Here is a 115,343-nt window from a genome sequence, read left to right as displayed (position 1 = left end):
GCCTTTGAAACGCCGGCCTTTTTCGCCACCTCGAGTATCGTTGCCATCTGTGCGCCGCCAAAATCCATGGGTTCAGCGCAGTCTACCCAAGACGCCCGGCGTTTGGAACGCTTTCGCGCCCCTGCGCGCCGGTGCGCACTTACCTCTGACGATCCAGATCACGAAAACGAAACGCCAAAAACCATAGTTCTTGCCAACTACAAAACACAAATACATGATTTTGTGAAACCGGTTTCTTATGGGCGTTTCATACGGATGGAACGACGGATCGCCCAGGCAGTAAATATTCGCCTTTGGGCTATCCGAATTGCTATCTGAGAGACGACACGCCATGCCGAAGAACTACGCAGAGATCTCGCACGCCATCGTGGCCGCCCTGGGCGGCACGGGCAATATCGAGGCCGTGACCCACTGCATGACCCGCCTGAGATTCGTGGTGAAAGACAAAGCGCGGATCGACACGCCGGCGCTGAAGGCCATCGACGGCGTGCTGGGCGTGGTGCACAGCGGCGAGCAGTGCCAGGTGATCATCGGCAACGAGGTGGCCAAAGCCTATCAGGCGGTGCTGGCGCTCGGCATGCCGGGCGCGGCGGCCCCCGCCGCCCCGGTGAAGCGCAAGCTCACCCTGAAGGGCATCGGCGCCGGCATTCTCGACGCGCTGGTGGGCACCATGTCGCCCCTGATCCCCGCCATCATCGGCGGCTCGATGGTGAAGCTGCTGGCGATGATCCTGGATATGGCCGGGGTATTCGAGAAAGGCTCCTCGACCCTCGTCATCCTCAACGTGATCGGCGACGGCGCGTTCTTCTTCCTGCCGGTGATGGTCGCCGCCTCGGCGGCGCTGAAGTTCAAGACCAACATGTCGCTGGCGATCGCCATCGCCGGGGTGCTGGTGCATCCCAACTTTATCGATCTGATGGCCAAGGCGGCGCAGGGCCAGACGGTGGAATTCGCCTTCATCCCGGTGACGGCGGTGAAATACACCTACACGGTGATCCCGGCGTTGGTGATGACCTGGATCCTGTCGCACATCGAACGCGGGGTGGATCGCATCACCCCGGCGGTGACCAAGAACTTCCTCAAGCCGATGCTGATCGTGCTGATCGCCGCGCCGATCGCCATTCTGCTTATCGGCCCGCTCGGCATCTGGATCGGCAGCGGCATTTCGGCGCTGGTCTACACCGTGCACGGCTACCTGGGCTGGCTTTCCGTGGCCATCATGGGAGCGATTTGGCCGCTGCTGGTGATCACCGGCATGCACCGGGTGTTCACCCCGACCATCATCCAGACCATCGCCGAGACCGGCAAAGAGGGCATGGTGATGCCTTCGGAGATCGGCGCCAACCTGTCGCTGGGCGGCGCTTCGCTGGCGGTGGCGCTGAAAACCAAGAACCGCGAGCTGCGCCAGACCGCGCTGGCCGCCGCCGCTTCCGCCATCGTGGCGGGGATTTCCGAACCGGCGCTGTACGGCGTGGCGGTGCGCCTGAAACGGCCGCTGATCGCCAGCCTGATCAGCGGCTTCGTCTGCGGCGCGGTCGCCGGCATCGGCGGGTTGGCCAGCCATTCGATGGCCTCGCCCGGGCTGTTCACCAGCGTGCAGTTCTTCGATCCGGCCAACCCGATGAGCATCGTGTGGGTGGTGGCGGTGATGGCGCTCTCGGTGGTGCTGTCGTTCGCGCTCACGCTGATGCTGGGCTTCGAGGATCTGCCGGAAAACGTCGCCGCGCCCGGCCAAACCGCACCGGCGGCGAACGCCGCCGGCGCAACGCATTGAGACACCAGAGGATTGCATGTCCGATTCAACATTCCCTAAAGGATTTTTATGGGGCGGCGCTTTAGCCGCCAACCAGGCGGAAGGCGGCTATCGCGAGGGCGGCAAAGGGCTGACCACCGTCGATATGATCCCGCACGGCACCAACCGCATGACGGTCAAACTCGGGCTGGAGAAGCGCTTTAGCCTGCGCGACGACGAGTTTTACCCCAGCCACGACGCCATCGATTTCTACCACCGCTACCGCGACGACATCGCGCTGATGGCGGAGATGGGCTTTACCGTGTTCCGCACCTCCATCGCCTGGAGCCGGATTTACCCCAACGGCGACGAACTGACGCCCAACCACGAAGGCATCGCCTTCTACCGCAGCCTGTTCGAAGAGTGCCGCCAATACGGCATCGAGCCGCTGGTGACCCTGTGCCACTTCGACGTGCCGATGCACCTGGTGACCGAATACGGCTCCTGGCGCAGCCGCAGGATGGTGGAGTTCTTCACCCGCTACGCCCGCACCTGCTTCGAAGCCTTCGACGGGCTGGTGAAATACTGGCTGACCTTCAACGAGATCAACATCCTGCTGCACAGCCCGTTCTCCGGCGCGGGGCTGGTGTTTGAAGCGGACGAAAACCCTGAACAGGTGAAATACCAGGCCGCGCACCACGAACTGGTGGCCAGCGCGCTGGCGACGCGCATCGCCCATGAAGTGAACCCCGCCAACCAGGTGGGCTGCATGCTGGCCGGCGGCAACTTCTACCCGTGGTCCAGCAAGCCGGAAGACGTGTGGGCCGCGCTGGAGAAAGACCGCGAGAACCTGTTCTTTATCGACGTGCAAGCGCGCGGCGCTTATCCCTCCTACGCTGCCCGCGTCTTCCGCGAGAAAGGCGTGAGCATCGTCATGGAACCGGAAGACGCCGACATCCTGAAGCACACCGTCGACTTCGTCTCCTTTAGCTACTACGCCTCGCGCTGCGCCTCCGCCGACATGAACGACAACAACAGCAGCGCCGCCAACGTGGTGAAATCGCTGGCGAACCCGCACCTGCCGCGCAGCGACTGGGGCTGGGGCATCGATCCGCTGGGGCTGCGCATCACCATGAACATGATGTACGACCGCTACCAAAAGCCGCTGTTCCTGGTGGAAAACGGCCTGGGCGCACACGACGAGTTCAATGCAGCAGGCGAGATTGAGGACGACTACCGCATCAGCTACCTGCGCGAACACATCCGCGCCATGGCCGACGCCATCGCCGACGGCGTGCCGGTGCTGGGTTACACCACCTGGGGCTGCATCGACCTGGTGGCCGCCTCGACCGGCGAAATGAGCAAGCGCTACGGCTTTGTCTACGTCGACCGCGACGACCAGGGCAACGGCACCCTCGCCCGCACCCGCAAGAAATCGTTCTGGTGGTATAAGAAAGTGATCGCCAGCAATGGGGGGGATTTGGGGTAGGTTTGGGCGGTGGGGTTGGGGGGCTTAAATTCGTTTAAGCTGCCCCAGCTTTTGCTCTGCTTTTCGTTGCAACATGGCAAAGAACGCTACCGCGGTAGTACCCCAGCTCTCCGGCATAAACTCATCTGAAAAATGCTCCGCCATGCCCTCGTTTATACGCCCCGCATAGGTGGCCTGAAATTCTTTGGCTTCCTCTAGGATATCGCGGATGACCTGACTACCGTTTTGCTTAAGGAAGCCGTCAATCACACCTTCGGCCATTTCGGCATCAGTAAACAGATCATAATCCTGACCGAAGTAAATACTGAATAAGCTACTGAGCTCGCTAAAGTGATTGCGAATCACGATGGTGCTCAAAGCGCTTTCACTGCAGCACTTCTGGCCTGTTGCAGGAATTCGGGAACGGTGGTTCCCCATAGCTCAGGGCTGAAGGTAAAACCGAAACGTTGGTTGAATAATGACTCCACATTATCCTGCGCCAATAACGCATCTATCTCCTCGATCAACGCCTCGCGCTGCTGATAAGTCGCCAGACGAATGTACTCTGCGATCAGCGCAGTAATATCGCCCTCTGCATTTATCAGGTCATAATCTTGACCAAAATAAACGACGATCAGGTTATCAAGTTCGCTGTTTTTCATCGGCTTATCTCGCAGGGAAAGCGCTAAGGATAAAGTAAGGTTTGCCATTATAGCGGGTAAATTCAATCACAACGCCAACCCGGTGACATTGATAGACGTCAGTACTGCCGCGTAATACCCCATAACCCACTGATTCTGTGAAATTGTGATACACGCTCAAACGGCTGCCGGGAGACGCGTACTTTACCCAATTCATAATATCTGCGCGGTTTGCCTTTACCGTGACAGATACATACTTTTCGGCCTCCTTTACCGATCTGAAGGTACTTGCCGCGATCAGTTTCGGGCGCCTGGCTAGCCTGGCAATAAGCGCTTCCGGAGCTATGTTTATATGCCGAGCCAATGTGTGCCCGCCCGGATATTTACCGCTAATGGACTCGTGCTCAATCAGCTTAACCCGCCCCATGCGCACGGATGCGACTCTGGCTGCGCCAACCGCTCCGGCAAAGACAAAAGGCACGGCAATATCGACCGTTAAACCGACGTTATAGGCCGTTTCCCGATCGGCACCCAGTGTTTGCGCCAATAAAACGGCAGACTGATAAGTGTCAGTCGTCGTTGGCTGCCCGGTAATCATCTGATTGGAAGCGGCCTTGATGCTGTCCAGGCTATGCGTTCCCACCACCACACACCCAACTTTGGTGATAAACGTCGGATCCGGCGCATAGCACAACACCCCCGCCCCCATTAGCTCAACGACACCACCGGCAAGCCCCAAACCGCCAAGCAGACGGTTACTGAGCGTTTCACCTTCAGTGACGCTTTCATCAGACAGCACCGCCGCAAGCTGCACCGGCGACAGGGCAATGCGCAACTCATCTTCATTCGCCATGTTCGTTCATCCGTGAATTAGCAAAGCCGTATGATTAGCATAAGCTCTAGGAAGGATAAATACTGGAACGGTTAACACTTCGTAGCGCGAATAGAGGATTACTGAGCATAACATTCATTTAGAGAATGGAATGCCATGAATTATATTCACTACATATAGACAACATTACAAATATAAAAGAGCACCATAAATAACTGCGATCTGTATTCCAATGCTGAAAGAAAATAAACTGTAATTCCATACAGCTTATTTTTTCCTTTTACTGATAACGCTATAGTTTTTCCGCTGCGGCAAAATCCGCAACCGGAATTAGCGTTCCGAACACTTACACAAGGCAGCATTATGTATATAATGTTGGGGCTTTAAACATCCAGAATTATGGTGGCCCAAGTGGGGGCTTCGCAAGAAGCGCCGGTTTCCTTTGTGTCCGGTAACGCTAACTCCGCTTGGGCTACCACCATGGGTTTAGCGTCTCATGTGGTAGTACGCATACTACACACTAAGGATAAAGACACATGGAAAATGTCGCCATCACCGAAAATACCACAAGCACCCTCACCCTTTATCGCCAACTGTTTAACCACCTCGAGCTTAGCGCTTTCAATCCTTCAGAACTTTTAGACCTGGCCGCACTTTCTGCCGAACAGGCGGAAGGTTTGTGCCACGGCCTGATGCTATTCGGCCATTTACTGCAAGAGACCCCGCAGTTGGATACCGAAGGCTGGGAACAGCTGAACCGCTATCTCAACGCTACAGCGCATCTGGTTCCTGCGCTTTGTAATCTTTATGGGCGGGCGTTGCGGGAGATGGAAGCCTGCGGCTAACGTAAGCGACAATCAGGGCGATGCTCATCGCCCTTCCCAATCATGCTTTTCCAATAGATCTGACTGACATATCACAACAAAAGCATTCATCAAGGTAGGCATTTCCTCCCCTACCTGGCATAGTTAACGCATTCGGTAAATCGATGAGTTAACTGCTGGGTATTGATGCATACTGCTCTCGTCAGCAAGCACATTGCTCAGAGCCAACTCGGCAATGTGAGGGAGTGGTTTTGGCAACTGCAATAGAGGCGTTATCTTCAAAAGAATCCGTTTTAAAAGCCATCGAAGAATATAAAAAACTTGGCCGAGATGAATTCTTAAAACAACATAAAATTAAGCGATTTAAAAAATTCACCCTTCATTATAATGGCGAAAAGTACGACATCCGAGGCATTGCCGCTAGAGCATACCGTGAGCAGCATGGTTATCCGTTTAAGGGAATCAACACCGATAGCGGAACAGAAAAAGCCATCCAATTTCTCAAAGACCTCGGTTTTGAGATCGCCGAAACACCGCATCCTTTTGACTATTTAACCGAAGGCAAACTGTACACACGCAAAGCGCTTATCGAGCTTTACGGCGGGCAGCTACAAGGCGGTATCTGGACCCCGCGGGAATTCCCGGTGATCTTTATCTTCACCGGTGAAAGCGGCGAAACCTACGGCTACAAAGATGGATGGACAGCCGAAGGCAGCTTCTCTTATACGGGGGAAGGCCAAAAAGGTCCTATGGAATTTATTCGTGGCAATAAATCCATCCGCGACCATAAAAAAGACGGCAAAGACATCTTCCTATTCGAAGACAACAAGAAAGAAAAAGGCGTCCGCTATCTTGGCATGTTTGAGTGCGACTCTTGGGATCACATTCAGTGCTTAGATTTCGAAAATAACATGCGCCAAGGCATCACCTTTAACCTGTTCAAAGTCTCATCACTGCACGCCGTTGAAGAAGAAGCAGAAACCGATGAAGCTGATACGCAGACAGAGACGCTCGAACAGTTGCGCAAGAAGGCACTGCAGTCCTCACAGCAATCTGGTCAGCGCCAACAGAGCGACAGCAAAAAATCCTGGTTCAAACGCAGCGAAGACGTAAAAAAATACGTGCTCAAGCGCGCCAATGGCACCTGCGAAGCCTGCGAGCAGCCGGCACCGTTCAAGAAAAAGAACGGCGAGCCCTACCTCGAACCTCACCACACCAAACGCCTAGCCGACGAAGGCCCCGATCACCCGCAGTGGGTGGGCGCCATCTGCCCGACTTGCCATCGACGGATTCATAGCGGGGTGGATGGGAAAGAGGTGAACAAGCAGCTGATGGTGAAGTTGGAGTTGAAAGAGGCTAGCGTTATATAGCGCGAGCTTATTAAATAATTGCCTATCTTATTTACTTTAAGGTGGGTGAGCTTACTTAAAGAAACTCGCCCAATCTTAATGTCTGTTAGTCCTCTGCCTGTTGTTGCTTTATCCTGAAACACCTTAATACTGAAGGGCTTAGTGCAATGTTGTTTTATCCTTCAAGGTCAATTAGATAGCCTATGGGAAAGCATAAAGAAGATCCGATTCCTACGGGAATAGGGAATAATAAAAAAATGGGCTGGTAGTGACGGTGGGCAAGTTTCAGGCACAGTAAAAGACCACCTCCTGAGGAGGTGGTTTTACACGACGCCCCCTAAATGGGGGCCAATCCTGCAACAACTCGACCTGCTGTTCGATCTCTTGGCCCTCTTATCCTAATGCATCACGTATCGCTTGATAATTTCTTCGTTTGCTCCTACTCAATAAAGCATTTCCTTATCAAAAAATGTTTGCCCCACAGCTTCTTTCATATAGAGCAGGATCGTCTACCGAGGCGGGGCCAGTCCACACCACCTCCTTAGGCGGTGGTTTAGGTCATATAATTAAACTAGAGAAATGCCCCTAGCTTTGCCATTGTCTTCGCGTTTATGAGCAGCAAATCAGTCCACTTGCTTTACCATAGCTGAATATCGTGCCATAAAAGTAGACTGCTGCCAGTTCTCATAGACTGACTTATTAGATGACCAAACTCTTCACCTATCTAAAAATAAGAGGTAGTCTTATAACCATGTTTAACATCAGTTAGGAACATAAAATTGAGCGCACAAGCACAAAAACACCGACAACTAGTTCTTTCTATTTTGCAAAGTAACGCATTACATCAGCACCAAGTAACCGCAGCCACTAAAGTTTTTGATGCTTTGGTAGGAAAGGTTCGAGTAGTAGTAACAGCAGCTGAAATGCAAGCAGGTAAATCAGGGATTGCACTTGCGCTATGTTGCCTGCAAAGACTCAGTCTTTCTGATACTGATCTTTGCGATCGCAAGCAGCTAAAAGATACACTCTACCTGATTACAATGCCTGATACTGCTCTCAAAGAACAGGCAGAAGATGATCTTAAGCTTGCCAAGAATGTTGTTGTCAGTAATTTTGTTAACTTCGAAAAGGCATTAGAAAACGAACTTAAAGGGAATCCTCCTAAATTAATTGTTATCGATGAATGTCACTACGGCTCCAATATCTCAGCGGTCCGTTACAGCAAGATATTTGATTATTTGGAAAAAGAAAATGATACCTGTAAAGTTGTATTCATTTCTGCAACCCCTTTCGGTGCTCTCTATGGAGCAGAAACTGAATACCAAGAAGCTTTGGATCTTCAACAAGAAGCCAAAAATGATAATAACTCAGAATTGCTAACCGAAGCCAAAGAGGTAGCAGAAAAAGCTCTAAAAGATTCTATCTTGCGCCGAAATTTTAATACTCGCCTTGTCTTCCATAAAACCAGCAAGGAATATTATGGTGTACGTGAGATGTTGAAAAACAATAAAGTTATGAGTCTTGAAGATGACAGCCGAAATTTTCTTTATCCTTCAGAACAACGTGATAGTTTTGTTCAACAATTTCTACATCACGAAGGAACAGGATGGTCTCTAGTAAGGGTTCCTGCTGGGCTAGCAATGGAAGCAAAACAATTTCTAGTTTCGCGAGGCATTGATGAAAGTGTCATTTATATCTTAGGGAATTCATTGTCGGGAGTGCCTGAAGACGAGCATTGCAGCATTGAACGGTTCAAAAAAGAATTTGATGATGCCCAGCTATTTGAAGAAAAACTAATTGCTATCACCGTTGCTGGAGCAAGAGCAGGCATTAACTTCGGTCCAATGATGAAAAACAATTTAATATCAACTTGGGATAGTACCGTAGCTAGTGTCGCGGCAGTGGTTCAAGCCAATATTGGGCGCGCATGTGGCTATCATGGAAATAAAACTTCAGTTCACTATACAAATTTAAATGCAGCTGAGGCATATGCACGCATATTAGATCATCTTGAAAGCACTTGCTCTGATCAGGCAGCTTCCGACTTCGAAGGTTTAAAGGAATTATTTGAAGACATTTGCCAAGAGTACAACGTTAATGGCTTGGATGTTGGGCTAACTATAAAATATAAACGCAGACGCCCAATTGGTGATGTCGAGACATATAAAACAGATAGCTATATAGTCGTACCAGCTCAGCTTCTAAAAGAGAACTATGACTCTAAAAAATATACCAGTGATAGATATTTTATTCAGGCTATTGATATTCTCCGCAAAGAATTTACAGCAAAAGGTGCCCCTAGTGTCAAAGGTAATAGGGCTATGCGAGGTAAGGGAAAAAACTGGATAAAAGCGCACTGGGTTAATGGTGATAGTTATAACAACCCAGAAAAAGCTCCAGCTGATGGCACTCAACAAGAAAAGACGAAAATGTATACTCAAATGCTCGAAAATGATGAATATTTAGAGTTCAACAGAGTTGTAACTCCTGGGTCAGGTGAGCGATCTGGAGATAAATTTGTAACGGCAACTATCTTCAGCATCTACAATATTTCTCGTCGTAATGTCGCGAAAAAGATCATGACTCAAACGGATGTTTGGGAAATGTGTGACTACTTTGGTGTTGAGCGTGATGATACCCTTTTTGTTATATACAAACGCGGAGAATACGATATTGAACGCACTATAGAAAAGAAGAAACTTAATGAACTTCCTGAAAAGTCAGGGAATCTTAGTGATGAGTCTCACTTTTCTAATGAGATAGAATCTTTAAATTAACCTCCCGTGGTTTATAAATAAAACATGAACAGCTCAAATAAACACCGAAATCATGTACTGTGTTCAATAGTGAAAAATACTTTTGAGCACCAACGCAATGTTGCTGAGAAAGCATTTTCTAAGTTGAACTCTGGCTCAAAAGTCGTGGTCATTGCAGCGGAAATGCAGTCAGGAAAATCAGGTATAGCTCTTGTCCTTGCCTGCCTGCAGAGACTATCTTTACCCGATGAATTATTGGCTGACCGGAAATACTTAAAAGATACTTTATATCTTCTGACAATGGCAGATCTTGCACTTCAAGATCAAGCAAAGCGAGACCTTTCACCCTGCAAAAATGTTGTTGTAAGTAACTTTACAAATATTGATAACGCGCTTAAAGCGGATTTTAAACGCCAACCACCTAAGCTCATCATCATCGATGAGTGTCATTATGGTTCTGGCATTGATAGTGTTCGCTATGAAAAGGTATTTAATTACCTGGAACAAGATAATGTAGACTGTAAAGTTATATTTATTTCCGCAACTCCATTTAGCTCACTCTACTCAGCTAGCGAAGATTCCATTCTACGTCACAGCTTCAATACGTCTTTGGTATTTCACAAAGCTAGCGATAAATATCATGGCATTCGACAAATGCATCGCAGTAACCAGCTGGTCAAACTTGATGATGATCAACGCGATTTTTGTGAAGATTCACTGCTACAAAAGCGCTTTATACGCCAGTTTAAAGAACATCAGGGCGTAGGCTGGTCACTGATTAGGGTTCCATCAAGTCAAGCAAACATAGCCAAACAAGTACTGATTAATCAAGGTATAGATGAGGAGCAAATCTTAATCATAGGTCAAAAGCTTGTTGGCGTTGACGATCACGAACTCTCATCTATCGATGACTTCAAACGAGCGTACGAAACAGCAGCAATGTTTGATGAAAAGATAATCGCTATAACTGTGGCTGGATTTCGCGCTGGTATTAACTTTGGCCAAGAAATGAAAAACACGCTAATAAACACTTGGGACAGCTCTATTGCCAATATAGCCGCAGTGGTACAAGCCAACGTTGGCAGAGCATGTGGATACCACCAGAATACTCAGGCGAAACATTTTACAAACCTGGAAGCTGTTCGAGCGTATTCTGAACTACTTGATCATCTCGAGGCCAGTGATGAATTGAATGATTTCGATGGGTTACGGCATTCATTTGAAGATATTTGTGCGAAATATCAAGTCAGAGGGTTTGACCGAGGAATGTTTATCACCCCTTCTACTGAAACTGTAATCACCAAAAAACGTGATGATTCGGAAACATTCCTAACTCAAAGCTACCTAGTCATTCCTGGAAAATTGTCTGAGCCCGAAGCTAATTTCAGCGCCTATACCAACGATCCACAGCTGCTTGAGGCAATCAAATTAATTCGTGACGAATTCCTGAATGAAGGGGCGCCCTATCCTAAAGCTGGTCGTGCAATGCGAGGTGATGATAGAAACTGGATAAAAGCTCAGTGGGTAAATGGAGTCACCTATAATGACTTCTCGACGAGCTGTGCGAAGAGCAGAGTGCTGGATTTTAATTCACGCCTGGAGCTGGGTGAAGATGTAGAATTCAACTTAATTGTTAACCCTGGTGGCGGAGAGACCACTGCTGACAAACTCATAGTCGCGTGTGTATTCAGTATTTATAATCTTTCTAAACAAAGAGATGCTTACAAACGTGCCATGGACCGAGAGGATATGCGGGAAATTAGTGAAGCCTTAGGTTGTGAATATGACGATACGATTATGGTGCTCTATCAGCGCGGAAACTACTCTAGTGGAGTGACAGAACAAAAAAAAATAACCAAAAAACAGCTATCTCGCATCCGCAATTCCAGCGTGTTCAAATAGCTAAAAGCCGCTGTTATAAGCGGCTTTTAGAAAATATTCGATGAAACTTATTTTAAGTAATAAAACTCTAGTCCTTAGTAACTTTAATTACAGGAGTCAGGCATTCTTGCAAACTTAGGCCACCATGATTGTAGTAATCTCCCGCAGTAAATGCACTGATGCCAGGAGCCATGGCAAGTGACACTGAGGAATTCCAATACCACTCTACCTGAGGCAAATTCGTACTGGCATTATCCTTGAGAATAGCACATCTTGATAAGTACTTACGAACCAAGGGTTTTTCAAGATATGCTTTAGGTAATTGATCTGGAAGCCATAACCAACCATGATCCGTGACAATACGGATTTGCTTCCATCCTGCTTCAAACAAATAGCTAACCCTATCAGCTATTTCTTCAAGAACATCATCAATACCAAGAGGTAATTTTCTTTGCTGCTGATGTCCCAGGTTATCCAGGTCACCTGTTTGCAGCCACGCTAAGCCATTAGGCTCACCAGTATCCAATCCTTCCAGGTATTGCCACCCCTGTTGTGCCAATGCTTTTTTTAATTGATAACTACTAAACTCACTACCCGTTGCCACTATTGAAGGCTTAAAATCCTGAGTGTCATAAGCACCGTTCAAAAGTGCAGCAACAGGAGTAACCGCAGCTTTCGCGGTATCAGTTAAAGATGGCAGAGCACTCCATTGTGTTTTGGTATCGACAATCAAATGACGCGCAGTAAGCTTACGCTCTAATACTTTAGCGCAATCAAAACGCAAACCATCTACAAAAAACACTACCATCCCTTTAACCTGGTAAGTAGCTGTCGCTTCCTTAATTTCAGTATTCCCGGGATATCCTTTTCTTTTAACCAACTGTTGGAAATTAAGCGATACCTCGTTCAACCAAGGGGAATATATTAGTTTTAATACATTTGCGACTAATTCCTGTTGGCCCGGTTCTTTTGCCAATGCCATGGCCTGCAACGCTGCAGCATCGACTTGCCAGAAGCACTCCTGATATAGCTCTGCCATCTCTTCCGGTGACTGATGATTGAACACTTGCTGGGTCAATTCAGCGACTTTTGCCAGATGGGCCAAAATCTCGAGGTATTTAGATTCCCCTAATCTATACCAAAGCCAGCTTTCGCGCTCTTTATTCTGTTGATATAGTGAACAGATAGTTCCTCTAACTTTGTTTACATCAAGTTGAGGAAGGCCAGCAAGCGCATCGGCAAGGCTTTTTTCATCGCGAGTATTTTCAATAGGATAATGACTTAAATCAGCAGCTAAATCAGGGGTTACATCACGAAGGACAAGGATTAATCCTGATAGGTTATGTGCGGTATCTTCAAAGCGCTGCCACACTTCTTGCCACGCCCCTTGGGCAGATAAAAGGGATGCGAGCATTTGAGAATAATTAGCATCTGTTGGTTCATAACCAAACTGACTTGAGCAAGTATTACTGAAAAGCGACCATTTATTGTCGTCCCACTGCTTACGCTTATCTTCGGGATTATTCAGCCACCCAAGTAGATCTTTAATAGGATCATTAAATACTAATGATTGAAAATCTTTAGCCTCTAACCGCTTTCCTTGTAGGTCTTCAATACGGGATTCTAAAAGATCCTTCAAGATTTGGGGGATAATTTCTAATGTGTTTTTATCTTTTGCTACGTCTAATTCAAGCCCAACGCGTGGGTTTGTCAGAAAAGAACTTATACTCCAGTCACGACCTGCTGTATTATAGGCCCACCAACATCCGCGATATTGCAATTCAGCTAAAGGTCGTAAATAGTCTGGACAATCTTCGATAGCGCGTAACGCTTTTCGCCCAATTTTGGGAAGATAGATAATTGGTGTTCGACCTTCAGGTAACATAACCTCTTCCAACACCCCAGCAATGGCACACTTTAACCAAATAGCCGGACCAATCCGCTGCTCTGGTTGATATTCACCAAGCTCGAGCAGCTCGGGAATGAATTGTTTAATCAAAGGCATAGCACTTTGCCATTGGCAAGCTTCATCTGTCCATAGAACCGCTGCTGGGGCCTCTTGCACCGCAGGATTAAAATTTGCACTACCTCGTAGCTGCTCTATCAATTTATCAATTACTTGCATTCGTTATCTCCCGACGACACCCGGTAAACTAAACAGAGTAATAGCCTTATCTACCATCGCGGCTGTTCTTTGTTCAATTTGCGCTATTGACCAATTATCAGCAACAGCCAGCTCCTGATTTAGATACAAACCATTGTTGTAGCCTACAGGGCGTTTATCCCGGGTTGTACGATCGCGTTTTTCCAAAAAACTCTTATTCCCTAAAGAACTGTTGTATCCCGAAATAGTCAAGTTACCAAGTTTATGCACATGGCTTTGACGATATTGCTCCGCCAACGTTTTATCGCCATCCGCTATCATATCTACCCAAGAATTAGGGATGTTTAATCCTTGTGGGAAAACATGCTCAATGGTCCACACATATTGCTTGCCTTCCACTGCCCATAGGTCTACTTGGTTCTCCTTGGTCATCATGCTTTCTTCAAGAGCACACAGGATAAAGCGGCAGACCCAGCTATTTTCTTCGTATAGACCGTCACTAAGCGCTTGGCGGAAATGCTCATCAGAGGGACTGACAGACCCTAGGGTATTAGCAATAGCACTGACAACCTGCTCACCGTGGCAGCTTTGCAGAATTTCCGTTAACTCCATAAATATGCGGTTTAAATCCCGAGTAGCAGGCACATCAGTAGTGTTCCTACGGACAAAGAAGTTGATCAGCAAAGTAACCACTTTTTCAATATGCTCAATGCTCAATGCTAAGTTCTGTCGTCTGGCAAACAACATTAGCAATAAGAGATAAGAAGGAGCGCCTTGAATTCTATCCAGACTTTTAAGCAGTTTTGTTAGTTTAGGTTCATCCGGAACTTCGCAATTCCCTACAATCTGCGCATACCAGTCAGAATGACTGCGCATAGCTTGTAGGAATTGATGCGGATCATGAGCAATCAATTTTTCGAAAATTTGAATAAGATTAGATTTCGTCGCTACTGGTACATTGACGATATCTCTTAACTCAGGCTTGAACGCATTGTAGTACTGACGGAAAAAACGCTCTTGTACCCCATAATCATCCCCCAGGGCTTCCATCACTTTGGTCCAGCTGATAAAAGACTTATCAATACTGCCCGGCTCAATCTGTTCGATCTTCGCCAGTAGCTTGTTTTTCATTAAATCAATCGCGGTAAGAGGCACACCGCGATTGTTAAGTGACTCAAACAGGGTGTAAGCATCTGAATGACTTGCCACCTCTATTTTTACTAGAGTAGATGCATTGACTTTATCAAGTAGCGCATTCAGTGCCTGCAATGGGGTTTCGCTCTCACTGACATACTGTTCAATACGCATTAAAAAATGTCGATAGGCGCGAAATACCCGACGATTACCTGCATTGGAAACCCACTCAGCTTCTTTAAGAATGCCAGCCTCTTTCAACACCGCCAGGTAATCCTGCTGGTTGGCATTTTGCACCTGAGGTACTAATCGGGGCTGGTCCGCATTCTTTTTCAGCACCAATTTATGCTTCAGGTTATACAGCTCTATCTGCTGCTCCATCTGAAGTTCAATGCCCAACTGGTTGTAGCTTGCATAAATAGCAGCTAACAATAATGACAATGTGGTCATTCGCTGTTGGCCATCCACCAACTCTAACTGCTGCAGAGCCAGCGTATCTGTACTTTGGTTGATACAGATAATCGACCCCAAGTAGTAATTAAGGTCGTTTTCTAACAGATCTTCAAACAAGGCATCCCATTGCCATTTACCCCAGGTATACTCCCGTTGGTAGCGTGGGATGGCATACACCACCCCGGCTTCAATATCCAACAAGGTTGACACCGGATAGTTGAATACTGATTTAATCATCCGTGATTTTCCTTATTTTCATGTTCGTCTCTGGCAGCTTGTTTATCTGCAAGACTGATATGGTGGTCATTGATACGGGCCCCTTCTTTTTCACCATATTGCAGGCCCAGGTAATACCAGGGGGCCGATTCAACATCGTTGCCGCGATCCTTACCCCACTTAATATTGGGTTTTGCTCGCAATATTCCCGCGCCTTTCTTATCTACATCTGGTGCCTGCATAAATGGCCGAATATTAAGACGCACACCATCATTTAAATCCGGGTTCCAACCCATAGGTTGTTCGTGTAACGGTTTCCAACGAACAAAAATATCTAACCCACTTTTCCCTGTAATAGCATCCCCTTTGAGAATAGCTTCCAGTGTATCCTTGAGGTTTTTAGCCGCCATCAAACGACTTTCCGCACCATCAATACCTTCTTTAAAACCGTGCTCCTGAGTACGGATCCAGTCCCCGAGATAGGTGTAAATCAGACGCTCTAAGCCCTGATAATTGAGCTTATGGTAGTTCACCAGCACTGAGAAACCATCTTTAAGACCATCCCAGATTTGCCAGATAAACGGGCGGTGATGGAAGAGTTTGCAATGTTGTTCAAAGAATTTATCACGCAGCCAGGATTCAAGGCTCTTACTACCAACACTGGCAAGCAGATCGCTGAGAACACTAGATGACCAGTCCTCTTCGTAGGCTGCCTGCAGCATGCCTTCCAGGCGAGAAGCGGCGGTTTTTTCTCCGCGAAGAGCAGGCAGACAAACTATGCCATCATCATCCACGAGTTTAAGCAATCCATCAGATTTACCAAGCCAGTGAAGCATCTCATCAGCCAACTCCATTTTGTCATCCAGCTCTGATGGCCATCGGTATCCCAACAGGCGAGCTACAGCTACTTGTAGAACGGTTTCATCTGTACGTTTATACGCGATGGCAGTGCATTTTTTATGCTCATCCCACACGACTGAACCACAAGGGTGACCATGGAAAATCCATTGAACTGGATCATTAGTATAAGGTTTAGGTAAACCACTAGGATATTTATCCTCAGCAATTTTCTTCCATTTAGCCAGATCAAAAGGTACTTTAACTAAAGTTGCATTAGTTACGTTCAGTTTCTGATCAATCTTACGCACAGCTGTATAGTATTCTTGGGAAGTACAAAAACACCAAAGAGCGCAAAGGTCATTGTTATCTTTAGGAATAATAGTTGCAACATTCTGATGAAATCTCTCTTTGCTATATCTATAACTGAACAATTGTCCCATTCGGTGAACCGCAATACCGCTTTTACCAACAGCCTTTAACCCTTTGGAGGGATACGCTGTGGCTGAAGCATGCAAGTGGCCTTTACCTTGCTCCCATCGGACTAACCAAGATTGTCCATCGAATTGCGAATAATTATCAGGAGTTGCTTGTAGATATTCCCATACATCCTTATTGATACTTTGAGATTCCCAAAAACCAATGATATACATTGGGTCATCACTACTTTGCATTCCAACTAGCCCATCGGCATATTTACTCAACTGCGTAAGAGATGACTCATTTTCAAAATAAACTCTCGCATCAGGATTAGCTAATAAATTAGCTTGCTTTACGCTCTCAAAAGACTCCACTAACATTCTTTCAGCTTTCTCAGAAGCGCTTTTGGGAACAGAAACATCCAAACCTTGTAACAAGGTATCTCCTGAAAGAAGACCTTTACTCAATATGATCAACTGAACATTGAAGTCCCACATTGGAGTCTGAAAACCTTTTGCCCCCAATCGTACGACTGAATGCCAAGTATTTTGTCTCAGCAACTTTTCACGAAATTTTCTATAGCTCGTTAAAAACAACCAATTTTGAGGTAATACTATTGTTGAAGTTCCACCGATTGGGCTGAAATCCATACAGCGTTCTAAGAACACAGTCGCCAAATCGGCTTTTGCTTCCGGGAAATAGTTTTCACAGAAATCTTTTAACGTTTCGCGCTGCTTGCCACGAGCCAGATAAGGCACATTAGTCGCTACCAGGTTATAGTTTTGAGATAAAAGCTTCGCTGCCATTGCCAGGCCCTGAGCGGTCACCTGTGCCGTTTTTGCTTCGTCATCGGTTGCTGTTCGTGCTTCAAGAAGAACTTGCCAGGGCGCAGGCTTGCCTTCAGCTTTTCCTTCGTAATATGCCGTGTTGACGTCAATCAGGCTGCCCAGCACGGGGGCGTCTTTGAAGGTTCGAGTAAACCATTTGAGCGCCTCACTAATATCTGGATTGTGTTTAGCCAGGGCCTGCCATTCCCGAGTGGCAGCACTGACATCCAGCCCGGAGCAAGCAATATTCAGGGCAGGCAGGCTTCGGTAACCGCCAGACCCCGGATAACGCCAAGCTTCCAACGCCAGCGCAAAGGCCGCAATCTCCACGCAACGACTATCAAGCTCAAGGCCATGAAGGTTATCAGCAAGCACCTTATCAATAGCGGTTTTGGCATCGAGCCCTTCAAGCTGCATGCGCATTGGTACCAGCATTAAAAAAAGTGCCACCAGAAAATGACCTGAACCACAACACGGATCCAGAGTCTTCAAGGAGCTGATTTCATGAGGCCAACAGTCAAACCAACCGCCAGCAGCTTGCCATAGCTCCCCTTGCTCATCGCTGGTTTTAACAAAACGCAGATATTCCAGCGGCACGCCCTTTATAGCAGCAACCCGACGCAAGGTTTTTTCATCACTTGCCGAGCGTAAATCCGCATCCGTAAGCTGTTTTTTCGCCCACCAGGCGCCCAGGCTGTTATCTAGCAGGAAGTTCACCATATAAGGTTCGGTAAACAGCTGCGTGACGGGACTTAACTCATCAGCACCAATCGGAATCCCCGCCGCATTCACCTCCTCTTTACGTTTGCTTTGCCAGAACTGATAACACCATCCCAGGCTATCTTGGGCCTGAAAAACCGCACCAGGAAGTGTCAGAATCAAATCCTCTAATTCACGAATGCGATCGACGGGAATTTGCAGCTCAAATACGGGGGAATCGACCCGAAATACCTGAGGCAGCATTCTCTGCGCCAGCTTGCCGGCCAGTTCCCAGCCATCTTTACAGCCTTCTTCTTCAGCATATTCCTGACAGTCGGTCAGCGTGACAGCAAGATATTTATCCAGCATTAGCAGATTGTTTTGCTCCAAAAAGCGGGCAAATAACATACGATGCCAGTGCTCATAGCTGACCTCCGCCTGCAGGCGTTCAGTTCCCTGCACACCATTAGACTGCAGCTTGTCTCCCAACTGACGGGCATGGGCACGCAGGCGATTACGCAGCTTACGCTCATTATCGTTCAGGTATCCAGGGGCTTCCGCCGTCTCCACTCCTAAACGTATTAATGCTTCTGATGCAGCTTTTTCTATCAGTTCTCGGGCCCTGACAACAACTTTTTCCAGCTGATTTCTAAGCGTTTTATCCAGTGACTGTCGCATGTAGTACTCTTAAATTGATGTTACTTCTAATTTTGCATATAGACTCGCACCTAAAGCCCAGACAAGGTTGTCTGAACTTCAGGAGTGATGAGAGGTTATTTCAACGATGCAGGACGATTTTCAGCTAAAGCGGACATAACTTCTTGTCTAACTTTTGCCAACCAAGAATCGAGCTCAGCCTCTGTTTCAATGACTGATTTTGGTAAAAGTACGATTTTTGCTTTAGGCACCAACATATCAACCGCATCCTGCCGCATACGGCTAAAACGGCCTGCCAAAGCAGAGGTTTTATCACTCCACTGTTCTAACGAGGTATTTTCAATACAATCGAGCACTCTGTCGTTATCAGATAACGGTGACATTTCCAGGTTATCCAGATGATGCTTTGTCAGCAATCGCTCCTGCTGCTCTGCAGAAAGCTGGCTCCAGATTGCATCTTCATGCAATTCCTTTAGACACTCGTTATATTCAGTTTGAAAATCTTCGTACTTTTTCAAAATCGCAACGCGAATTTTTTCAATTACCTGCTTCAACAACGGCTGTACTGGATCAGGATCGGCTAACAGACTTCGGTTTTGCTCAATCGCATGCACCTCGTTCATGAGCTCGTCAAAACCAACTAAATTTTGGCAATACTTAAGCGCCGATTTTAGTTCGCCCCAGCGAGCTTGTCTGGCGAACACTTTTTCAGCAAGCCCTTTCCAACTCTCCACTTCATCGATAATATCGCGATGTCGTTCGAAAGCAGCCATTAGCTGTTCATTACCAGAAAGCCTTTCAACTTCAACAAGTAATTCTGCTTTTGGTGGTAATGGTAATGGGGCGTCGCCTCCCGCTTTACGAGCCAATTGCTTGGCGGTTTCTATCGCATCTCTTAATTTGGATTGCTCTTCACCATTGGTGCAGTTCAAACCAATCGCATGGATCAAACTTCGAATGCCTGCCAACTGCCGCGGCGTCAAGCTAACGGTTTCAGGCCGAAAGTTGGTTTGAGAGACTTTGCTGCGCTCCAAACTTTTCGCATCGACTGATTTTTCCTGAGAGTCGCTTGCTTTCAATACACCAGCAGCCAACATGGTAAAAAGAGCGCCGTCAACGGTATCTTTCGGCCAGCCGAAAGGAGCAGACATAAAGTTTTCTCGTATCTCTCCCCCAGTTTTTGCAACACCGATATAGCGTTTAATGGCGACACAGACAGGGTGCTTTTCCACTTCATCATTATGGCCTACAGCTTCCAGAGCATTGGCATCAGCGAATTTACTTGCACGCTCAAATACCTTATCCCAACCTCTTTGATCTGCTTGCTTAAACTCTGTATAGAGCCGTTCACATGCTTTCTTACCTGCATTCTGGAACTGCTCAACTAGCGTGTCACCAAGTACTTCGCTCCCACCAGCCATTTGTACCTGGATACCATCAATAATTTCTTTAAGGATCACTTTCTTGGTGCGCTCAGCTTCATACTTCCGGTGCTCCATTGCAGCGCGAGCGTCTTTACCCGCATCCGTAGAGGGTATCCCACTCACTTCCAGAGTTGTTTCCGCCGCTTTAAAATCGACAATTGCGCTCAGTAGCTCATTACGGCGAATGGATGGAACATGAATGAAAATAGTGGCGTCATCAGGGTTCGCACTACGCACTGCATCCTCGAAAGCTTTTTCTTTACATTCAAGTACATGAGCATAGAGATTTTTTTTAGCATCGGCAGGAAGATCCTGATCGAAACACACGGTGATCTTACGGGGTTCGTTACTGACCCCTTGATTCACGCTACCAAACCCTAGGGCAGTGTTAACACGGTTTTTTATTTCGAGGCTGCGGAACGTTTCTAAACGCTGTGGGTTACCGCGTAGATCATTTTGTTGTTGTTTGAAAGTATCATGCCACTGCTGGCTTTCAAGCGTTTGCAACCTGTATTCAACACCTGCACTAGTATTCATTGGCAGTAAGTCGCCGTCATCAACCAGTTGTTGAATTAAATGTGGCAATTTTGCTCTCAGTTCATGCTTACCATCACTTAAATGTTCCAGAAGCAAATCAGCGAGGAAAGCTTCCGTTGAGGCAATACCGTGATTGATATCTGTTGGTAGTTTACTAATGAGTAGTATCAACGAAAGCACTCTACCCTGGAGAACTTCATCTTCGTCCCCAGCCTTGAAGCGAGCTATCTTTTCGTAGATCTCTTTGCCAATAACACCCGTTTGTAGCAGGTTGATTGCAATTTGTTCATAGATAAAATCGGCAGGGACAACTGAACCCAACGGTTTAAGCGCCGTAGATTTTGTGGCCTCATGCACTACACGTAACTGATTTCGTAGTTGGGATCCGGTTCCGGTTTTATCCAGCGCAGGAAGGACTCGCTCCCAGAAACGACGACGCACTGGCAGTAACGGATAGTCTGCAACCATCCATTTTTCATCGTCTTTATGAGCTTCAATAACAGAACCACTCATATGACGATTAATCTCACCGAGGTTATGATGTACCACGGATTCGATCTCAGCTCTGGCAGTTTCTTTCTTCTGGAGAATAACTTTCCGGATTACCGCATCGACATCAGTATCCTCAAGCTGAACAGAAATCTGGAAACGCCCCATAAGGCGTTGCAGGTTTTGCAACCCGGATAAGGCGCTTTGCCCTGTGGCGACGAAAAGCAATTTCGACTTAAGTGCGCCAGCTTTACAGCATGTTTCAACGGTCTCTTGCACAAGATGAGCACGATCGGGATCATCAGCGATATACTGCTGAACCTCGTCAAGAACAACCAAAGTTAAGGGCATTTCGCCTTCATTTGACAATGCATCAACAATCGACTGAACCATTTCCGTATTTGATACATCATCAACAATTTTATATTGCGCACGCAGCATATCTCGTACTTCTTTAGCATCACTTCCAAGAGATGGTAAAGCATGTAACAGCGCATTCGCCATGACTGGTGAAACATGGAGATTGCGCAGTTCTTTCTTCCAAAGGTCTTCGCCTTCTTTACCTTTGGCATGCTGTTGGATGTAAGCTTTTACTTGCTCAAGTACCCCTTCAGATCTTAACCAAAGTTCAAATTGGGCAAGATGATATTGCTCAGACAACCCAGCTGATTTGAAAATGATCGCCAACAAGGCTAATCGAACTTTGTCTTCTGCTCCCGCCCCCAAAGTTCCTGACGCGGCATGAAGTCCTCCCAGTCGACTTCCCAATGTTGAAAGTTCGTCAAAATATTGTCGTACATCATCGGGTAACTCAACCAATGAGCGAGCTTCTGCTCCGCTCTCCATTTTCTGATTCACCCAAAGGGTTCTGAGCATTTTAGCTAGATGCGATTTCCCAGAACCGAAAAAGCCTGAAATCCAAACTGCAGGTTGTTCACCAGAACTTTTAACGTTTCGTAAGTAGTTGCTAAGAATATCAGCCATGCCTTTGGCATAAGCCCCGCTACAGACAAACGTCCGCAGCTCATAATCTAATGTTTCAAGAGCCCCTTTGGAGAGATCATCTTTTACCTCAGCCACACCGTTGTTGGCCAATTTGCTTTCCAGAGGGTCAAGTTTATAAATTTCGCGGTTTAGCATTTTTCTTTACCTAGTTAAGCTATGGTGATCGCAGTGGCTTGATATCCCCAGCCATCTTTGGCATCGAGCAGTTTGTAGTTATTCTCATGATATTCTCCGGGGAAAAATACCACCAAGCGTCCCTGTACTTGAGTCGTTAAAGATTTAACTAAAGCGGAGACTGATACAAAGCCGAACATGGTCCCACATCCCATAAGAGCCACTACAGATTCAGGTGTTTGGTGCGCATTAATCTGCTCATGGAGTTTCGACACAAGCTCTTCAGCAAAATAGTCATAGCTTCCTTCCAGATACTCTGGATCTTCGAAATAAGCCTCTTTGTAGTCCTGTCTGGCCATCCAGTAGGGGAACTCATTGGTCAAGTCCAACAACAGCCATGGGTGCTCGCTTTCGATGCATGCATGCTCGAATTCAGTCATGCGAGCACGAAGCTTAAGCTCATCCTCTTTGTCATATACGACAAAGATAGCTTTCTCTTCAGCTGAGATATTGTTACCCCATGGCACACTGATGTGACTGGAAAAACTTTTCAGTAATTTTGACAATCTGTCAGACATCACGTTATTCCTTAACTAGGAGATTCAGAGGTGCAAAAGACACTTCAACGACCTCACTGGCTTGTTTGAAATTAATCAGGCCGCGCAAAGTTGCTCTATATGCAAGCTCGTACAAAGTTGTTTCATCAACTGGTAATAGTTTCATCCAAAAGCTATCAAACAAACGTTTACCTGAAAGCCCCTGGAAGTGCCCAAGAAGTAGAGCAAAAACCACGTTCACATACGTTACTTTTGGTTCAGTACGTTGTTTTTTAACCTTACCCGAAAGATAACCTGATTGAGTCCATGTGCCACTAATGTTTCGAGCAAATGACTGAAGTGATGCCTGACTAAATCGATCTGGATCGTCTTTTGCTAAGTGTTCTTCCATAACGCTTCTGGGTAAGATTTGCCCAGGCTTAAGTGCCGTAATGACCCCAACAGATTCTCGAAGTAGTGGATCTCTTGCAATAGCCAATTGCAGTGCGAGTAGAGGCTGAGCTTCTTCAGATAGCTCCCAAAGTTGACGAAAAAATTTGAACAAAGGTATGTGCGGAGACATCCCATAAAGACCAACCATGTGCCGATAAGTTAGTTTCCTGGCACTAGAACTGGGTTTATGAAGAATATTGTCATCCACAATGCTTACCCTATATTCTTCTTGTAAGGTGTTCTCAGGCCGTGCCTGGAGCAATATCTTCAATTCTTCGATCATCATGCAACGCGCTGCATGAGGTCCATTTTTTCCAAACTTGAATCCATACTGAACTAACTGCTCATGGTTCATCAGGATACCTCCTCAAATCCGAGTACTAAAAGCCATTTTTGATAAAAAAACTGCTTTCGTTCTGCTTTAGCACTCAAGTATATTGTTCGTAAACATGTAAAGCCATTATCTGCAACTATCTTGATTTAACTGAATAAATGGTTACCAAAGTCGAATGGGCTAACCCTACTTTCACGATTTCTATCCAGATAATCCGCCCACCACTGTAACATCAACCTACGCTCCCCAAGATGTTCCGCCTTATGGATGTAAGCCGCACGCACAGAGTTACGTTCCTGATGGCTCATCTGCCGTTCTACTGCATCCCTCGACCACAACCCCGATTCTATCAGTGAACTACAAGCCATGGTCCTGAAACCATGCCCACAAACTTCCGTTTTTGTGTCATAGCCCATCACTCTCAGAGCCTTGTTCACCGTGTTCTCACTCATGGGTTTACGCGGATCGTGATCACCAATGAAGATCAGCTCACGATTTCCACTCATACTTTTGATCTTTTCCAAAATGGCTAACGCCTGCCGCGACAAAGGAACAAGGTGAGGTGTCCGCATCTTCGAACCTCGCTGAGAATGTTTAACACCTTCCAGCGGCTCACGCTCTCCCGGAATCGTCCACATGGCCGTTTTAAAATCCACTTCTGACCAGCGGGCAAAGCGCAGCTCGCTTGAGCGGATAAAGACTAACAAGGTAAGTTCGACAGCAAGTCGGGTTAATGGTCTTCCGGAATAGTGATCAATGCGATGAAGTAATTCAGGAATACGATTAAGCTCCAAAGCCGCACGATGCTGTCTTTTCGCCGTAGCAACCGCACCGGCAATCTCTTGCGCAGGATTGTAGTCGATTAAACCACTCTGAACGGCAAAGCGCATAATCGCAGTAGTCCGCTGCTGTAAACGAGCGGCGACTTCAAGACGCCCGGATGACTCCACCGCTTTGATAGGGACAAGCAGATCTCGTGTCTTCAGTTCCGTAATGTTCCGCTTACCGATGGCAGCAAAGAGATTATCTTCGAGGCTTTTCAATACACGAGCGCTATGCGATGCTGACCACTTCTGATTGCTGGCGTGCCACTCTCTGGCGACCACTTCAAACGTTATTGCCTCTTGCTCCTGCTCTACCTTAACGGCTTTCTTGTTCTCACTGGGATCGACACTGTTTGCTAACAGCTTACGGGCTTCATCCCGGCGTGCCCTGGCATCTGCCAGCGAAACTTCAGGATATTTTCCCAATGCCAACATTTTCTCTTTGCCGCCGAAGCGATAACGAAGCCGCCAATATTTGGAGCCGTTAGGGTGAACCAGCAAAACCATGCCTTCACCGTCAGTTAGTTTATAGGCTTTTGCTTCAGGCTTAGCCGAACGAACCTTCACATCACTCAGAGCCATGATGAGTATCCTTTCAAGGGTTCTGTGTGGGTACAAACATTATCGAACCGGGATATACCCGCAGTTGTACCCGCATCAGTAAGTTGATGTAGATTGAATCAGGTTGACTTAGGCTGAGTGATAAAGCGAGGAAAGCCTTGCGGATACTGGATTTCAGGCACAAAAAAAGACGTCCGTTGACGTCTATTGATGTTCCGATGGTGCCGAAGGCCGGACTCGAACCGGCACGTATCTCTACGGTTGATTTTGAATCAACTGCGTCTACCGATTTCGCCACTTCGGCACTGAAGTAGTATGCGGAAAACGGGTGAATTATACCTTCCCGCGACCAGCACGCAACACTTATCCGTTGTTCAATGAGTTAAGTGTCGAAAAAACCGCCGCCACGCGCGTTTGCCCGCCCCATCCTCTCGCTGTGCACCCCTCCCAACCACATTGATGATGAGCATACTGCATTGCAACGAGCATCCAGGATAAGGCGCCACACTCACGCAATACCATCCGATCCTAGGTTTCAGCATCGTTGCACAGAGCAATGATGGCTCCTGTGCCGTACGTCATTCACTCCCACGAGCCAGAACCGCTCGCCCAACTGGCGAAACAGGTTCAGGAGCCCGGCACGCCGCAGGCCGTAACCCGCCTCCCCCATCGCCACTGTCTCACCCTGCGCCTGGCAAAAACAAAATAATCCCCAGCCGTAATGGCAATGCTGCAAATAATTGCACGTCAATGTGTCAGCGAATAAAGAATGAGGTTGCGCAACATTCCGAGAACAGTATTTTTTCATTAATGAATGTCAGATGGGGAAATAAAGAAGCGGAATGCTGCTTTCAGGGGAGAGACGCTATTTCGGTTAGATGGGGGGTTATCTAAAATCACCAGAAAATAGCGTACATACGTAACAAAATAGCAACTCAAGGCGTAAAAACCAGCAGAGAACACTTGCCTCTGCAGAGTTAATAGCTTTAAGATGATGTAAGAAAATTTTCCCTGGTGTTGGCCAATATTGGCAGCCTGACCTACGCGGTCAGGTTTTTTTTTATATTTTTTATCAAAACATTACCGGGAAAGTGTATCGCCTTAAGGGGTGAGAAACTAGTTAGACTAAAGTACAGTCCCTTACTAGACCTTTATCAGTTCATGCAGGTTATTATTTCACATCGTAGAAATCAGGGCCGGTGCTGTATTGCTTCCCTCTCGTGAGCCGCCACGCTGCCCACTCAATACCGATTAACGCCCATCATTTCCCGGTTCGAAAGCTACCGTGAGCGAGCAGCCTATTCATCCACCGGTTTAATCAGCCGCAGCTCCATCCCCAGGCGCACGGCATGTCGGGCATTCGTTACCCCCAACTTTTTGACGACGTTGGACATATGGTACTTGATGGTGCCGGTCTTTATGCCCAGGATCATCGCCGTTTCCTGGTAGGTTTTACCCACGCTGGCCCAATAGAGGATTTCGTTTTCCCTGTCGGTAAAGCGGGCATTGCCTTCCAGCGCCGCGGCGTTTTTATCTGACGGCGGGGCCAGCGCCAGATACGACTCATGGATTGAGGCCAGCAATACCGAGATTTCACCTTTACGTTCGATGAGCGCCGGGATGATTTCCGCTTTCTGTTCTGCGCTGAAGGCAAAGGAAAGCGTGACGAGATTGTTGTTGTAATCGTGCAATACGAAGGTATAGCCGTGCGTCACGCCAAACTCGCGAGCCTGCTCGAACAGTTCGGGAAAATGCAGCCCTGAGTCGGCCATGATTTGCTCGTCCCAGGCGAAGGGGGTCAGGCGGTTGCGGGCGGTAATCACCACCGGATCAATGTACTGCAAACCCTGCTCTTGATACTTGTTGACCCATTCAGTCGGGTAGTTGGTGACGCCAAAAATACAGGAAATGTCTTTTTTGGATAACACCACATACGCCCACAGGAGCTCGCCCAACTCCCCCAACGCCGCTTCCAGGCGCTTGCCGATGATATTGCTGAGATTGTATTCGTCTTCCATTGACTGCCCGCTCCCTCTATCCGCATGCCGCAGGGTTGACTATAGCACGACGAAAAGCGACAGGTCGGGGGAGTGGTTCACCGGGGGCATGCCGCACCCACAAAAAAGGCGCGGCCCCGCGGCCACGCCTTTTCCCATACCGCTCGCTCCGCTACTTGCGTTTGAGCAGCATATACACGCTGATCAGCAGGAACAGCATGCTCGGCAGCAGTGCCCCCAGCACCGGCGGCATGCTGTAAACCATGCTCAGCGGGCCGAAGATCTGATCCAGTACATAGAACAGGAAGCCGAAGCTGATGCCGGTCACCACGCGGATGCCCATCGGCACGCTGCGCAGCGGGCCGAAGATGAACGACAGCGCCATCAGCATCATCACCGCCACCGACAGCGGCGAGAAGATTTTTCGCCACATGTTGAGCTGGTATTTGTTGGATTCCTGGCCGCTCTGCTTCAGGTACTTCACGTAGTTGTGCAGCCCGCTGATGGAGAGCGAATCCGAATCCAGCGCCACCACGCCCAGCTTGTCCGGGGTCAGGTTGGTTTTCCATTCGCCGGTCAGCGTCTGGGTACCGGTCACCTGTTTCGGGTTGGTCAGATCCGAGGTATCCACCTGCGAAAGCTGCCACAGGCCGTTCTCGAAGCTGGCGGTGGCGGCATAGCGCACCGTCTCCAGGCGACGCTGATCGTTGAAGTGGTAGATGTTGACGCCGGAGAGTTCTTTATCGCCGGAGACGCGCTCGATGTAGATGAAGTCGTTGCCGTCCTTCGCCCACAGCCCGCTCTTGGTGGAGAGCAGCGAGCCGCCGTACATCTGCTGGGCGCGGTAGTTGCGCGCCATCTGCTCGCCCTGCGGCGCCACCCACTCGCCGATCGCCATGGTCAGCAGCACCAGCGGAATGGCGGTTTTCATCACCGAGCCGGCGATCTGCAGGCGGGTGAAGCCGGAAGCCTGCATCACCACCAGTTCGCTGCGCGTCGCCAGCTGGCCCAGGCCGAGCAGCGCACCGAGCAGCGCCGCCATCGGGAAGAAAGTCTCGATGTCTTTCGGCACGCTCAGCAGGGTGTACATGCCGGCGCTCAGCGCAGTGTATTCGCCCTGGCCGACCTTGCGCAGCTGATCGACGAACTTGATGATGCCGGACAGCGACACCAGCATGAACAGCGTCATGATGATGGTGTTGAAAATCGTTTTACCGATATAACGGTCTAATACGCCAAACATCAGGCCGCTCCTCTCAGGCGTGCGCGCAGCTTGCGCATCGGCACGGTATCCCACAGGTTCAGCGCCAGCGCCAGCGCGAAGTAAACGCCGTTAACCAGCCACAGCCACAGCATCGGATCCAGCTTGCCCTTGCCGGCGTTGGAGCGCAGCGAGGTCTGCAGCAGGAAGAAGATCAGGTACAGCAAGATGGCCGGCAGCATGCTCAGCACGCGGCCCTGGCGCGGATTCACCACGCTGAGCGGCACCACCAGCAGCGCCATCAGCGCCACCGACACCACCAGCGTCAGGCGCCAGTGGAATTCGGCGCGCGCGTCCGGATCGTCGGATTCCCACAGCGTCTGCATCGACATCTGTTCGGATTCGGTGTTGTCCGCCGCCACGGTGCGGTGGCCAATCACCGCCTTGTAGTCGGTGAAGTCGGTAATGCGGAAGTCGCGCAGCAGCGCGGTGCCTTCAAAGCGGGTGCCCTTGTCGAGCGTCACCACCTGCGAGCCGTCTTTCTGCTGCACGATGTTGCCGTGCTCGGCCACCACCACCGACGGGCGTTGGTTGCCGTTCGGCCGCAGCTGCGCCAGGAACACGTCGTTGAAGGTGCTGCCCTTCACGTTGCCGATAAACAGCACCGCGTTGCCGTCCTGCGAGGGTTTGAACTGCCCTTCCGCCAGCCCGGCGATGCTCGGGTTGGCCTTGGCTTCGTTCACCACCACGTCCTGATAGCGCGAGGCCCAGGGGCCGGCCCAAAATACGTTCACCGCCGCGATCGCAGAGGTGAGCAGCGCCAGGATCATGGCAGCGATAATGAGGGTACGTTTGCCCAGCCCGCAGGCGTGCATGACGGTGATTTCGCTCTCGGTATACAACCGCCCAAGCGTCATCAGCAAGCCGAGAAACAGGCTCAAAGGCAGGATGAGCTGCGCCATTTTCGGCACGCCCAACGCGAGCAGAGAGAGTACTAAGTTTGTCGGGATATTGCCGTCCACCGCGTCGCCCAACACCCTGACCAAATTCTGACAAAAGAAGATCAGAAGCAGGATGAACAGGATGGCGATTTGGCTCTTGAGCGTTTCCCGTACCAGATATCTTATGATGATCACGCTTATTACGCCTGTGAAAACTTGTCTTTTTGCAGGAAAATCGATAATTTCATCGTTAATCCGCCATTTATTCTCATCATATGGCAACCTTCACAGCTAAAATAGTATTACAACATCAAGCCGTTTGGGTGTCCTATAGGAACTTGCTTATAGTCGCCAAAACAGAGCAATTTATGCCGTTCAGGTTAACATAATCCGTTAACTCAAATGGCAGGAGATCGTTACGGAGTCGGTTATTCTAGCCGTAGCGTCCGCCTTTGTCTTTAAGATTCAGGAGAGTGCATGGAGTTCAGTGTAAAAAGCGGTAGCCCGGAAAAACAGCGCAGTGCCTGTATTGTAGTCGGCGTTTTCGAACCGCGCCGCCTGTCCCCTATCGCAGAACAACTCGACAAAATCAGTGATGGTTATATCAGCGCATTGCTGCGCCGTGGCGAACTGGAAGGCAAGGTCGGGCAGACGCTGCTACTGCACCATGTGCCCAACATTCTCTCCGAGCGCATCCTGCTGATCGGCTGCGGCAAAGAGCGCGAGCTCGATGAGCGCCAATACAAGCAGGTGATCCAGAAAACCATCAATACCCTCAACGACACCGGCTCGATGGAAGCGGTCTGCTTCCTGACCGAGCTGCACGTGAAAGGCCGCAACACGTACTGGAAAGTGCGTCAGGCGGTGGAAACCGCCAAAGAGACGCTCTACACCTTCGATCAGCTGAAAAGCAACAAGGTGGAGCCGCGTCGTCCGCTGCGCAAAATGGTGTTCAACGTGCCGACCCGCCGTGAGCTCACCAGCGGCGAGCGCGCCATCCAGCATGGCCTGGCGGTGGCTTCCGGCATCAAGGCGGCCAAAGATCTCGGCAACATGCCGCCGAACATCTGTAACGCCGGCTACCTGGCCTCACAGGCCCGTCAGCTGGCGGACGCCTTCAGCACTAACATCACCACCCGCGTCATCGGCGAACAGCAGATGAAAGAGCTGGGCATGAACGCCTATCTGGCGGTTGGCGCCGGTTCGCAGAACGAATCATTGATGTCGGTGATGGAATATAAGGGCAACCCAAATCCGGACGCTAAGCCGATCGTGCTGGTAGGCAAAGGGCTGACCTTCGACTCCGGCGGCATCTCGATCAAACCGGCCGACGGCATGGACGAGATGAAATACGACATGTGCGGCGCGGCGACCGTGTACGGCGTGATGCGCGTGGTGGCGGAGCTGAACCTGCCGCTGAACGTGATCGGCGTGCTGGCCGGCTGTGAAAACATGCCGGGCGGCCGGGCGTATCGTCCGGGCGACGTGCTGACCACCATGTCCGGCCAGACCGTCGAGGTGCTCAACACCGACGCCGAAGGCCGTCTGGTGCTGTGCGATACCCTGACCTACGTCGAGCGCTTCGAGCCGGAGCTGGTGATCGACATCGCCACCCTGACCGGCGCCTGCGTGATCGCCCTGGGCCACCACATCACCGGCCTGATGTCGAACCACAACCCGCTGGCGCACGAGCTGCTGGGCGCTTCCGAGCAGGCCGGCGACCGCGCCTGGCGTTTGCCGATGGCCGACGAGTACTACGAGCAGCTGGACTCCAACTTCGCCGACATGGCGAACATCGGTGGCCGCCCTGGCGGCGCCATCACCGCCGCCTGCTTCCTGTCGCGCTTCACCCGCAAGTACACCTGGGCGCACCTGGATATCGCCGGCACCGCCTGGCGCTCCGGTAAAGCCAAGGGCGCGACCGGCCGCCCGGTGGCGCTGCTGTCGCAGTTCCTATTGAATCGCGCAGGCCTGAACGGCGACGATTAAATCTGAGCGGTAATTCAGGTATAATCCCAAGGGGCACAGCATGCTGTGCCCCTACATTTTTTTATCGGCAGCGGTGGATCCTTAATGAAACAGGCGACGTTTTATTTGCTCGACAACGCGGAACCGTCAGGCGCGCTCAGCGCCCATGAGGCCGTGGCCTGCGCCGTTGCCGCCAGCGGCTTCCGTTCCGGCAAGCGGGTGCTGATCGCCTGCGAGAGCCAGGAGCAGGCCCAGCGGCTGGACGAAGCGCTGTGGCAGCGCGAGCCGCATGAATTCGTGCCGCACAACCTGGCCGGCGAAGGGCCGCACTACGGCGCGCCGGTGGAACTGTGCTGGCCCGGCAAGCGCGGCAACGCCCCGCGCGATCTGCTGATCGCCCTGCTGCCGCAGTTTGCCGATTTTGCTACCGCTTTCCATGAAGTGGTAGACTTCGTTCCTTACGAAGACACTCTGAAACAGTTGGCGCGCGACCGTTACAAGGCCTATCGCAGCGTCGGCTTCCATTTGACCACGGCTACGCCGCCAACTCACTGAATACGATAAAGAATGGAAAAGACAAACAGTCAGCTCGACACCGCATACGACCCAAAACAGATCGAACAGAAGCTGTACGATCACTGGGAGAGTCAGGGTTACTTCAAGCCGAACGGCGACACCAGCCAGGAAAGCTTCTGCATCATGATCCCGCCGCCGAACGTCACCGGCAGCCTGCACATGGGCCACGCGTTCCAGCAGACCATCATGGACACCATGATTCGCTATCAGCGCATGCAGGGTAAAAACACCCTGTGGCAGGCGGGCACCGACCACGCCGGCATCGCCACCCAGATGGTGGTGGAGCGCAAGATCGCCGCGGAAGAAGGCAAAACCCGCCACGACTACGGCCGTGACGCGTTCATCGACAAAATCTGGCAGTGGAAGGCGGAATCCGGCGGCACCATCACCCGCCAGATGCGCCGTCTGGGCAACTCCGTGGACTGGGAGCGCGAGCGCTTCACCATGGACGAAGGCCTGTCGAACGCGGTGCGCGAAGTGTTTGTCCGTCTGCACAAAGAAGACCTGATCTACCGCGGCAAGCGCCTGGTGAACTGGGATCCGAAGCTGCGCACCGCTATCTCCGATCTGGAAGTGGAAAACCGCGAATCCAAAGGTTCCATGTGGCACCTGCGTTACCCGCTGGCCGACGGCGCGAAAACCGCCGAGGGCAAAGACTACCTGGTGGTCGCCACCACCCGTCCGGAAACCGTGCTGGGCGATACCGGCGTGGCGGTCAACCCGGAAGATCCGCGCTATAAAGACCTGATCGGCAAAGAGATCATTCTGCCGCTGGTCGGCCGCCGCATCCGCATCGTCGGCGACGAACACGCCGATATGGAAAAAGGCACCGGCTGCGTGAAGATCACCCCGGCGCACGATTTCAACGACTACGAAGTCGGCAAACGCCACGGCCTGCCGATGATCAACATTCTGACCTTCGACGGCGACATCCGTCAGGAAGCGGAAGTATTCAACACCCTGGGCGAAGTCTGCACCGACTACTGCAGCGAGATCCCGGCAGAGTTCCGCGGCCTGGAGCGCTTCGCGGCGCGGAAAGCGGTGGTTGCTGCCTTCGATCAGTTGGGCCTGCTGGACGAGATCAAACCGCACGACCTGACGGTGCCTTACGGCGACCGCGGCGGCGTGGTGATCGAGCCGATGCTGACCGATCAATGGTACGTGCGCACCGCGCCGCTGGCCAAAGTGGCGGTGGAAGCGGTCGAACAGGGCGACATCCAGTTCGTGCCGAAGCAGTACGAAAACATGTACTTCAGCTGGATGCGCGACATTCAGGACTGGTGCATCTCGCGCCAGCTGTGGTGGGGCCACCGCATCCCGGCCTGGTACGACGTGAACGGCAAAGTCTACGTGGGCCGCAGCGAAGAAGAAGTGCGCAGCGAGAACAACCTGGGCGCCGACGTGGTGCTGACCCAGGACGAAGACGTGCTGGACACCTGGTTCTCGTCCGGCCTGTGGACCTTCTCCACCCTGGGCTGGCCGGAGCAGACCGAGGCGCTGAAAACCTTCCACCCGACCAGCGTGATGGTCAGCGGCTTCGACATCATCTTCTTCTGGATCGCGCGCATGATCATGCTGACCATGCACTTCATCAAGGATGAAAACGGCAAGCCGCAGGTGCCGTTCAAGACCGTCTACATGACCGGTCTTATCCGCGACGACGAAGGCCAGAAGATGTCCAAGTCCAAAGGCAACGTGATCGATCCGCTGGACATGGTCGACGGCATCTCGCTGGAAGATCTGCTGGAAAAACGCACCGGCAACATGATGCAGCCGCAGCTGGCGGAGAAAATCCGCAAGCGCACCGAGAAGCAATTCCCGAACGGCATCGAGCCGCACGGCACCGACGCCCTGCGCTTCACCCTGGCGGCGCTGGCATCGACCGGCCGCGACATCAACTGGGACATGAAGCGCCTGGAAGGCTACCGCAACTTCTGTAACAAGCTGTGGAACGCCAGCCGCTTCGTGCTGATGAACACCGAAGCGCACGACTGCGGCTTCAACGGCGGCGAGAAAGTGCTGTCGCTGGCGGATCGCTGGATCCTGGCCGAATTCAACCGCACGGTGAAAGCCTACCGCGAAGCGCTGGACACCTACCGCTTCGATCTGGCGGCCAACATCCTGTACGAATTCACCTGGAACCAGTTCTGCGACTGGTATCTGGAGCTGACCAAGCCGGTGGTGAGCAACGGCAGCGAAGCGGAACAGCGCGGCACCCGCCACACGCTGATCACCGTGCTGGAAGCGCTGCTGCGCCTGGCGCACCCGATCATTCCATTCATCACCGAAACCATCTGGCAGCGCGTGAAGCCGCTGACCGGCACGACCGCAGACACCATCATGCTGCAGCCGTTCCCGGCCTACGACGCCGCGCTGGAAGACGAGCAGGTGCTGAACGATCTGGAGTGGATCAAACAAACCATCATCGCCGTGCGCAACATCCGCGCCGAGATGAACATCGCGCCAAGCAAAGCGCTCGACGTGCTGCTGCGCAACTGCAGCGCCGACGCCCAGCGCCGCGTGCAGGAGAACCAAAGCTTTATCGCCCGTCTGGCGCGCCTGGAATCCATCGCGCTGCTGCCGGCCGGTGAGAAAGGCCCGGTCTCCGTCACCAAGCTGGTGGACGGCGCTGAGCTGCTGATCCCGATGGCCGGTTTCATCGACAAGGACGCCGAGATCGCGCGTCTGGCCAAAGAGATGGGCAAACTGGATGCGGAAATCGCTTCGATCGAAGGCAAGCTGGCGAACGAAGGCTTCGTGGCGCGCGCGCCGGAAGCGGTGGTCGCCAAAGAACGCGATCGTCTGGCGGCCTGCAAAGAAGGCAAAGTGAAGCTGCAGGAACAGCAGGCGACCATCGCCGCGCTGTAATCCGCCGGCTCACGCCAACGCCTGAAAAACAGCGGGGTCTTCCCCGCTGTTTTTTTATCGCCGTTGCATCCGGGCCGGGTTAGATGTTATTACAAGATATTACTGCTGCAGGGACGCCGCCGGGAAATAATCCCCGGCGCGTTTCGTGCTGCGATAAAAACGAAAAACGAACGTGGTCTCTTTCAATGGCGAGTGTAAACATGACAACAGCAACCCCGGCGCGCCTGCTGGTGCGCCCCATCACGGCGGAAGACAATGCCGCCATTGCTCACGTCATTCGCGAAGTCTCCGCCGAGCACGGCCTGACGGCGGATAAAGGCTATACCGTCTCCGATCCCAATCTGGACGCCCTGTATCAGCTCTACAGCCTGCCGCGCAGCGCTTACTGGGTGATCGAGGTGGACGGCAAGGTCGCCGGCGGCGGCGGCATCGCGCCGCTGCAGGGCGGCGCAGACGATATTTGCGAATTGCAGAAGATGTATTTCCTGCCGGTATTGCGCGGCAAGGGATTGGCGAAACGCCTGGCGCTGCAGGCGCTGGATTTCGCCCGCCGGCACGGCTTCCGCTGTTGTTACCTCGAGACCACCGCCAGCCTGACGCAGGCCGTTGCGCTGTACGAACACCTGGGTTTCGAACACATCGACCACGCGATGGGCGCCACCGGCCACGTCGATTGCGAAGTCACCATGCTGAAAACGCTGTAACCGTCCCGTCTCTCCATCAGGGTGCAGCGTGCTGCGCCTTTTTATTAATATCGCAATCAATCAGTAAAACTCGCTATAACGCCGTTTTTCAAGCAGATAAACTGACGTTAAAAACCGCGATGTAAATTTAATGTGAAGTTCGTTAATAAATTAACGATCGTAAATTGACCGCTTGCGCCCCCGCGCTACTCTGCCAGTATCCCAATCGCGCACGGAGAGCTGTCATGTCGGAACATACCTTTGATTACATCATCGTCGGCGCCGGTTCCGCCGGCTGCGTGCTGGCGGCGCAGCTGATCCGCCGCACCCAGGCGCGGGTGCTGCTGCTGGAAGCCGGCGGCGACGACAATAACCTGTTTATCAAGATGCCGGCCGGCGTGGCCAAGATCATCGCCAAAAAGAGCTGGCCCTACGAAACGGAACCGGAACCGCACGCCAACAACCGCCGCATGCAGATCGCGCAGGGCAAGGTGCTGGGCGGCAGCAGTTCGGTCAACGGCATGATCTACCTGCGCGGCCAGCCGCAGGACTACGACGACTGGGCCGAACGCTACGGCTGCGCCGGCTGGAGCTACCGGGAGGTGCTGCCCTACTTCAAACGCGCCGAGGCCAATGAAAGCCTGTCCGACGACTACCACGGCGCCGACGGGCTGCTGCCGGTCAGCGAAAACCGCTATCGCCACCCGCTGAGCATGGCGTTTATCCGCGCCGGCCAGGAGCTGAACCTGCCCTATCGCAACGACTTCAACGGCGACAGCCAGCACGGCGTCGGTTTCTACCAAACCACCACCCACAACGGCGAACGCGCCAGCACCGCCCGCACCTACCTGAAGGCGGTGCGCGACGAACGGCGGCTGGTGGTGAAGCTGAACGCCCTGGCGCATCGGCTGACCTTCGAGGGCAACGTCGCCACCGGCGTGGTCTACAGCCAGAACGGCGGCGCCGAAGTGACCGCGCGCGCCACCAAAGAGGTGATCGTCAGCGCCGGCGCGGTCGGTTCGCCGAAGCTGCTGATGCTGTCCGGCATCGGCCCGCGCGACCACCTGCAGCAGCTGGGCATCGAGGTGCGGGCGGATCTGCCGGTGGGCAAAAACTTCCACGACCATCTGCACATGTCGATCAACGTCAGCACCCGCGAGCCGATCAGCCTGTTCGGCGCCGATCGCGGCCTGCAGGCGCTGAGCCACGGCGCGCAGTGGCTGGCGTTTCGCAGCGGCGTGCTCTCATCCAACGTGCTAGAAGGCGCCGCCTTCACCGACAGCCAGGGCGACGGCCGGCCGGACGTGCAGATCCACTTTCTGCCGCTGCTGGACAGCTGGGACGACGTGCCCGGCGAGCCGCTGCCGAACATTCACGGCTTCACGCTCAAGGTCGGCTACCTGCAGCCGAAGGCGCGCGGCGAAGTGCAGCTGCGCAGCAGCAACCCGCGCGATCCGGTCAAGCTGCACGCCAACTACCTCGGCCACCCGGACGATCTGGCCGGCAGCGTGCGCGCGGTGAAGTTCGGCCTGGATTTCCTGCAAACCGCGGCGCTGAAACCGCTGATCAAGGATCTGCTGATGCCGCAGCCGGAGTGGACGCGCGACGAAGCGCAGCTGGAGGAGTTCGTGCGCAACTTCTGCAAGACGGTGTATCACCCGGTGGGCAGTTGCCGCATGGGGCCGTCGCCCCAGGACGCGGTGACCGATCCGCAGCTGCGGGTGCACGGTTTTGAACGGCTGCGGGTGATCGACTGCTCGGTGATGCCGCAGCTCACCAGCGGCAACACCAATGCGCCGACCATCATGCTGGCGGAAAAGGCGGTGGATCTGCTGCTGGGCGCGCCGCAGTAAGGGCGCGCCTCAACCTCAGGCGGCGACGGGCACGCCGCTGTGGAAACGCAGCTCGCTGTCCGGCGACATGATCAGTTCAGCTTCGAGGCGGCCGAAATGCGCCACCCGTTCGCTGATGTCGCCGCTGGCGATCTGTTCCGCCAGCGTCAGGTAGTCCTGATAGTGGCGCGCTTCGGATCGCAGCAGCGAGACGTAAAAGCGGTTCAGCTCATCGTCCAGGTGCGGCGCCAGTTTGGCGAAGCGTTCGCAGGATCGCGCTTCGATGTAGGCGCCGCAGATCAGTTTGTCGATCAGCGTCGCCGGATCGTGGGTGCGGATCTCGCGGATCATGCCCTTGGCGTAGCGGCTGGCGGTGATCTTGCGATACGGGATCCCGCGCGCCTGCATGATCTCCAGCACCTGCGAGAAGTGATGCAGCTCTTCCTTGATCAACAGCACCATGCGATCCGCCAGATCCTGGCCGTAGGCCGAGCCGTTTTTCGGCAGGATCTTGCGGGTGAACTGGCCCTGGCGGAACAGCGTGTCCGGCGCACCCTGCGCCTCGTGCAGAAACGCCTCGTAAGGGCGCAGTAGCGCCAACAGCGCGTCGCCGCTCTCTTTGTCCGCCACGTAACGGCGGATCAGCCACATGCCGGTCTGCGCGGCCTTCAGCTCACACACCAGGTGGTCGGTCAGCAACAGCTGCAGGTTTTCCGGACGGCGCGCGGCGTCGATCCAGGCGTCGGGAGTTTCACAGTGCAGGAAGCTTAAAATCGGGGCTAACAGGGATTGGTATGTCATCGGCTTCATTGCCCTATGTATTTCAAGTTGCAGCTAGGCGGCCAGCTCACTCATCCCCAGGAGCTTACTCAGGTAAGTGACTGGGGTGAGAGAGTGCAGCCAACAACGCTGCAGCTTGAAAGACGACGGGGATATCAGGGGCCGACGAGAGCCGGCCCATGTGAATAAGCGGGGTTAATTAGTGGCGTTTGCCGTCGTCGTCTTCGTCGATGTAGTCGCCGTCTTCGTCATCCTCACCATCTTCACCGTTCGGATCTTCAAAGTAGGTGCCCCAGCCGTCGTAGTTGACGCCGCAGCGCTCCGCCAGCGCCACCAGCTGTTCTACCTGAGCGTCGATCAGCTCGGCGTTCAGGCCGACTTCGCTGATCACGTCGCAGCACATCACCATCGAACCGTCTTCCACTTCCAGCTCTTCGGCGTCGGTCACTTCGTAGCCCAGCTTGAAGGCTTCAACGGCGGCCTGCTCCAGAACCTCAAATTTCTCGGCGGACAGATGGTGCTCGATGGTGTAGAGCGCGTCCGGATCGCTGCCGTCTTCCAGCAGCTCTTCGATGATCAGGCGGGTCTCTTCACGTTGTTCTTCCAGCAATTCGCGGTTTGCCATGCCTATATCCTCAAGTCAAATGGCCTTCATTCCTTCTATTTTCACACACCGCCGACATTGCTTCCACGATAAACGTGAAAGATTTCCTCGTCGGGGTTGAAATTGAATATTCATACATATAAAGTGAATTTTAATTCAATTGAGCAATCAGGGAATCGGACTATGAGCACCGGCAATACGTTCTACCAACGTCACTTTCTGAGGTTAATGGATTTCACCCCCGCCGAGCTGCAGGCGCTGCTGCAGCTTTCGGCCGATCTGAAGCAGGCCAAGAAGCAGGGGCAGGAACAGCGCCGGCTGCAGGGCAAAAACATTGCGCTCATCTTCGAAAAAGACTCAACCCGCACGCGATGCTCTTTCGAAGTTGCCGCATTCGATCAGGGCGCGCAGGTCACGTACCTCGGCCCGAGCGGCAGCCAGATCGGCCATAAAGAGTCGATGAAAGACACCGCCCGGGTGCTGGGCCGCCTGTACGACGGTATTCAGTACCGCGGCTACGGCCAGGCGCTGGTGGAAACCCTGGCGGAACACGCCGGCGTGCCGGTGTGGAACGGCCTGACCGACGAGTTCCACCCTACCCAATTGCTGGCGGATCTGCTCACCGTGCAGGAACACCTGCCGGGCAAGGCGCTGAACGAAGTGAAGCTGGCGTACGTCGGCGACGCGCGCAACAACATGGGCAATACGCTGCTGGAAGCCACCGCGCTAGCGGGCATGGATCTGCGGCTGGTGGCGCCGAAGGCCTGTTGGCCGCAGCCGGAACTGGTGGCCGAATGCCAGGCGCTGGCGCAGCAAACCGGCGCGAAACTCACCCTGACCGAAGACATCGCCGAAGGGGTACAAGACGCCGATTTCCTCTACACCGACGTGTGGGTCTCGATGGGCGAACCGAAAGAGACCTGGCAGGAGCGTATCGCGCTGCTGCGGCCGTATCAGGTCAACATGGCGATGCTGAAACTGACCGGCAACCCGAACGTGAAGTTTCTGCACTGCCTGCCGGCGTTCCACGACGATCAAACCACGCTCGGCAAGCAGATGGCGCAGCAGTACGATCTGCACGGCGGTATGGAAGTGACCGACGAAGTGTTCGAGTCGGCGCACAGCGTGGTGTTCGATCAGGCGGAAAACCGGCTGCATACCATCAAGGCGGTGCTGGTCGCCACGCTGAGCGCAACGCTCTGACACGCCTCTCCCTCCGCCCTGGCGCCCCCGGCCAGGGCGGCTAATATATTCCTGGAATATCAAATAGCGCATTGGCCTTTGCCCGCCGCCGGCAAAGGTTCTACCGTGACAGGCCGACGGCGCCCGCGCCGTAAAAACCAACGATAACAAACCGTTCTCAGCGCCGCCCTGCGGCGCCTTCAGGGGATACACACCGATGAAAGCCAAACTCTTGCCGCTGTTCCTTCTCGCCGCCTTGCCCGCCGCCGCGTTAGCCGCCACGCCGCCGAATACGCTGGTGGTGGTGCAATCGCTGGATGACATCGTCAGCCTCGATCCGGCGGAAGCCAACGAACTCTCCAGCATCCAGACGGTGCCCAGCCTGTACCAGCGCTTGGTGCAGGCGGATCGCGACGATCCGGCCAAGGTGGCGCCGGTGCTGGCAGAAAGCTGGCAGAGCGATGCGGCGGCCAAAACGCTGACGGTAAAACTGCGGCCGCAGGCGGCGTTCGCCTCCGGCAACCCGCTGACCGCCGACGACGTGATCTTCTCCTACCGCCGCGCGGTGAAAATGAACAAGTCGCCGGCGTTCATCCTCAACGTGCTCGGCTGGCAGCCGGACAACATCGACGCGCAGTTGAAGAAGATCGACGACCATGCCGTGCAGCTGCGCTGGACGGCGGACGTCAGCCCGGCGGTGGCGCTGAATATCCTCTCGACGCCGATCGCCTCGATCGTCGACAGCAAGGCGGCGCTGGCCAACGTCAAAGACGGCGACTTCGGCAACGCCTGGCTGAAAATGCACTCCGCCGGCAGCGGCCCGTTCAAGATGCGCGTCTATCAGCCGCATCAGGCGATCGTGCTGGACGCCAACCCCACGACGCCGGGCGACAAGCCGCAGCTGAAAAACATCATCATCAAGAACGTGCCGGATCCGGCCACCCGCCGCCTGCTGGTCCAGCAGGGCGACGCCGATATCGCCCGCGAACTGGGCGCCGACCAGACCGACACGCTGAAGAACCAGCCGGGGGTTAAGGTGCTGGAGATCCCGTCCGCCGAACAAAACTACCTGGTGTTCAACACCGGCAACGGCGCCAATCCGCTGCTGAACAACCCGGCCTTCTGGGAAGCGGCGCGCTACCTGGTGGATTATCAGGGCATCACCCAGGATCTGCTGAAGGGCCAATACTTCGTGCATCAGAGCTTCCTGCCGGTCGGGCTGCCGGGCGCGCTGGAGACCAACCCGTTCCGCTACGATCCGGCCAAGGCGAAAGCCATTCTGGCCAAGGCGGGCATCACCCACGCCGCCTTTACGCTGGACGTAGAGAACAAACCGCCGTTCATCACCATCGCGCAGGCGCTGCAGGGCAGCTTCGCCGCTGCCGGCGTGAAGGTCGAGCTGCTGCCGGCCGCGGGCAGCCAGGTTTACTCCCGCGTGCGCGCCAGGCAGCATCAGGCGGCGATCCGCCTGTGGATCCCGGATTACTTCGACGCCCACTCCAACGCCAGCGCCTTTGCCTACAACGACGGCAAGAGCAGCACGGTGGCCGGGCTGAACGGCTGGCAGATCCCGCAGTTGAATAAGCAGACGCTGGCGGCACTGGCCGAAGCCGATCCGGCCAAGCGCCGCGAGCTGTACACCGCCATGCAGCAGGAGCTGCAGCGCAGTTCGCCGTACGTGTTTATCGATCAGGCCAAAACCGAAGTGGTGCTGCGCGACAACGTCAAAGGCTACCAGCAGGGGCTGAACGCCGACATGGTCTACTACGATCGCGTCAGCAAATAGCCCGCAGGCGGCCATCGCCGGCCAATCGATTGCGGGGCGGCAAAAAACGGCGTTTTAACGCTTGCAGTGGCGAAAAGCGCGAGTATAATGCGCCACAATTTGCCAGGAGAAAGCATGAAAAACGACGTTTGTTTTGTTAGCCGCAATCGACAAAACCGACTGCCTATCGGCGGCCAGCTGCCGTTGTTTCTCCTGTTGCTAAACCGATCGTTTCAAGCCCCTCATTGAGGGGCTTTTTTTTGCCTTAAAAAGTCCCGCGCCACGGGCACGCGTCGAGGAGGAGTGAAAAATGGCCAACCCGCTGTATCACAAACACATCATCTCTATTAACGATCTCAGCCGCGAGGATCTGGAGCTGGTGCTGCGCACCGCCGCCGGTCTGAAAGCCAACCCGCAGCCGGAACTGTTGAAACACAAGGTGATCGCCAGCTGCTTCTTTGAAGCCTCGACCCGTACCCGCCTGTCGTTCGAAACCTCGATGCACCGCCTCGGCGCCTCGGTGGTCGGTTTCGCCGACGGCAGCAACACCTCGCTCGGCAAAAAAGGCGAAACCCTGGCCGACACCATCTCGGTGATCAGCACCTACGTGGACGCCATCGTGATGCGCCATCCGCAGGAAGGCGCGGCGCGCATGGCCTCGGAGTTCTCCGGCAACGTGCCGGTGCTCAACGCCGGCGACGGCGCCAACCAGCACCCGACCCAGACCCTGCTGGATCTGTTCACCATCCAGGAAACCCAGGGCCGCCTGAACAACCTCAGCATCGCCATGGTCGGCGACCTGAAGTACGGCCGCACCGTGCACTCGCTCACCCAGGCGCTGGCCAAATTCGAAGGCAACCGCTTCTACTTCATCGCCCCGGACGCGCTGGCGATGCCGGCCTACATCCTGAAAATGCTGGAAGAGAAAGGCATCGAGTACAGCCTGCACGGCAGCATTGAAGAAGTGGTGCCGGAGCTGGATATTCTCTACATGACCCGGGTGCAGAAAGAGCGCCTCGATCCGTCCGAGTACGCCAACGTGAAGGCGCAGTTCGTGCTGCGCGCCGCGGATCTGGCCGGCGCGCGCGCCAACCTCAAGGTGCTGCACCCGCTGCCGCGCATCGACGAGATCGCCACCGACGTGGATAAAACGCCGCACGCTTACTACTTCCAGCAGGCGGGCAACGGCATCTTCGCCCGTCAGGCGCTGCTGGCGCTGGTGCTCAACGCAGATTTGGCTCTTTAAGGGGGAACCGCCATGACTCACGACAATAAACTGCAGGTTGAAGCGATCAAATGCGGCACGGTGATCGACCACATTCCGGCGCAGATTGGTTTCAAACTGCTGACGCTGTTCAAGCTGACCGCCACCGACCAGCGCATCACCATCGGCCTGAACCTGCCCTCCAACGAGCTGGGCCGCAAGGATCTGATCAAGATCGAGAACACCTTCCTGACCGAGCAGCAGGCCAACCAGTTGGCGATGTACGCGCCGAAGGCCACGGTAAACCGCATCGACAACTATGAAGTGGTGCGCAAGCTGACCCTCAGCCTGCCGGACCACATCGACGGCGTGCTGACCTGCCCGAACGGCAACTGCATCAGCCGCAGCGAGCCGGTGGCGTCGAGCTTCAGCGTCAAATCGCGCGACGGTGAAGTACACCTGAAGTGCCGCTACTGCGAAAAAGAGTTCGAGCATCAGGTGGTGCTGCAGGCGGACTAATCCCGGCATGGGCGCCGGGAGATGGCGCTGTTATTCTCCCGGTGACGCCCTATAATGGGTCCTCTGAAAATCACTCTACCCACGTTGCTACCCACCGAATTTTACGCTGCGGCCGACCGCGCGGCGGCGTGAAAGACAACGGGTTTATCAGGAGAAAACATGTCACGTAACATCAGCACTGAACTCGCCCCGGCAGCCATTGGTCCTTACGTGCAGGGCGTTGATCTGGGCAGCATGATCATCACTTCCGGCCAGATCCCGGTTGATCCGAAAACCGGCGCCGTCGCCGACGACGTCGCCGCTCAGGCGCGCCAGTCACTGGAAAACGTCAAAGCGATCGTCGAAGCCGCCGGCCTGATCGTTGCCGACATCGTGAAAACCACCGTGTTCGTGAAAGACCTGAACGACTTCGCCACCGTCAACGCCGCGTACGAAGCCTTCTTCACCGAGCACAGCGCGCCGTTCCCGGCCCGTTCCTGCGTGGAAGTGGCGCGTCTGCCGAAAGACGTGAAGATCGAAATCGAAGCCATCGCCGTGCGTCGTTAATCGACGGTCACGCGCATCACGGCCAGTGCAGACTGGCCGTTTTTACATTACTTGAATGCTGGGCGCCGACGGACACAACCCAGAGTTTCCGCTGCTGGAGAGGATGAAGCGTTAACCTGTTTTACCGCCTGTTTTAAAACGGCGATAACCTCTTCTCGCGAAGCCGTAATCGGTTTGCCGCGAGGCGTTATGCGGTCAATCTGTTCAGATGTATAGGTGTTCACTGCATCTACACCTTCCATGCCGAATTTATACACCTTCAGCTCATAAGAGGCAGGTTGTGTTACCTGACGTTTTGTTGACTTTATCACCATGCGAACCTCCTGTGACCCCACCGGCATTTCGTCATTATTGCGCAAATTTCATCCACCTTCAATTATGAGGCCGGCGGCAAAAAACCTTCCTGGAACCACAGGAAAAGCGCCTCAGCATCTCGATAAAGTATCTGTTTGAGCCCCCCGGTGAGGTCAACAAATTGATGATAATTTATATAATAATCAGCCAACTCCGTATTAATCGGCGATATTAAACGCAAACCTGCGCATGCCGTATCCACCATAAAGAGCACGGCGACATAGAGCGCAAAACGCAGCGTATTGCCATCAAGGCTCGAGTCTCTAATCCGAAAGTTTTGCAGCATCTCAATATTTAACATCGCCAGTTGCTCGCCAGCCGCCGGACAAAATCGGCAGATACAGGCGCCTGCCGGCCGGTCATCGATACCCTGTATCTTAAAACTAAACGTAAAACCGTCAGGATCGTCCAACGCGGCGCCATTCAACGCCCAGGGAATACGGCGCTCTTCAGGTTGTTGGCGAGCCAACGCAACGCACCACTCAAAATCTTCAGCCTTCATCATTTGCACCCGGACGCCATACCCGGCCTCAGCAAAGAGGTCATTGGTTGCAGCCAGTGCGCGTTCTCCAATCAATCGGACATTAAAAACCTGCGGCATTATCAATCCTTTGAATGCGTAAACCGTATTGAATGAACAAATCGGGCTGGATTTTACAACCAGCCCGTCGTTTCTGCTCTTTCAACCACATCGCAATGTCGAGATATGGAATACGCCCCGCAGTTTATTCGCCACCTCTCCTTACGGAGCCGTTTGTAACCCCCGCAGCAACGCCTCCAGCGGGTACACCGCCGCAATCACCACTTCGTCGCGCGTCTGCGCCGCCGCATCCAGCCGGCGCTGCGCTTGTTCTGCCTCTGCTCGGCTCAGCGGTTTGTCCTGCTGATACCGCTCCAGAAGCGTTAACCCCAATGCGGCCAGGGCATCGACGTCCTGCGCCACCGGCGCCAGCTCCCGCAGCGTGCGGTTGCCCGCGATCGCCGTCTGCAACGCCGCGCCGTTCGCCTGCCAGCGCTGCAGCCGTTCGCGCAGCGCCTGCGCCGTCGCCTTATCGCGCTTATCCTTCAGCAGAGCCGCGACCTGCGCATGCATGGCGCGCACCGCCTCGCTCTCCGGCGGCAGCGCATCGGCAAAGCGGTTCAGCGGTTCGAACTGATGATAGTTGCCGGCCTGGAACTTCAGGTGCTGGCGGGTGTAATACTGCGCCGGCTCCACCGCCTCGGCCAGGATCTGCAGCGGCATGATCTGCACGCTGTTGCTCAGCCGGGTGAATTCGCGCGCCGTTTCCGCGTGCGGCTGCAGGCCGACCGACACCACCGACCAGGCGTCGATCGCCGCCAGCCGCCGGTACATGTTGCTTTCGTCGATGACGTCCTGCGCCGACCACAGCCGCTCCGCCACCGCAAAGGCGCGCGGCCACAGCTTGAGATCGATCAGCGGCGCGCGCACGTTTTCCGCCCACAGCGCCGCTTCCCCGCCTAGGATCTTGGCCTGCCCCTTCTCATCCGGCACCACCGGCATCTTGCCCGCCGGCGCCGCCGCCAGTTTCTCGCCCTGGGTGGGGTAACGCACGTTGCCGACCAACGTATAGCCGCTGAGCTTGTCCTGTTGCAGCGTAAACACCGGCCGCGTGTCGCCCATCCAGGTATCGACGCGGAACGTCACCTGCTGCGGCGTGCGCCAGACGATATCGTGCACCGCGCGGCGCGATTTGCCGTTGAAATCGATAAAGCCGCGCCAGCCCTGCTTGCCCTCGATCAGCGTGAAACTGCCCTCCACCGCGCTGCCCTTCAGGCGCGGCATGCTGAAACGCCAGCTTTGCGCCTGCTCGCCGGGTTGCACCGCCGTTTCGACCCCCAGCGGCTGCGGCAGAATTTCATTGCGGTAGTGATAGGCGATGCTTTGCGGCTGATCGAGATAGAAACCGGTGGAGAGAATGCCCTGATAGCCATCCTGCGCGCTGGCGCCCAGCGAGTCTTGCCCCTGCCAGGACTGAATGACGATCGAACGCGGCAGCGACGGATGATAGATCTCGTCCCAGCCGACCATCTGCCGCTGGTGCTTCTCGAGAACCTTTTCCAGCTTCTGGTTGAAGTAGGCCTGCAGCGCATGGGTATCCGCCAGCCCGTTCTGCTGCATAAACGCCTGAATCGACGGCGACGCCCGCCACTGGCTGGCGTCCACTTCGTCGCCGCCGATGTGCAGATAAGGATCGGGGAAGATCGCCGCCAGCTCGCCAACGATCGTATCGACAAACTGATAAACCTCGTCGCGGGTCGGATCGAGCGTCGGCTTATGCACGCCCCACTCGCGCTCCATGCGATACGGCCCCGGCGCGCTCATCAGGTCGGGATAGGCCACCGCGATGCTGGAGGCGTGCCCCGGCATGTCGATCTCCGGCACCACGCGAATGCCGCGCGCCGTGGCGTAAGCCACCACCTGCTGCATTTGCTCACGGGTGTAGAACAGGCCGTCGCTGGCCTGCTGCTGCAATTTGGGGTAATGCTCGGAGGCGAAGCGCCAGCCCTGATCGTCGGTCAGGTGCCAGTGGAACACGTTAAGCTTGGCCGCCGCCATCCCGTCGAGCTGGCGGAGAATGTCCGGCAGCGGCAGGAAATGGCGCGCCGAATCCAGCAGCACGCCGCGCCACGGAAAACGCGGCACGTCGCGAATATCCACCAATGGCAGGAAAGTGTTTTGCCCATCGGTCTGCAGCAGTTGCAGCAGGGTCTCCATGCCGCGCAGCGCGCCAAAGCGGGTGTTGGCGGTCAGCGTGGCGCCCTGCGGCGTGACCGCCAGCCGGTAACTCTCATCGCTGCCCGGCAGCGGCTGCGCCGCCACCCGATCCTTGATCACCACCTTGATCGCCGCGCCGTTTGCTTCTTCCCTCGGCGCCAGCGTCCAGCCGGTCTGCAGTTCGATGCGCTGGCGCCAGCGCGGCAGCGCGTCGCCCAAATCATCGCCCTGGAGGCTTAACGACAGCCGGTGATCCAAAATCAGTTTGCCCGCCGGTTGCGTCACTTCCACCTGCTGCGGCCAGGGCATCAGCGGCAGATCGCCAGCAGGCTGCGCCAGCGCGCCGCAAGAAAACCATAACGATGAAGCCAGTAGCGTATAACGGAAAGGTCTGTGCATCGGAAATTCCTCAGAGGAAAAAAACAAAATATCCCCAATGAATTTCAAACCACCGCTAGGCGGCAAGCGCCCGCATCCCCAGGCGCTTAGGTCTGCTAAGTAACTGGGGGGCGGGCGTACAGCCAACAACGCGGTGGCTTGAAAGGCGCAGGGGAAAACAGCCAACGCTGTAGATAAAGACTCAGCACAGAACAGATGTCCAACCGTTGCGGTGAAAAAGCGGACGGGATCACAGTTGCCCCCTCCCGGCCGGAGGGGGCGAACGGGTTATTGCCAGCCGTAGCGGCGCACGAACCAGCCTTTCACGCACTGGGTCAGCACCATGTAACCGGCGAGGATCAGCACCAACCACGGGAAGTAACCGAGCGGCAGCGCCTGCAGCTGCAGGAAGCCGGCCAGCGGCGAGAACACCAGGCCGATGCCGGTGGCGATCACCGCCAGCGTCATGATGCACAGCGGCCAGGACGGGCGGCTCTGGATAAACGGAATTTTGCGCGTGCGGATCATGTGCACGATCAGCGTTTGCGACAGCAGCCCTTCCACGAACCAGCCGGACTGGAACAGCGTCTGCATTTCCGGCGTGTTGGCCTTGAATACCCACCACATCAGGCTGAAGGTCAGCACGTCGAAGATCGAACTGATCGGCCCAAAGAACACCATAAACCGCCCCAAATCGGCGGAGTTCCAGCGCTGCGGCTGGGTGATCTGATCGTCGTCGACGTTATCGAACGGGATGGCGATCTGCGAGATGTCGTACATCAGGTTCTGAATCAACAGGTGCAGCGGCAGCATCGGCAGAAACGGCAGGAAGGCGCTGGCGATCAGCACGCTGAACACGTTGCCGAAGTTGGAGCTGGCGGTCATCTTGATGTATTTCAGCATGTTGGCGAAGGTGCGGCGCCCTTCGATCACCCCCTGCTCCAGCACCATCAGGCTTTTTTCCAGCAGGATGATGTCCGCCGCTTCCTTGGCGATGTCCACCGCCGAATCGACGGAGATGCCGATATCGGCCGCGCGCAGCGCCGGCGCGTCATTGATGCCGTCGCCCATAAAGCCCACCACGTGCCCCTGGCGGCGCAGCAGTTTGACGATCCGCTCCTTGTGCAGCGGCGTCAGCTTGGCGAACACCGTGGTGCGCGCCGCCGCCTGCGCCAGCTGCTCGTCGTCCATTTGCTCGATCTCGCTGCCGCGCAGCAGATGATCGGCCTCCAGCCCGACGTCACGGCACACTTTGGCGGCCACCAGCTCGTTGTCGCCGGTGAGGATCTTCACCGTGACGCCGTTCTGTTTCAGCGCCGCCAGCGCCGGTGCGGTGCTTTCCTTCGGCGGATCGAGGAAGGCGACGTAGCCTTCGAGGATCAGATCAGACTCGTCCGCCACGCCGTATTCATGGGTTTGCGCCGGCAGGATCTTGTTGGCCACCGCCACCACCCGCAGCCCCTGCTGGTTGAGATCGTCGGTGATGCGACGGATCCTCGCCAGCAGCGCCTCGCTCAGCGGGATCACCTCGTCTTCGTGGCGCACGTGGCTGCAAATCGCCAGCATCTCTTCCAGCGCGCCCTTGCACACCAGCTCGTGATACTCGTTGTCTTTGGCCACCACCACCGACATGCGGCGGCGCACGAAGTCGAACGGGATCTCATCCACCTTGCGGTAGTTTTGCAGCGCCTGCGGCTGCTGATTTTGCTCCGCGCAGCTCAGCACCGCCACGTCGAGCAGGTTTTTCAGCCCGGTCTGGTAGAAGCTGTTCAGCCAGGCGTAGCGCAGCACCCGCTCGCTGCTGGCGCCGAACACGTCGGTATGGCGCTCCAGCACGATCTTGTCCTGGGTCAGAGTGCCGGTCTTGTCGGTGCACAGAATGTCCATCGCGCCGAAGTTCTGGATGGCGTCCAGCCGTTTGACGATCACCTTCTGGCGCGACAGCTTCACCGCCCCTTTGGCCAGCGTCGAGGTGACGATCATCGGCAGCATCTCCGGCGTCAGCCCGACCGCCACCGACAGCGCGAACAGCGCCGCCTCCCACCAGTCGCCCTTGGTGTAGCCGTTGATCAGCAGCACGATCGGCGTCATCACCAGCATAAAACGGATCAGCAGCCAGCTGACCTTGCTGATGCCGCTCTGGAAGGCGTTCGGCTGCTCATCCTGGCTGGTGACGCGCTGCGCCAGCTGGCCGAAATAGGTGCCGCCGCCGGTGCCGATCACCATCGCCAGCGCGGTGCCGCTGACCACGTTGGTGCCCATGAAGCACAGGTTTTGGCAGTCGAGCGGATCGGCCGCCAACGCCTGCGGCGCCGCGGATTTTTCCACCGGCAGCGATTCGCCGGTCAGCGCCGCCTGGCTGATGAACAGATCCTTGGCCGACAGCACGCGCAGATCCGCCGGGATCATGTCGCCGGCCGCCAGTTTGATGATATCGCCCGGCACCAGCTGCGCGATCGGCAGCTCCACGTGCTCGCTCCTGCCGGTGAGCACATCGCTGCGGATCACCGTGGCGGTGTTGCTCACCATGGCCTTCAGCGCGTCGGCCGCCCGGTTGGATCGCGCCTCCTGGATGAAGTTCAGCAGCGTGGAGATCAGCACCATCAGCGCGATCACCAAGGCGCCGGTCAGATCCTCGGTGGCGTAAGAGATCATGCCGAGCGCGGTCAGCAGCAGGTTGAACGGGTTGCGGTAGCAGTGCCAGAGGTGTTGCCACCAGGCCTCTTTCTGCTGATCGTCGATGACGTTCTCACCGCAGCGCTGGCGCACCTGTTCCGCCTCATGGGCGGTGATGCCTTCCGGGTGGCTGTGAAAACGCTCAAACAGCTGCATCGTTTCTGCGGCGGCGCATTCCAGCCGCTGCTGCGCCAGGCCGGCCGGCATGTCGCGCGCAGCGCCGCCGACGCTGTCCAGCAGGCTGTCGCGGCGCACCAAACGGCGCGGGAGGCCGCGGGCGAACAGGCCCAGCAGCTGACGGGGGAGTTTTTTCAGTTTCATGGTTCGCACCTCGTCGCCCGGTGCCTCACGGCAGCGGGTAAACGGGGATCGTCATCGGCCGGGCGAATGGCGGGTGCGCCAAAAAGCCTCTGCCAACGCAGATCCTTATTCTTTTTTTCAGCAGCAGGAGCGAACGACGAAGCGCGCGCTACCGGTTACCGTGATGTACTTCACCGGTAAAACAGCAGCGCCAGGCGGAGAGGTTTTACCGGAGAACCGAGTGAGTGTCTAAAGCAGTCGGGTCGGGGTCCATATGGGGAATAACCTCCGGTAAAGGGAAAAACAGAGCGGCAGGAGCGGCCGTTCATCGCAATGTCACAATCCCGTTTTGCATCAAGATCCGCGTCGGAAAATGAGCTATGCTGACGGGCATTGTTTTACAGGCCTTTATGTTACGCCTGTCCACCTCAACGAAAAGTAAACCATGCAAAACCGGCTGACCATCAAGGACATCGCGCGCCTGAGCGGCGTAGGCAAATCCACCGTCTCACGCGTGCTGAATAATGAAGGCAGCGTGAGCCCGCAAACCCGTGAACGGGTGGAAGCGGTGATCCGTCAGCAAGGGTTTACGCCCTCCAAGTCGGCGCGCGCCATGCGCGGCCAAAGCGACAAAGTGGTGGGCATCATCGTTTCCCGTCTCGACTCGCCGTCGGAAAACCAGGCGGTGCGCACCATGCTGCCGCTGCTGTATCAGCAAGGCTTCGATCCGATCGTGATGGAGAGCCAGTTCGAAACCCGCCTGGTGCAGGAGCATCTGCACGTACTGCATCAGCGCAACGTCGACGGCGTGATCCTGTTCGGCTTCACCGGCCTGACCGCGGCGATGCTCAAGCCGTGGCAGGAAAAAATGGTGGTGATGGTGCGCGAATACGACGGCTTCTCGTCCGTCTGCTACGACGACGCCGGCGCGGTGAACCTGTTGATGGATCGCCTGTATCAGCAAGGGCATCGGCATATCGGCTATCTGGGGGTGCAGCTCAGCGACGCCACCACCGGCCAGCGCCGCTATCAGGCCTATCTCGACGCCAGTGAACGCCTCACGCTCACGCCGCGCGCCACGCTGGGCGAACTGAGCTACCAGAGCGGTTTCCAGCACGCCGCCGAAGTGATTGACGCGCACACCAGCGCGCTGATTTGCGCCTCCGACAGCATCGCCCTGGGGGCGATCAAATACCTGCAACAACAGCCGACGCGCGCCATCCAGGTATGCGCCATCGGCAACACCCCGCTGCTCAGCTTCCTGTTCCCCGACACCCTGTCGGTGGAGTTCGGCTACGGCAGCGCCGGCCTGCTGGCCGCGCAGCAGCTGCTGGCGCAGCTCAGCGGCGAACAGGGGATCCGCCGCCTGGTGGTGCCCAGCAAACTTTCCTGATCGGAAGTTGACCATTTTTCGTCATTTTGTGATCCTCGCCCCAAACCGGGAACGTTCCCATTTCATTCAAAATGCTGAGTGGCTAAGCTTTGATCATTACTCAGTCAACACCTCTGCAGGTATCCCATAATGAGCAAAGTAAAACAGCAGGATATTGATCGCCTGATTGTTTTGGTCGGCGGCCGCGAGAACATCGCCACCGTCAGCCATTGCATTACCCGGCTGCGTTTCGTCCTCAACGATCCCAATAAGGCGAAACCGAAAGAGATCGAAGAGCTGCCGATGGTCAAGGGTTGCTTCACCAACGCCGGGCAGTTCCAGGTGGTGATCGGCACCGACGTCGGCGACTACTATCAGGCGCTGATCGCCAGCACCGGCGTCAACGAGGCCGACAAGGAGCAGGCCAAGGTGGCCGCGCGCCAGAACATGACCTGGACCGAGCGCACCATCTCCCACTTCGCCGAGATCTTCTTCCCGCTGCTGCCGGCGCTGATCAGCGGCGGTCTGATCCTCGGCTTCCGCAACGTGATCGGCGACATCCCGATGTCCGGCGGCCAAACGCTGGCGCAGATGCACCCGGCGTGGAAAACCGTTTACGATTTCCTGTGGCTGCTCGGTGAAGCGATCTTCATGTTCCTGCCGGTGGCCATCTGCTGGTCGACGGTGAAAAAGATGGGCGGTACCCCGGTGCTCGGCATCGTGCTGGGCGTCACCCTGGTGTCGCCGCAGCTGATGAACTCCTACCTGCTCGGCCAACAAACGCCGGAAGTGTGGAACTTCGGCTGGTTCGTGATCCAGAAAGTGGGCTATCAGGCGCAGGTGATCCCGTCGATCCTGGCGGGCATGGCGCTGGGCTGGATCGAAACCCGGCTGAAAAAGATCGTTCCCGACTATCTCTATCTGGTGGTGGTGCCGGTGGTCTCGCTGCTGCTGGCGGTGTTCCTGGCGCACGCGCTGATAGGGCCGTTCGGCCGCATGATCGGCGACGGCGTCGCCTGGGCGGTGAAATCGGTGATGACCGGCAGCTTCGCGCCGGTGGGCGCCGCGCTGTTCGGCTTCCTGTACGCGCCGCTGGTGATCACCGGCGTGCACCAGACCACGCTGGCTATCGACATGCAGATGATCCAGAGCATGGGCGGCACCCCGGTGTGGCCGCTGATTGCGCTGTCCAACATCGCGCAGGCCTCGGCGGTGCTCGGCATCATCATCATCAGCCGCAAGGCCAACGAGCGTGAAATCTCGGTGCCGGCGGCGATCTCCGCCTACCTCGGCGTGACCGAACCGGCGATGTACGGCATCAACCTCAAATACCGCTTCCCAATGCTGTGCGCGATGATCGGCTCCGCCTTCGCCGGCCTTATCTGCGGGCTGGACGGCGTGATGGCCAACGGCATCGGCGTCGGTGGCCTGCCGGGCATCCTGTCTATCAAGCCGCAGTTCTGGCTGATTTACTCGCTGGCGATTCTGGTGGCGATCGTCATCCCGCTGGTGCTGACCATCATGGTCTACAAACGCAAGGCCGCCCGCGGCGAGCTGCCGGTTTGATTGACGCAAAATACGCAACATGAATGTAGGGGCCGGAAATACCCTATAGCTTTCGAGCTGTAGCTAGGCGGCAAGGGTGCAACAAATCGGTCGGGAACCGATTTGAACAGCGCCTGCGCTGGCCCAAAGGGCGAGCCTCCGGACGAGGCTCGTAATCCCCAGGAGCTTACTCAAGTAAGTGACTGGGGTGCAGCGCCAGCAGCCAACAACGCTGCAGTTTGAAAGATGAAGGGTACGGGCCTGTTGTCACGATTCAAAGGTATCCAGTTATGAGCAACCCAACCCCCTGGTGGCAGAACGGCGTCATCTACCAAATTTATCCGAAGAGTTTTCAGGACAGCACCGGCAACGGCTACGGCGATTTGGCCGGGGTGACCCGGCGGCTGGACTATCTGCAGGAACTGGGCGTGGACGCGATCTGGCTGACGCCGGTCTACGTGTCGCCGCAGGTGGATAACGGCTATGACGTGGCGGACTACTGCGCCATCGATCCGGCTTACGGCACGATGGCAGACTTCGAGCAGTTGGTCGCCGCCGCCCACCAGCGCGGCATCCGCATCGTGATGGACATGGTGTTCAACCACACCTCGACCGAGCACCCGTGGTTCAAGGCCGCGCAGGATCGCCACAGCCCGTATCGTCAGTTCTACGTCTGGCGCGACGGCGAGGGTGAAACGCCGCCGAACAACTGGCGCTCCAAGTTCGGCGGCAACGCCTGGCAGTGGCACGCCGACAGCGGCCAGTACTACCTGCACCTGTTCGCCGCCGAGCAGGCGGATCTCAACTGGGAGCACCCGCCGGTGCGCGAAGAGCTGAAGAAAGTGTGTCAGTTCTGGGCGGACAAAGGCGTCGACGGGCTGCGTCTCGACGTGATCAACCTGGTGTCCAAACAGCAGGACTTCCCGTCCGACAGCCAGGGCGACGGCCGCCGCTTCTACACCGACGGCCCGCGCATCCACGAGTTCCTGCAGGAGATGAGCCGCGACGTGTTTCAGCCGCGCGGCCTGATGACGGTGGGCGAGATGTCCTCCACCACGCTTGAGCATTGCCAGCGCTACGCGGCGCAGAGCGGCGAAGAGCTGTCGATGACCTTCAACTTCCATCACCTGAAGGTGGACTACGCCGGCGGTGAAAAATGGACGCGGGCGGAGCCGGATTACGTGGAACTGAAGCAGATCTTCCGCCACTGGCAGCAAGGGATGCATAACCGCGCCTGGAACGCGCTGTTCTGGTGCAACCACGATCAGCCGCGCATCGTGTCGCGCTTCGGCGATGAAGGCGCACTGCGGGTGCCGGCCGCCAAAATGCTGGCGATGGTGCTGCACGGCATGCAGGGCACGCCTTATATCTATCAGGGCGAAGAACTCGGCATGACCAACCCCGGCTTCTGCGCCATCGAGCAGTATCGCGACGTGGAAAGCCTGAACATGTACGCCGAACTGCGCGCCCAGGGCCGCAGCGACGCCGAGCTGCTGGCGATCCTGGCCGACAAATCGCGCGACAACGGCCGCACGCCGATGCAGTGGAGCGCCGCGCCCCACGCCGGTTTCACCACCGGCACGCCGTGGATCGGCTGCGCCGAGAACTACCCGCAGATCAACGCCGACGCGGCGCTGGCCGATCTCGACTCGGTGTTTTACGCCTATCGCCAGCTGATCACCCTGCGCAAGCAGTATCCGCTGCTGACCCACGGCGACTATCAGGATCTGGCGCCGGAACACCCGGCGCTGTGGTGCTATCAGCGCAGCTGGAACGGCCAGCGCCTGCTGGTGGCGGCCAACCTGAGCCGCGAACCGCTGGCCTGGGCGGCGGAAGGCGTGGAAGCTTCCGCGCAATGGCGCCCGCTGATGAGCAACTACGCCGATTCGGCGGACCAGCCGCAGGCGCTAACGCTGCGGCCGTTCGAAGCGGTGTGGTGGCTGCTCGAAGACTGACCCCGCAGGGCGCGGCGAACGCTGCGCCCTACCATTTCCCCAGCAGCGCCGCCACGCCGGCGGCCTCTTGCGCCAACTGCTCATCGCTCATGTCGCTCACGCCCTGCACCAGATGCGGCGGCAGATAATCCATGCCGGTCAGGTTGGCCATGGCGTGGAACGGCAGCAGCAGATCCTGCACCGGATAACGGTTATACCCTTGCGCCGTATAAGCCTGCGCGTCGCCGCCGGTGCTCACCACCAGCTGCAGCGGCTTGCCGTGCAGTTGGGTGCCTTCGCTGCCGTAGGCAAAACCGTAGGTTAATACCGCATCCTGCCATTCGCTGAGGATCGCCGGCGAGCTGTACCAGTAAAACGGGAACAGCATCACTACCGCATCATGGCTCTGCAGCAGCGCCTGTTCGCGCGCCACGTCGATGCGGTAATCCGGATACGCGCGGATCAGTTCGTGAACGGTCACGTTGGGCAGCGGGCGTACGGCCTCGATCAGCGCCTTATTAATGCGCGACTCGTCGGGGGTGCGGTGGGCGGTTAACACTAAAATGCGCGACATACATGGTTCCTCGGTCATAAGAAGATGAGGGCATTTTTCCATTTCCGCCGCTGCGGGTGTAGGCTGTTAAAGGTCACTTCAATTTCAACCAAAAGTATCAACCACTATGTCGCTGCCCTTTGACGTGCACCGCCTGCTGCCGGCCTTCCTCGCCGCCGCGCAGGCGCAAAATTTCTCCGCCGCCGCTCGCCAGTTGGGCGTGACGCCGGCGGCGGTCAGCAAAAACATCCGCGCGCTGGAAGAGAAGCTGGCGCTGCGGCTATTTCAGCGCAACACCCACAACGTGCTGCTGACCGACGAGGGCAAAGCGCTGCTGGCGCAGGTAGCGCCGCTGTGGCAGGCATTGGCGGCGACGCTGGAAAGCGCCGGCGGCGAACGGCAGGCGCCTGCCGGGGTGGTGCGCGTCACGATGATCCCCGGCTTCGGCCGCCAGATGCTGATGCCGTTGATCCCGCAATTTTTGGCGCGCTATCCGCAGATCGATCTCGATCTGTCGCTGGACGCCCGGGTGGTGAATCTGGTGGGCGAAGGTTTCGACGTCGGCATCGGCAGCCGGGTCGATCCCGACAGCCGGCTGGTGGCCCGCCCGCTCTACCCGATGCACATGGTGCTGGCGGCGTCGCCCGACTATCTGGCGCGGCGCGGTGAACCGCAAACGCCGCACGATCTGCTGCGGCACGACTGCCTGCTGCACCGCAACCCGGCCAACGGCCGCCACGTCAAATGGCAGCTGCGCCATCAGGGCGAAACGCTGGCGCTGGATCTGAACGGCCGGCTGGTAGCCAGCCGCCCGGAAATGCTGCTGGATGCGGCGCTGGCCGGGCTGGGCATCGTCAACCTGGCGCGCTGGTACGTCGAGAAACACTTCGAGCAGGGCACGCTGCGGCCGGTGCTGGCGGAATGCTGGCCGCGCCCGGTGCAGCTGTGGCTCTATTACGCTTCGGCGGATCTGCCGCCGCGGGTGCGCGTCTGGGTCGATTTTCTGCTGGAACATTTTCGCGATCGGCCGGCGGGCGATTGACGACTGTTCAGCTTGCGCACGCTCTTTCGTTTTCCTTGTTCTACATCAAAAGAATCGCGCCGATATCTATATATAGTGCATTAAGAATTGCGAACACCTATATATAGTAGTTATCCACAAAATCATCCACACGCCGCCACAGCCCTTGCGCGCTGCGGCTTTGCCCTGTGGATAAGCGAAATTTGACGGTTGCTCGCCACGCCAGGCGGGTATGAACGCTCCCTCGGGGAACAAGGAGTACAATGTGAAACCAGTAGTGATTAAGCGGGACGGTTGCCAGGTACCTTTTGACGAAGCGCGCATTGCGCAGGCCATCGAGCGCGCCGCGCTGGCGGTGGGCGTGGTCGATGCCGACTACTGCGCCACCGTCGCCCGCGTGGTCGCTCAGCGCATGGAGCAGCAGCCGCGCGTCGATATCCACGAGATCCAGCAGGCGGTGGAAAACCAGCTGATGGCCGGCGAATACAAACAGCTGGCGCGCGCCTATATCGAATACCGCCACGATCGCGACGTGGCGCGCGAGCTGCGCGGCCGCCTGAATCAGGAAATTCGCGGCCTTGTCGAGCAGAGCAACCGCGCGCTGCTGAACGAAAACGCCAACAAGGACAGCAAGGTGATCCCCACCCAGCGCGACCTGCTGGCGGGCATCGTCGCCAAACACTACGCCAAGCAGCACATCCTGCCGCGCGACGTGGTGCTGGCCCATGAACGCGGCGAAATTCACTACCACGATCTCGACTACTCGCCGTTCTTCCCGATGTTCAACTGCATGCTGATCGATCTGAAAGGCATGCTGACCAACGGCTTCAAGATGGGCAACGCCGAGATTGAGCCGCCGAAGTCGATCTCCACCGCCACCGCCGTGACCGCGCAGATCATCGCCCAGGTCGCCAGCCATATTTATGGCGGCACCACCATCAACCGCATCGATGAAATTCTGGCGCCGTTCGTCGACGAGAGCTTCCGCAAACACCTGCAGGTGGCGGAAGCGTGGCAGATCCCGGATGCCAAAGGCTATGCCATGGCGCGCACCGAGAAAGAGTGTTACGACGCCTTCCAGTCGCTGGAGTACGAGGTCAACACCCTGCACACCGCCAACGGCCAGACGCCGTTCGTCACCTTCGGCTTCGGCCTCGGCACCAGCTGGGAGTCGCGCCTGATCCAGCGCTCGATATTGAAAAACCGCATCGCCGGGCTGGGCAAAAACCGCAAGACCGCCGTATTCCCCAAACTGGTGTTCGCCATCCGCGACGGCCTCAACCACCAGTACGGCGATCCGAACTACGACATCAAGCAGCTGGCGCTGGAGTGCGCCAGCAAGCGCATGTACCCGGACATCCTCAACTACGATCAGGTGGTGAAGGTCACCGGCTCGTTCAAAACGCCGATGGGCTGCCGCAGCTTCCTCGGCACCTACGTGCAGGACGGCGAGCTGGTGCACGACGGCCGTAACAACATCGGCGTCATCAGCCTCAACCTGCCGCGCATCGCGCTGGAGGCGATGGGCGACGAGTCACGCTTCTGGGCGCTGCTGGATCAGCGCCTGCAGCTGGCGAAAAAGGCCCTGATGACGCGCATCGCCCGGCTGGAAGGCATCAAGGCGCGGGTGGCGCCAATCTTGTACATGGAAGGCGCCTGCGGCGTGCGGCTCAAGGCCGACGACAACATCGCGGATATCTTCAAGAATGGCCGCGCCTCGATTTCGCTGGGCTATATCGGCCTGCACGAGACCATCAACGCGCTGTTCGGCGGCAAAAACCACGTGTATGACGACGAAGCGCTGCGCGCCAAAGCGGTGGCGATCGTCGCGCGGCTGCGCGCCGCCGTCGACGCCTGGAAAGACGAGACCGGCTACGGCTTCAGCCTCTACAGCACGCCGAGCGAAAACCTGTGCGATCGCTTCTGCCGGCTGGACACCGCCGATTTCGGCGTGGTGCCGGGCGTCACCGACAAGGGCTATTACACCAACAGCTTCCACCTCGACGTGGAGAAGAAGGTCAATCCGTACGACAAGCTGGACTTCGAAGCGCCCTACCCGCCGTTGGCCAGCGGCGGCTTCATCTGCTACGGCGAGTACCCGAACCTGCAGCACAACCTGAAGGCGCTGGAAGACGTGTGGGACTACAGCTACAGCCGGGTGCCTTACTACGGCACCAACACGCCGATCGACGAGTGCTACGAGTGCGGCTTCACCGGTGAATTCTCCTGCACCAGCAAAGGCTTCACCTGCCCGAAATGCGGCAACCACGACTCGGCCAAGGTCTCGGTCACCCGCCGGGTGTGCGGCTATCTCGGCAGCCCCGATGCCCGGCCGTTCAACGCCGGCAAGCAGGAAGAGGTGAAACGCCGGGTGAAACACCTCGGTAATGGGCAGCTCGGCTGAAAAGCGCCGTGCAACCTAGGCAGAAGCCTGTTCATCAGGCGTGATTGTCGCAGCCAGTTTGCCTTCGGCCAGCGCGCACCAACCGCAGCGTACACGCAGTACGTGAGGATTGGGAGCACTGCCCGGAGGCAAAATGGCCAGTAAAATAGCCTGATGGGCAGGCCTCACATGAATTATCACCAGTATTACCCGATCGACGTCGTCAACGGCCCCGGCACCCGCTGCACGCTGTTTGTCGCCGGCTGCGTGCACCAGTGCCCCGGTTGCTACAACAAAAGCACCTGGCGGCTCAACTCCGGCCAGCCGTTTACCCCAGCGCTGGAAGACCGCATCATCACCGATCTGAACGATACGCGCGTGCCGCGCCAGGGGCTGTCACTCTCCGGCGGCGATCCGCTGCACCCGGCCAACGTGCCGAGCATCTTGCAACTGGTGAAACGGGTGCGCGCCGAGTGCCCCGGCAAGGATATCTGGCTGTGGACCGGCTACCGGCTGGCGGAGCTGGACGCACAGCAAATGCAGGTAGTAGACAGGATCAACGTGCTGATCGACGGCAAGTTCGTGCAGGATTTGAAAGACCCGGCGCTGATCTGGCGCGGCAGCAGCAACCAGGTGGTGCATAGGTTGCGATGAGCTAGTGGTACAGACTCGATCTGGCAGCGCTACGGTATGGAGTTAATCTGATGGGCGGGTTTGTGCCAAATGTGGATGCAGTTAAGCCCTGTAAAGCATCATAGATTTTTTAGCAGGGTTAAGGGTTAAGGGTTAAGGGTTAAGGGTTAAGGGTTAAGGGTTAAGGGTTAAGGGTTAAGGGTTAAGGGTTAAGGGTTAAGGGTTAAAATGGTGAGCCATATTCTTTAATTTCATCGAAAACCCACCATGCCAGTCTGAGAGGATAGCTCTTAGCAGGAAATTGTTATCAACACCCTGCTATTTTTTCATTATTTAGGTACTGAACCATTTCAAAGAATGGAAGGTTTTGTTACTTCCCTCTTTGCAAATTCAGAAGCCATAAGATAAAGAAATTGCTGAGGTTGACCAGTTATAAAATCCTGAACTCTTGGTCCGAAAACAGTATCTGTAATCGTCGGAAGATGGTGAGGTCGATATCGAGTAATTGACCCCAGATAATAAGAAAGAGCATAAATTGAAAGTAACTGCGGAAGTACCTGATTAGAATCAGTACTAGGTCTGGTATAAACATAATGCCTGCGGTAAGGCGGTATTGTCGAAACAGTGACCCAGAGATAAGGTCGTATCGAGTCAAAGAGGCCCTGAAGATAATTTGCATATTTTCTTGTATTGCAAATGAATGGGGTTGTTTGTTGAAAACATATTAATTTCCTATTCAAATTATCTAATTCAGCACAACTAACTTGAGTATAGCTTCCAGCCAAATCAGTCTCGAGAAGAAAATTTGTCGTTGTTATACCAATACGTGAAAGATCATCAGAGACAAAGTAAATATTTAACCAAATTTCGCCGCTTTCTTTATTGACATAAGGGCGTATTTCATGAACAGCAACAAAACGTTCTTTTTTGTTCGCTGCAGAAGACCAAAGTCTGTGGCCAGGCAAAATTTGGGGTAAAAGAATAGGGATTTTATATTGCTGAGGTGCAGTCAGTCCTGCTCCAGTTAAAGCCTGCATAAACTCTGAAAAATTTTGTAATTTACCCCTTGCGTTTGGGCTAGGGAATCCCTCCAAATAAGCATCATGAAGCTCTTTCCCCCCAGTCCCCAGTTGCTCTGTTAATCCATGTTGCGCTTTATCAAAGGTTACTTGCGTTCCTCTTGTCAAACAAAACGCTTTAACTAGATTCATAAAACAATAGTAAAGAGATAACGGCCTAGCAGAAACACGCTGTGTATCAATAGCCGACTCATAAAAATCTCTAGCCTGGTGAACACATGCCAATGCCTCACTTTTAGATAAATTAGGACAGTTATTCTTTATAGCTTGATCAATAATGGCCCAAGGATCAAGTGAAAACAAAAGTGGTAAAATGCTAGAGTTTCCTTTTGAGCCAGTATTTACTGGCCAAAAACTATATGGAATTAGTTTTTTATTAACTTTCAGTCTCTCTCCTGTCCGTGCTTGTGCAAGCTTCATACTTTCTCCTTTGAGCTGAGTTAAAATGAGTCGTCCGTCTCGTTCTGACTGCACGATAGATAATTAATAATATACTTTATGAAAAAACACAAAATCTTCTTATATGAATAATCAACTATGTGACTGGTCTATTAACCGCTGATTAATACATCGTGTTTAAGCTGCCAACTCTTCAACTGTGGGAACAACCCCGAGCATCCGCTCTTCGCTCAAAATCGACCACAAGATAACACGTTGTTATACCTGGAGAAACAGCCCGCCAGCCCTGAACCAATCCCCCCTCCCCCCTCGCCGATAGCGCCCCCGGATTTTCGCTTTAAATAAAGCCATTCGTTTTTCTGCCTCCGAATGGCTGAGATAAACCGCGGTGCCGTTTCTTAAGCGTTCAAGGGCGGCATCCACCCTTTCACGCAGCGCTTGCTACAGCAACATCGCCTCTACGTCCATTTCAGGTTTATTCCGCTGTTCCATTGCCATCTCCTCCTTGAGACAGCATCGGGCCACTCATCAGTTACATCAACCCCATACCCACCACGCCGGTCAGTGCGCCGCACAGCGCCACCAGCGCCGCTGTCAGGCACAGCGCACGGGCGGAGAAGGCTTTGTTGAGCATCAGCAGCGAAGGCAGGCTGACCGCCGGCAGGGTCATCAGCAGCGCCAGCGCCGGGCCTGCGCCCATGCCCGCCAGCATCATGGTCTGCACGATCGGGATTTCCGCCGCGGTGGGGATAACAAACAGGCAGCCGACGATCGCCAGGCCGATGATCCACAGCAGGCTATTGTCGACGGCGCCGTCAGCGTGCGGGAACAGCCAGACCCGCGCCGCGCCCAGCGCCAGCACCGCCAGCACGTAGATCGGGATGGTCGACCAAAACAGCGCCCACAGCGCTTTGCCCCAGCGGGCGAGGAACGGCTGCTCGTCGTTCTGCGCCATCATCATCACCGGCGGCTGCGGCGCGGCGGGTTGCGGATCGTTGGCGGTCACGCGTTGCACCAGCCAGGCGATGCCCAGCACCATCACCACACCTGCCACCAGGCGGATGGCGGCGAACGGCCAACCGAGCACAAACCCCATGAACACCAGCGTCGCCGGATTCAATACCGGGTTGGCGAGCCAAAAGGCCAGCGCGGCGCCGCTGGACACCGACTGGCGGCGCATGCCGGCGGCAACCGGCGCGGCGCAGCAGGTGCACATCATGCCCGGCAGCGCGATCAGCGCCCCCAGCACGGTGCCGGAAAAACGCCGGTGGCCGAGCGTGCGCGCCAGCCAGTCGCGCGGGATCAGCACCTGCACCAGCGAACCTAACAGCACCCCGAGCAGCGCCGCCTTCCATACTGCGGTGAAGTAGACCAGCGCGTACTGCCAGGCCGCCAGCCAGGGGCTCGCGGCGCCGTCGGCCAGGATCGACTTGCCGATCGAGTGACTGTCCGCCGCCACAAACGCCTTGCCGTAGTAAGGCTGCCATTTGACGTAGTAGAGGCCGACGGCCACCACCAGCAGAAACAGGATCGGTTTCCACAGCGGCCAGGCGCGTGGGGCGTGTTCAGGGGCATTCAGAGATTGCGGCATGGTAGCGGCCAGAGTCAGTCAACAAAGGCGCCAGCATAGCGCGCCGCCGCCGCCCGTGCACGCCTGGGCTGTCCTAAATAGTTCATCTGTTCGCCACCGACGCGTAACGCGATTGTCATCTGCGCCCGGCACCATGATGCCAACGTGAAGACCACAGGTTAGACGCCCGATGAAACGCACCGCTTCCACCTTCATCGCACCGCCATCGGCATGACGAGGTTTTTATTATGATGGAGTTATCTAGACATCCGACCACTTACCCCACCCGCTATCAGCAGATCGCCGCGCAGCTGGAGCAGGAGCTGCGCACGCAGTACCGCTGCGGCGACTACCTACCTTCAGAACAGCAGCTGGCCGAGCGCTATCAGGTCAATCGCCACACCCTGCGCCGCGCGGTGGATCAGTTGGTAGAGCGCGGCTGGCTGCAGCGCCGCCACGGCGTCGGCATTCTGGTGCTGATGCGACCTTACGACTACCCGCTGCACGCCAATACCCGCTTCAGCCAGAACCTGTTCGAGCAGGGCAGCCACCCCACCAGTGAGCGCTTACTCGCTGTCTTGCGCCCGTGCAATGGGCATGTCGCCAGCGCGCTTTCGCGTGAAGAAGGCGAAATGGTGATCCACCTGCGCACCCTGCGCCGGGTCAACGGCGTGCCGATGAGCGTGATCGACCACTATCTGCCCGATCTGGAGTGGTGGCCGGCGCTGCAGCAGTTCCACAGCGGTTCGCTGCACCAGTTTATCGAACAGCACCTCCAGCAGCCGCTGACCCGCCGCCAGACGCGCATCAGCGCGCGCCGCGCGCAGGCCAAAGAGAGCCGGCTGCTGGAGATCGCCACCCACGCGCCGCTGCTGTGCGTGCGCACCCTTAACGTCCGCAGCGGCGGCGAAGACGTGGCGGAATACTCCGTCAGCCTGGCCCGCGCCGACATGATTGAACTGACGATGGAGCACTGAATGCACGCCTTAGAGTCGAGACAACGCTGGATGTCGGTGCTGGCGCACAGCCGGCCCGAGCAGCTGCGCAGCCACTGGCAGGCGCTGAACCTCAGCCCGAGTTACCGCAGCATCCGCGCGCCGGAGATCGGCCTGGCCCAGCTGCAGGGGCGCATGGGCGCCACCGGCCGCCGCTTCGTGTTGGGAGACATGACGGTCACCCGCGCGGTGGTGCAGCTGGACAACGGCGGCTACGGCTACAGCTATATCGCCGGGCGCGACAAGGCGCACGCCGAGCTGTGCGCGCTGGCCGATGCGCTGCTGCAACAGCCGGAACACGGCGAACGCCTGCAACAACAGCTGATCGCGCCGCTGGCCGCGCTGCAGCACGAACAGCGCCAGCTGCGCGCCCGGGCGATCGCCGCCAGCCGGGTGGACTTCTTTACGCTGGTGCGAGGGGATTAAGCCATGAGTTTATTGACCGGTTTTGAGCAACCGATAGACCAATCGCAGCACGCTTTCCGTTTGATTCTTAAAGCCTTGAGCGAACCGGGCCACCGGGTGACGCTGCCGGCCGGCCCGGCCTGGGCGCCGCTGAACGCCGCCAGCACCGCCGCGCTGCTGACGCTGGCCGATCAGGAAACGCCGCTGCAGCTGTGCGCTGCGCTTAAAAGTGAGCGAGTGCTAACAAACATTCGTTTTCACAGCGGCGCGCCGCTGGCCACCGCGGCGCAGGAGGTCTGTTTTGCCCTGTTCGATGAGCAGCTGCAGGCCGCCGATCTGCAGGCCTTACCGCACGGCACGGAAATCTCGCCGGAATGCGGCGCCACGGTCATCGTGCAGCTCGCCGAGCTGGAGAACGGCGCCGCGCTGCGCCTGACCGGCCCCGGCATCGAGAGCCAACGCCTGATAGCGCCGCGCCTGCCGCCGGCACTGCTGGATTACCTGGTCAACCGCCCGCAGCGCTTCCCGCTGGGGCTGGATATCTTGCTGACCTGCGGCGATCGCCTGCTGGCGATCCCGCGGACCACCCGCGTGGAGGTGTGCTGATGTACGTAGCGGTAAAAGGGGGCGAAAAAGCCATTGAGGCCGCCCATCAGCTGCAGGAACAGCTGCGGCGCGGCGACGAGGCGCTGCCGGCGATCGGCGCGGAACAAATCGAACAGCAGCTGGGGCTGGCGGTGGATCGGGTGATGACCGAAGGCGGCATCTACGATCGCGAGCTGGCGGCGCTGGCCATCAAACAGGCCAGCGGCGATCTGGTGGAGGCGATCTTCCTGCTGCGCGCCTATCGCACCACCCTGCCGCGCCTGGCGGTCAGTGAGCCGCTGGCCAGCGAAAACATGCGGCTGGAGCGGCGCATCTCGGCGGTTTACAAGGACTTGCCCGGCGGGCAGGTGCTGGGGCCGACCTATGACTACACCCACCGGCTGCTGGATTTCGCGCTGTTGGCGGAAGGCGAGGCGCCGCGCGCGCCGCAGGCCGACGAACCGCTGCCGGACAACTGCAGCCACGTGTTCGATCTGTTGTGTCGCCAGCAGCTGGCGCGGGAGGAACAGGACGACGGCAGCGCGCCGGACGACATCACCCGCAACCCGCCGGTTTACCCCTGCTCGCGCTCGGCGCGCCTGCAGCAGCTGGTGCGCGGCGACGAAGGTTTTCTGCTGGCGCTCGGCTACGCCACCCAGCGCGGCTACGGCCGCAACCACCCGTTCGCCGGCGAGATCCGCACCGGCCACGTTTCGGTGGAGATCGTGCCGGAAGAGCTGGGTTTCGCCATCGATATCGGCGAAATCCTGCTGACCGAGTGCGAAATGGTCAACGGCTTCGTCGATCCCAAGGACCATCCGCCGCACTTCACCCGCGGTTACGGGCTGGTGTTCGGCCGCGCCGAACGCAAGGCGATGGCGATGGCGTTGGTGGATCGCGCATTGCAAAGCCCGGACTACGGCGAAGGCGTCGCCGGCCCGGCGCAGGACGAAGAGTTCGTGCTGGCCCACGCCGACAACGTCGAGGCCGCCGGCTTCGTCTCCCATCTCAAGCTGCCGCACTACGTCGACTTCCAGGCCGAACTGGAGCTGCTCAAGCGGCTGCGGCAGGAATACAGCGAGCGTCAGGAGGCCCGCGATGAGTGAAGTATTGACCGGCTATAACCTCGGTTATCTGGACGAGCAGACCAAGCGCATGATCCGCCGCGCCATCCTGAAGGCGGTGGCGATCCCCGGCTACCAGGTGCCGTTCGGCGGCCGCGAGATGCCGATGCCCTACGGCTGGGGCACCGGCGGCATTCAGCTCACCGCCAGCGTCATCGGCCGCGCCGACGTGCTGAAGGTGATAGACCAGGGCGCCGACGACACCACCAACGCGGTGTCGATCCGCCGCTTCTTCCAGCGCGTCGCCGGGGTGGCCACCACCGAACGCACGCCGGAGGCCACGCTGATCCAGACCCGTCACCGCATTCCGGAAACCGCGCTGCGCGAAGATCAGATCCTGATCTATCAGGTACCGATCCCGGAGCCGCTGCGCTTTATCGAACCGCGCGAAACCGAGACCCGCAAGATGCACGCGCTGGAGGAGTATGGCGTGATGCAGGTGAAGCTGTATGAAGACATCGCGCGCTACGGCCATATCGCCACCACCTACGCCTACCCGGTGAAGGTCAACGATCGCTACGTGATGGATCCGTCGCCGATCCCGAAATTCGACAACCCGAAAATGCACATGATGCCGGCGCTGCAGCTGTTCGGCGCCGGGCGCGAGAAACGCATCTACGCCCTGCCGCCGTTCACCAAAGTGGAGAGCCTGGACTTCGACGACCATCCGTTCAGCGTGCAGCAGTGGGACGAACCCTGCGCGCTGTGCGGTTCGCGCCACAGCTATCTCGACGAGGTGGTGCTCGACGATCAAGGCAACCGCATGTTCGTCTGTTCGGACACCGACTACTGCCGGCAGCAGCTGGCGCAATCTTCGCAAGAGGCGCAGCACTGATGACTTCCACCCCTTTGAGCACCACCCCGCTGCTGTCGGTGAACCGGCTCACCCACCTGTACGCCCCCGGCAAGGGCTTCAGCGACGTGTCGTTCGATATCTACCCCGGTGAAGTGCTGGGCATCGTCGGCGAATCCGGCTCCGGCAAAACCACGCTGCTGAAGTCGATCTCGGCGCGGCTGGCGCCGCAGCGCGGGCAGATCCTTTACCGCCCGCAGGCGGACCAGGAACACGATCTGTACGCCATGGCGGAGAGCGATCGCCGCCGCCTGCTGCGCACCGACTGGGGCGTGGTGCACCAGCACCCGCTCGACGGACTGCGGCCGCAGGTCTCCGCCGGCGGCAACATCGGCGAGCGGCTGATGGCCATCGGCCAGCGCCACTATGGCGACATTCGCCGCCAGGCCGGCCAGTGGCTGGAAGACGTCGAAATCCCGCTGTCGCGCCTCGACGATCTGCCGACCACCTTCTCCGGCGGCATGCAGCAGCGGCTGCAGATCGCCCGCAATCTGGTGACCCACCCCAAGCTGGTGTTTATGGATGAGCCGACCGGCGGGCTGGACGTGTCGGTGCAGGCGCGCCTGCTCGATCTGCTGCGTAACCTGGTGGTGGAGATGCAGCTGGCGGCGGTGATCGTCACTCACGATCTCGGCGTGGCGCGGCTGCTGGCCCACCGCCTGCTGGTGATGAAACAGGGCGAAGTGGTGGAGAGCGGCCTGACCGATCGGGTGCTCGACGATCCGCACCATCCTTACACCCAACTGCTGGTTTCTTCGGTGCTGTCGTAACCCAAGGCGATAACAGATGACTATGCAAATCCGAGTTGAACATCTCAGTAAAACCTTTGTGCTGCATCAGCAGTACGGCACCCGCCTGCCGGTGCTGCACGACGCCAACCTGACGGTCCACGGCGGTGAATGCGTGGTGCTGCACGGCCACTCCGGCAGCGGCAAATCCACCCTGCTGCGCTCGCTGTACGCCAACTACCTGCCGGACAGCGGCCATATCTGGATCAACCACCAGGGCGACTGGCTGGACATGGTCAGCGCCGACGCGCGCCAGATTCTGGCGGTGCGCCGCCATACGCTGGGCTGGGTCAGCCAGTTCCTGCGGGTGATCCCGCGCATCAGCGCGCTGGAGGTGGTGATGCAGCCGCTGCTGGAACAGGGCGTCGAGCGCGCCGAATGCCGCGACCGCGCCGAAGCGCTGCTCGCCGCGCTCAACGTGCCGCAGCGCCTGTGGCCGCTGGCGCCGTCCACCTTCTCCGGCGGCGAGCAGCAGCGGGTAAACATCGCGCGCGGCTTTATCGTCAATTATCCCATCCTGTTGCTGGATGAACCGACCGCCTCGCTCGACAGCCGCAACAGCGCGGCGGTGGTGCAGCTTATCGAACGCGCCAAGGCGCGCGGCGCGGCGATCGTCGGCATTTTCCACGATGAAGGCGTCCGCCGACAGGTCGCCGACCGGCTTTATGACATGCAGGCGCCGCAGGCGCTGGAGGCCCTCTGATGATCGTCAATAACGTTAAGCTGGTGCTGGATGACCAGGTGGTGCAAGGCTCGCTGGAGATGCAGGACGGCGTGATCCGCAGCTTCGCCGACGGCCCGAGCCGTCTGCCGCAGGCGCTGGACGGCGACGGCGGCTGGCTGCTGCCGGGGCTGATCGAGCTGCATACCGACAACCTGGACAAGTTCTTCACCCCGCGCCCGAACGTCGACTGGCCGGCCCATTCGGCGATGAGCAGCCACGATGCGCTGATGGTGGCCAACGGCATCACCACGGTGCTGGACGCGGTGGCGATCGGCGACGTGCGCGACGGCGGCCACCGGCTGGAAAACCTGCAGAAGATGATCGACGCGGTGATCCACAGCCAGCGCGCCGGGGTGAACCGCGCCGAGCACCGGCTGCACCTGCGCTGCGAGCTGCCGCACGAGAGCACCCTGCCGCTGTTCGAACAGCTGATGGACAAGCCGGGCGTGTCGCTGGTGTCGCTGATGGACCATTCGCCGGGCCAGCGCCAGTTCGCCTCGCGCGAAAAGTACCGCGAATATTATCAGGGCAAATACCACCTCAACGATCAGCAGATGAGCGAGTACGAGGAAGAGCAGGTCGCCCTGTCCGCCCGCTGGGCCGCGCCGAACCGCGAGGCGATCGCCGCCCACTGCCGCGCGCGCCGCATCTCGCTGGCCAGCCATGACGACGCCACAGCCGCGCACGTGGCCGAATCCTGCGCGCTCGGCAGCGCCATTGCCGAGTTCCCCACCACCGAGGCGGCCGCCCGCGCTTCGCACCAGCAGGGCCTGCAGGTGCTGATGGGCGCGCCGAACATCGTGCGCGGCGGCTCCCACTCCGGTAACGTGGCGGCGCACCACCTGGCGGCGCTGGGGGTGCTGGATATTCTCTCTTCCGATTATTACCCGGCCAGCCTGCTGGACGCGGCGTTTCGCCTCGCGGCGGACGAACGCAACGCCTACGATCTGCCCCAGGCGGTGCGCATGATCACCCGCAACCCGGCGCGGGCGCTGGATCTGCAGGATCGCGGCGCCATCGCCGAAGGATTGCGGGCGGATCTGGTGCTGGCGCGGCCGCACGGCGAGCACGTTTACGTGCAGAACGTGTGGCGCCAGGGCAGGCAGGTGTTCTGATGGCGCGGCTCATCTATCTGATGGGGCCTTCCGGCGCAGGCAAGGACAGCCTGCTGGCTGCGCTGCGGGCCGACGCCGACCGCGCGCCGCTGGTGGCGCACCGTTACATCACCCGGCCGGCGGACGCCGGCTGCGAGAATCACATCGCGCTGAGCGAACCCGAATTTCTGCGCCGCCGCGCCAAGGGGCTGTTCGCGCTCGACTGGCAGGCCCACCAGCAGCACTACGCGTTCGGGATCGAAGTGGATCTTTGGCTACTGCAGGGGATCGACGTGGCGGTCAACGGTTCGCGCGCCCACCTGCCGCAGGCGCAGCAGCGCTACGGTGCGCAGCTGCTGCCGGTATGCCTGCAGGTCAACGCCGCGATCCTGCGCCGGCGCCTGCAGGATCGCGGACGGGAAAGCGCTGAACAGATCGAGCAGCGGCTGGCGCGGGCGGCGGAATATCAGCAGAGTCTGCCCGCCGGCTGCCGGGTGCTGCACAACGACGGCCCACTCGACGATACCCTGGCGGCGCTGCTGGCGCTGCTGCCTACCGCCACCCGACAAGCTCAGGATGCGATGCCATGAACGACTTTGCCCAGCCGAAAATCGGCGACAACGTGACCCTTAACCGCACCCGGCTCGGCCAGTATGTGCATCTGGCCGACGATGCGATCCTGGAAGAGGTGGAGATGGGGGACTACTCCTACACCGCCGGGCACAACCAGATCTTTTACGCCACTATCGGCAAGTTCGTTTCCATCGCCTCCTATGCGCGCATCAATCCCGGCAACCACCCGACCTACCAGCGCATCGCGCAGCACCACTTCACCTATCGCGCTTCCGAATACGGGCTGGGGGAAGACGACGCGGCGTTCTTCGACTGGCGGCGCGAGCACCACGTCACCGTCGGCCACGACGTGTGGATCGGCCATAACGCCATCCTGATGCCGGGCGTCAGCGTCGGCAACGGCGCGGTGATCGGCAGCGCAGCGGTGGTCACCAAGGACGTGGAGCCTTACAGCATCGTCGCCGGCGTGGCGGCCAAGAAGATCGGCATGCGCTTCGACGATGCGCTGATAGAGCGTATCGAACGCAGCCAGTGGTGGCACTGGGATCACGCCACGCTGCAGGCGCGGCTGGCGGATTTTCGCGACATCAACCGCTTTGCGCAGAAGTACCTTTAACGGAGGGGGAGCGATGCAACTGACCTTTCTCGGCACCGGCGGCGCGCAGCAGGTGCCGGTGTTCGGCTGCGACTGCCTGATCTGCCAACGGGCGCGGCGCGAGCCGGCATTTCGGCGGCGCGCGTGCAGCGCCATGCTTAACTATCAGGGGGAAACGACCTTATTGGATGCGGGATTGCCGGCTTTGGAGCGGCGATTTTCGGCGGGGCAAATTCAACGTTTTTTACTGACACATTACCACATGGATCACGTTCAGGGGTTATTTCCTTTGCGTTGGGGGTGCGGAAATTCCATTCCGGTGTATGGCCCACCGGATGAACAGGGCTGCGACGATCTGTTCAAACACCCGGGCATTCTGGCGTTTCAGCCGCCGCTGGCGCCCTTCGCCACCGTCGAACTGGGCGGCATGCGCATCACCCCGCTGCCGCTGCAACACTCCAAACTGACCCACGGCTATCTGATCCAGGCGGCGGGCGCTGCGCTGGCCTACCTGACCGACACCGTCGGCCTGCCGCCGGCCACCGCCGACTATTTGCAGAACGTGGCGCTGGATCTGCTGGTGCTCGATTGCAGCCTGCCGCCTCAGCCGCAGGCGCCGCGCAACCACAACGATCTGACCCGCGCGCAGGAGACGCAGCGGTTGCTGCAGCCCAAACGCACGCTGCTGACGCACATCAGCCATCATCTCGATCTGTGGCTGCTGGACAATGAACTGCCCGCCGGGCTGGAGCTGGCGTTCGACCACCTCAGCGTCAGCCTCGGTAGCAGTGCAGCCGATCCGACTCCAGCACCCTGACCCCTTCGCCCGGCGTGAACGCCTGCTGCAGCAGCGTTTGCGCCACGTCTTTGGCGGAGACGGCGCGCCATTTGCCGGGCAGCAGCCTGAACAACGGCAGCGAGAGGCGCTCCATCAGGCGCGGCGCAGGGCGATCCCCCACCAGCATGGAAGGCCGCACCAGCGTCAGGCGCGGCCAGCGCTGTTCGCGCAGCGCCTGCTCCATCTCGCCTTTGGTGCGGTTATACAGGAAGGTGGAATGCGCGTTGGCGCCCAACGCGCTCACCACCAGACAGTGCTGCGCCCCCAACCGGCGGCCGGTCAGCGCGCTCTCCACCACCAGTTGGTAATCGACGTAGCGGAAGGCATCGGCGCTGCCCGCCGCCTGGCGGGTGGTGCCCAGGCAGCAGAACACCAGATCGACCGGCTGCTGCAGGCCGCTCAGCAGTTCGAACAGCGCATCGCCGACCGGGTTGGTCAGCTTGCCGTGCGGCGGCAGCGGCGTGCGCGTCGGCGCCACGATGGCCGTTACCTGCGGATCGCTTTGCAACAGCTGCAGCAACTCGCGCCCCACCAGCCCGGTTGCGCCGACTAACAGTGCTCGCGCCATGCAATCTCCCGTTGTAATCAATACGTCGACTTAAAGTATAGACCGCGCCCAGTGCAGCTTCTTGCCGAAGCCGAGGGTGTTGTCGGTCATCTTCACCTCGTGCAGATCCAGCCGCCATACCGAGGCCTTCATCGCCCTGGCGATCGGGAAGCGCTTGCAGTAACGCGCGCGCGCCGCCTCGGCCTCTTCGCCGCTCAGCAGCACCGCCTCGGCGCGGTACTGCACGCCGCGGATCAGCGCGATGCTTTTCGGTTTCGGCGCGATGGTGCCGACCACCCGGCCGTTGTTCAGCATCAGCCCACCGTGGCGGGTGTGCGGTTCGGTCATCAGCCACAGCGCCATCGTCGCGGCGTCGAACACGTAAAAACAGTTGGCGCACCACATGTCGAGGCCGTCGCCGGCGCACAGCGTTAAGACATGTTGCTTGCCGATGAAATCCGCAATCTGTTGCCGTTGTTCTGGGGTATTCAAGGTTACTCGCCTCCCGGTTCACTCACTTCATCTTACCCTGCGTTGTTGAAGCGAGTCACAAATAACGATAATCACCAAAAATCCCATGCGAATATAAAATCACAATATCTGTATTTTTACTCATTTCAGCATCAGGCGGGTTTATAACATAAAAAAAACAAACCGGATTTATTTGATCGTTAGGCAACCGATTAATTGCGCCATTCTTTTATTCCCATCCTGACGGCACGCAAATTTAGCGCGTCTGCCCGGCGCCGATTAGCAATTTATTTACATGCTCATTTGTCTGCCTGGCCGCGGTTTATGCAACTCACTGCATAATCAATGAATAGTTATTTATAAACACCGGCATTTATGTGATGGAAATCACGATTTTCTGCCAATCTTGCGTTAAAATAGCGCCATCTTTTCACTCAGCAAGGTGGATTAGAAAATGGAAAACAATAACCGAAAAATGGCGCATATCAGGCGCACAACCCATATTATGATGATGGCTCATCGCAGCTGCTTTAGCTTCGCATTCTTCAACTACAGATAACCCTCCCCCCTCGCTCTTACGCCGTTGATAAGAGTGTCATTGCGTTTTTACTTATTCTCCGCACGCCGGTGATAATATCTCTTTCTCGCTAACCGGGAAGGACACGCAATTCATTCTTAATTTCGGCCAAGCGCATCCAAGCTAAATAAAACAGCGAACACAGTTAATGCCTTAAGGCATCACTGGGTTCTCGTACACCTTTATTTTCGTGAAGGCGTTAGCGGCAAATGGAATTATTTGCCGGCGTAATGCCTTTGCCTGAAGAATGAGAAAAATGAAAAAATTAAAAATTGCCGCCAACACCCACACCCTCGGCTGCTTTGAAACCGAACGCGACATCGTCGATGTGCATCACAGCGATTTCAATGACGTCGCCGCCATCGTGCTGTCGGTAGAAGACGTTGCGCAAGGCATGGTGGCGCGCATCGAAGAGCACGGCCTGAACATTCCGCTGTTCGTCGCCGTCTGCTGCGAAGAAGAGCTGGATAACGCCGTATTGCCGGCGCTGCATGGTGTGTTTGAGCTGTGCGGCAAGAATACCCAGTTCTACGGCAAACAGCTGGAGGCCGCCGCCGCAAAATATGAGAGCGAGCTGCTGCCGCCGTTCTTCAATACGCTGACGCAATACGTAGAAATGGGCAACGCCACCTTCGCCTGCCCCGGCCACCAGGGCGGCGAGTTCTTCCGCAAACATCCGGCGGGCCGCCAGTTCTTCGACTTCTACGGCGAAACGCTTTTCCGTTCGGACATGTGCAACGCCGACGTCAAACTGGGCGATCTGTTGATCCACGAAGGCGCGCCTTGCGCGGCGCAGCAGCACGCCGCCAAGGTGTTCAACGCCGACAAGACCTACTTCGTGCTCAACGGCACCTCGGCCTCGAACAAGGTGGCGACCAACGCTCTGCTGACGCGCGGCGATCTGGTGCTGTTTGACCGCAACAACCATAAATCCAACCACCACGGCGCATTGATCCAGGCCGGCGCCACGCCGGTTTATCTGGAAACCGCGCGCAACCCGTTCGGCTTTATCGGCGGCATCGACGCGCACTGCTTCGACGAGCGCTACCTGCGCCAACAGATCCGCGAAGTGGCGCCGGAACGCGCCAACGAAGCCCGCCCGTTCCGCCTCGCGATCATCCAGCTCGGCACCTACGACGGCACTATCTACAACGCCCGTCAGGTGGTCGACAAGATTGGCCACCTGTGCGATTACATCCTGTTCGACTCCGCCTGGGTGGGCTATGAGCAGTTCATTCCGATGATGAAAGACTGCTCGCCGCTGCTGCTGGAGCTGAACGAGAACGATCCCGGCATCATCGTCACCCAGTCGGTGCACAAGCAGCAGGCCGGCTTCTCGCAGACCTCGCAGATCCACAAAAAAGACAAGCATATCAAGGGGCAGAGCCGCTACTGCAACCACAAGCGCTTCAACAACGCCTTTATGCTGCACGCCTCCACCAGCCCGTTCTATCCGCTGTTCGCCGCGCTGGACGTCAACGCCAAGATGCACGAGGGCAAGAGCGGCCAGCGCCTGTGGCAAGAATGTGTGCGCGTGGGCATCGAAGCGCGCAAAATGCTGCTGGATACCTGCACGATGATCAAACCGTTCGTGCCGGATCAGATCGACGGCAAGCCGTGGCAAGCCTATGACACCGCGGCGATGGCCAACGATCTGCGCTTCTTCAACTTCGTGCCCGGCGAAAAATGGCACGCTTTTGAGGGCTATGCCGAATCGCAGTACTTCGTCGATCCGTGCAAACTGCTGCTCACCACGCCGGGCATCGATACCGCGAACGGCAGCTACAGCGAGTTCGGCATCCCGGCGACCATTCTGGCCAACTACCTGCGCGAAAACGGCATCGTGCCGGAAAAATGCGATCTCAACTCGATCCTGTTCCTGCTGACGCCGGCGGAAGACATCGCCAAGATGCAACACCTGGTGGCCCTGATCGCCCGCTTCGAGAAGCACATCGAGCAAAACTCCCTGCTCAGCGAGGTGCTGCCTGCGGTCTATAAAAACCACCAGCAGCGCTACAAAAACTACACCATCCGCCAGCTGTGCCAGGAAATGCACGACCTTTACGTCAGCTACGACGTTAAAGAACTGCAAAAAGAGATGTTCCGCAAAAGTTATTTCCCGCGCGTGGTGATGAATCCGCAGGACGCCAATACCGAGTTTGTACGCGGCAACGTGGAATTGGTCTCGCTGGCCAAGGCCGAGGGGCGCATCGCCGCCGAAGGCGCCCTGCCTTACCCGCCTGGCGTGCTGTGCGTGGTTCCCGGTGAAATTTGGGGCGGCGCCGCGCAGCGTTATTTCCTGGCATTGGAAGAAGGCATCAACTTATTGCCGGGATTCGCGCCGGAACTGCAGGGCGTTTATATCCAACAGGATGAGGACGGCTGGAACCGCGCTTACGGCTACGTCATGAAAAATTAATCACCTTACGGGGCGGCGATTATTCTCGCCGCCCGGATCGCATCCTAAAAGAGAAAATGATCATGAGTAAGTCCAACAATAAAATGGGGGTCGTGCAATTAACGATCCTGACCGCCGTGAATATGATGGGTTCCGGCATAATTATGCTGCCGACCAAGCTGGCCGAAGTGGGCACGATTTCGATAGTTTCCTGGCTGGTGACCGCCGTCGGCTCGATGGCGCTGGCCTACGCGTTCGCCAAATGCGGCATGTTCAGCCGTAAATCCGGCGGCATGGGCGGCTACGCCGAATACGCCTTCGGTAAATCAGGCAACTTCATGGCGAACTACACCTACGGCGTTTCGCTGCTGATCGCCAATATCGCCATCGCCATTTCCGCCGTCGGCTACGGCACCGAGCTGTTCGACACCACGCTCAGCCCGCTCGGGATCTGTATCGCCACCATCGGCGTGCTGTGGCTGGCGACCGTCGCCAACTTCGGCGGCGCGCGCATCACCGGCAAAATCAGCGGCATCACCGTCTGGGGCGTGATCATTCCGGTGGTGGGCATCTCGGTCATCGGCTGGTACTGGTTCAGCGGCAGCGCCTACGTCGCCGCCTGGAACCCGCATCAGGTGCCGACCTTCGAAGCCATTGGCGCCTCGATCTCAATGACCCTGTGGGCGTTCCTGGGGCTGGAATCCGCCTGCGCCAACACCGACGTGGTGGAAAATCCGGAGCGCAACGTGCCGATCGCCGTACTGGGCGGCACACTCAGCGCGGCGGTGATCTATATCGTTTCGACCAACGTGATCGCCGGCATCGTGCCAAACATGGATCTGGCCAACTCCACCGCCCCGTTCGGGCTGGCGTTCTCCCACATGTTCAATCCGACGGTCGGCAAGATCATCATGGCGTTGATGGTGATGTCCTGCGTCGGCTCGCTGCTCGGTTGGCAGTTCACCATCGCCCAGGTGTTCAAATCCTCCGCCGACAGCGGCTTCTTCCCGAAAATCTTCTCCAAGCTGAGCAAGGCCGACGCGCCGGTCAAAGGCATGCTGACCATCGTCGTCATCCAGAGCGGTTTGTCTCTGATGACCATCAGCCCGTCGCTGAACAAGCAGTTCAACGTGCTGGTGAACCTGGCGGTGGTGACCAACATCATCCCTTACATCCTGTCGATGGCGGCGCTGGTCATTATTCAGAAAGTGGCGAAGGTGCCAGACAACAAGGCGCGCATCGCCAATATCATCGCCGGCATCGGCGCGCTGTACAGCTTCTATGCGCTTTACAGCTCCGGTGAGGAAGCGATGATGTGGGGCGCCATCGCCACCTTCCTCGGCTGGACGCTGTACGGCATCGTCTCGCCGCGCTTCGAGCTGGCGGGAAAAAAGGGGTAAAGCGGTAAGGCTCTGGCGGCCGGGGATGGGATTGTGACGGCGAACATGCCATCATACGCCGACCCTGGCCACCGAAACGGCGTACGATGACCGACACTACCCCCACTCCCTGGCACCTCTACATGCTGCGTTTACCGAGCGGCATGCTGTATACCGGCATCACCACCGACGTGGCGCGCCGCCTGGCGCAACATCAAGCCGGCAAAGGCGCCAAGGCGCTGCGCGGTAAAGGGGAGCTGACGCTGGCGTTTCACTGCCAGGTGGGGGATCGCTCAACGGCGCTGAAGCTGGAATACCGCGTCAAACAGCTGAGCAAAATACAAAAAGAGCGGCTGGTGAATCACCCGCCGCTGTCGTTGGAGTCTCTATTGCCGGTCGTTAAAAGCGATTAAACGGCGCCGAAAACGCCACTTCGCCGCTGACGCCATTCAGAGCGTCTTGCGCCAGCGGATACACCTGGAATGCGCTTTCCGTGTCCGGCCAGCGACAATTCAGGCCATAGGCGGCGGCCGGTTTGAAACCGAAGCGGCCGTAATAGGCCGGATCGCCCAGCACCACCACCGCGGCGTAGCTGAATTCGTTCAGCGAATCCAACCCCTCGTACACCAGCTTTTCAGCCAGCCCCTGGCGGCGCAGGCTTTCGTCTACCGCCAGGGGCGCCAGCGCCACCCATTGGCGGTCTTCGCCGGCCACGTCTACCGGGCTGAACGCGGCGTACCCCACCACCCCGCCTTCGTCGTCAGTGGCGACCACGCCCAGCGTCAGCAGGCCGTCTTCGCGCAGCTGCTGCACCAGGTCGGCTTCGTCGTCGCGGCCAAAGGCGCGGCGCAGCAAGGCATCGATGCCCGCCGCGTCTACCGGGATCTCTACGCGGATCAGCATGATGCCGCCACACGGGAAGCCGACGCCGTGCCCTCCTGCAGCCCTGCTTCGACAAAATCAGCCAACTGCAACAGCCCCATGCGCAGCGGCGCAGGCATGCTTTCCAGCTCAATGGCGTCCATCAAATTTTTCACATACAGGCCCAATTCGGTATCCCCTTCAATCTGCAGCCGACGCTGAAAGAACAGCGTATCCGGATCTTGCTTACGCGCCGCGATCAGGATCAGATCGTTGGCGTCGCCGCTGAAGCTGACGTCCGCTTCGGCGTGCTGGCTGACCACCAGTTTGTCGTTTTCTACCGTCATAAACCATTGTAGCGCCAGATCGCGAACTTCGATCTTTAACCAGCGCGATTCGAGAAATTCCAGATCGCCATCCGCCAACGCCTGGCGGAACTGCCAGCTCAGCACCTGTTGCAGCAGTTGGCGCTGCAGAGCGAACGGCGTGAATTTCAGCGGGATGCGCAGCAGCGACGGCCCCTGGCGCACAAGACGTGCTCGTAGTTGTTCCAACACGGTCATCCACTCCTTTCAATACGGACTACCGCTATTTTGCCACACTGACGCGCGGCTTCAGCGGTCTATATCAACAAATAGTGCATTTCACCGCCATGTTTATCAATACGCCATAAGCTGCCTCAAATCAAAACCCGTGCGCGCCCCTTTGCCTAAAATGGCCTCCCCGATTCGCGTTTGCCGGCGGAACACCGTCGTCGGCAACCTTTAAAGACAGCGTGCGCCCGGCCGGGCGTACGGCTAAGCCAGGATAAATCTATGGAGCTGCTTTGTCCCGCCGGCAACCTGCCGGCCCTGAAGGCCGCGGTGGATAACGGCGCCGATGCCGTTTACATCGGTCTGAAAGACGATACCAACGCGCGCCACTTCGCCGGCCTCAACTTCACCGAGAAAAAGCTGCAGGAAGCGGTCGATTACGTGCATCGCCACGGCCGCAAACTGCATATCGCCATCAACACCTTCGCCCATCCCGACGGCTACGCCCGCTGGCAGCGCGCGGTGGATATGGCCGCCCAACTGGGCGCCGACGCGTTGATTCTGGCGGATCTGGCGATGCTGGAATACGCCGCCCAACGCTACCCGCAGCTGGAGCGCCACGTTTCGGTACAGGCTTCCGCCACCAATGAGGAGGCGATCCGTTTCTACCAGCGCAACTTCGAGGTCGGCCGGGTGGTGCTGCCGCGGGTGCTGTCGATGCACCAGGTGAAACAGCTGGCGCGCACCAGCCCGGTGCCGCTGGAAGTGTTCGCCTTCGGCAGCCTGTGCATCATGGCCGAGGGGCGCTGCTACCTCTCCTCCTACCTGACCGGCGAGTCGCCGAACACCGTCGGCGCCTGTTCGCCGGCGCGTTTCGTGCGCTGGCAGCAAACCGCACAGGGCATGGAGTCGCGCCTGAACGACGTGCTGATCGACCGCTATCAGGACCACGAAAACGCCGGTTACCCGACGCTGTGCAAGGGCCGCTATCTGGTGGACGACGTGCGCTACCACGCGCTGGAAGAGCCCACCAGCCTCAATACCCTGGAGCTGCTGCCGGAGCTGCTGGCCGCCAACATCGCTTCGGTGAAGATCGAAGGCCGCCAGCGCAGCCCGGCTTACGTCAGCCAGGTGGCGCGCGTCTGGCGCCAGGCGATCGACCGTTGCCAGGCCGATCCGGCCGCCTACCGCGCCGACGCCGCCTGGATGGAGACGCTGGGCGCGATGTCCGAAGGCACCCAGACCACGCTGGGCGCTTATCACCGCAAATGGCAGTAGCCGGAGGAAACATGAAATACGCACTCGGGCCGGTACTCTACTACTGGCCGAAAAACGACATCGCAACGTTCTATCAACAGGCGGCGGACAGCAGCGCCGACATCATTTATCTCGGCGAGAGCGTCTGCGCCAAGCGCCGCGAGATGAAGGTCGGCGACTGGCTGGCGCTGGCGCGCGAAATCGCCCGCAGCGGTAAACAGGTGGTGATCTCCACGCTGGCGCTGCTGCAGGCGCCGTCCGAACTGAATGAGCTGAAACGCTATGTGGAAAACGGCGAGTTCCTGTTTGAAGCCAACGATCTGGGCGCGGTGAACATGGCGGCGGAGCGCGGCCTGCCGTTCGTCGCCGGCCATGCGCTGAACTGCTACAACGCCTATACCCTGCGCCTGCTGCGCCGCCAGGGCATGATCCGCTGGTGCATGCCGGTCGAGCTGTCGCGCGACTGGCTGGCCAATCTGCTGACGCAGTGCGACGAGCTGGGCTTCCGCCACGACTTCGAGGTGGAGGTGCTGAGCTACGGCCATCTGCCGCTGGCCTATTCCGCGCGCTGCTTCACCGCCCGCTCGGAGAATCGCGGCAAGGACGAGTGCGAAACCTGCTGCATCAAGTATCCGCAGGGCCGCATGATGCGTTCGCAGGAACAACAGCAGGTGTTCGTACTCAACGGCATCCAGACGATGAGCGGTTACTGCTATAACCTCGGCAACGAGCTGCCGAACATGCAGGGGCTGGTGGACATCGTGCGGCTGTCGCCGCAGGGCGCCGAGACGCTGGCGCAGATCGATGCCTTCCGCGCCAACGAACGCGGCGAGCAGCCGCTGGCCTTGACCGACCACGCCGACTGCAACGGCTACTGGCGCCGCGTGGCCGGGTTGGCGTTGGTGGGGTGATGGAGGCCGGCGCCGGGCTTTCCCTCGCCTGAGGAGCCTTTCAACGCCATTATTCGGCTGGCCGCCCGCGAGGAGAATGCGCCCGAAACCACACATCGGGCGCATTCAGCCAGAACAACGGCAGGCGATTACCCTTTCAACGCAATTCGCTTTAATGACTGCCACAGGCGTTCTTTATCGCCAACTTTCAGGTGGGTTTGTTCCAGGGATTTCATAAAAACAAACCTGTCATTAAAGCGCTCGCCTTTCTTCAATTTATTGCTGACGCTGGTCAAAATCTGGGTATTCAGCCGGCTGATTTTCGCTCTCACACTGTCCAGCGATTCAGGCTGCCAGCCGTTTTCCGGCGCCGACAGCCAGTCTGCCCGGTAGCGATACTGAATCGCTTTGGCCGCATCCATTTGCGCCTGTATAAAAGGAGCCACCGACTTGCCATCCAATCCCAATGCTTCCGCCTCGCGGACTGAGTTGGCCAATACGTTGGCTTCCTGAGGCAAATCCTCAATGGCCAGATGGTTGTTTGCCTTATACCCGGCAACGTCTTTCATGTAAGACAATCGCTGGTTAATCAATGAGGCGGTCTCGTCGGTTTGAATAGGCTTTGCCACCGCCGTGATAGAGAAAAATAATCCAGCCAAAAGCAGCAACCCTCTCGTCACTTTAAAATCCATTTAACCTCTCCTGTCACAGCCCTGTTGGCAGTGGTTTTTGGCTCGCAACGAAATTCGCTATGCGTGCATAATCTTTTGCCACCGCCGGATGTTTGCGCCCGGGAAGAAACTCGAAGCTGCAGCGCTCGCCGTCTTTCACCAACTGCGATGCCAGATTCCTGACATTCAACCTTGGGTTATCCCCTATGCGCTGGAAGATCTCTTTCTCAAGATCGGTACTGTCCGGCTCCGCCCGCTCCTCGCGGCTGCCTAAGAGCAGCGATAACCAATCAATGCTTGCGGCAAGCTTAGCGTCGCCTTCGGGCAGCACTGCGCCATTCGCCCACCAGAGCGCGGGACTGGCGGCAACATAGCGCTGAAAAGCCGTTTGATGATGAAACGCCACGTATAAGGTGAAATGCCCGCCAAACGAATGCCCCGCCAGCGTTTGCATTTGCTTATTGACCTTAAAACGACATTCGACCCACGGTTTGACGACATCCTGAATAAATCGATAAAATTGCTCCGCTCCGCCCCCGTCTTTAAAGCGCTCGCTGCCATCGCTCACCGTATAGTCGAATGTGCGAGCCGCCTTAATATCGACACCCTCCTGATAACCGATTCCAATATAAAGCACAGGGGATACATCATCACCGTGATAACCCGCCTTAATTAGGGTCTCAAAATGTCTGTTGGCATCTAAAAAATACAACGGATTTAATTCGTTGCACCCAACATGCCGTTTATCGCATGCCAGGAAGACCTTATATTTTTGTCCATGATATTCAAACAGAACCGTTTGAACGCTTAATTTACCCGTCATACATCATGCTCCTTCATATTTGTTACATAACGGCACCTATCTGAAACATCCCGTTTACAGACCAATCTCATGACTATGAGCGAGCAATCCATTTAATTATCCTACAATTAATGATTTCCGCACGCTAAGATCGTAAATCCCGAGGAGTTCATCACACACATAAACAATTAAGAAAACTTAATCATTTTAGGCGAAATAGAAATATAACAATTAAAATTGGATAAGCAATGTTCTATCCCGGCAAATATCACTTTTGGCTAAATAGTCGAAGGGTTATTTTTTAGGGATGATAAGTTTGAAAGAATTAGGAATAGCCTTATCAAAAAGAGAACATAACACTGCAACACAAACAGGCGTGATTGAAGGTGTGCGTGATTGTCGGCGGGCCAGACCGAATTTCAAGAAGGGGTTGCTGCGTGCCGCTAGCGAGTAAAGCTTATGCGCGGCCGAAACCCGATTGCCGGGTTGTGGTCGCTTTGCGTTATCCCCGCCGGCTGCGGGGATAACGCAATAACCCATTGGATTAATTATCTTTTAACGTCACCGGGAAAGGCATCAATGCCTCCCCTTACGCCCGCCGCTTCCTGAACATCCCGCGCAGCGCCACGCTGTTGCGCAAGAAGGCCACGCCGAAGCCCAGCAGGGTGTAGACCACGCCGAGTATCAGCATCATCACCACGTCGCCCCACACTTCATTCAGCGACAGCCCCATCTGGTTGACGCCGGCGATCGCCTTGGTGCCCCAGGTGGAGGGAATGCTGTACGAGATGGCGCGCACCCAGGCCGGCATCGACTGCAGCGGCCAGATGGTGCCGGACAGGTAGAAGACCGGCGTAGTGATGAACGCCAGCGTCAGGTAGATCATCTCGACGCTGCGCAGGCACTCGGTCACCAGCTTGCCCAGTCCCAATACCGCCAGCAGGAACGGGAAGGTCAGCAGCAGCAGTTCGGCGATGTTCGCCGTCTGCCTATAGCCCAATACCCACGGCCACAGCACGAACAACACGATCGACAGGAACAGCCAGATCGGCAGCAGCGCCGTCAGCCCGCCGAGGTGCGCCGCCAGCGGCGCTTTGCCGCCGGGCATGCTTTTCATGGCGATATTGACGCGGATACAGGCGATCAGCAACGAGTGCTGCAACAGCATCACCAACAGCCCGGGGAAGATGATCGCCGCAAAGCTGATGCCGGGGTTGAACACGTCCAGCGTTTGTCCCAGTATCGGCGTCAGCAGTATCTGCGCCTGCCGTTCGCTGAAGCCGCTGCGCAGCAGCAGCCCGTTGTTGTACTCCGTCAGCAGCTGCTGATAGGCCGCCACCACGTCTTGTTGGATCTGGCCGTTGGCCAGGCGGTTGGTGGCGTCGCCGTAGACCGGCACCACGATGTTTTGCCCGCTGAGAATTTTCTTCTCCAGATCCACCGGCATGATGATCACCGCAAACAGCTTGCGCCAGCTGAGATCGCGCTGCGCCTGTTCCAGGCTGTCGTAGGTTTCAATCGCGATCTTGGAGGTGGCGTCCAGTTGGCGGATCAGCTGGCGGCTGGCGGTGCTGTGATCCTGATCGACCACCCCCACCGGCAGATCCCACACCGTGCGGTTGGCGTACACCAGGCTCATGATGCACAGCGACAGGATCAGCATCAGCCACACCGGCCGCTCCAGCATGCCGAGCAGCACCTTAACGAAGGTTTGCCAATAGAGCTTCATCCGGCGTTCCCCTCTTTTGCCAACCGCGCCGGCAGGCGATTGCGCACCAGCAGCGCGGCCACCAGCGGATAGACCGCCAGCAGCGCGCACACGCTGAAGATGGCGCTGGCGTGCACCTGCCGCAGGAACACGTCGAACATCGCGTACAGCGCGTGGGTCAGCGGTTCGATGTTGGAAATGATGCGCGCCGGCAGCGGCATCGACAGCTCAGGCACCGCCATGCCGGAGAAGGTCATCGCGATACTGACCAAAATACCGATCAGGCTGTAGGCGGTGATGGTGCTGCCGGTAAAGGTGTACAGCAGCAGGCCGATACTCTGCGCCGCCATCACGTAGAACAGGCCAATCATCAGCATAAACAGCGGGTTGCCGCTGACGCGGGCGTCAAAGATGCCCACCAGCGCCGCGATCTCGACCATCAGCAGGGTGGTGAAACACAGCGTGTACGGCGCCAGCTTGCCGAGTAGCGCCAGGCTGAACGGCTTGGCCTGCAGCAGCGACTTGCTGCGCGCCAGCACGTAGATCATGCAGGTCACCGCGAACAGCTGCAGCAGATGGATGGTGGCGGCGAACTGCTGGTAATAGATATAGCTGCCGCTGGCGTTGAACAGGCTGCCGTAGGAGAGCGTCACGTCCGCCAACGGCGGCAGCGTCTTGCCCATCTCGGTGGCGATGATGCTGCGGGTGCTGGCGTTGATTTCGTTCATCAGGCCGCCAAAGTCCTGGGTGGAGTACAGCCCGGCGCCGTAGAACAACGCATTGTAGTACATCACCACGCTCGGCTGTTTGCCCGACAGCGCGTTGGCCTCAAGGTCCGGCGGGATATACAGCAACGCGTAATCCTGCGCGCTGCGCAGGCGGCTCAGCGACTCCGGCAACCCACCGCCGTAAGCCTCGACGTGGGCGTGCGAACCGGCGTCCAGCCGCCGCGTCAGCGATTTGGACAGCGGGCTGTGATCGCTGTCCACCACCGAGACCGGCAGATCGAGCAGCGTGCCTTCGGAGAAGTTGCTGCTGATCAGCGCAAACAGGATCAGCGGAAAGATCCAGCTCAGCCAGTGCACCACCGGGCTGCGAAAGGCGACGCGACACTCTTTGTCGAACGCGTGACTGAAGCAGCGCCAGCCGGCCCTTACTCTTTCCATTGCCATAAGGTGCTCATCCCCGGACGCAGGCCGTCCACCGGCTGTGACGGATACAGGCGCACTTCGAAGGTTTTCAGGTCGAAGTCGCCGGTGGCGCGGGTGGCGCGTTTGGTGGCGTAATCCCCCAGCGGCGCGATGTAGCGCACCTCGGTGTCGATCATTTTGTCCTTCAGCGCCGGCACCCGCAGCTTGACCTTGTCGCCTTTGCGCACGTGGGCCAGGATGTCTTCACGCAGGTTAAACACGAAGTAGGCGTCCGGCACCCGGATCAACGTCACCAGCGGGCTGCCGGCGTTCAGCAATTCGCCCACTTCGGCCGGGATCGGCCCCACTTCGCCGTCTACCGGCGCTTTCACCTGCAGATCGTCGCTCTGCGCCTGGATCTGCAGCAGGTTCTCTTCCGCCGCCCGCAGCGCCGCCGCATATTGCTGCCGCTGCTCGACGCGGTCGCCGTTGATGCCTTCATCCAGATTGGCCTTGGCGGCCTGCACCTGTTGGAAGGCGGTGTCGCGCGACCGGCGCGAAGCGTCCAGCTCGGACTTCGAGATATAGCCCTTGCCGGCCACGCTCAGGTTCCGGTTGTAGTCGTTTTGCGCATTGCGGTACTGCGCCTCGGCCTGCGCCAGGTTGGCGCGCAGGTTGCGGATGCTCTCTTCACGGGTACCGTGCAATGACAGCTCAAGCTGCGCCTTGGCCTCGTCGCGCGTCGCCTGTGCGGAACGCAGTTGCGCCATCAGTTCGGGGCTATCGAGTTGAATGATCAGCTGGCCGCTTTTCACGTCGTCGCCGCGTTCGATCAGGCGTTCAACGACCCGGCCTTTCGCTTTGGATGCGACGATCACTTCGGGGGCATCCACTTCACCCTGCAGCAACAGATCCTGATTGTGCGCGCGGAACAGGATCGCCAATGCGATCGCCGCCAACATCAGCAACAGGGTAAACAGCGTCTTTTTTTTCATTATGTCAGCTCCCGGAACGGTAAGCGGCGGGCGGGGATAATCATTTCCATGTCTCAAATTGCTCCAAAAAACACCATTGCACTCATGAGGATATCACAAGCACATATCTCCTCTTTTATAACTATAAATTGGATTATGCTTTTAACACTAAAAAGCATCTTTTTTTCGGCCTTTTAGTATGCAGACTCCTGCAATCGCCCTTTAAGCGATCCACTCTCTGATGGACGATGTCATGACTGAACACACTGCCGTACCGCTTTCGGTACTGGATTTATCGCCAATCCCGCAAGGGGCCAAGGCGCGCGACGCTTTCCACTGTTCGCTGGATTTGGCGCAGCACGCCGAACGCTGGGGCTACCAGCGCTACTGGCTGGCCGAGCACCACAACATGACCGGCATCGGCAGCGCCGCCACCTCGGTGCTGCTGGGCTATCTGGCCGCCGGCACCCAGAGCATTCGCCTCGGCTCCGGCGGCGTGATGCTGCCGAACCATGCGCCGCTGGTGATCGCCGAACAATTCGGCACGCTGGAGTCGCTCTACCCGGGGCGCATCGATTTGGGGTTGGGCCGCGCGCCCGGCACCGATCAGCGCACCATGATGGCGCTGCGCCGCCACCTGTCCGGCGACGTGGATACTTTCCCGCGCGACGTGCAGGAACTGCAAAACTACTTCTGCGACGCGCAGCCCGGGCAACCGGTGCAGGCGGTGCCGGGCCAGGGGCTGCATGTGCCGCTCTGGCTGCTCGGTTCCAGCCTCTACAGCGCACAGCTGGCGGCGCAGCTCGGCCTGCCGTTCGCCTTCGCTTCACACTTCGCCCCGGATATGCTGTTCCAGGCGCTGCAGCTGTACCGCGAGAACTTCAAACCGTCCAAACAGCTGGCGCAGCCACACGCCATGGTCTGCGTCAACGTGATCGCCGCCGACAGCGACCGCGACGCGCGCTTCCTGTTCAGCTCGATGCAGCAGCAGTTCATCAATCTGCGCCGCGGTGCGCCCGGCCCGCTGCCGCCGCCGGTGGATAACATTCACGCGCTGTGGACCGCCGGCGAGCAGTACGGCGTCGAGCAGGCGCTGCGGATGTCGATCGTCGGCGATGAAAAAACGGTGCGCCACGGGCTGCAAACGCTGCTGCGTGAAACCGATGCCGACGAGATCATGGTCAACGGCCAGATTTTCGATCATCAGGCGCGGCTGCGTTCGTTCGAGATCGTCGCCGGCGTGAAGGGCGACATCGTGAAGGGCTAAAAAGCGAAAAGGCGGTGGGAACCCCACCGCCTTGGCGTTAACGCTGGATCAGGTAGCGAATGGTCGGCCCGTCCTGCTGGATATCCAGCACCTTGTAGCCGTGGTTGCGCGCATCGAGCGGGATGTTGTTGATCGACTGCGGGCAATCGCTGATCACCTCCAGGATCTCCCCCGGCTTCAGCTGCGGCATCGCCTCCAGCGTCGCCACCGCCGGGTACGGGCAAGGCTCGCCCAGCATGTCCAGCCGGTAGTCCGGCACTATCGTTGTTGCTTTCATGGCATGCTCCTCAAATTCACCACCTGCGCCTCAGGCCGGGCGCGGAAAAAGCGTTTCTCCCACCACAGCATGGCGGCGAAGGCCAGCGCCAGCAGCAGGTAAGTCACCAGCAGGCCGCCGATCGGGCCGAAGGTATCGAGCAGGTTGATCTTGTCGTAGTCGGTCGCCAGCGCCGGCGCCAGGTCGTCCCAGTAATAGGCCAGCAGCGTAGCGCCGATGATGTTGCCCAGCCCCACCCACCAGTAGTGCACCTGCCCTTCCACGGCGCGGTACATCCAACCGGTCTCGCAGCCGCCGGCCAGCACGATGCCGAAGCCGAACAGCAAACCGCCCAGCACCGCATTCGGGCCGGCCCACATGATCTTCGGCGCCACGCCGAGCTGCACGTAGCTGAAGATGCCGATGGCGCTCACCGCCATGCCGATGATGATGGCTTTCGCCATGTGGGTGCGACCGGTGATCCACAGATCGCGGAACGCCGAAGTGAAGCAGATCTGCGCGCGCTCGATCAGCAGGCCAAAGCCGATGCCGAACAGCATGGCGATGCCGAGCTTCGGCGCATCGAACAGTGTCCACAGCGACCAGGCCACCGCCAGGCCGAAGACGGCCATGCCCAGCCGGAAGCGGCGGCGCGCCTGCTCAGGCTTCTGCGTCAGCGGCGCAGCGGCCTTCACCTTTTGCAATTTGACCGGGATGCGGAACATCGGCAGCAGCGTGAATTTGGCGCCGAAGTAAGAGCCGGCGGCGGTCGCCAGCGCGAAAAACCAGGCGTGCAACGAGAACTGAGGAATGCCGGTGAAGAAGGCCGCCAGGTTGCACCCCATCGCCAGGCGCGCGCCGAAACCGGCGATGATGCCGCCCAGCAGCGCCTGGACGATGCGAATGCGATGCTGCGGTTGACGCAGCTTGATGTTGTTGGCCCACAACGCGGCGGCGATGCAGCCGGCGAACATGCCGATGATCATGCGCCCGTCGATGCGCTCCAGCGGCGTGCCCTGCAAACCGATCACCTTGAAATAGCCCCACTGTTCAGGGTGCAGACCGAACCACTGCAGCACATGGCCGCCCCAGCGCGTGAATTCGCCGGTCACTGCCCAGAAGGTGCCGGTCATGCCGAAGTAGTAGGTAGAGAGGATCCCGGCGGCGATCACCGCCGGCAGCGGTGCCCAAAAGCGCACCAGGTATTGAGATTTAAACTGCTGCCAACTCATGGCATCTCCCGTGCATATCATCCGTAAGAAAAAACCTTATGAATGATACGCCATTCAGGGGCGTTTGACGGCAATTTTCAGGCATAAAAAAACCAGCCCGCAGGCTGGTTTTTCAGAGCACTCACCGCGAACGGAGAATCGGCGATTACGCGTCGCCGAAACGACGACGTGGTGCCGCCGGTGCGCCGTCATCACGGCGTGGCGCCGGCTTGCCGTCACGGTTGTAGTTACCGCCACGACGCTCACCGCCGTTACCGCCTTCACGACGTTCGCCGAAGGAACGACGTGGGCCGCCTTCGCGACGTTCGCCGTTGAACGGACGACCGTTGCCGCGACGCTCGCCGCCGTTGCCGCCGTCACGACGCTCGCGACGTTCGAACGGCTGTGCATCGCCCAGCAGCTGCATGTTCATCGGCTTGTTCAGGATGCGAGTACGAGTGAAGTGATTCAGGATCTCGCCCGGCATGCCTTTTGGCAGCTCGATGGTGGAGTGGGAAGCGAACAGCTTGATGTTGCCGATGTAACGGCTGCTGATGTCGCCTTCGTTAGCGATAGCGCCAACGATATGACGGACTTCTACGCCATCGTCACGGCCCACTTCGATGCGGTACAGCTGCATTTCGCCAACGTCACGACGTTCGCGACGCGGACGATCGCCGTCACGGCTGTCGCGGCTGTCACGACGGTCGCCGCGGCGATCGTCACGGTCGTTGAACTCACGACGCTGACGCGGCTTGAAGACCGGATCCGGTGGCAGGATCAGCGGACGTTCGCCCTGAGCCATTTTCAGCAGCGCTGCGGCCAGGGTTTCCATATCCAGCTCTTCTTCCGGCTGCAGTTTGGTCAGCAGCGCGCGGTACAGATCCAGATCGCTGCTTTCCAGCTGCTGCTGAACTTTCGCGGCGAACTTGGCCAGACGACGCTCGCCCAGCAGTTCTGCGTTCGGCAGCTCCACTTCCGGGATGGTCAGCTTCATGGTGCGTTCGATGTTGCGCAGCAGGCGGCGTTCGCGGTTTTCCACGAACAGCAGCGCGCGGCCGGCGCGGCCCGCACGACCGGTACGGCCGATACGGTGAACGTAAGACTCGGAGTCCATCGGGATGTCGTAGTTGACAACCAGGCTGATGCGCTCAACGTCCAGGCCACGGGCCGCAACGTCGGTCGCGATCAGGATATCCAGACGACCGTCTTTCAGACGCTCCAGAGTCTGCTCACGCAGCGCCTGATTCATGTCGCCGTTAAGCGCGGCGCTGCTGTAACCGCTGCGCTCCAGCGCTTCGGCCACTTCCAGGGTCGCGTTCTTGGTACGGACGAAGATGATCGCCGCGTCAAAGTCTTCGGCTTCCAGGAAACGCACCAGCGCTTCGTTTTTACGCATGCCGTAGACCGACCAGTAGCTCTGGCTAATGTCCGGACGGGTGGTCACGCTGGATTGGATGCGCACTTCCTGCGGCTCTTTCATGAAGCGGCGGGTAATGCGACGGATCGCTTCCGGCATGGTGGCGGAGAACAGCGCGGTCTGATGTTCAGCCGGGATCTCAGCCATGATGGTTTCTACGTCTTCGATAAAGCCCATGCGCAGCATTTCGTCGGCTTCATCCAGCACCAGACCGCTCAGGTTGGAGAGGTTCAGGGTGCCGCGCTTCAGGTGGTCCAGCAGGCGGCCTGGGGTACCCACAACGATTTGCGGGCCCTGGCGCAGAGCGCGCAGCTGCACGTCGTAACGCTGGCCGCCGTACAGGGCTACCACGTTAACGCCGTTCATGTGTTTGGAGAAATCGGTCATCGCTTCGGCAACCTGAACCGCCAGTTCGCGGGTCGGTGCCAGCACCAGGATCTGAGGTGCTTTCAGGTCTGCCTGCAGGTTGTGCAGCAGCGGCAGCGAGAACGCTGCAGTTTTACCACTACCGGTCTGTGCCATGCCCAGCACGTCGCGGCCGTTCAACAGGTGAGGAATACACTCAGCCTGGATCGGAGATGGTTTTTCATAGCCCAGATCGTTCAGGGCGGAAATGATTGGAGCAGACAGCCCCAGATCAGCAAAAGAGGTTTCAAACTCAGTCGTCATGTACACGTGCCTCATTAATAATGGCAGCCAGTCTACATAACTCGTCGAGAAAATTTTCAGTCATTTTCATTGAAAAGTGTGAACCGGCTCAAATTAGATTATAAAACGAACAAAAAAGCCCTCGCCCGTTAAGGCGATAACTTTGGTTAAAAACCAATGTTCATCAGGCTGATAGGTGTTCGTCAGCTATTGCTGGTCCGATTCCGATAGGTCGTCTTGCTCTTGGCCCAAAAGCGCCAATTCCAACAATGCATAGCGGTGCTCAACGAAGTTGTGAACGTTGTTAGACACCGTCAGTTTGAACAGCGCCGAAGCGGTGTCCTTGTCCCCCAGACTCAGGTAGTGTTTACCCAAATAGAAGTCAGTTTCACTGAGATGCTCAGCGAGCGAAGTGTTATCCGTTGCATCTGCCTTGAGGCGTTCCATCAGCGTTTTTTCGCTGATCTTGCCCAGGTAGAATTCGACAATATTCCATCCCCATTGCCCTCTGTCCGCTTTGTCATAGCGCTGCTGAAGCGCTACCTCGGCCTTCTTGGGATCGATTTCTCTCTCCACCAGATACAGCCATAACGAACGGAAGGGATCGTTTGGGTCGTCTTGATAAAACGCCTGCAGATCATCCTGCGCCAACGGGAAGCGGCCGCCATAATACAGTGCGATGCCCCGGTTTAAACGCGCGTAATTGTAAGTTGGATCAAGCTCTAGTACAGAATCAAACGCTTCATAGGCAGCATCAAAATTGCCTGCCTGCGTTAAGTAAATGCCCAGGTAGTTGAAAACTTCCGGCATGTCGGGACGTATCGCCAGCGCCTGCGAGAAATCATTGCGCGCTAATGCACGTAACCCGAGGCTATCATACAGCACACCGCGCTCATATAAAAGCTGTGCGCGTTCGTCATCCGTCAGTGCCCGGCTGGCAAGAATTTGTTCCATGCGCGCCAGGATCACTTCCTGCTGCAACGTTGGCTGCAACGGGATTGCCAAAACTTCGTCTTTACGCCAATCATGGTTGCTGCATCCTGCCAGCATGAGTGCTGTCGCAACGTAACACCAGCGCAAGAAAGGCTTCATTTCCCACTCCCGAAGACAAACATTGGATGAACGTCCTGTCCTCCGTTTGCTAAAACGCGGGCATCCTACCCGCGCGATACGAACAGCTCCCAACCCCGTGGCGGGGAGCTGTAAAACTATCTATACAGTTATTCTGCTTCAGGCGCAGGTGAACCTGCTTCCGGCGCCATCGCTTCTTTGATGCTCAGACGCACGCGGCCCTGACGGTCAACTTCCAGTACCTTAACCGGCACTTCCTGACCCATCTGCAGATAGTCGGTCACTTTCTCAACGCGCTTGTCGGCGATCTGAGAAATGTGCACCAGGCCTTCTTTACCACCGCCGATAGCGACGAATGCGCCGAAATCAACGATACGGGTCACTTTACCCTGGTAGATACGGCCCACTTCGATCTCTGCCGTGATCTCTTCGATGCGACGGATAGCGAATTTCGCTTTCTCACCGTCGGTCGCAGCGATTTTAACTGTACCATCATCTTCAATTTCGATGGTAGTGCCAGTCTCTTCGGTCAGCGCGCGGATAACGGAACCGCCCTTACCGATCACGTCTTTGATTTTATCCGGGTTGATGCGGATAGTATGAATACGCGGTGCGAATTCGGAGATATCGCCGCGCGGAGTGCTGATAGCCTGTTCCATTACGCCCAGGATGTGCAGACGCGCGCCCTTGGCCTGGTTCAGAGCCACCTGCATGATTTCGCGGGTGATGCCTTCGATTTTGATGTCCATCTGCAGCGCGGTGATACCGTCGCGGCTACCGGCCACTTTGAAGTCCATGTCGCCCAGGTGATCTTCGTCACCCAGAATGTCGGACAGAACCACATAGTTATCGGCTTCTTTCACCAGGCCCATCGCGATACCCGCAACGGCAGCCTTGATTGGCACACCGGCGTCCATCAGCGCCAGAGACGCGCCGCACACGGAAGCCATGGAAGAAGAACCGTTGGATTCGGTGATTTCAGACACCACGCGAACCGTGTACGGGAAATCTTCCGGTTTAGGCATCATAGCCAATACGCCGCGTTTCGCCAGGCGACCGTGACCGATTTCACGACGCTTAGGAGAACCGACCATGCCGGTTTCGCCTACGGAGTACGGAGGGAAGTTGTAGTGGAACAGGAAGCTGTCGGTCTTCTCGCCCATCAGCTCGTCCAGGTTCTGTGCGTCGCGCGCGGTGCCCAGGGTCGCGGTAACCAGCGCCTGAGTTTCGCCACGGGTGAACAGCGCGGAACCGTGGGTGCGCGGCAGTACGCCGGTGCGCACATCCAGGCCACGGATCATGTCTTTTTCACGGCCGTCGATACGCGGCTCGCCACGCAGTACGCGGCTGCGCACCACGTTCTTCTCGACGGTGCCCAGGATGTCCTGGATTTCGCCGGCGTCCAGCGTTTCGTCCTGCGCCAGCAGGGTTTCAACCACGCTGTCTTTGATCGCGTCAACCTGAGCGTAACGCTCTTGTTTTTCGGTAATGTGGTAAGCGTCGCCCAGGCGAGCTTCGGCCAGTTCAGCCACGCGCGCGTGCAGCGCTTCGTTGACCGCAGGCGCCTGCCAATCCCACTTCGGCTTGCCGGCTTCGGCAACCAGCGCGTTGATGTTTTCGATAACCACTTGCTGCTGGTCGTGGCCGAACACCACGGCGCCCAGCATCTGATCTTCGCTCAGCACGTCAGCTTCGGATTCCACCATCAGCACCGCGCCGGCGGTACCGGCAACCACCAGATCCAGACGGCTTTCTTTCAGTTCATCGGTCGTTGGGTTCAGTACGTACTGATCGTTGATGTAACCTACGCGCGCGGCGCCGATTGGGCCGTTGAACGGAATACCGGACAGGCTCAGGGCGGCAGAGGCGCCGATCATCGCAACGATGTCCGGGTTCACCTGCGGGTTAACGGAAACCACGGTCGCGATCACCTGAACTTCGTTCAGGAAGCTGTCCGGGAACAGTGGACGGATCGGGCGGTCGATCAGACGGGAAGTCAGGGTCTCGCCTTCGCTCGGACGGCCTTCGCGGCGGAAGAAGCTGCCCGGGATACGGCCGGCGGCGTAGGTACGCTCTTGGTAGTTCACCGTCAGCGGGAAGAAGCTCTGGCCCGGCTTGGCTTTTTTCTGGCCAACGACGGTAACGAATACGGCGGTGTCATCCATGCTCACCATAACGGCGGCGGTGGCCTGACGCGCCATCATACCGGTTTCGATGGTGACGGTATGCTGGCCATATTGGAATTTGCGAATGATCGGTGTCAGCAAAATTATATCCTTGATTAACGGCGCGCAATCGCATTGACGACTCGACACGCCTGTGACTCGATTTGCCTTCTCACTACATCCTCGCGACTAATGACAATCCTTATCTCAGGCGGGAGATAAAGCCTCTCATTAGCCGCGCGAACCTCTGTAACGGAAGAACCTGTTTGGAAACATCAGTAATACATTAACCTGATTTGCTTATGCTTCCTAGAAGAAAGGGGCCAAAATAGGCCCCTTTCCACTGAAACTTGCTAGATTAGCGACGCAGACCCAGACGCTCGATCAGGCTGGTGTAACGTGCTACATCTTTACGCTTCAGGTAGTCCAGCAGCTTACGACGCTGAGAAACCATACGCAGCAGACCACGACGGCTGTGGTGATCTTTTTTGTGCTCGGAGAAGTGGCCTTGCAGATGGTTGATCTGCGCAGTCAGCAGGGCAACCTGAACTTCGGTAGAACCGCTGTCGTTAGTACCACGACCGAAATCAGCTACGATTTGAGCTTTAGCTTCAACACTTAGAGACATTGTAATACTCCAGATTATAGATAATAAAAACAGGCGCCGATCTCTAATTCAGCAACCCAATGCATAAGCTGCGCCATTCTACTCTTAGCGCAGTGCGATCGCAAGGCGACGCAGTGCCCCGCCGTCAGTCGAAATGCTCGACCACCAGGCGGCGCGGCGCCACGCGACCATCCTCGGCGATGTCGCCAACGCCGATGAATTTCCGCTCTTCACCCTCGGTGATGCGCACCAGGCCGGATGCCGGCGCGCCGGCCACTTGCACCGGTTGCCCCTGCTTGACGTAACCCGCCACCACCGGCAGCAAATTCACTTCCGGATAGTTCTCAACCGGGCTGTCCATCGGCATCAGCAGCGGATCGAGCAGCTCGCCGGGCGCGATCGCTTGTTCCTGCGCCTGCGCCACCAAGGCGTTCAGCTGTTCCAGCGTCACCATGCGCGCGATGGGATAAGTCGCCACCTGCAGGCGGCGCAGATAGATCACGTGCGCGCCGCAGCCCAGCAGCTCGCCGAGATCGTCGGTGATGGTGCGGATGTAGGTGCCTTTCGAGCAGTGAATCTCCAGCTCGAGTTCATCCCCTTCCCAGCGGATAAACTGCAGCTCGTACACCGTAATGCTGCGCGCTTCGCGCGGCACTTCGATGCCCTGGCGCGCATACTCGTAGAGTTTCTTGCCCTGGTATTTCAACGCCGAATACATCGACGGCACCTGCTGGATGTCGCCGCGGAAGGTGTCCAGCGCCGCGTCGAGCTGCGCCTGGGTGAAGTTCACCGGGCGTTCCTGCACGATCTGCCCGTCGGCGTCGGAGGTATCGGTACGCTGCCCCAGCTTGGCGATCACCCGATAGCGCTTGTCGGAATCGAGCAGGTATTGCGAAAACTTGGTCGCTTCGCCCAGGCAGATAGGCAACATGCCGGTCGCCAACGGATCGAGCGCGCCGGTATGGCCCGCTCGGTTGGCGTTGTACAGACGTTTTACTTTTTGCAGCGCATCGTTGGACGACAACCCCTGCGGCTTGTCCAGCAACAGCACGCCGTGGATGTCACGGCCGCGGCGACGAGGGCGACTCATTAATCCTCCTTGTCATCGCCTGAGGCGGAACGGCGCTCTGCGTCGTTCTTCACCACGTTGGTCACCAGGTTGGACATGCGCATGCCTTCCACCAGGGAGTTGTCGTAAGCGAAGGTCAGCTCCGGCACCACGCGCAGGCGCATCGCTTTGCCCAGCAGGGTGCGGATATAGCCGGAAGCGTCCTGCAACGCTTTGATGCCGTTGGTGACCAGATCCGGATCGTGGTTCTCGGTCAGCACGTTCAGGAAGGTGACGTAAACCTTGGCATACGCCAGGTCGCGGGACACTTCCACGCCGGAAACGGTCGCCATGCCGACGCGCGGATCTTTCACTTCACGCTGCAGAATGATCGCAATCTCTTTCTGCATCTCTTGCGCCACGCGTTGACCGCGGCTGAATTCTTTTGCCATTTTGGATTCTCCAGACAAATCGGGGGGCACAAAGGCCCCCCGTAAACAGATATAAGCAGATGTGCAATCGTTAAGCGATGGTGCGTTGGATCTCAATGATTTCGAACACTTCGATCATGTCGCCGACGCGCACGTCGTTATAGTTCTTAACGCCGATACCACATTCCATGCCGTTACGGACTTCGTTAACGTCATCTTTGAAGCGACGCAGGGATTCCAGCTCGCCTTCATAGATAACCACGTTGTCGCGCAGTACGCGGATTGGGTTGTGACGCTTGATGGTCCCTTCGGTAACCATACAGCCGGCGATAGCGCCGAACTTAGGTGATTTGAACACGTCACGCACTTCGGCCAGGCCGATGATCTGCTGCTTGTATTCCGGCGCCAGCATACCGCTCATCGCCTGCTTCACTTCGTCGATCAGGTTATAGATCACGGAGTAGTAACGCAGATCCAGGCTTTCCGCTTCGATCACGCGGCGCGCAGAAGCGTCGGCACGCACGTTGAAGCCCAGGATGATGGCGTTGGAAGCCGCAGCCAGCGTCGCGTCGGTTTCGGTGATCCCACCTACGCCGGAGCCGACAATCTTCACCTTCACTTCGTCGGTGGAGAGTTTCAGCAGCGAGTCGCTGATCGCTTCGCAAGAACCCTGTACGTCGGATTTCAGCACGATGTTCAGCTCGGACACTTCGCCGTCGGTCATGTTGGCGAACATGTTTTCCAGCTTGGACTTCTGCTGACGCGCCAGTTTGACTTCGCGGAACTTGCCCTGACGGTACAGCGCCACTTCACGCGCTTTCTTCTCGTCACGCACCACGGTCGCTTCGTCACCCGCTGCAGGCACGCTGGACAGACCCAGGATTTCCACAGGGATAGACGGACCGGCGGAGGTCACTTCACGGCCCAGCTCGTCGCGCATCGCACGCACACGGCCGTATTCGAAGCCGCACAGGACGATGTCGCCCTTGTTCAGCGTACCTTCCTGAACCAGCACGGTAGCAACCGGGCCACGGCCTTTATCCAGGAAGGACTCGATCACTACGCCGCTCGCCATGCCGCTGCGAACCGCTTTCAGCTCCAGCACTTCGGCCTGCAGCAGGATGGCCTGCAGCAGCTCGTCGATACCGGTACCGGCTTTCGCGGACACGTGAACGAACTGCGCTTCGCCGCCCCACTCTTCCGGCATAACGCCGTACTGAGACAGTTCCTGCTTAACGCGATCCGGATCGGCTTCCGGTTTGTCGATTTTGTTCACCGCAACCACCAATGGCACCTGCGCCGCTTTCGCGTGCTGGATAGCTTCGATGGTTTGTGGCATCACGCCGTCGTCGGCCGCCACCACCAGAACCACGATGTCAGTCGCCTGAGCACCGCGAGCACGCATCGAGGTAAACGCGGCGTGGCCCGGGGTGTCCAGGAAGGTGATCATGCCGTTCTCGGTTTCTACGTGGTAGGCACCGATGTGCTGGGTAATGCCGCCAGCTTCGCCCGCCGCCACTTTGGTGGAGCGGATGTAGTCCAGCAGAGAGGTTTTACCGTGGTCAACGTGGCCCATGATGGTCACGACCGGCGCGCGCGGCTCGGCCGCAGCGCCCGTATCACGGTCGCTCATCAGCGCTTCTTCCAGCTCGTTTTCACGACGCAGGATAACTTTGTGGCCCATCTCTTCGGCAACCAGCTGTGCGGTTTCCTGGTCGATAACCTGGTTGATGGTGGCCATGGCGCCCAGTTTCATCATCACTTTGATGACCTGAGAACCTTTGACCGCCATCTTGTTGGCCAGCTCGGCCACGGTGATGGTTTCACCGATCACCACGTCACGGTTAACCACCTGCGCCGGCTTGTTGAAGCCCTGCTGCAGAGCGCTAGGCTTGCGTTTGCCGCCTTTGCCGCCACGGGTAACGGCACGCGCTTCTTCGCGATCCGCTTTGGATTCGGACAGCTTGTTGCCTTTCTTCTGCTTGGTGGCTTTGCCGCCGCGGGTGCGGCTGCGACGATCGCCTTCAACTTTGGCGTCGTTTTCATCTTCAGCGGCACGGGCGTGCTGAGAGGTGGTCACGTGATAGTCGGCGCTTTCAACCGCAGCGCTAGCCGCGTCGGCCTGGGCCCACTTCTCGCCGTTCTCTTCGGCCATGCGACGGGCTTCTTCCGCCACGCGCTTGGCTTCCTCTTCAACCTTGCGGCGCACTTCCTCTTCCGCTTTACGTTTCAGTTCAGCGGCTTCGGCTTCACGGCGTGCTTTTTCCGCCTGAGCTGGCTTGGTCATTTCGTCGGTATGTTGATTGGTCACTTTTTCTTTTTCCGCTGAATTACGCTTAGCAATCTCCGCGGCCTCACGTTTGGCTTGCTCTTCGGCTGCGCGCTTCGCTTCCGCTTCGCGTTTTGCGAGCTCTTCCGCTTCGCGCCGTGCCTGCTCTTCCGCTTCACGCTGTGCCTGCTCTGCCGCTTCAGCCAACTGGGCTTCCTGCGTATCGCGATTTACATAAGTGCGTTTCTTGCGGACCTCAATTTGCACCGATTTACTTTTACCGCCGGTGCTCGGGATATTCAAGGTGCTGCGCGTTTTGCGCTGCAAAGTGAGTTTACCCGGCGCGCTGCCGTGTTCACGGTTCAGGTGCGCCAGTAATGTTTCTTTTTCTTGCTGGGTAACAGAGTCCGACTCGGACTTGTTGATCCCTGCATCAGCAAACTGCTGTACCAGGCGATCAACCGGAGTCTGAATCTCTGCTGCCAGCGATTTTACGGTTACATCTGTCGTCATGCTGTTCCTTCCTGCTACAGTTATTACGCGTTGTCGCCAAACCAACAGATATTGCGTGCAGCCATGATCAGCTCGCCGGCTTGCTCATCGCTAAGCCCTTCAATATCAGCCAGATCGTCAACACCCTGCTCGGCAAGATCTTCCAGCGTACAAACCCCACGCGCGGCCAGTTTAAAGGCCATGCTGCGCTCAAGACCCGGCAGGTTGAGCAAATCGTCGGCCGGTTTGTTGTCGCCCAGGCTTTCTTCTTGTGCCAGGGCCAGCGTGGTCAATGCAGCTTTGGCGCGTTCGCGCAATGCTTCAACCGTATCTTCATCCAGACCGTCGATTTCCAACAGCTCTTTGATCGGCACGTAGGCCAGCTCTTCCAGCGTGGAGAAGCCTTCTTCAACCAGTACGGTGGCGAAATCTTCGTCGATATCAAGATACTTGGTGAAGGTATCAATAGCGGCATGAGCCTCGGCCTGGTGCTTGGCCTGCAGGTCGTCCGCCGTCATCACGTTCAGTTCCCAACGATCGTCGCCGCGGTGTTGTTTCAGCAGCTGGGAAGCCAAACGCACGTTTTGGCCGTTACGGCCGATCGCCTGCGCCAGGTTGCTGGCTTCAACGGCGATATCCATGGTGCAGTTATCTTCGTCTACCACGATCGACGCGACGTCGGCCGGCGCCATGGCGTTGATGACGAATTGCGCTGGGTTATCATCCCACAGGATGATATCGATGCGCTCGCCGCCGAGCTCGCTCGACACGGCCTGAACGCGCGCACCGCGCATACCTACGCAGGCGCCGACCGGATCGATGCGCTTGTCGTTGGTTTTCACTGCAATTTTCGCACGGGAGCCTGGATCGCGGGCTGCCGCTTTAATCTCGATCACTTCTTCGCCGATTTCCGGCACTTCGATGCGGAACAGCTCTTTCAGCATTTCCGGGCTGGAACGGCTGACGAACAGCTGCGCGCCGCGAGCTTCGGGACGTACGGCATACAATACGCCGCGAATGCGGTCGCCCGGACGGAAGTTTTCGCGCGGCAGCATGTCTTCACGGCCAATGACCGCTTCGGCGTTATTGCCCAGATCCAGCGCGATGCTGTCACGGTTCACTTTCTTCACCACGCCGGTGACGATCTCACCTTCGTGTTCACGGAAAGCGTCGACCACCATCGCGCGCTCGGCCTCGCGCACTTTCTGCACGATAACCTGCTTGGCGGTTTGGGTGGTGATGCGGTCGAAGGTCACGGATTCGATCTGATCTTCGACGTATCCGCCGAGCTCGATGCTCGGATCTTCAAACTGAGCGGCTTCCAGCGTGATTTCACGCGTCGGCTGAGTCACTTCGTCTACGGCGACCCAACGGCGGAAGGTATCGAAATCGCCGGTTCTGCGGTCAATGCTGACGCGCACGTCGATTTCCTGCTCGTATTTTTTCTTGGTTGCGGTGGCTAATGCAGTTTCCAGCGCTTCGAAAATCTTCTCGCGCGGAAGGGATTTTTCATTGGAAACTGCTTCAACAACAGCCAGAATCTCTTTGTTCATCCTAGTTGCCTCTTCCAAACTTTAAAAGTGGGGTACCAGGTTCGCTTTCTGGATGTTGCTCAGCGCGAACACTTCATCTTTCCCTTCCACAGTAACCGTGATCATCTCGCCTTCGACAGACTTGATAATACCCTGCCACTTGCGACGGTTCTGTACCGCCATGCGCAGGACCAGGCTGACTTCTTCACCGAGGTAACGCGTATAGTGTTCTGCGGTGAACATCGGGCGATCAAGGCCAGGAGAGGAGACTTCCAAGTTGTAAGCGACCGTGATTGGATCTTCGACGTCCAATACAGCGCTGACCTGGTGGCTGACATCAGCGCAATCATCAACATTGATGCCGTTATCACTATCAATATAGATGCGGAGCGTCGATTGGCGCGCACGAATGAATTCGATGCCTACAAGCTCAAAGCCCAACGCTTCTACCGGTGCCGAAAGCATCTCTGTTAACTTTTGCTCTAATGTGGACAAGCCCACCCCCAAGACATAAAAAAAGGGCTAAATAGCCCAGTGATTCTGTTGCCAAATAACAAAAAACCCCGAAAAATCGGGGCTTTATGCAACTGGACCCTGTTTGCCGCTAGGCGGCCTCGGTACAACTTTCGAGCAAGTGTCATTTTCAAATGTTGATCGAGAAAAGCGGGTTTCAATCGAAAAGTGTATTTGAAAATAAACACTTAAAGGAAAGTGGTTGCGGGGGCCGGATTTGAACCGACGACCTTCGGGTTATGAGCCCGACGAGCTACCAGGCTGCTCCACCCCGCGTCCGAAAACGTGGCAAATACTACGCCGATAATCGCAAAATTGCAAGTTATCTCTGGGATTTGGTACCGAGGATGGGACTCGAACCCACAAGCCCGTTAGGGCACTACCACCTCAAGGTAGCGTGTCTACCAATTCCACCACCTCGGTACTGATTCTTACTGCTAACGGCCGTTGTTCTTTCGAGTTCACAACCACCGTTTTCAAACTTTGTTACGGCTTACTGCGGGATATCGCTGCTCGGCTTGGCTGGTGCCGCCGGCGCGGTCGTCTGCTCAGTTTTCACTGGCTGACCCAGGTTTTCCCACTCGCTGCCTTTCTTGCTCTGGTTGCTGCTGAGGTTGCCCAGAATCAGGCTGATGACGAAGAACAGCGTCGCCAGCACAGCAGTCATGCGGGTCATAAAGTTACCGGAACCACTCGAACCGAACAATGTGCCTGATGCACCTGCTCCGAAAGAGGCTCCCATATCAGCGCCTTTACCTTGCTGCAACATAATCAGAGCAACCAGCCCGATTGAGATCAGCAGGAAAATTACCAGAAGAGCTTCGTACATAGTAGTACCCGTATCCTTGCGGCCTTACCGCATGCCAAATGCTTCACACTCATCAAGCAGGCGTTTTTATAAACTGCCTACTGAAGCGGGTGTGAATACTAACCAAAGCCGCCAACCCGCGCAAGGGCAATTTGCAGCCGCCGGCGCGTTTGCGGAAAAAAACGCCAACAATCGCCTGTTCGGGCTCAGCGATGCCAAGCCCGGCGGCTAACTGTCTGTTTTAACCTGCGGATTTCACCGCGTCGGCGATGCGATGCGCCAGCGCGGTCACCTGCTGCTCGTCTTCGCCTTCCACCATCACGCGGATCAGCGGCTCGGTGCCCGATTTGCGCAGCAGCACCCGGCCGCGGCCGGCCAGCTCGGCCTCCACCTGCTCGGTGACTTTGCGCACTGCATCAGACTCCAGCGGATTGTGCTCGCCGGCGAAGCGCACGTTGACCAAGATCTGCGGCAGCAGCTTCATGCCGCTGCACAGGTCATGCAGGCTCATGTGGTTGCGCACCATGGCGGTCAGCACCTGCAGCCCGGCCACGATGCCGTCGCCGGTGGTGGTTTTGTCCAGCAGGATCACATGGCCGGAGTTTTCCGCGCCGATACGCCAGCCCAACTCCTGCAGCTTCTCCAGCACGTAGCGGTCGCCCACTTTGGCGCGAGCGAACGGAATGCCCAGCTGTTTCAGCGCCAGCTCCAGCCCCATATTGCTCATCAGGGTGCCGACCGCGCCGCCGCGCAGCTGGCCCTGACGCAGGCCTTCACGGGCGATGATGTACAGGATCTGGTCGCCGTCCACCTTGTTGCCCAGGTGATCCACCATCATCACGCGGTCACCGTCGCCGTCGAACGCCAGGCCGACGTGCGCTTTTTCCTGCAACACGCGCTCCTGCAGCTGACGCACATCGGTAGCGCCGCATTTTTCGTTGATGTTCATCCCGTCCGGCTCAACGCCGATGGCGATCACCGTGGCGCCCAGCTCGCGCAGCACGCTCGGCGCGATGTGGTAAGTCGCGCCGTTGGCGCAGTCAACCACGATTTTCAGCCCCTTCAGGCTCAGCTCGCTCGGGAAGGTGCCTTTGCAGAATTCGATATAGCGGCCGGCGGCGTCGATGATACGGCTGGCTTTACCCAGCTCGGCGGACTCCACGCAGGTCAGCGGTTTTTCCATCTCGGCTTCGATCGCCTCTTCGACGTTGTCCGGCAATTTGGCGCCGTCGATCGAGAAGAACTTGATGCCGTTGTCATAGAACGGGTTGTGCGAAGCGGAGATGACAATGCCCGCTTCCGCGCGGAAGGTGCGCGTCAGGTAGGCCACCGCCGGCGTGGGCATCGGCCCGGTGAAGGAGGCGGACAATCCGGCGGCCGCCAGGCCGGCTTCAAGAGCGGACTCCAGCATATATCCGGAGATGCGCGTATCCTTACCGATGATGATCTTGCGGGAACCGTGACGCGCCAGCACTTTACCGGCCGCCCAGCCCAGCTTCAGCACGAAGTCAGGCGTGATGGGGCTGTCCCCGACCTTGCCACGGATGCCGTCGGTGCCAAAATATTTGCGCTCGCTCATGTCTCTACTGTCCTTTAGCTGAAAGTGTTGCCTCGACGACACGCATCGCCTCGACGGTTTCTTTAACGTCATGCACTCTGACAATCTGCGCCCCCTGCATCGCCGCGATCACCGCGCAGGCCACGCTGCCGATAACCCGTTGATCCGGCGGCACGTTCAGCAGTTGTCCAATCATCGATTTGCGCGACATGCCGACCAACAGCGGCAAACCGAAACGATGAAATTCCGACAACCGGGCCAGAAGCTGATAGTTGTGCGACAAATTTTTACCGAAACCGAAGCCTGGGTCGAGCAGCAATTTCTGATTTGTTATCCCCGCCTCGTTACAGCGCCGGATATGGTGCTCGAAAAACGTCTGAACGTCGGCGATCAGATCGTCGTAGTGCGGCGCCTGCTGCATGGTGCGCGGCTGCCCCTGCATGTGCATCAGGCAGACCGGCAAACCGCTTTCCGCCGCCGCCGCCAGGGCGCCCGGCTCCTGCAGCGAACGGATGTCGTTGATCAAATGTGCGCCGGCGTGCGCCGATTCGCGGATCACACCCGCTTTCGAGGTATCGACCGAGATAAAGACTTCAAAACGCTGCGCCAGCGCTTCCACCACCGGCACGACCCGCTCAAGCTCCTCCTCTTCGCTCACTTCCGCCGCCCCCGGCCTTGTCGATTCGCCGCCGATATCAATCATCGTGGCGCCGGCCGAAATCAGCGCATGCGCATGTACCAGCGCCTGGTTCAGGGTGTTGTGGCGGCCGCCGTCAGAAAACGAATCCGGCGTCACGTTGAGGATGCCCATCACCTGCGGATGGGAAAGATTGAGCGTCATGTCGCGCACGGTTAACTGCATGGTTGGTCCACCTTACTGTTGCCTGGTTCACTGCCCGCCGGGCAAAAAAAACCCCGGCATGCCGGGGTTTGATGTTATTACACAGCCGCTGTTACTTGTCGAGCTGTTCGGACATGGTGTTGCCCGGCGTTGGGGTGCGCGGCTCATCTACCGGCGTCGGGGCTTTCGGGGTGCCACCGTTGTCGGAGCTGTTGCCTTTGTTCGCATCGTCCCAGCCCGCCGGCGGACGCACGTCTTTGCGGTTCATCAGATCGTCGATCTGCGGCGCATCGATGGTTTCATACTTCATCAACGCATCCTTCATCGAGTGCAGGATGTCCATGTTTTCCATCAGCAGCGAGCGAGCACGCGTGTAGTTACGTTCGATCAGCGACTTCACTTCCTGGTCGATGATACGCGCGGTTTCATCCGACATGTGCTTCGCCTTGGCCACGGAACGGCCCAGGAACACTTCGCCCTCTTCTTCCGCATACAGCAGCGGCCCCAGCTTCTCGGAGAAGCCCCATTGGGTCACCATGTTGCGGGCGATGGAGGTCGCCACTTTGATGTCGTTCGACGCACCGGTAGAGACTTTTTCCGGCCCGTAGATGATCTCTTCCGCCAGACGACCGCCGTACAGGGTGGAGATTTGGCTCTCCAGCTTCTGACGGCTGGCGCTGATCGCATCCCCTTCCGGCAGGAAGAAGGTCACGCCGAGCGCCCGACCACGAGGAATGATGGTGACCTTGTGCACCGGATCGTGTTCAGGAACCAGGCGGCCAATGATGGCATGGCCCGCTTCGTGATACGCGGTCGACTCTTTCTGCGCTTCAGTCATCACCATGGAGCGACGTTCCGCACCCATCATGATCTTGTCTTTGGCTTTCTCGAACTCCACCATCGACACCACGCGCTTGTTGCCGCGGGCGGCGAACAGCGCCGCTTCGTTGACCAGGTTGGCCAGGTCGGCACCGGAGAAGCCCGGCGTACCACGCGCAATGACGGAGGCGTCGATGTCGGCAGCCAACGGCACGCGGCGCATGTGCACCTTCAGGATCTGCTCACGGCCACGCACATCCGGCAGCCCGACCACGACCTGACGGTCGAAACGGCCCGGGCGCAGCAGCGCGGGGTCAAGCACGTCCGGACGGTTGGTCGCCGCGATGACGATGATGCCCTCGTTGCCTTCGAAACCGTCCATCTCAACCAGCATCTGGTTCAGGGTCTGCTCGCGCTCATCGTGACCGCCACCCAGGCCGGCGCCACGCTGGCGACCGACGGCGTCGATTTCATCGATGAAGATGATGCACGGCGCGGCTTTCTTCGCTTGTTCGAACATGTCGCGCACGCGGGATGCACCCACGCCGACGAACATTTCGACGAAGTCGGAACCGGAAATGGTGAAGAACGGTACCTTCGCTTCGCCGGCGATCGCTTTCGCCAACAGCGTTTTACCGGTCCCCGGCGGGCCAACCATCAGCACGCCTTTCGGGATCTTGCCGCCCAGCTTCTGGAAACGGCTCGGTTCGCGCAGGTATTCCACCAGTTCGCTCACCTCTTCTTTCGCTTCGTCACAACCGGCGACATCGGCGAAAGTGGTCTTGATCTGGTCTTCCGTCAGCATGCGGGCCTTGCTCTTGCCGAAGGACATCGCGCCCTTGCCGCCGCCGCCCTGCATTTGCCGCATAAAGAAGATCCAGACCCCGATCAGCAACAGCATCGGGAACCAGGAGATAAAGATAGAAGCCAGCAGGCTCGGCTCTTCAGGCGGCTCGCCGACAACTTTCACATTCTTCGTTAACAACGTATCCAGCAACTTAGGATCGTTGACAGGGATGTAGGTCGTGTATTTGTTACTGTCTTTCTTGGTAACGTTAATTTCACGTCCGTTGATTCGCGCTTCGCGAACCTGGTCTTGGGTCAGTTCGGACATGAAGGTAGAGTAATCCACCCTACGGCCATTCGACTCGCTGGGCCCAAAGCTCTGGAATACAGACATCAACACTACCGCGATGACTAACCAGAGAATTAGGTTTTTCGCCATGTCACTCAAGGGATTAACCTCATCTTACAACTGTGTTAACAAACAGCGTTAGGGTACTACAGTTTGCGCCCTGTCGCTACAATGTACACTTCGCGCGAACGGGCGCGGGAAGCGTCTGGCTTACGAATCTTAACCTTCGTAAACAGGGAGCGAATTTCCCGTAGGTACTCGTCAAAGCCATCTCCCTGGAACACCTTCACCAGGAAACTTCCGCCTGGTGCGAGGACATCACGACACATATCCAGCGCCAACTCCACCAGATACATCGACCTTGGAATATCGACCGCCGGGGTGCCACTCATATTCGGGGCCATATCGGACATGACCACCTGAACCTTACTCTCGCCTACTCGTTCCAACAGCGCCTTCAGCACCAGTTCATCACGAAAATCGCCCTGAAGGAAATCGACGCCAACGATAGGATCCATTGGCAAAATATCACAGGCGATGATGCGCCCGGTACCGCCGATTTGGGTGACCACATACTGCGACCAGCCGCCCGGTGCGGCGCCCAGGTCAACCACGGTCATGCCCGGTTTGAACAGTTTGTCGCTCTGCTGTATTTCATCAAGTTTAAACCAGGCACGGGAACGCAGTCCCTTTTTCTGCGCCTGCTGTACATATTTATCGCTAAAGTGTTCTTGTAACCAGCGACTGGAGCTAGCCGAACGCTTTTTATTAGCCATCTCGTTTTCCAACTATCATAAAAAGAGTCTTATGTCAGGGTCGCTGCTCACGTAGACTCACACCGGTGAAGACCGATTTGGTGATATACATGAGATGGCGGTAGAATGTACCGTTTTCAATCCCAACTTAAGCAAAAAAGACAATGAATCTGAATAATAAACAAAAACAGCACCTGAAAGGCCTGGCGCATCCGTTAAAACCGGTGGTGATGCTGGGCAATAACGGTCTTACCGAAGGGGTGCTGGCTGAAATTGAACAGGCTCTGGAGCATCATGAGCTGATCAAGGTAAAAATCGCCGCTGAAGATCGCGAAACCAAGACCCTGATCGCCGACGCTATCGTGCGTGAAACGGGCGCCTGCAATGTGCAAGTTATCGGCAGTACGCTTATTCTTTACCGCCCGTCGAAAGAGCGCAAGATCAGTCTACCGCGTTAATAACCATCAGGTTAACGAAAAGGTGCCATGCGCCTGACCAAGATAAAAGGCCGCTTGCGGCCTTTTTCCTATCTTTACAAAACGTTGGCGCATTAATGACCAACGGTCCCGATCAGAGATACTCGACCTTCAGGATCTCGTATTCCACGTCGCCGCCTGGGGTTTTGATCACCACCACATCGTCTTGCTCTTTGCCGATCAGGCCGCGCGCCATCGGCGAGTTTACCGAAATCAGATTTTTCTTGAAATCGGCCTCATCGTCGCCAACGATGCGGTAAGTCACTTCTTCTTCGCTGTCCAGATTCATCACCGATACGGTGGCGCCGAAGATCACCCGACCGGTGTTCGGCATCTTGGTGATGTCGATCACCTGAGCATTGGACAGCTTGGCTTCGATTTCCTGAATGCGGCCTTCACAGAAACCCTGCTGTTCGCGGGCGGCATGGTACTCGGCATTTTCTTTCAAGTCGCCGTGTTCACGCGCTTCAGCGATATCCGCAATGATTTTCGGGCGGCGCACGCTTTTCAGATATTCGAGCTCTTCGCGCAGTTTTTCAGCGCCAAACAAGGTCATCGGAATTTGGTTCATCGTATAAATACCTCTAAATCTTTCCTGTTCAAATAACCGTCATCCTGACGTATTCGTATGAAAACACGGTTGGCATACCGCCCCCCGCCTCCAGGCGACAAACAAAAGAAACCTGACTCGGAACGGAGCCCAAGCCAAGATCGGTTTTGCATTTTGATACGCATTTTAGCCTAGAGTTCCTTGAGGGTCATCGTTTACTTTTTCCCTGATTGCACCGTAGTATGACGGCACGTTATCCAGCTGTTATCCCGAGATTATGCGTTTTTCACGAATTGTCAGTGCATTGGCTTGCGCATTTGTTCTGAATGCGAATGCGGCCCCGGTTGAAGAGTACACACAATATCTGCCTGATGGGGCCAACCTTGCCCTGGTCGTTCAGAAGATCGGCGCCGGCTCGCCGACGATCGATTACCACTCTCAGCAAATGGCGCTGCCGGCCAGTACCCAAAAAGTGCTGACGGCGCTGGCGGCATTGCTGCAACTCGGGCCCGATTACCGTTTCACCACCACGCTGGAGAGCCAGGGCGATATCCGCGACGGCGTGCTGCGCGGCAACCTGATCGCTCGCTTCAGCGGCGATCCGACCTTCAAACGCCAGAGCCTGCGCAATATGGTGGCCGTCCTGAAAAAGCAAGGCGTGCGCCAAATCAGCGGCGATGTGCTGGTCGATACCTCGGTCTTCGCCAGCCATGACAAAGCGCCCGGTTGGCCGTGGAACGATCTGACGCAGTGCTTCAGCGCGCCGCCGGCCGCCGCCATCGTCGATCGCAACTGTTTCTCGGTCTCGCTGTACAGCGCGCCGAATCCGGGCGACATGGCGTTTATCCGCGTCGCCTCCTATTATCCGGTTAATATGTTTAGCCAGGTGCGCACCCTGGCGCGCGGCTCGGCAGACGCACAGTACTGCGAGCTGGACGTGGTGCCGGGCGAGCTGAACCGCTTTACCCTGACCGGCTGCCTGACGCAGCGCAGCGAGCCGTTGCCGCTGGCCTTCGCCATCCAGGACGGCGCCAGCTATGCGGGCGCCATCTTGAAAGACGAGCTGACGCAGGCCGGCATCCAGATTGACGGGCATTTGAAACGCCAGACGCGTCCCGGCATTACCGGCACGGTGATCGCGCAAACCCAGTCGGCACCGCTGCACGATCTGTTGAAGATCATGCTGAAAAAGTCGGACAACATGATTGCCGATACCGTCTTCCGCACCATCGGCCATGAGCGCTTCGGCGTGCCGGGCACCTGGCGAGCGGGCTCCGATGCGGTGCGCCAGGTGCTGCGCCAAAAGGCCGGCATCGATCTGGGCAATACCATCATCGCCGACGGTTCCGGCCTGTCGCGCCACAACCTGCTGGCCCCGGCGACCATGATGCAGGCGCTGCAGTACATCGCGCAGCACGACAACGAGCTGAACTTTATCTCGATGCTGCCGCTGTCCGGCTATGACGGCACCCTGCGCTACCGCGGCGGCCTGCATGAAGCCGGCGTCGACGGCAAGGTGTCGGCCAAGACCGGCGCGCTGCAGGGCGTCTACAACCTGGCGGGCTTCATCACGACCGCCAGCGGCCAGCGCATGGCCTTCGTGCAGTATCTCTCCGGCTACGCCGTGCCGCCGGAAGATCAGAAACAGCGCCGCGCGCCGCTGGTGCGCTTCGAAAGCCGCCTGTATCGGGATATTTACCAAAACAACTGAGGGTCATCATGAAGCTGCTGGTCGTTGAAGATGATGAACTGCTGCAACAGGGGCTGGCGTTGGCGCTGACCGGCGAGGGTTACGTCTGCGACTGCGCCGCCACGGCGGCGGAGGCCAACAGCCTGCTCATCACCAGCCAATACAGCATGGTGATCCTGGATCTCGGCCTGCCGGATATGGACGGCGCGGCGCTGCTGCGGCAGTGGCGCCGCCAGCAGATCGATCTGCCGGTGCTGATCCTGACCGCCCGCGACGCCCTGGAAGATCGCGTCGACGGGCTGGACGCCGGCGCCGACGACTACCTGGTCAAACCCTTCGCGCTGGTTGAGCTGCAGGCGCGCGTGCGCGCCCTCCTGCGGCGCTACCAGGGCCACAGCGACAATCTGATGCAGGTGGATGACCTGCAGTTGAACCTCTCCAGCCAGCAGGTCTACCTGCAGCAACAGCCGGTGGAAGTCACGCCAAAAGAGTTCGCCATTCTGTCGCGCCTGATCATGCGTGCCGGGCAGACGGTCAACCGTGAACTCCTGCAGCAGGATCTCTACACCTGGCAGGACGACTTGGGTTCCAACACGCTGGAAGTGCACATCCACAACCTGCGCCGCAAACTGGGCAAGGATCGTATCCGCACCGTGCGCGGCATCGGCTACCGCCTGGAACCCTCGTCATGATCAGCATGCGCCGCCGCCTGCTGCTGATGCTGGCGCTGATCCTGCTGGTCACGCAACTCATCAGCGCCTTCTGGCTGTGGCACGAAAGCCAGGAACAGATCAGCTTCCTGGTGGACGAAACCCTGTCCGCCAAAGTGCGCAGCGAGCGCGTCGATACCGAGATCGCCGAAGCCATCGCCTCGCTGTTGGCGCCTTCGCTGATCATGATGATCGTGACCCTGCTGGCGTCTTTCTGGGCCATCAGCTGGATCACCCGCCCGCTCAACCAATTGCAGCAGCGGCTGGAAAAGCGCTCTGCCGATAACCTGACGCCGCTGCCGATCACCAGCGACAGCCAGGAAATGGTGGCGGTCACCAATGCGCTCAATCAGCTGTTCTCGCGGCTGGACAACACCATTCAGCAGGAACGCCTGTTCACCGCCGACGCCGCCCACGAGCTGCGCACGCCGCTGGCCGGCATCCGTCTGCATCTGGAACTGATGGAAAAACAGGGCGTCAAGGGCAGCCAGGCGCTGATCGCCCGCATCGATCAACTGATGCACACCGTCGAGCAACTGCTGATGCTGTCGCGCGCCGGGCAAGACTTTGCCAGCGGCCATTACCAGCATTTCGATTGGGTAGCCGATGTGATCCAGCCGCTGCGTGAAGAGCTCGACGAAATGACCGCCCAACGCGGGCAAACGCTGGCCTGGCAATTGCCGGCCGCCGCCGCGGTGAACGGCGATCCGGTGCTGCTGCGGCTGCTGCTGCGCAACCTGGTCGAAAACGCCCACCGATACGGCCCGGAAGGTGGCGCGATACAGGTGCGGTTAACGCCGCAGGACCGCGGTTATCTGCTGCAGGTCATCGACGATGGCCCGGGGATCAAGGAAGAGATGGTCGGGGAGCTGACGCAGGCGTTTCGCCGCATGGATCAACGCTACGGCGGCAGCGGACTGGGCTTGAATATCGTGATCCGCATCGTGCAGCTGCACCAGGGGCGCTTGACGCTGGAAAACCGCCGCGATGCGCGCGGCCTGAATGCCCAGTGTTGGCTGCCGGAAAAGGCGCTCAAATAACAAGGGCCCAGCGTTGCTGAGCCCTTTATCATCGAATTACTTCTGGTAAATGATTTCGACGCCTTCGTCGTCGTCTTCGTCCCAGTCGTCATCCCAGTCGTCATCCGCTTCCGATTCCATCTCCGCCAGCTGTTCGCGGTGATAGTCGTCCCACATGAATTCGACTTTTTCCGGCGCGCTTTCTTCGATCGCCATCGCTTTCGGCTGGGTGTTGATGAAGTTCATCACGTCCCAGCACAGCGCGTTGACGCCTTCGCGGTTGGCGGCGGAGATCATGTAGTACTTTCCTTCCCAGCCCATGCCTTCCACAATCGCCTTGGCGCGTTCGGCAGCTTCTTCCTCACCAATCACATCAATTTTGTTGAACACCAGCCAGCGTGGCTTCTGCGCCAGATTTTCGCTGTATTGGTTCAACTCGTTGATGATGACTTTGGCGTTTTCCACCGGATCGGATTCGTCGATCGGCGCAATGTCCACCAGGTGCAACAGCACGCGGCAACGCTCCAGGTGTTTCAGGAAGCGAATGCCCAGGCCAGCGCCTTCGGAGGCGCCCTCGATCAGCCCCGGAATGTCGGCGACCACAAAGCTCTGCTCGTGGTCCATGCGCACCACGCCCAGGCTTGGCACCAGCGTGGTAAACGGATAATCGGCCACCTTCGGCTTGGCGGCGGACACCGCGCGGATGAAGGTCGATTTGCCGGCGTTCGGCAGCCCCAGCATGCCCACATCGGCCAGCAGCAACAGCTCCAGCAACAGATCGCGCGCTTCGCCGGCGGTGCCCAGCGTCTTCTGACGCGGCGCACGGTTTACCGACGATTTGAAACGGGTGTTACCCAGACCGTGCCAGCCGCCTTTGGCGACCATCAGTTTCTGCTCGTGACGGGTCATGTCGCCGAGGATCTCGCCGGTGCCCTGATCCTTCACGCGCGTGCCGACCGGCACCTTGATGATGACGTCTTTACCGCGTTTACCGGTACAGTCGCGGCTCTGGCCATTCTGACCGCGCTCGGCGCGGAAAGACTTCTCAAAGCGGTAGTCGATCAGGGTATTGAGGTTCTCGTCCGCCAGCAGGTAGACGTCACCGCCGTCGCCGCCGTCGCCGCCGTCAGGCCCACCGTTAGGGATATATTTTTCGCGGCGGAAGCTGACGCATCCGTTGCCGCCATCGCCTGCAACGACCAGAATCGCTGCTTCATCTACAAACTTCATTTACCGTCTCCGTAAATCATTCACCGGGCTGCTTCAAAGGAGCAACCTGGGGGGGTTCTGCCCGTCGCGGCCACCACCGGTGACCAATTGCGGAAAACATAGCGCCCGCCACGACCACAAACGCGCCAACATAGCCGACGAGATTTAACGTCGGCGCGGCGAATGCCTGGGGCAAGGCCAGCGCCAATAAATCAGAAAACAGCAGGGTAAACAGCGGGGTCAGCGTCACCAACGCACTCACCTGCGCCGCCTGCCAGCGCGCCATCGCTTCCGCCAGCGCGCCATAGCCGATCAACGTGTTGGCGCCGCAAAACAGCAGGCACGCCAATTGCCAGCCGCTAAGCTGGAAAATCACCTCGGGTTTGGCCAGAGGGAACAACGCCATCGCACATAAAGTGTACAACATAACCAGGATCTGCGGCGAAGCCAGCCGTCGCAGCAATACCTTCTGCGCCACGCCGTAGCTCACCCAGACCATCGCCGCACACACGCCCAGCATGACGCCCAGCGTGTAGTCCGTCAGCCGGGTAAAGATCTCTATCAGACTGACGTTGAAAAACAACATCAGTCCACAAATCAGCATCAAGGCGCCAATGACCTGGGTGATGCGCATGCGCTCTTTTAAAATCAGCACGCTGGCGAACATCATGCCCACCGGCGACAGCTGGCCAATCACCTGCGACGCCGTCGGGCTCAGGTATTGCAGCGAGGAACTGAAGAACACAAAGTTGCCCAACAGCCCCGCCGTGGCGATCGCCAACAGCAGCAGCCAACGCGGTTGACGGAACATCTTCAGCGGCGGCAGCTTGCCGCGCACCGCGAGGATCACGCCCAAACCGATGGCGGCCATGGTAAAGCGATACCAAACGACGGTAAACGGCTCCATCACCGCCAACACTTCTTTCATCGCGATCGGCAACGCGCCCCAGCAAACCGCCGTGGTTAACGCCAGGGAAATACCCACGCCGACCTGCTGCTTCGTATCCATATTACCTTCGCCAACGCTGACAGGGCTGCCCGCAGGCAACCCATAAATGTAAAAAGCCCCGCAACGAATTGCGGGGCTTACATCTATTTCGTAAGGCTCGAAAAATTATTCAGCTTCGATGCTGATGAATTTACGATTGCTCGGGCCTTTAACTTCGAATTTGACTTTACCGTCTTTCAAAGCAAACAGAGTGTGGTCTTTGCCGCAACCCACGTTGGTACCAGCGTGGAATTTGGTGCCGCGCTGACGAACGATGATGCTGCCTGCCAGTACTGCTTCGCCGCCAAAGCGTTTTACGCCCAGACGTTTAGCTTCTGAATCGCGACCGTTACGAGTCGAGCCGCCAGCCTTTTTGTGTGCCATTAATCCGCTCTCCTAACTTAAGCGCTGATGCCGGTGATTTTAACGTCAGTGAACCACTGACGGTGGCCCTGCTGCTTACGGTGGTGTTTACGACGACGAAACTTAACAATTTTAATTTTCTCGCCACGACCGTGAGCAACGACTTCAGCTTTGATCTTGCCGCCATCGACGAAAGGAACGCCGATTTTGATATCTTCGCCATTAGCGATCATCAGAATCTGGTCAAACTCAACCGCTTCACCAGTTGCGATGTCCAGCTTTTCCAAGCGAACGGTCTGACCTTCGCTTACTCGGTGTTGTTTACCACCACTTTGGAAAACCGCGTACATATAAAACTCCGCTTTCCGCGTGCCCGACTGTGTTAGTTCAGAGCGCGCTATAAATATTCACAATAGGGCGCGAATTCTACGCAAAAAAGCGGCGCATGACAAGAGCAGAATAAGACCAGATGTACAAAAAAGAAGAAAAAAAACACAGTTTCTTTCGTGGCGTTTATCTGAACCGTTTTTCAAGTACAATCATAGGGACAGTTACCGCCATGTACCGATGTGAGCAGCGATCTCAACGCGGTGAAGAGAAACACAGCTGAAAAAAACACAATGAACCTAGAGCAAATTACCGAGTTAACCGCGCAAGATATGGCGGCCGTGAACGCAACAATTCTCGAACAGCTGAATTCCGATGTCACGCTCATCAATCAGCTTGGCTATTACATTATCAGCGGTGGCGGTAAACGCATCCGGCCGATGATCGCCGTCCTGGCGGCGCGAGCGTTGGGCTATGAAGGCAACAAGCACGTCACCGTCGCCGCCCTGATCGAATTCATCCATACCGCCACGCTGCTGCATGACGACGTCGTCGACGAATCGGACATGCGCCGCGGCAAAGCCACCGCCAACGCCGCGTTCGGCAACGCCGCCAGCGTGCTGGTCGGCGACTTTATCTATACCCGCGCCTTCCAGATGATGACCAGCCTGGAATCGCTGCGCGTGCTGGCGCTGATGTCGGAGGCGGTCAACGTCATCGCCGAAGGCGAAGTGCTGCAGTTGATGAACGTGCACGATCCTGACATCAGCGAAGAAAGCTATATGCGGGTGATCTACAGCAAAACCGCCCGTCTGTTTGAGGCGGCGGCGCAATCGTCGGCGATCCTGTCCGGCGCCAACGCCGAGCAAGAGAAGGCGCTGCAAGATTATGGCCGCTACCTCGGCACCGCTTTCCAGCTGATCGACGATCTGCTCGACTACAGCGCCGACGGCAGCACCCTGGGCAAAAACACCGGTGACGATCTGAATGAAGGGAAACCGACCCTGCCGCTGCTGCACGCGATGCACAACGGCGACGACGCACAGCGTGAGATGATCCGTGGCGCGATTGAGCAAGGCAACGGTCGTCATCTGCTGGAGCCGGTATTGCAGGCGATGCAACAATGCGGTTCGCTGGAATACACTCGCCAACGCGCCGAGGAAGAAGCCGACAAGGCGATCGCCGCGCTGCAGGTCTTGCCGGCCTCGGAGCACCGCACGGCGCTGGAAGGCCTGGCGCATCTGGCAGTGCAACGCGATTTTTAAGAAATAAAAGTTTCTTAACATTCTTATCAGGCCCGCTGAGGCGGGCCTGTCTAGGTATTGTTCTCTTCGTCAATACGCGCTAGCAGGCCGCCTATCCCTTCCCGCATCAGGAAAGCCACCATTTTCTCGCGCTCGCTCTCCGTCAAATGGTAGTAATACTCGATCCATACCGCTAACGGATCCTGGCGTTCTACGTCATACGCCGCCCCATCTTCTTTCAGCATCAGCAGGTTGCGTGCACCAGGCGGCAGGCTGTCGATATGATACTCCAACGCTTTTCCCTGCACGCCTTTACGCCTGCGGCTTATCCAGCCTTCGCGCCGGGCCATCAGATTGATTCCCTGTGGTGAGGAAGGTAATCCTGCGATGCCTGTCAGTTCCTTGGCGGCAAACCACTCGTTTTTCATAGCCATCATCTCTG

General features: G+C 57.2%; 101 protein-coding genes and 3 tRNA genes (1 of these 104 running past the window's edge). 46 read left to right on the top strand and 58 right to left on the bottom strand.

Annotated elements, in window-relative coordinates:
- Positions 1 to 47, bottom strand: the 5' portion of a protein-coding gene (locus ACP3TA_RS08215) for a LacI family DNA-binding transcriptional regulator (RefSeq protein WP_142001843.1). It extends 976 nt beyond the left edge of the window; only the first 47 of its 1,023 coding nucleotides appear in the window; its start codon is at positions 45 to 47; its stop codon lies off the left edge, out of view.
- A 284-nt stretch (positions 48 to 331) separates the two neighbouring features.
- On the opposite strand from ACP3TA_RS08215, the gene ascF reads away from it, so the two are divergent.
- Both ascF and ACP3TA_RS08205 read left to right on the top strand, forming a co-directional pair.
- On the top strand, positions 332 to 1,774 hold the full coding sequence (ascF, locus tag ACP3TA_RS08210) for a PTS cellobiose/arbutin/salicin transporter subunit IIBC (RefSeq protein ID WP_426784577.1): 1,443 nt from the start codon (positions 332 to 334) through the stop codon (positions 1,772 to 1,774).
- Between the two features lie 16 nt (positions 1,775 to 1,790).
- The gene (locus ACP3TA_RS08205) at positions 1,791 to 3,221 is read left to right on the top strand and encodes a 6-phospho-beta-glucosidase (RefSeq protein ID WP_206196480.1); all 1,431 of its coding nucleotides are present in this window, start codon (positions 1,791 to 1,793) and stop codon (positions 3,219 to 3,221) included.
- Between the two features lie 24 nt (positions 3,222 to 3,245).
- Here ACP3TA_RS08205 and ACP3TA_RS08200 read toward each other — a convergent pair whose 3' ends face one another.
- From ACP3TA_RS08200 to ACP3TA_RS08190, 3 genes are read right to left on the bottom strand one after another with little or no spacing between them, the layout of a single operon-like run.
- Positions 3,246 to 3,578: a contact-dependent growth inhibition system immunity protein gene (locus tag ACP3TA_RS08200; protein ID WP_164119937.1), complete on the bottom strand. Its 333-nt coding sequence runs from the start codon at positions 3,576 to 3,578 to the stop codon at positions 3,246 to 3,248.
- Positions 3,575 to 3,862 (bottom strand): contact-dependent growth inhibition system immunity protein, encoded by a 288-nt coding sequence (locus ACP3TA_RS08195; RefSeq protein WP_164119936.1) that lies wholly within the window; start codon positions 3,860 to 3,862, stop codon positions 3,575 to 3,577. The genes ACP3TA_RS08200 and ACP3TA_RS08195 overlap by 4 nt, the downstream gene beginning before the upstream one ends.
- 4 nt (positions 3,863 to 3,866) lie before the next feature.
- Entirely contained in the window at positions 3,867 to 4,694 is an 828-nt protein-coding gene (locus ACP3TA_RS08190) for an RNase A-like domain-containing protein (protein WP_164119935.1), read from the bottom strand.
- A gap of 378 nt (positions 4,695 to 5,072) precedes the next feature.
- Here ACP3TA_RS08190 and ACP3TA_RS08185 point away from each other — a divergent pair, with 378 nt between their 5' ends.
- The 5 genes from ACP3TA_RS08185 (at position 5,073) to ACP3TA_RS08165 (ending at position 11,504) form a co-directional block, all read left to right on the top strand.
- Positions 5,073 to 5,315, top strand: a complete 243-nt coding sequence (locus tag ACP3TA_RS08185) for an ash family protein (protein ID WP_164119934.1) — start codon at positions 5,073 to 5,075, stop codon at positions 5,313 to 5,315.
- Positions 5,210 to 5,518, top strand: coding sequence for a hypothetical protein (locus tag ACP3TA_RS08180; protein WP_164119933.1), 309 nt, complete (start codon positions 5,210 to 5,212; stop codon positions 5,516 to 5,518). Before ACP3TA_RS08185 ends, ACP3TA_RS08180 begins: the two co-directional genes overlap by 106 nt.
- 230 nt (positions 5,519 to 5,748) lie before the next feature.
- Positions 5,749 to 6,867, top strand: a complete 1,119-nt coding sequence (locus ACP3TA_RS08175; protein WP_426784576.1) for an HNH endonuclease — start codon at positions 5,749 to 5,751, stop codon at positions 6,865 to 6,867.
- Between the two features lie 758 nt (positions 6,868 to 7,625).
- A complete protein-coding gene (locus tag ACP3TA_RS08170) occupies positions 7,626 to 9,623 on the top strand; it encodes a DEAD/DEAH box helicase family protein (protein ID WP_206196478.1) in 1,998 nt (665 codons plus the stop codon).
- A 69-nt stretch (positions 9,624 to 9,692) separates the two neighbouring features.
- Entirely contained in the window at positions 9,693 to 11,504 is a 1,812-nt protein-coding gene (locus tag ACP3TA_RS08165; protein WP_206196477.1) for a DEAD/DEAH box helicase family protein, read from the top strand.
- A 67-nt stretch (positions 11,505 to 11,571) separates the two neighbouring features.
- Here the strand turns inward: ACP3TA_RS08165 and pglZ are convergent, their stop codons facing one another.
- The 11 genes from pglZ to lptF all read right to left on the bottom strand — a co-directional run bounded on the left by pglZ (position 11,572) and on the right by lptF (position 29,441).
- Positions 11,572 to 13,608, bottom strand: coding sequence for a BREX-1 system phosphatase PglZ type B (gene pglZ, locus ACP3TA_RS08160; protein WP_206196476.1), 2,037 nt, complete (start codon positions 13,606 to 13,608; stop codon positions 11,572 to 11,574).
- Positions 13,609 to 13,611: 3 nt separating this feature from the next.
- Positions 13,612 to 15,411: a DUF262 domain-containing protein gene (locus tag ACP3TA_RS08155; protein WP_206196475.1), complete on the bottom strand. Its 1,800-nt coding sequence runs from the start codon at positions 15,409 to 15,411 to the stop codon at positions 13,612 to 13,614.
- Complete coding sequence (locus ACP3TA_RS08150) at positions 15,408 to 18,851, bottom strand: Eco57I restriction-modification methylase domain-containing protein (protein WP_206196474.1); 3,444 nt, start codon at positions 18,849 to 18,851, stop codon at positions 15,408 to 15,410. Before ACP3TA_RS08150 ends, ACP3TA_RS08155 begins: the two co-directional genes overlap by 4 nt.
- Positions 18,852 to 18,946: 95 nt before the next feature.
- Positions 18,947 to 22,420 (bottom strand): BREX system P-loop protein BrxC, encoded by a 3,474-nt coding sequence (brxC, locus tag ACP3TA_RS08145; RefSeq protein WP_206196473.1) that lies wholly within the window; start codon positions 22,418 to 22,420, stop codon positions 18,947 to 18,949.
- Positions 22,421 to 22,434: 14 nt separating this feature from the next.
- Positions 22,435 to 22,977, bottom strand: coding sequence for a BREX protein BrxB domain-containing protein (locus ACP3TA_RS08140; RefSeq protein ID WP_045345931.1), 543 nt, complete (start codon positions 22,975 to 22,977; stop codon positions 22,435 to 22,437).
- A 4-nt stretch (positions 22,978 to 22,981) separates the two neighbouring features.
- Positions 22,982 to 23,743 (bottom strand): hypothetical protein, encoded by a 762-nt coding sequence (locus ACP3TA_RS08135; RefSeq protein WP_096812546.1) that lies wholly within the window; start codon positions 23,741 to 23,743, stop codon positions 22,982 to 22,984.
- Positions 23,744 to 23,868: 125 nt separating this feature from the next.
- Positions 23,869 to 25,128, bottom strand: coding sequence for a tyrosine-type recombinase/integrase (locus ACP3TA_RS08130; RefSeq protein WP_206196472.1), 1,260 nt, complete (start codon positions 25,126 to 25,128; stop codon positions 23,869 to 23,871).
- Positions 25,129 to 25,326: 198 nt separating this feature from the next.
- Positions 25,327 to 25,411, bottom strand: a tRNA-Leu gene (locus ACP3TA_RS08125).
- Positions 25,412 to 26,405: 994 nt separating this feature from the next.
- Positions 26,406 to 27,125, bottom strand: coding sequence for a LuxR family transcriptional regulator (locus tag ACP3TA_RS08120; protein WP_206196471.1), 720 nt, complete (start codon positions 27,123 to 27,125; stop codon positions 26,406 to 26,408).
- 151 nt (positions 27,126 to 27,276) lie between these two features.
- Positions 27,277 to 28,347, bottom strand: a complete 1,071-nt coding sequence (gene lptG / locus ACP3TA_RS08115) for an LPS export ABC transporter permease LptG (protein WP_047025123.1) — start codon at positions 28,345 to 28,347, stop codon at positions 27,277 to 27,279.
- On the bottom strand, positions 28,347 to 29,441 hold the full coding sequence (lptF, locus tag ACP3TA_RS08110; protein ID WP_033641697.1) for an LPS export ABC transporter permease LptF: 1,095 nt from the start codon (positions 29,439 to 29,441) through the stop codon (positions 28,347 to 28,349). The genes lptG and lptF overlap by 1 nt, the downstream gene beginning before the upstream one ends.
- 282 nt (positions 29,442 to 29,723) lie before the next feature.
- Here lptF and pepA point away from each other — a divergent pair, with 282 nt between their 5' ends.
- The 5 genes from pepA to ACP3TA_RS08085 all read left to right on the top strand — a co-directional run bounded on the left by pepA (position 29,724) and on the right by ACP3TA_RS08085 (position 37,194).
- Positions 29,724 to 31,235, top strand: coding sequence for a leucyl aminopeptidase (pepA, locus tag ACP3TA_RS08105; RefSeq protein ID WP_004933352.1), 1,512 nt, complete (start codon positions 29,724 to 29,726; stop codon positions 31,233 to 31,235).
- A gap of 84 nt (positions 31,236 to 31,319) precedes the next feature.
- The gene (locus ACP3TA_RS08100) at positions 31,320 to 31,769 is read left to right on the top strand and encodes a DNA polymerase III subunit chi (RefSeq protein WP_025305119.1); all 450 of its coding nucleotides are present in this window, start codon (positions 31,320 to 31,322) and stop codon (positions 31,767 to 31,769) included.
- A 12-nt stretch (positions 31,770 to 31,781) separates the two neighbouring features.
- Positions 31,782 to 34,658 carry a valine--tRNA ligase gene (locus tag ACP3TA_RS08095; protein ID WP_206196470.1) on the top strand — a complete coding sequence of 959 codons (2,877 nt, stop codon included), beginning with the start codon at positions 31,782 to 31,784 and terminating at the stop codon, positions 34,656 to 34,658.
- A gap of 200 nt (positions 34,659 to 34,858) precedes the next feature.
- A complete protein-coding gene (locus tag ACP3TA_RS08090) occupies positions 34,859 to 35,362 on the top strand; it encodes a GNAT family N-acetyltransferase (protein WP_046688129.1) in 504 nt (167 codons plus the stop codon).
- Positions 35,363 to 35,586: 224 nt separating this feature from the next.
- Complete coding sequence (locus tag ACP3TA_RS08085; protein ID WP_103101777.1) at positions 35,587 to 37,194, top strand: GMC family oxidoreductase; 1,608 nt, start codon at positions 35,587 to 35,589, stop codon at positions 37,192 to 37,194.
- Positions 37,195 to 37,209: 15 nt separating this feature from the next.
- Here ACP3TA_RS08085 and miaE read toward each other — a convergent pair whose 3' ends face one another.
- Both miaE and rraB read right to left on the bottom strand, forming a co-directional pair.
- On the bottom strand, positions 37,210 to 37,974 hold the full coding sequence (gene miaE, locus ACP3TA_RS08080) for a tRNA isopentenyl-2-thiomethyl-A-37 hydroxylase MiaE (RefSeq protein ID WP_089195410.1): 765 nt from the start codon (positions 37,972 to 37,974) through the stop codon (positions 37,210 to 37,212).
- Positions 37,975 to 38,152: 178 nt separating this feature from the next.
- Positions 38,153 to 38,578, bottom strand: a complete 426-nt coding sequence (gene rraB, locus ACP3TA_RS08075; RefSeq protein WP_025305115.1) for a ribonuclease E inhibitor RraB — start codon at positions 38,576 to 38,578, stop codon at positions 38,153 to 38,155.
- Positions 38,579 to 38,740: 162 nt separating this feature from the next.
- Between rraB and argF the strand changes: the two genes are divergently transcribed.
- From argF to ridA, 5 genes are all read left to right on the top strand, one after another.
- Positions 38,741 to 39,760 (top strand): ornithine carbamoyltransferase, encoded by a 1,020-nt coding sequence (argF, locus tag ACP3TA_RS08070; protein ID WP_060660016.1) that lies wholly within the window; start codon positions 38,741 to 38,743, stop codon positions 39,758 to 39,760.
- A gap of 196 nt (positions 39,761 to 39,956) precedes the next feature.
- Positions 39,957 to 41,525 (top strand): ABC transporter substrate-binding protein, encoded by a 1,569-nt coding sequence (locus ACP3TA_RS08065; protein ID WP_060660017.1) that lies wholly within the window; start codon positions 39,957 to 39,959, stop codon positions 41,523 to 41,525.
- A 289-nt stretch (positions 41,526 to 41,814) separates the two neighbouring features.
- The gene (gene pyrB / locus ACP3TA_RS08060; protein ID WP_033641691.1) at positions 41,815 to 42,750 is read left to right on the top strand and encodes an aspartate carbamoyltransferase; all 936 of its coding nucleotides are present in this window, start codon (positions 41,815 to 41,817) and stop codon (positions 42,748 to 42,750) included.
- A gap of 12 nt (positions 42,751 to 42,762) precedes the next feature.
- Entirely contained in the window at positions 42,763 to 43,227 is a 465-nt protein-coding gene (gene pyrI / locus ACP3TA_RS08055) for an aspartate carbamoyltransferase regulatory subunit (RefSeq protein WP_033641690.1), read from the top strand.
- A gap of 159 nt (positions 43,228 to 43,386) precedes the next feature.
- On the top strand, positions 43,387 to 43,773 hold the full coding sequence (gene ridA, locus ACP3TA_RS08050; RefSeq protein ID WP_004933379.1) for a 2-iminobutanoate/2-iminopropanoate deaminase: 387 nt from the start codon (positions 43,387 to 43,389) through the stop codon (positions 43,771 to 43,773).
- Positions 43,774 to 43,820: 47 nt separating this feature from the next.
- On the opposite strand, the gene ACP3TA_RS08045 is transcribed toward ridA, so the two are convergent.
- From ACP3TA_RS08045 to mgtA, 4 genes are all read right to left on the bottom strand, one after another.
- Positions 43,821 to 44,087 (bottom strand): hypothetical protein, encoded by a 267-nt coding sequence (locus tag ACP3TA_RS08045; RefSeq protein WP_046688125.1) that lies wholly within the window; start codon positions 44,085 to 44,087, stop codon positions 43,821 to 43,823.
- Between the two features lie 62 nt (positions 44,088 to 44,149).
- Positions 44,150 to 44,728 carry a hypothetical protein gene (locus tag ACP3TA_RS08040; RefSeq protein WP_033651448.1) on the bottom strand — a complete coding sequence of 193 codons (579 nt, stop codon included), beginning with the start codon at positions 44,726 to 44,728 and terminating at the stop codon, positions 44,150 to 44,152.
- A 141-nt stretch (positions 44,729 to 44,869) separates the two neighbouring features.
- Positions 44,870 to 47,263, bottom strand: a complete 2,394-nt coding sequence (locus ACP3TA_RS08035) for a beta-N-acetylhexosaminidase (protein WP_206196469.1) — start codon at positions 47,261 to 47,263, stop codon at positions 44,870 to 44,872.
- Between the two features lie 267 nt (positions 47,264 to 47,530).
- The gene (gene mgtA, locus ACP3TA_RS08030; protein WP_206196468.1) at positions 47,531 to 50,239 is read right to left on the bottom strand and encodes a magnesium-translocating P-type ATPase; all 2,709 of its coding nucleotides are present in this window, start codon (positions 50,237 to 50,239) and stop codon (positions 47,531 to 47,533) included.
- A gap of 424 nt (positions 50,240 to 50,663) precedes the next feature.
- On the opposite strand from mgtA, the gene treR reads away from it, so the two are divergent.
- From treR to treC, 3 genes are all read left to right on the top strand, one after another.
- Positions 50,664 to 51,611, top strand: a complete 948-nt coding sequence (gene treR / locus ACP3TA_RS08025; RefSeq protein ID WP_129993653.1) for a trehalose operon repressor TreR — start codon at positions 50,664 to 50,666, stop codon at positions 51,609 to 51,611.
- Positions 51,612 to 51,740: 129 nt separating this feature from the next.
- Positions 51,741 to 53,156 carry a PTS trehalose transporter subunit IIBC gene (treB, locus tag ACP3TA_RS08020; protein WP_033641687.1) on the top strand — a complete coding sequence of 472 codons (1,416 nt, stop codon included), beginning with the start codon at positions 51,741 to 51,743 and terminating at the stop codon, positions 53,154 to 53,156.
- A gap of 269 nt (positions 53,157 to 53,425) precedes the next feature.
- Entirely contained in the window at positions 53,426 to 55,090 is a 1,665-nt protein-coding gene (gene treC, locus ACP3TA_RS08015) for an alpha,alpha-phosphotrehalase (RefSeq protein WP_142001833.1), read from the top strand.
- A 28-nt stretch (positions 55,091 to 55,118) separates the two neighbouring features.
- Here treC and ACP3TA_RS08010 read toward each other — a convergent pair whose 3' ends face one another.
- Positions 55,119 to 55,643: an NAD(P)H-dependent oxidoreductase gene (locus tag ACP3TA_RS08010; RefSeq protein ID WP_042783555.1), complete on the bottom strand. Its 525-nt coding sequence runs from the start codon at positions 55,641 to 55,643 to the stop codon at positions 55,119 to 55,121.
- A gap of 106 nt (positions 55,644 to 55,749) precedes the next feature.
- Between ACP3TA_RS08010 and ACP3TA_RS08005 the strand changes: the two genes are divergently transcribed.
- The 3 genes from ACP3TA_RS08005 (at position 55,750) to nrdG (ending at position 59,680) form a co-directional block, all read left to right on the top strand.
- A complete protein-coding gene (locus tag ACP3TA_RS08005) occupies positions 55,750 to 56,664 on the top strand; it encodes a LysR family transcriptional regulator (RefSeq protein WP_046688121.1) in 915 nt (304 codons plus the stop codon).
- A 244-nt stretch (positions 56,665 to 56,908) separates the two neighbouring features.
- Positions 56,909 to 59,047: an anaerobic ribonucleoside-triphosphate reductase gene (gene nrdD / locus ACP3TA_RS08000; protein WP_123062103.1), complete on the top strand. Its 2,139-nt coding sequence runs from the start codon at positions 56,909 to 56,911 to the stop codon at positions 59,045 to 59,047.
- Between the two features lie 168 nt (positions 59,048 to 59,215).
- Positions 59,216 to 59,680, top strand: coding sequence for an anaerobic ribonucleoside-triphosphate reductase-activating protein (gene nrdG, locus ACP3TA_RS07995; RefSeq protein WP_117187880.1), 465 nt, complete (start codon positions 59,216 to 59,218; stop codon positions 59,678 to 59,680).
- Between the two features lie 329 nt (positions 59,681 to 60,009).
- Here the strand turns inward: nrdG and ACP3TA_RS07990 are convergent, their stop codons facing one another.
- Both ACP3TA_RS07990 and ACP3TA_RS07985 read right to left on the bottom strand, forming a co-directional pair.
- Positions 60,010 to 61,158, bottom strand: a complete 1,149-nt coding sequence (locus ACP3TA_RS07990) for a YaaC family protein (RefSeq protein ID WP_122017079.1) — start codon at positions 61,156 to 61,158, stop codon at positions 60,010 to 60,012.
- Between the two features lie 511 nt (positions 61,159 to 61,669).
- On the bottom strand, positions 61,670 to 62,728 hold the full coding sequence (locus ACP3TA_RS07985; RefSeq protein ID WP_123062102.1) for a permease: 1,059 nt from the start codon (positions 62,726 to 62,728) through the stop codon (positions 61,670 to 61,672).
- A gap of 227 nt (positions 62,729 to 62,955) precedes the next feature.
- Here ACP3TA_RS07985 and phnF point away from each other — a divergent pair, with 227 nt between their 5' ends.
- Genes phnF through phnP form a run of 11 tightly spaced genes read left to right on the top strand, consistent with a single transcriptional unit; the run spans position 62,956 to position 71,260 of the window.
- Complete coding sequence (gene phnF, locus ACP3TA_RS07980; protein ID WP_047025109.1) at positions 62,956 to 63,684, top strand: phosphonate metabolism transcriptional regulator PhnF; 729 nt, start codon at positions 62,956 to 62,958, stop codon at positions 63,682 to 63,684.
- On the top strand, positions 63,685 to 64,128 hold the full coding sequence (gene phnG, locus ACP3TA_RS07975; protein WP_015376438.1) for a phosphonate C-P lyase system protein PhnG: 444 nt from the start codon (positions 63,685 to 63,687) through the stop codon (positions 64,126 to 64,128).
- 3 nt (positions 64,129 to 64,131) lie between these two features.
- Entirely contained in the window at positions 64,132 to 64,713 is a 582-nt protein-coding gene (phnH, locus tag ACP3TA_RS07970) for a phosphonate C-P lyase system protein PhnH (RefSeq protein ID WP_047025108.1), read from the top strand.
- Entirely contained in the window at positions 64,713 to 65,798 is a 1,086-nt protein-coding gene (locus ACP3TA_RS07965; protein WP_021504231.1) for a carbon-phosphorus lyase complex subunit PhnI, read from the top strand. The genes phnH and ACP3TA_RS07965 overlap by 1 nt, the downstream gene beginning before the upstream one ends.
- The gene (locus ACP3TA_RS07960; protein ID WP_060426495.1) at positions 65,791 to 66,651 is read left to right on the top strand and encodes an alpha-D-ribose 1-methylphosphonate 5-phosphate C-P-lyase PhnJ; all 861 of its coding nucleotides are present in this window, start codon (positions 65,791 to 65,793) and stop codon (positions 66,649 to 66,651) included. The genes ACP3TA_RS07965 and ACP3TA_RS07960 overlap by 8 nt, the downstream gene beginning before the upstream one ends.
- Positions 66,651 to 67,439: a phosphonate C-P lyase system protein PhnK gene (gene phnK / locus ACP3TA_RS07955; RefSeq protein WP_016929302.1), complete on the top strand. Its 789-nt coding sequence runs from the start codon at positions 66,651 to 66,653 to the stop codon at positions 67,437 to 67,439. Before ACP3TA_RS07960 ends, phnK begins: the two co-directional genes overlap by 1 nt.
- A 16-nt stretch (positions 67,440 to 67,455) precedes the next feature.
- Positions 67,456 to 68,160, top strand: coding sequence for a phosphonate C-P lyase system protein PhnL (gene phnL, locus ACP3TA_RS07950; RefSeq protein WP_274253979.1), 705 nt, complete (start codon positions 67,456 to 67,458; stop codon positions 68,158 to 68,160).
- The gene (gene phnM / locus ACP3TA_RS07945) at positions 68,160 to 69,296 is read left to right on the top strand and encodes an alpha-D-ribose 1-methylphosphonate 5-triphosphate diphosphatase (protein ID WP_060660027.1); all 1,137 of its coding nucleotides are present in this window, start codon (positions 68,160 to 68,162) and stop codon (positions 69,294 to 69,296) included. Before phnL ends, phnM begins: the two co-directional genes overlap by 1 nt.
- Positions 69,296 to 69,865, top strand: coding sequence for a ribose 1,5-bisphosphokinase (gene phnN / locus ACP3TA_RS07940; protein WP_274253978.1), 570 nt, complete (start codon positions 69,296 to 69,298; stop codon positions 69,863 to 69,865). The genes phnM and phnN overlap by 1 nt, the downstream gene beginning before the upstream one ends.
- Positions 69,862 to 70,464, top strand: coding sequence for a DapH/DapD/GlmU-related protein (locus tag ACP3TA_RS07935; protein ID WP_015376431.1), 603 nt, complete (start codon positions 69,862 to 69,864; stop codon positions 70,462 to 70,464). Before phnN ends, ACP3TA_RS07935 begins: the two co-directional genes overlap by 4 nt.
- 13 nt (positions 70,465 to 70,477) lie before the next feature.
- Positions 70,478 to 71,260: a phosphonate metabolism protein PhnP gene (gene phnP / locus ACP3TA_RS07930; RefSeq protein ID WP_033641671.1), complete on the top strand. Its 783-nt coding sequence runs from the start codon at positions 70,478 to 70,480 to the stop codon at positions 71,258 to 71,260.
- Here the strand turns inward: phnP and ACP3TA_RS07925 are convergent.
- Positions 71,217 to 71,849 carry an NAD(P)H-binding protein gene (locus ACP3TA_RS07925; protein WP_033641670.1) on the bottom strand — a complete coding sequence of 211 codons (633 nt, stop codon included), beginning with the start codon at positions 71,847 to 71,849 and terminating at the stop codon, positions 71,217 to 71,219. The genes phnP and ACP3TA_RS07925 overlap by 44 nt on opposite strands.
- 30 nt (positions 71,850 to 71,879) lie before the next feature.
- Entirely contained in the window at positions 71,880 to 72,320 is a 441-nt protein-coding gene (locus tag ACP3TA_RS07920; protein ID WP_015376428.1) for a YhbP family protein, read from the bottom strand.
- A gap of 433 nt (positions 72,321 to 72,753) precedes the next feature.
- Here ACP3TA_RS07920 and speFL point away from each other — a divergent pair, with 433 nt between their 5' ends.
- The 4 genes from speFL (at position 72,754) to ACP3TA_RS07900 (ending at position 77,066) form a co-directional block, all read left to right on the top strand.
- Complete coding sequence (gene speFL, locus ACP3TA_RS07915; RefSeq protein WP_004933443.1) at positions 72,754 to 72,858, top strand: leader peptide SpeFL; 105 nt, start codon at positions 72,754 to 72,756, stop codon at positions 72,856 to 72,858.
- A 274-nt stretch (positions 72,859 to 73,132) separates the two neighbouring features.
- Positions 73,133 to 75,295, top strand: a complete 2,163-nt coding sequence (speF, locus tag ACP3TA_RS07910; RefSeq protein WP_047025103.1) for an ornithine decarboxylase SpeF — start codon at positions 73,133 to 73,135, stop codon at positions 75,293 to 75,295.
- A gap of 62 nt (positions 75,296 to 75,357) precedes the next feature.
- The gene (gene potE / locus ACP3TA_RS07905) at positions 75,358 to 76,674 is read left to right on the top strand and encodes a putrescine-ornithine antiporter (protein WP_033648789.1); all 1,317 of its coding nucleotides are present in this window, start codon (positions 75,358 to 75,360) and stop codon (positions 76,672 to 76,674) included.
- A gap of 86 nt (positions 76,675 to 76,760) precedes the next feature.
- Complete coding sequence (locus ACP3TA_RS07900; RefSeq protein WP_139120340.1) at positions 76,761 to 77,066, top strand: GIY-YIG nuclease family protein; 306 nt, start codon at positions 76,761 to 76,763, stop codon at positions 77,064 to 77,066.
- On the opposite strand, the gene ACP3TA_RS07895 is transcribed toward ACP3TA_RS07900, so the two are convergent.
- Together ACP3TA_RS07895 and ubiT are read right to left on the bottom strand one after the other, a co-directional pair.
- On the bottom strand, positions 77,053 to 77,556 hold the full coding sequence (locus ACP3TA_RS07895; RefSeq protein ID WP_021504238.1) for a GNAT family N-acetyltransferase: 504 nt from the start codon (positions 77,554 to 77,556) through the stop codon (positions 77,053 to 77,055). The genes ACP3TA_RS07900 and ACP3TA_RS07895 overlap by 14 nt on opposite strands.
- Positions 77,550 to 78,071: a ubiquinone anaerobic biosynthesis accessory factor UbiT gene (gene ubiT / locus ACP3TA_RS07890; RefSeq protein WP_033644181.1), complete on the bottom strand. Its 522-nt coding sequence runs from the start codon at positions 78,069 to 78,071 to the stop codon at positions 77,550 to 77,552. The genes ACP3TA_RS07895 and ubiT overlap by 7 nt, the downstream gene beginning before the upstream one ends.
- A gap of 258 nt (positions 78,072 to 78,329) precedes the next feature.
- Between ubiT and ubiU the strand changes: the two genes are divergently transcribed.
- Positions 78,330 to 79,325, top strand: a complete 996-nt coding sequence (ubiU, locus tag ACP3TA_RS07885) for a ubiquinone anaerobic biosynthesis protein UbiU (RefSeq protein ID WP_033641666.1) — start codon at positions 78,330 to 78,332, stop codon at positions 79,323 to 79,325.
- Between the two features lie 11 nt (positions 79,326 to 79,336).
- Complete coding sequence (locus tag ACP3TA_RS07880) at positions 79,337 to 80,215, top strand: U32 family peptidase (protein WP_033641665.1); 879 nt, start codon at positions 79,337 to 79,339, stop codon at positions 80,213 to 80,215.
- A 128-nt stretch (positions 80,216 to 80,343) separates the two neighbouring features.
- Here ACP3TA_RS07880 and ACP3TA_RS07875 read toward each other — a convergent pair whose 3' ends face one another.
- The 5 genes from ACP3TA_RS07875 to ACP3TA_RS07855 form a co-directional block, all read right to left on the bottom strand.
- The gene (locus ACP3TA_RS07875) at positions 80,344 to 80,886 is read right to left on the bottom strand and encodes a chorismate mutase (protein ID WP_033641664.1); all 543 of its coding nucleotides are present in this window, start codon (positions 80,884 to 80,886) and stop codon (positions 80,344 to 80,346) included.
- A 13-nt stretch (positions 80,887 to 80,899) separates the two neighbouring features.
- Entirely contained in the window at positions 80,900 to 81,688 is a 789-nt protein-coding gene (locus ACP3TA_RS07870; protein WP_060660030.1) for an alpha/beta hydrolase, read from the bottom strand.
- Positions 81,689 to 82,256: 568 nt separating this feature from the next.
- Positions 82,257 to 83,396: an ABC transporter permease gene (locus ACP3TA_RS07865; RefSeq protein ID WP_016929316.1), complete on the bottom strand. Its 1,140-nt coding sequence runs from the start codon at positions 83,394 to 83,396 to the stop codon at positions 82,257 to 82,259.
- The gene (locus ACP3TA_RS07860) at positions 83,393 to 84,547 is read right to left on the bottom strand and encodes an ABC transporter permease (protein WP_028127576.1); all 1,155 of its coding nucleotides are present in this window, start codon (positions 84,545 to 84,547) and stop codon (positions 83,393 to 83,395) included. Before ACP3TA_RS07860 ends, ACP3TA_RS07865 begins: the two co-directional genes overlap by 4 nt.
- Positions 84,529 to 85,500, bottom strand: coding sequence for an HlyD family secretion protein (locus ACP3TA_RS07855; RefSeq protein ID WP_033638900.1), 972 nt, complete (start codon positions 85,498 to 85,500; stop codon positions 84,529 to 84,531). Before ACP3TA_RS07855 ends, ACP3TA_RS07860 begins: the two co-directional genes overlap by 19 nt.
- Before the next feature lie 232 nt (positions 85,501 to 85,732).
- Between ACP3TA_RS07855 and ACP3TA_RS07850 the strand changes: the two genes are divergently transcribed.
- Complete coding sequence (locus tag ACP3TA_RS07850; RefSeq protein WP_187307333.1) at positions 85,733 to 86,746, top strand: luciferase-like monooxygenase; 1,014 nt, start codon at positions 85,733 to 85,735, stop codon at positions 86,744 to 86,746.
- Positions 86,747 to 86,783: 37 nt separating this feature from the next.
- On the opposite strand, the gene yedF is transcribed toward ACP3TA_RS07850, so the two are convergent.
- The 19 genes from yedF to rlmE all read right to left on the bottom strand — a co-directional run bounded on the left by yedF (position 86,784) and on the right by rlmE (position 106,346).
- Entirely contained in the window at positions 86,784 to 87,023 is a 240-nt protein-coding gene (yedF, locus tag ACP3TA_RS07845; protein ID WP_033641662.1) for a sulfurtransferase-like selenium metabolism protein YedF, read from the bottom strand.
- Positions 87,020 to 88,234 carry a selenium metabolism membrane protein YedE/FdhT gene (gene yedE, locus ACP3TA_RS07840; protein ID WP_016929320.1) on the bottom strand — a complete coding sequence of 405 codons (1,215 nt, stop codon included), beginning with the start codon at positions 88,232 to 88,234 and terminating at the stop codon, positions 87,020 to 87,022. Before yedE ends, yedF begins: the two co-directional genes overlap by 4 nt.
- Positions 88,235 to 88,379: 145 nt before the next feature.
- The gene (locus tag ACP3TA_RS07835) at positions 88,380 to 90,302 is read right to left on the bottom strand and encodes a DEAD/DEAH family ATP-dependent RNA helicase (protein WP_033641661.1); all 1,923 of its coding nucleotides are present in this window, start codon (positions 90,300 to 90,302) and stop codon (positions 88,380 to 88,382) included.
- On the bottom strand, positions 90,292 to 90,366 hold the full coding sequence (gene yrbN / locus ACP3TA_RS07830) for a protein YrbN (protein ID WP_223182019.1): 75 nt from the start codon (positions 90,364 to 90,366) through the stop codon (positions 90,292 to 90,294). Before yrbN ends, ACP3TA_RS07835 begins: the two co-directional genes overlap by 11 nt.
- Before the next feature lie 122 nt (positions 90,367 to 90,488).
- Positions 90,489 to 91,373 carry a lipoprotein NlpI gene (gene nlpI, locus ACP3TA_RS07825; protein ID WP_004933495.1) on the bottom strand — a complete coding sequence of 295 codons (885 nt, stop codon included), beginning with the start codon at positions 91,371 to 91,373 and terminating at the stop codon, positions 90,489 to 90,491.
- Between the two features lie 128 nt (positions 91,374 to 91,501).
- Positions 91,502 to 93,619, bottom strand: a complete 2,118-nt coding sequence (pnp, locus tag ACP3TA_RS07820) for a polyribonucleotide nucleotidyltransferase (RefSeq protein ID WP_016929321.1) — start codon at positions 93,617 to 93,619, stop codon at positions 91,502 to 91,504.
- 256 nt (positions 93,620 to 93,875) lie between these two features.
- The gene (gene rpsO / locus ACP3TA_RS07815) at positions 93,876 to 94,145 is read right to left on the bottom strand and encodes a 30S ribosomal protein S15 (RefSeq protein ID WP_004933502.1); all 270 of its coding nucleotides are present in this window, start codon (positions 94,143 to 94,145) and stop codon (positions 93,876 to 93,878) included.
- A gap of 124 nt (positions 94,146 to 94,269) precedes the next feature.
- The gene (gene truB, locus ACP3TA_RS07810; protein ID WP_033641660.1) at positions 94,270 to 95,214 is read right to left on the bottom strand and encodes a tRNA pseudouridine(55) synthase TruB; all 945 of its coding nucleotides are present in this window, start codon (positions 95,212 to 95,214) and stop codon (positions 94,270 to 94,272) included.
- Positions 95,214 to 95,624, bottom strand: coding sequence for a 30S ribosome-binding factor RbfA (rbfA, locus tag ACP3TA_RS07805; protein ID WP_004933508.1), 411 nt, complete (start codon positions 95,622 to 95,624; stop codon positions 95,214 to 95,216). The genes truB and rbfA overlap by 1 nt, the downstream gene beginning before the upstream one ends.
- Positions 95,625 to 95,694: 70 nt before the next feature.
- Positions 95,695 to 98,385, bottom strand: a complete 2,691-nt coding sequence (gene infB / locus ACP3TA_RS07800; RefSeq protein ID WP_019453339.1) for a translation initiation factor IF-2 — start codon at positions 98,383 to 98,385, stop codon at positions 95,695 to 95,697.
- A gap of 23 nt (positions 98,386 to 98,408) precedes the next feature.
- On the bottom strand, positions 98,409 to 99,917 hold the full coding sequence (nusA, locus tag ACP3TA_RS07795) for a transcription termination factor NusA (RefSeq protein WP_004933514.1): 1,509 nt from the start codon (positions 99,915 to 99,917) through the stop codon (positions 98,409 to 98,411).
- Between the two features lie 21 nt (positions 99,918 to 99,938).
- Complete coding sequence (gene rimP, locus ACP3TA_RS07790) at positions 99,939 to 100,391, bottom strand: ribosome maturation factor RimP (RefSeq protein WP_033644179.1); 453 nt, start codon at positions 100,389 to 100,391, stop codon at positions 99,939 to 99,941.
- A gap of 217 nt (positions 100,392 to 100,608) precedes the next feature.
- Positions 100,609 to 100,685, bottom strand: a tRNA-Met gene (locus tag ACP3TA_RS07785).
- Positions 100,686 to 100,745: 60 nt separating this feature from the next.
- Positions 100,746 to 100,832, bottom strand: a tRNA-Leu gene (locus ACP3TA_RS07780).
- Between the two features lie 70 nt (positions 100,833 to 100,902).
- Positions 100,903 to 101,238 (bottom strand): preprotein translocase subunit SecG, encoded by a 336-nt coding sequence (gene secG, locus ACP3TA_RS07775; RefSeq protein ID WP_004933519.1) that lies wholly within the window; start codon positions 101,236 to 101,238, stop codon positions 100,903 to 100,905.
- A 220-nt stretch (positions 101,239 to 101,458) separates the two neighbouring features.
- Complete coding sequence (gene glmM, locus ACP3TA_RS07770) at positions 101,459 to 102,796, bottom strand: phosphoglucosamine mutase (protein WP_033648671.1); 1,338 nt, start codon at positions 102,794 to 102,796, stop codon at positions 101,459 to 101,461.
- 4 nt (positions 102,797 to 102,800) lie between these two features.
- Positions 102,801 to 103,637 carry a dihydropteroate synthase gene (gene folP / locus ACP3TA_RS07765; RefSeq protein ID WP_033651477.1) on the bottom strand — a complete coding sequence of 279 codons (837 nt, stop codon included), beginning with the start codon at positions 103,635 to 103,637 and terminating at the stop codon, positions 102,801 to 102,803.
- 91 nt (positions 103,638 to 103,728) lie between these two features.
- Complete coding sequence (gene ftsH, locus ACP3TA_RS07760) at positions 103,729 to 105,660, bottom strand: ATP-dependent zinc metalloprotease FtsH (protein WP_004933529.1); 1,932 nt, start codon at positions 105,658 to 105,660, stop codon at positions 103,729 to 103,731.
- A gap of 56 nt (positions 105,661 to 105,716) precedes the next feature.
- Positions 105,717 to 106,346 (bottom strand): 23S rRNA (uridine(2552)-2'-O)-methyltransferase RlmE, encoded by a 630-nt coding sequence (rlmE, locus tag ACP3TA_RS07755; RefSeq protein ID WP_004933533.1) that lies wholly within the window; start codon positions 106,344 to 106,346, stop codon positions 105,717 to 105,719.
- 143 nt (positions 106,347 to 106,489) lie between these two features.
- On the opposite strand from rlmE, the gene yhbY reads away from it, so the two are divergent.
- A complete protein-coding gene (yhbY, locus tag ACP3TA_RS07750; protein WP_004933536.1) occupies positions 106,490 to 106,783 on the top strand; it encodes a ribosome assembly RNA-binding protein YhbY in 294 nt (97 codons plus the stop codon).
- Between the two features lie 112 nt (positions 106,784 to 106,895).
- Here yhbY and greA read toward each other — a convergent pair whose 3' ends face one another.
- Complete coding sequence (greA, locus tag ACP3TA_RS07745; protein WP_004933539.1) at positions 106,896 to 107,372, bottom strand: transcription elongation factor GreA; 477 nt, start codon at positions 107,370 to 107,372, stop codon at positions 106,896 to 106,898.
- Positions 107,373 to 107,628: 256 nt separating this feature from the next.
- Between greA and dacB the strand changes: the two genes are divergently transcribed.
- Genes dacB through pmrB form a run of 3 tightly spaced genes read left to right on the top strand, consistent with a single transcriptional unit; the run spans position 107,629 to position 110,791 of the window.
- The gene (dacB, locus tag ACP3TA_RS07740) at positions 107,629 to 109,062 is read left to right on the top strand and encodes a serine-type D-Ala-D-Ala carboxypeptidase (RefSeq protein ID WP_025159591.1); all 1,434 of its coding nucleotides are present in this window, start codon (positions 107,629 to 107,631) and stop codon (positions 109,060 to 109,062) included.
- A gap of 8 nt (positions 109,063 to 109,070) precedes the next feature.
- Positions 109,071 to 109,733, top strand: coding sequence for a two-component system response regulator PmrA (pmrA, locus tag ACP3TA_RS07735; protein ID WP_033641655.1), 663 nt, complete (start codon positions 109,071 to 109,073; stop codon positions 109,731 to 109,733).
- The gene (gene pmrB / locus ACP3TA_RS07730; protein ID WP_033641653.1) at positions 109,730 to 110,791 is read left to right on the top strand and encodes a two-component system sensor histidine kinase PmrB; all 1,062 of its coding nucleotides are present in this window, start codon (positions 109,730 to 109,732) and stop codon (positions 110,789 to 110,791) included. The genes pmrA and pmrB overlap by 4 nt, the downstream gene beginning before the upstream one ends.
- A 36-nt stretch (positions 110,792 to 110,827) precedes the next feature.
- Here the strand turns inward: pmrB and cgtA are convergent, their stop codons facing one another.
- The 4 genes from cgtA to rplU form a co-directional block, all read right to left on the bottom strand.
- A complete protein-coding gene (gene cgtA / locus ACP3TA_RS07725; protein ID WP_033641651.1) occupies positions 110,828 to 112,000 on the bottom strand; it encodes an Obg family GTPase CgtA in 1,173 nt (390 codons plus the stop codon).
- A gap of 16 nt (positions 112,001 to 112,016) precedes the next feature.
- Positions 112,017 to 112,988 (bottom strand): DMT family transporter, encoded by a 972-nt coding sequence (locus ACP3TA_RS07720; RefSeq protein ID WP_198809205.1) that lies wholly within the window; start codon positions 112,986 to 112,988, stop codon positions 112,017 to 112,019.
- A 105-nt stretch (positions 112,989 to 113,093) separates the two neighbouring features.
- Positions 113,094 to 113,351, bottom strand: coding sequence for a 50S ribosomal protein L27 (gene rpmA, locus ACP3TA_RS07715; protein WP_004933559.1), 258 nt, complete (start codon positions 113,349 to 113,351; stop codon positions 113,094 to 113,096).
- Between the two features lie 17 nt (positions 113,352 to 113,368).
- Positions 113,369 to 113,680, bottom strand: coding sequence for a 50S ribosomal protein L21 (rplU, locus tag ACP3TA_RS07710; protein ID WP_004933561.1), 312 nt, complete (start codon positions 113,678 to 113,680; stop codon positions 113,369 to 113,371).
- 270 nt (positions 113,681 to 113,950) lie between these two features.
- Here rplU and ispB point away from each other — a divergent pair, with 270 nt between their 5' ends.
- Complete coding sequence (gene ispB / locus ACP3TA_RS07705; protein ID WP_033641648.1) at positions 113,951 to 114,922, top strand: octaprenyl diphosphate synthase; 972 nt, start codon at positions 113,951 to 113,953, stop codon at positions 114,920 to 114,922.
- Positions 114,923 to 114,972: 50 nt separating this feature from the next.
- Here the strand turns inward: ispB and ACP3TA_RS07700 are convergent, their stop codons facing one another.
- On the bottom strand, positions 114,973 to 115,329 hold the full coding sequence (locus ACP3TA_RS07700; protein ID WP_033651481.1) for a DNA-binding protein: 357 nt from the start codon (positions 115,327 to 115,329) through the stop codon (positions 114,973 to 114,975).
- Positions 115,330 to 115,343 lie beyond the last annotated feature (14 nt).

Source organism: Serratia sp. 2C06 (assembly GCF_050037615.1).
GTDB classification, from domain to species: domain Bacteria; phylum Pseudomonadota; class Gammaproteobacteria; order Enterobacterales; family Enterobacteriaceae; genus Serratia; species Serratia ureilytica.
The sequence above is the reverse complement of the archived record's forward strand: the minus strand, read 5'-3'. Positions and strand labels throughout refer to the sequence as shown.

Coding starts and splice junctions, on each gene's coding strand:
- ACP3TA_RS08205 (WP_206196480.1), top strand. CDS start 1,791: ATGTCCGATTCAACATTCCCTAAAGGATTTTTATGGGGCGGCGCTTTA.
- treR (WP_129993653.1), top strand. CDS start 50,664: ATGCAAAACCGGCTGACCATCAAGGACATCGCGCGCCTGAGCGGCGTA.
- treC (WP_142001833.1), top strand. CDS start 53,426: ATGAGCAACCCAACCCCCTGGTGGCAGAACGGCGTCATCTACCAAATT.
- ACP3TA_RS07860 (WP_028127576.1), bottom strand. CDS start 84,547: ATGGCAATGGAAAGAGTAAGGGCCGGCTGGCGCTGCTTCAGTCACGCG.
- pepA (WP_004933352.1), top strand. CDS start 29,724: ATGGAGTTCAGTGTAAAAAGCGGTAGCCCGGAAAAACAGCGCAGTGCC.
- infB (WP_019453339.1), bottom strand. CDS start 98,385: ATGACGACAGATGTAACCGTAAAATCGCTGGCAGCAGAGATTCAGACT.
- ACP3TA_RS08035 (WP_206196469.1), bottom strand. CDS start 47,263: ATGCACAGACCTTTCCGTTATACGCTACTGGCTTCATCGTTATGGTTT.
- rraB (WP_025305115.1), bottom strand. CDS start 38,578: ATGGCAAACCGCGAATTGCTGGAAGAACAACGTGAAGAGACCCGCCTG.
- nrdG (WP_117187880.1), top strand. CDS start 59,216: ATGAATTATCACCAGTATTACCCGATCGACGTCGTCAACGGCCCCGGC.
- greA (WP_004933539.1), bottom strand. CDS start 107,372: ATGAACCAAATTCCGATGACCTTGTTTGGCGCTGAAAAACTGCGCGAA.
- ACP3TA_RS08100 (WP_025305119.1), top strand. CDS start 31,320: ATGAAACAGGCGACGTTTTATTTGCTCGACAACGCGGAACCGTCAGGC.
- ftsH (WP_004933529.1), bottom strand. CDS start 105,660: ATGGCGAAAAACCTAATTCTCTGGTTAGTCATCGCGGTAGTGTTGATG.
- nlpI (WP_004933495.1), bottom strand. CDS start 91,373: ATGAAGCCTTTCTTGCGCTGGTGTTACGTTGCGACAGCACTCATGCTG.
- pyrB (WP_033641691.1), top strand. CDS start 41,815: ATGGCCAACCCGCTGTATCACAAACACATCATCTCTATTAACGATCTC.
- argF (WP_060660016.1), top strand. CDS start 38,741: ATGAGCACCGGCAATACGTTCTACCAACGTCACTTTCTGAGGTTAATG.
- ACP3TA_RS07835 (WP_033641661.1), bottom strand. CDS start 90,302: ATGACGACTGAGTTTGAAACCTCTTTTGCTGATCTGGGGCTGTCTGCT.
- phnL (WP_274253979.1), top strand. CDS start 67,456: ATGACTATGCAAATCCGAGTTGAACATCTCAGTAAAACCTTTGTGCTG.
- ACP3TA_RS08140 (WP_045345931.1), bottom strand. CDS start 22,977: ATGTCTGACAGATTGTCAAAATTACTGAAAAGTTTTTCCAGTCACATC.
- ACP3TA_RS08195 (WP_164119936.1), bottom strand. CDS start 3,862: ATGAAAAACAGCGAACTTGATAACCTGATCGTCGTTTATTTTGGTCAA.
- ACP3TA_RS07985 (WP_123062102.1), bottom strand. CDS start 62,728: ATGCCGCAATCTCTGAATGCCCCTGAACACGCCCCACGCGCCTGGCCG.
- yedE (WP_016929320.1), bottom strand. CDS start 88,234: ATGAGTTGGCAGCAGTTTAAATCTCAATACCTGGTGCGCTTTTGGGCA.
- phnF (WP_047025109.1), top strand. CDS start 62,956: ATGATGGAGTTATCTAGACATCCGACCACTTACCCCACCCGCTATCAG.
- ACP3TA_RS07960 (WP_060426495.1), top strand. CDS start 65,791: ATGAGTGAAGTATTGACCGGCTATAACCTCGGTTATCTGGACGAGCAG.
- ascF (WP_426784577.1), top strand. CDS start 332: ATGCCGAAGAACTACGCAGAGATCTCGCACGCCATCGTGGCCGCCCTG.
- ridA (WP_004933379.1), top strand. CDS start 43,387: ATGTCACGTAACATCAGCACTGAACTCGCCCCGGCAGCCATTGGTCCT.
- ispB (WP_033641648.1), top strand. CDS start 113,951: ATGAACCTAGAGCAAATTACCGAGTTAACCGCGCAAGATATGGCGGCC.
- rpsO (WP_004933502.1), bottom strand. CDS start 94,145: ATGTCTCTAAGTGTTGAAGCTAAAGCTCAAATCGTAGCTGATTTCGGT.
- rpmA (WP_004933559.1), bottom strand. CDS start 113,351: ATGGCACACAAAAAGGCTGGCGGCTCGACTCGTAACGGTCGCGATTCA.
- phnG (WP_015376438.1), top strand. CDS start 63,685: ATGCACGCCTTAGAGTCGAGACAACGCTGGATGTCGGTGCTGGCGCAC.
- phnM (WP_060660027.1), top strand. CDS start 68,160: ATGATCGTCAATAACGTTAAGCTGGTGCTGGATGACCAGGTGGTGCAA.
- ACP3TA_RS08130 (WP_206196472.1), bottom strand. CDS start 25,128: ATGGCTCTGAGTGATGTGAAGGTTCGTTCGGCTAAGCCTGAAGCAAAA.
- ACP3TA_RS08095 (WP_206196470.1), top strand. CDS start 31,782: ATGGAAAAGACAAACAGTCAGCTCGACACCGCATACGACCCAAAACAG.
- speF (WP_047025103.1), top strand. CDS start 73,133: ATGAAAAAATTAAAAATTGCCGCCAACACCCACACCCTCGGCTGCTTT.
- cgtA (WP_033641651.1), bottom strand. CDS start 112,000: ATGAAGTTTGTAGATGAAGCAGCGATTCTGGTCGTTGCAGGCGATGGC.
- ACP3TA_RS07865 (WP_016929316.1), bottom strand. CDS start 83,396: ATGAAGCTCTATTGGCAAACCTTCGTTAAGGTGCTGCTCGGCATGCTG.
- secG (WP_004933519.1), bottom strand. CDS start 101,238: ATGTACGAAGCTCTTCTGGTAATTTTCCTGCTGATCTCAATCGGGCTG.
- ACP3TA_RS07900 (WP_139120340.1), top strand. CDS start 76,761: ATGACCGACACTACCCCCACTCCCTGGCACCTCTACATGCTGCGTTTA.
- treB (WP_033641687.1), top strand. CDS start 51,741: ATGAGCAAAGTAAAACAGCAGGATATTGATCGCCTGATTGTTTTGGTC.
- mgtA (WP_206196468.1), bottom strand. CDS start 50,239: ATGAAACTGAAAAAACTCCCCCGTCAGCTGCTGGGCCTGTTCGCCCGC.
- ACP3TA_RS07720 (WP_198809205.1), bottom strand. CDS start 112,988: ATGGATACGAAGCAGCAGGTCGGCGTGGGTATTTCCCTGGCGTTAACC.
- phnP (WP_033641671.1), top strand. CDS start 70,478: ATGCAACTGACCTTTCTCGGCACCGGCGGCGCGCAGCAGGTGCCGGTG.
- ACP3TA_RS07875 (WP_033641664.1), bottom strand. CDS start 80,886: ATGGATTTTAAAGTGACGAGAGGGTTGCTGCTTTTGGCTGGATTATTT.
- ACP3TA_RS08135 (WP_096812546.1), bottom strand. CDS start 23,743: ATGAACCATGAGCAGTTAGTTCAGTATGGATTCAAGTTTGGAAAAAAT.
- ACP3TA_RS08040 (WP_033651448.1), bottom strand. CDS start 44,728: ATGCCGCAGGTTTTTAATGTCCGATTGATTGGAGAACGCGCACTGGCT.
- pmrB (WP_033641653.1), top strand. CDS start 109,730: ATGATCAGCATGCGCCGCCGCCTGCTGCTGATGCTGGCGCTGATCCTG.
- ACP3TA_RS07870 (WP_060660030.1), bottom strand. CDS start 81,688: ATGACGGGTAAATTAAGCGTTCAAACGGTTCTGTTTGAATATCATGGA.
- yedF (WP_033641662.1), bottom strand. CDS start 87,023: ATGAAAGCAACAACGATAGTGCCGGACTACCGGCTGGACATGCTGGGC.
- phnN (WP_274253978.1), top strand. CDS start 69,296: ATGGCGCGGCTCATCTATCTGATGGGGCCTTCCGGCGCAGGCAAGGAC.
- ACP3TA_RS08065 (WP_060660017.1), top strand. CDS start 39,957: ATGAAAGCCAAACTCTTGCCGCTGTTCCTTCTCGCCGCCTTGCCCGCC.
- ACP3TA_RS07925 (WP_033641670.1), bottom strand. CDS start 71,849: ATGGCGCGAGCACTGTTAGTCGGCGCAACCGGGCTGGTGGGGCGCGAG.
- glmM (WP_033648671.1), bottom strand. CDS start 102,796: ATGAGCGAGCGCAAATATTTTGGCACCGACGGCATCCGTGGCAAGGTC.
- ACP3TA_RS08155 (WP_206196475.1), bottom strand. CDS start 15,411: ATGATTAAATCAGTATTCAACTATCCGGTGTCAACCTTGTTGGATATT.
- pyrI (WP_033641690.1), top strand. CDS start 42,763: ATGACTCACGACAATAAACTGCAGGTTGAAGCGATCAAATGCGGCACG.
- yhbY (WP_004933536.1), top strand. CDS start 106,490: ATGAATCTGAATAATAAACAAAAACAGCACCTGAAAGGCCTGGCGCAT.
- phnH (WP_047025108.1), top strand. CDS start 64,132: ATGAGTTTATTGACCGGTTTTGAGCAACCGATAGACCAATCGCAGCAC.
- pmrA (WP_033641655.1), top strand. CDS start 109,071: ATGAAGCTGCTGGTCGTTGAAGATGATGAACTGCTGCAACAGGGGCTG.
- nusA (WP_004933514.1), bottom strand. CDS start 99,917: ATGAACAAAGAGATTCTGGCTGTTGTTGAAGCAGTTTCCAATGAAAAA.
- folP (WP_033651477.1), bottom strand. CDS start 103,637: ATGCAGTTAACCGTGCGCGACATGACGCTCAATCTTTCCCATCCGCAG.
- ACP3TA_RS07700 (WP_033651481.1), bottom strand. CDS start 115,329: ATGAAAAACGAGTGGTTTGCCGCCAAGGAACTGACAGGCATCGCAGGA.
- ACP3TA_RS08090 (WP_046688129.1), top strand. CDS start 34,859: ATGACAACAGCAACCCCGGCGCGCCTGCTGGTGCGCCCCATCACGGCG.
- ACP3TA_RS08190 (WP_164119935.1), bottom strand. CDS start 4,694: ATGGCGAATGAAGATGAGTTGCGCATTGCCCTGTCGCCGGTGCAGCTT.
- ACP3TA_RS07855 (WP_033638900.1), bottom strand. CDS start 85,500: ATGAAAAAAAAGACGCTGTTTACCCTGTTGCTGATGTTGGCGGCGATC.
- ACP3TA_RS07990 (WP_122017079.1), bottom strand. CDS start 61,158: ATGAAGCTTGCACAAGCACGGACAGGAGAGAGACTGAAAGTTAATAAA.
- phnK (WP_016929302.1), top strand. CDS start 66,651: ATGACTTCCACCCCTTTGAGCACCACCCCGCTGCTGTCGGTGAACCGG.
- pglZ (WP_206196476.1), bottom strand. CDS start 13,608: ATGCAAGTAATTGATAAATTGATAGAGCAGCTACGAGGTAGTGCAAAT.
- ACP3TA_RS08120 (WP_206196471.1), bottom strand. CDS start 27,125: ATGGAAGACGAATACAATCTCAGCAATATCATCGGCAAGCGCCTGGAA.
- rbfA (WP_004933508.1), bottom strand. CDS start 95,624: ATGGCAAAAGAATTCAGCCGCGGTCAACGCGTGGCGCAAGAGATGCAG.
- ACP3TA_RS08085 (WP_103101777.1), top strand. CDS start 35,587: ATGTCGGAACATACCTTTGATTACATCATCGTCGGCGCCGGTTCCGCC.
- rplU (WP_004933561.1), bottom strand. CDS start 113,680: ATGTACGCGGTTTTCCAAAGTGGTGGTAAACAACACCGAGTAAGCGAA.
- dacB (WP_025159591.1), top strand. CDS start 107,629: ATGCGTTTTTCACGAATTGTCAGTGCATTGGCTTGCGCATTTGTTCTG.
- rlmE (WP_004933533.1), bottom strand. CDS start 106,346: ATGGCTAATAAAAAGCGTTCGGCTAGCTCCAGTCGCTGGTTACAAGAA.
- ACP3TA_RS08010 (WP_042783555.1), bottom strand. CDS start 55,643: ATGTCGCGCATTTTAGTGTTAACCGCCCACCGCACCCCCGACGAGTCG.
- ACP3TA_RS07935 (WP_015376431.1), top strand. CDS start 69,862: ATGAACGACTTTGCCCAGCCGAAAATCGGCGACAACGTGACCCTTAAC.
- ACP3TA_RS08180 (WP_164119933.1), top strand. CDS start 5,210: ATGGAAAATGTCGCCATCACCGAAAATACCACAAGCACCCTCACCCTT.
- speFL (WP_004933443.1), top strand. CDS start 72,754: ATGGAAAACAATAACCGAAAAATGGCGCATATCAGGCGCACAACCCAT.
- ACP3TA_RS08045 (WP_046688125.1), bottom strand. CDS start 44,087: ATGGTGATAAAGTCAACAAAACGTCAGGTAACACAACCTGCCTCTTAT.
- ACP3TA_RS07850 (WP_187307333.1), top strand. CDS start 85,733: ATGACTGAACACACTGCCGTACCGCTTTCGGTACTGGATTTATCGCCA.
- ACP3TA_RS07880 (WP_033641665.1), top strand. CDS start 79,337: ATGAAATACGCACTCGGGCCGGTACTCTACTACTGGCCGAAAAACGAC.
- lptG (WP_047025123.1), bottom strand. CDS start 28,347: ATGTTTGGCGTATTAGACCGTTATATCGGTAAAACGATTTTCAACACC.
- ACP3TA_RS07895 (WP_021504238.1), bottom strand. CDS start 77,556: ATGCTGATCCGCGTAGAGATCCCGGTAGACGCGGCGGGCATCGATGCC.
- ACP3TA_RS08150 (WP_206196474.1), bottom strand. CDS start 18,851: ATGCGACAGTCACTGGATAAAACGCTTAGAAATCAGCTGGAAAAAGTT.
- ACP3TA_RS08185 (WP_164119934.1), top strand. CDS start 5,073: ATGGTGGCCCAAGTGGGGGCTTCGCAAGAAGCGCCGGTTTCCTTTGTG.
- ACP3TA_RS07965 (WP_021504231.1), top strand. CDS start 64,713: ATGTACGTAGCGGTAAAAGGGGGCGAAAAAGCCATTGAGGCCGCCCAT.
- ACP3TA_RS08005 (WP_046688121.1), top strand. CDS start 55,750: ATGTCGCTGCCCTTTGACGTGCACCGCCTGCTGCCGGCCTTCCTCGCC.
- miaE (WP_089195410.1), bottom strand. CDS start 37,974: ATGACATACCAATCCCTGTTAGCCCCGATTTTAAGCTTCCTGCACTGT.
- ubiU (WP_033641666.1), top strand. CDS start 78,330: ATGGAGCTGCTTTGTCCCGCCGGCAACCTGCCGGCCCTGAAGGCCGCG.
- potE (WP_033648789.1), top strand. CDS start 75,358: ATGAGTAAGTCCAACAATAAAATGGGGGTCGTGCAATTAACGATCCTG.
- brxC (WP_206196473.1), bottom strand. CDS start 22,420: ATGCTAAACCGCGAAATTTATAAACTTGACCCTCTGGAAAGCAAATTG.
- truB (WP_033641660.1), bottom strand. CDS start 95,214: ATGAGTCGCCCTCGTCGCCGCGGCCGTGACATCCACGGCGTGCTGTTG.